General features: G+C 47.8%; 111 protein-coding genes and 1 tRNA gene (2 of these 112 cut by a window edge). 74 read left to right on the top strand and 38 right to left on the bottom strand.

What is annotated here, in order from left to right:
* The 10 genes from parC to trmD form a co-directional block, all read left to right on the top strand.
* Nucleotides 1-608: the 3' portion of a DNA topoisomerase IV subunit A gene (gene parC, locus ABD980_RS02455; protein WP_465263289.1), read on the top strand. 1741 nt of this gene lie to the left of the window's left edge; only the last 608 of its 2349 coding nucleotides appear in the window; its start codon lies beyond the left edge, outside the window; the stop codon is at nucleotides 606-608.
* A complete protein-coding gene (locus ABD980_RS02450) occupies nucleotides 605-1642 on the top strand; it encodes a CDP-6-deoxy-delta-3,4-glucoseen reductase (RefSeq protein WP_260650425.1) in 1038 nt (345 codons plus the stop codon). The genes parC and ABD980_RS02450 overlap by 4 nt, the downstream gene beginning before the upstream one ends.
* 50 nt (nucleotides 1643-1692) lie before the next feature.
* Nucleotides 1693-2946: a D-amino acid dehydrogenase gene (locus ABD980_RS02445; RefSeq protein ID WP_345369360.1), complete on the top strand. Its 1254-nt coding sequence runs from the start codon at nucleotides 1693-1695 to the stop codon at nucleotides 2944-2946.
* Between the two features lie 7 nt (nucleotides 2947-2953).
* Nucleotides 2954-4249 (top strand): extracellular solute-binding protein, encoded by a 1296-nt coding sequence (locus ABD980_RS02440; protein WP_260650427.1) that lies wholly within the window; start codon nucleotides 2954-2956, stop codon nucleotides 4247-4249.
* A 103-nt stretch (nucleotides 4250-4352) separates the two neighbouring features.
* Nucleotides 4353-4814, top strand: coding sequence for a TrbG/VirB9 family P-type conjugative transfer protein (locus ABD980_RS02435; protein ID WP_260650428.1), 462 nt, complete (start codon nucleotides 4353-4355; stop codon nucleotides 4812-4814).
* 132 nt (nucleotides 4815-4946) lie between these two features.
* The gene (alaS, locus tag ABD980_RS02430; RefSeq protein WP_345369356.1) at nucleotides 4947-7565 is read left to right on the top strand and encodes an alanine--tRNA ligase; all 2619 of its coding nucleotides are present in this window, start codon (nucleotides 4947-4949) and stop codon (nucleotides 7563-7565) included.
* A gap of 8 nt (nucleotides 7566-7573) precedes the next feature.
* The gene (locus ABD980_RS02425) at nucleotides 7574-7813 is read left to right on the top strand and encodes a sulfurtransferase TusA family protein (RefSeq protein WP_300648563.1); all 240 of its coding nucleotides are present in this window, start codon (nucleotides 7574-7576) and stop codon (nucleotides 7811-7813) included.
* Nucleotides 7814-7952: 139 nt separating this feature from the next.
* Nucleotides 7953-8210 (top strand): 30S ribosomal protein S16, encoded by a 258-nt coding sequence (gene rpsP, locus ABD980_RS02420; protein ID WP_260650431.1) that lies wholly within the window; start codon nucleotides 7953-7955, stop codon nucleotides 8208-8210.
* Between the two features lie 22 nt (nucleotides 8211-8232).
* Nucleotides 8233-8853 (top strand): ribosome maturation factor RimM, encoded by a 621-nt coding sequence (rimM, locus tag ABD980_RS02415; protein ID WP_300648565.1) that lies wholly within the window; start codon nucleotides 8233-8235, stop codon nucleotides 8851-8853.
* A 5-nt stretch (nucleotides 8854-8858) separates the two neighbouring features.
* Nucleotides 8859-9614: a tRNA (guanosine(37)-N1)-methyltransferase TrmD gene (gene trmD, locus ABD980_RS02410; RefSeq protein ID WP_300648567.1), complete on the top strand. Its 756-nt coding sequence runs from the start codon at nucleotides 8859-8861 to the stop codon at nucleotides 9612-9614.
* 84 nt (nucleotides 9615-9698) lie between these two features.
* On the opposite strand, the gene ABD980_RS02405 is transcribed toward trmD, so the two are convergent.
* Nucleotides 9699-12551 carry a valine--tRNA ligase gene (locus ABD980_RS02405; protein ID WP_345369350.1) on the bottom strand — a complete coding sequence of 951 codons (2853 nt, stop codon included), beginning with the start codon at nucleotides 12549-12551 and terminating at the stop codon, nucleotides 9699-9701.
* A 239-nt stretch (nucleotides 12552-12790) separates the two neighbouring features.
* On the opposite strand from ABD980_RS02405, the gene ndk reads away from it, so the two are divergent.
* The 19 genes from ndk to rpoD all read left to right on the top strand — a co-directional run bounded on the left by ndk (nucleotide 12791) and on the right by rpoD (nucleotide 33543).
* Nucleotides 12791-13216 carry a nucleoside-diphosphate kinase gene (gene ndk, locus ABD980_RS02400; RefSeq protein ID WP_260650435.1) on the top strand — a complete coding sequence of 142 codons (426 nt, stop codon included), beginning with the start codon at nucleotides 12791-12793 and terminating at the stop codon, nucleotides 13214-13216.
* Between the two features lie 30 nt (nucleotides 13217-13246).
* Complete coding sequence (rlmN, locus tag ABD980_RS02395; RefSeq protein WP_345369347.1) at nucleotides 13247-14398, top strand: dual-specificity RNA methyltransferase RlmN; 1152 nt, start codon at nucleotides 13247-13249, stop codon at nucleotides 14396-14398.
* Nucleotides 14395-14871 carry a helix-turn-helix domain-containing protein gene (locus tag ABD980_RS02390; protein WP_345369345.1) on the top strand — a complete coding sequence of 159 codons (477 nt, stop codon included), beginning with the start codon at nucleotides 14395-14397 and terminating at the stop codon, nucleotides 14869-14871. Before rlmN ends, ABD980_RS02390 begins: the two co-directional genes overlap by 4 nt.
* Nucleotides 14868-16154 (top strand): flavodoxin-dependent (E)-4-hydroxy-3-methylbut-2-enyl-diphosphate synthase, encoded by a 1287-nt coding sequence (gene ispG / locus ABD980_RS02385; protein WP_345369343.1) that lies wholly within the window; start codon nucleotides 14868-14870, stop codon nucleotides 16152-16154. Before ABD980_RS02390 ends, ispG begins: the two co-directional genes overlap by 4 nt.
* Before the next feature lie 23 nt (nucleotides 16155-16177).
* Nucleotides 16178-17461 (top strand): histidine--tRNA ligase, encoded by a 1284-nt coding sequence (gene hisS, locus ABD980_RS02380; protein WP_345369340.1) that lies wholly within the window; start codon nucleotides 16178-16180, stop codon nucleotides 17459-17461.
* Between the two features lie 3 nt (nucleotides 17462-17464).
* On the top strand, nucleotides 17465-18100 hold the full coding sequence (locus ABD980_RS02375) for a YfgM family protein (RefSeq protein ID WP_345369338.1): 636 nt from the start codon (nucleotides 17465-17467) through the stop codon (nucleotides 18098-18100).
* Nucleotides 18101-18102: 2 nt separating this feature from the next.
* The gene (gene bamB, locus ABD980_RS02370; RefSeq protein ID WP_345369336.1) at nucleotides 18103-19260 is read left to right on the top strand and encodes an outer membrane protein assembly factor BamB; all 1158 of its coding nucleotides are present in this window, start codon (nucleotides 18103-18105) and stop codon (nucleotides 19258-19260) included.
* A 5-nt stretch (nucleotides 19261-19265) separates the two neighbouring features.
* A complete protein-coding gene (gene der, locus ABD980_RS02365) occupies nucleotides 19266-20630 on the top strand; it encodes a ribosome biogenesis GTPase Der (protein WP_300647574.1) in 1365 nt (454 codons plus the stop codon).
* On the top strand, nucleotides 20631-21704 hold the full coding sequence (hisC, locus tag ABD980_RS02360; protein ID WP_345369334.1) for a histidinol-phosphate transaminase: 1074 nt from the start codon (nucleotides 20631-20633) through the stop codon (nucleotides 21702-21704).
* Between the two features lie 99 nt (nucleotides 21705-21803).
* Complete coding sequence (hfq, locus tag ABD980_RS02355; RefSeq protein ID WP_260650443.1) at nucleotides 21804-22040, top strand: RNA chaperone Hfq; 237 nt, start codon at nucleotides 21804-21806, stop codon at nucleotides 22038-22040.
* A gap of 81 nt (nucleotides 22041-22121) precedes the next feature.
* A complete protein-coding gene (gene hflX, locus ABD980_RS02350) occupies nucleotides 22122-23219 on the top strand; it encodes a GTPase HflX (protein ID WP_345369331.1) in 1098 nt (365 codons plus the stop codon).
* Nucleotides 23194-24507: an FtsH protease activity modulator HflK gene (gene hflK, locus ABD980_RS02345; RefSeq protein WP_345369648.1), complete on the top strand. Its 1314-nt coding sequence runs from the start codon at nucleotides 23194-23196 to the stop codon at nucleotides 24505-24507. Before hflX ends, hflK begins: the two co-directional genes overlap by 26 nt.
* Before the next feature lie 9 nt (nucleotides 24508-24516).
* A complete protein-coding gene (gene hflC / locus ABD980_RS02340; protein ID WP_260650488.1) occupies nucleotides 24517-25401 on the top strand; it encodes a protease modulator HflC in 885 nt (294 codons plus the stop codon).
* Between the two features lie 156 nt (nucleotides 25402-25557).
* Nucleotides 25558-26724: an ATP phosphoribosyltransferase regulatory subunit gene (locus ABD980_RS02335; protein ID WP_300647565.1), complete on the top strand. Its 1167-nt coding sequence runs from the start codon at nucleotides 25558-25560 to the stop codon at nucleotides 26722-26724.
* A gap of 73 nt (nucleotides 26725-26797) precedes the next feature.
* The gene (locus ABD980_RS02330; RefSeq protein WP_300647566.1) at nucleotides 26798-28096 is read left to right on the top strand and encodes an adenylosuccinate synthase; all 1299 of its coding nucleotides are present in this window, start codon (nucleotides 26798-26800) and stop codon (nucleotides 28094-28096) included.
* Between the two features lie 113 nt (nucleotides 28097-28209).
* Nucleotides 28210-28764 carry a phosphoribosyltransferase gene (locus ABD980_RS02325; protein ID WP_260650448.1) on the top strand — a complete coding sequence of 185 codons (555 nt, stop codon included), beginning with the start codon at nucleotides 28210-28212 and terminating at the stop codon, nucleotides 28762-28764.
* Between the two features lie 119 nt (nucleotides 28765-28883).
* Nucleotides 28884-29096 (top strand): 30S ribosomal protein S21, encoded by a 213-nt coding sequence (rpsU, locus tag ABD980_RS02320; protein ID WP_077733504.1) that lies wholly within the window; start codon nucleotides 28884-28886, stop codon nucleotides 29094-29096.
* Nucleotides 29093-30934, top strand: coding sequence for a DNA primase (gene dnaG, locus ABD980_RS02315; RefSeq protein WP_345369320.1), 1842 nt, complete (start codon nucleotides 29093-29095; stop codon nucleotides 30932-30934). Before rpsU ends, dnaG begins: the two co-directional genes overlap by 4 nt.
* A 284-nt stretch (nucleotides 30935-31218) precedes the next feature.
* Nucleotides 31219-33543 (top strand): RNA polymerase sigma factor RpoD, encoded by a 2325-nt coding sequence (gene rpoD, locus ABD980_RS02310; RefSeq protein WP_377536172.1) that lies wholly within the window; start codon nucleotides 31219-31221, stop codon nucleotides 33541-33543.
* A 111-nt stretch (nucleotides 33544-33654) separates the two neighbouring features.
* On the opposite strand, the gene ABD980_RS02305 is transcribed toward rpoD, so the two are convergent.
* The gene (locus tag ABD980_RS02305) at nucleotides 33655-34830 is read right to left on the bottom strand and encodes a benzoate/H(+) symporter BenE family transporter (RefSeq protein WP_345369318.1); all 1176 of its coding nucleotides are present in this window, start codon (nucleotides 34828-34830) and stop codon (nucleotides 33655-33657) included.
* Between the two features lie 244 nt (nucleotides 34831-35074).
* Here ABD980_RS02305 and ABD980_RS02300 point away from each other — a divergent pair, with 244 nt between their 5' ends.
* From ABD980_RS02300 to ABD980_RS02260, 9 genes are all read left to right on the top strand, one after another.
* Nucleotides 35075-35749, top strand: a complete 675-nt coding sequence (locus ABD980_RS02300) for a c-type cytochrome (RefSeq protein WP_300647569.1) — start codon at nucleotides 35075-35077, stop codon at nucleotides 35747-35749.
* A gap of 11 nt (nucleotides 35750-35760) precedes the next feature.
* Nucleotides 35761-36822 carry a c-type cytochrome gene (locus ABD980_RS02295; protein WP_300647571.1) on the top strand — a complete coding sequence of 354 codons (1062 nt, stop codon included), beginning with the start codon at nucleotides 35761-35763 and terminating at the stop codon, nucleotides 36820-36822.
* Between the two features lie 191 nt (nucleotides 36823-37013).
* Nucleotides 37014-37391: a DUF4168 domain-containing protein gene (locus ABD980_RS02290; RefSeq protein WP_300647572.1), complete on the top strand. Its 378-nt coding sequence runs from the start codon at nucleotides 37014-37016 to the stop codon at nucleotides 37389-37391.
* Nucleotides 37392-37591: 200 nt separating this feature from the next.
* Nucleotides 37592-38359: a DeoR/GlpR family DNA-binding transcription regulator gene (locus ABD980_RS02285; protein WP_345369315.1), complete on the top strand. Its 768-nt coding sequence runs from the start codon at nucleotides 37592-37594 to the stop codon at nucleotides 38357-38359.
* The gene (locus ABD980_RS02280; RefSeq protein ID WP_345369313.1) at nucleotides 38359-39450 is read left to right on the top strand and encodes an ABC transporter ATP-binding protein; all 1092 of its coding nucleotides are present in this window, start codon (nucleotides 38359-38361) and stop codon (nucleotides 39448-39450) included. The genes ABD980_RS02285 and ABD980_RS02280 overlap by 1 nt, the downstream gene beginning before the upstream one ends.
* 28 nt (nucleotides 39451-39478) lie before the next feature.
* On the top strand, nucleotides 39479-40741 hold the full coding sequence (locus ABD980_RS02275; protein WP_345369311.1) for an ABC transporter substrate-binding protein: 1263 nt from the start codon (nucleotides 39479-39481) through the stop codon (nucleotides 40739-40741).
* 18 nt (nucleotides 40742-40759) lie between these two features.
* Nucleotides 40760-41650: a carbohydrate ABC transporter permease gene (locus tag ABD980_RS02270; protein ID WP_345369309.1), complete on the top strand. Its 891-nt coding sequence runs from the start codon at nucleotides 40760-40762 to the stop codon at nucleotides 41648-41650.
* 9 nt (nucleotides 41651-41659) lie between these two features.
* Entirely contained in the window at nucleotides 41660-42502 is an 843-nt protein-coding gene (locus ABD980_RS02265; RefSeq protein WP_345369307.1) for a carbohydrate ABC transporter permease, read from the top strand.
* A 3-nt stretch (nucleotides 42503-42505) separates the two neighbouring features.
* Nucleotides 42506-43309, top strand: a complete 804-nt coding sequence (locus tag ABD980_RS02260) for a phosphodiesterase (RefSeq protein WP_345369305.1) — start codon at nucleotides 42506-42508, stop codon at nucleotides 43307-43309.
* Here the strand turns inward: ABD980_RS02260 and ABD980_RS02255 are convergent.
* On the bottom strand, nucleotides 43299-43919 hold the full coding sequence (locus ABD980_RS02255) for an SAM-dependent methyltransferase (RefSeq protein WP_345369303.1): 621 nt from the start codon (nucleotides 43917-43919) through the stop codon (nucleotides 43299-43301). The two genes, ABD980_RS02260 and ABD980_RS02255, sit on opposite strands and share 11 nt — an antisense overlap.
* 104 nt (nucleotides 43920-44023) lie before the next feature.
* Between ABD980_RS02255 and ABD980_RS02250 the strand changes: the two genes are divergently transcribed.
* On the top strand, nucleotides 44024-44605 hold the full coding sequence (locus ABD980_RS02250) for an HdeD family acid-resistance protein (RefSeq protein WP_345369301.1): 582 nt from the start codon (nucleotides 44024-44026) through the stop codon (nucleotides 44603-44605).
* Between the two features lie 55 nt (nucleotides 44606-44660).
* On the opposite strand, the gene ABD980_RS02245 is transcribed toward ABD980_RS02250, so the two are convergent.
* Complete coding sequence (locus ABD980_RS02245) at nucleotides 44661-44825, bottom strand: hypothetical protein (protein ID WP_260650457.1); 165 nt, start codon at nucleotides 44823-44825, stop codon at nucleotides 44661-44663.
* 239 nt (nucleotides 44826-45064) lie between these two features.
* Between ABD980_RS02245 and ABD980_RS02240 the strand changes: the two genes are divergently transcribed.
* From ABD980_RS02240 to ABD980_RS02220, 5 genes are all read left to right on the top strand, one after another.
* Nucleotides 45065-45379, top strand: a complete 315-nt coding sequence (locus ABD980_RS02240) for an HPF/RaiA family ribosome-associated protein (RefSeq protein WP_260650458.1) — start codon at nucleotides 45065-45067, stop codon at nucleotides 45377-45379.
* Between the two features lie 53 nt (nucleotides 45380-45432).
* A complete protein-coding gene (locus tag ABD980_RS02235; RefSeq protein WP_345369298.1) occupies nucleotides 45433-46593 on the top strand; it encodes a baeRF3 domain-containing protein in 1161 nt (386 codons plus the stop codon).
* 93 nt (nucleotides 46594-46686) lie between these two features.
* Nucleotides 46687-47601, top strand: a complete 915-nt coding sequence (locus ABD980_RS02230; protein ID WP_260650460.1) for an SPFH domain-containing protein — start codon at nucleotides 46687-46689, stop codon at nucleotides 47599-47601.
* Complete coding sequence (locus ABD980_RS02225) at nucleotides 47598-48080, top strand: NfeD family protein (RefSeq protein WP_300647384.1); 483 nt, start codon at nucleotides 47598-47600, stop codon at nucleotides 48078-48080. Before ABD980_RS02230 ends, ABD980_RS02225 begins: the two co-directional genes overlap by 4 nt.
* Nucleotides 48055-48588, top strand: a complete 534-nt coding sequence (locus tag ABD980_RS02220) for a gamma carbonic anhydrase family protein (protein ID WP_260650462.1) — start codon at nucleotides 48055-48057, stop codon at nucleotides 48586-48588. Before ABD980_RS02225 ends, ABD980_RS02220 begins: the two co-directional genes overlap by 26 nt.
* On the opposite strand, the gene ABD980_RS02215 is transcribed toward ABD980_RS02220, so the two are convergent.
* Nucleotides 48585-49391, bottom strand: coding sequence for an RIO1 family regulatory kinase/ATPase domain-containing protein (locus tag ABD980_RS02215; RefSeq protein ID WP_345369292.1), 807 nt, complete (start codon nucleotides 49389-49391; stop codon nucleotides 48585-48587). The genes ABD980_RS02220 and ABD980_RS02215 overlap by 4 nt on opposite strands.
* 81 nt (nucleotides 49392-49472) lie before the next feature.
* Here ABD980_RS02215 and ABD980_RS02210 point away from each other — a divergent pair, with 81 nt between their 5' ends.
* From ABD980_RS02210 to ABD980_RS02200, 3 genes are read left to right on the top strand one after another with little or no spacing between them, the layout of a single operon-like run.
* Nucleotides 49473-50180, top strand: coding sequence for an FUSC family protein (locus tag ABD980_RS02210; protein ID WP_345369290.1), 708 nt, complete (start codon nucleotides 49473-49475; stop codon nucleotides 50178-50180).
* The gene (locus ABD980_RS02205; RefSeq protein ID WP_345369289.1) at nucleotides 50137-50646 is read left to right on the top strand and encodes an FUSC family protein; all 510 of its coding nucleotides are present in this window, start codon (nucleotides 50137-50139) and stop codon (nucleotides 50644-50646) included. Before ABD980_RS02210 ends, ABD980_RS02205 begins: the two co-directional genes overlap by 44 nt.
* A gap of 42 nt (nucleotides 50647-50688) precedes the next feature.
* Nucleotides 50689-51411, top strand: coding sequence for an endonuclease (locus ABD980_RS02200; protein ID WP_345369287.1), 723 nt, complete (start codon nucleotides 50689-50691; stop codon nucleotides 51409-51411).
* Between the two features lie 420 nt (nucleotides 51412-51831).
* Here the strand turns inward: ABD980_RS02200 and ABD980_RS02195 are convergent, their stop codons facing one another.
* Nucleotides 51832-53061 carry an MFS transporter gene (locus tag ABD980_RS02195; RefSeq protein ID WP_345369286.1) on the bottom strand — a complete coding sequence of 410 codons (1230 nt, stop codon included), beginning with the start codon at nucleotides 53059-53061 and terminating at the stop codon, nucleotides 51832-51834.
* 120 nt (nucleotides 53062-53181) lie between these two features.
* Between ABD980_RS02195 and ABD980_RS02190 the strand changes: the two genes are divergently transcribed.
* Entirely contained in the window at nucleotides 53182-53526 is a 345-nt protein-coding gene (locus tag ABD980_RS02190) for a DMT family protein (RefSeq protein WP_260650491.1), read from the top strand.
* A 121-nt stretch (nucleotides 53527-53647) separates the two neighbouring features.
* Nucleotides 53648-54472 carry a class I SAM-dependent methyltransferase gene (locus ABD980_RS02185; RefSeq protein ID WP_345369284.1) on the top strand — a complete coding sequence of 275 codons (825 nt, stop codon included), beginning with the start codon at nucleotides 53648-53650 and terminating at the stop codon, nucleotides 54470-54472.
* An 8-nt stretch (nucleotides 54473-54480) separates the two neighbouring features.
* On the opposite strand, the gene rlmF is transcribed toward ABD980_RS02185, so the two are convergent.
* Nucleotides 54481-55353, bottom strand: a complete 873-nt coding sequence (gene rlmF, locus ABD980_RS02180) for a 23S rRNA (adenine(1618)-N(6))-methyltransferase RlmF (RefSeq protein WP_345369282.1) — start codon at nucleotides 55351-55353, stop codon at nucleotides 54481-54483.
* Nucleotides 55354-55432: 79 nt separating this feature from the next.
* Here rlmF and ABD980_RS02175 point away from each other — a divergent pair, with 79 nt between their 5' ends.
* The 5 genes from ABD980_RS02175 (at nucleotide 55433) to ABD980_RS02155 (ending at nucleotide 63176) form a co-directional block, all read left to right on the top strand.
* Nucleotides 55433-56368 carry a LysR family transcriptional regulator gene (locus tag ABD980_RS02175; RefSeq protein WP_345369280.1) on the top strand — a complete coding sequence of 312 codons (936 nt, stop codon included), beginning with the start codon at nucleotides 55433-55435 and terminating at the stop codon, nucleotides 56366-56368.
* Between the two features lie 169 nt (nucleotides 56369-56537).
* Entirely contained in the window at nucleotides 56538-60200 is a 3663-nt protein-coding gene (locus ABD980_RS02170; RefSeq protein ID WP_345369278.1) for a hydantoinase B/oxoprolinase family protein, read from the top strand.
* Between the two features lie 95 nt (nucleotides 60201-60295).
* Nucleotides 60296-61264 (top strand): TRAP transporter substrate-binding protein, encoded by a 969-nt coding sequence (locus ABD980_RS02165; RefSeq protein ID WP_345369276.1) that lies wholly within the window; start codon nucleotides 60296-60298, stop codon nucleotides 61262-61264.
* 59 nt (nucleotides 61265-61323) lie between these two features.
* Nucleotides 61324-61875: a TRAP transporter small permease gene (locus tag ABD980_RS02160; RefSeq protein WP_300646948.1), complete on the top strand. Its 552-nt coding sequence runs from the start codon at nucleotides 61324-61326 to the stop codon at nucleotides 61873-61875.
* The gene (locus tag ABD980_RS02155; protein ID WP_300646949.1) at nucleotides 61875-63176 is read left to right on the top strand and encodes a TRAP transporter large permease; all 1302 of its coding nucleotides are present in this window, start codon (nucleotides 61875-61877) and stop codon (nucleotides 63174-63176) included. The genes ABD980_RS02160 and ABD980_RS02155 overlap by 1 nt, the downstream gene beginning before the upstream one ends.
* 78 nt (nucleotides 63177-63254) lie before the next feature.
* Here the strand turns inward: ABD980_RS02155 and sodC are convergent, their stop codons facing one another.
* The gene (gene sodC / locus ABD980_RS02150) at nucleotides 63255-63785 is read right to left on the bottom strand and encodes a superoxide dismutase [Cu-Zn] SodC (protein ID WP_345369273.1); all 531 of its coding nucleotides are present in this window, start codon (nucleotides 63783-63785) and stop codon (nucleotides 63255-63257) included.
* Between the two features lie 202 nt (nucleotides 63786-63987).
* Here sodC and ABD980_RS02145 point away from each other — a divergent pair.
* From ABD980_RS02145 to ABD980_RS02135, 3 genes are all read left to right on the top strand, one after another.
* Nucleotides 63988-64066: transfer RNA gene (locus ABD980_RS02145), tRNA-Ile, on the top strand.
* Nucleotides 64067-64219: 153 nt separating this feature from the next.
* Nucleotides 64220-64768 (top strand): TetR/AcrR family transcriptional regulator, encoded by a 549-nt coding sequence (locus ABD980_RS02140; RefSeq protein ID WP_300646951.1) that lies wholly within the window; start codon nucleotides 64220-64222, stop codon nucleotides 64766-64768.
* Between the two features lies 1 nt (nucleotide 64769).
* Nucleotides 64770-65159: a YchJ family protein gene (locus ABD980_RS02135; RefSeq protein WP_345369270.1), complete on the top strand. Its 390-nt coding sequence runs from the start codon at nucleotides 64770-64772 to the stop codon at nucleotides 65157-65159.
* A gap of 42 nt (nucleotides 65160-65201) precedes the next feature.
* On the opposite strand, the gene mgtE is transcribed toward ABD980_RS02135, so the two are convergent.
* Entirely contained in the window at nucleotides 65202-66536 is a 1335-nt protein-coding gene (gene mgtE / locus ABD980_RS02130; RefSeq protein WP_345369268.1) for a magnesium transporter, read from the bottom strand.
* 9 nt (nucleotides 66537-66545) lie between these two features.
* Entirely contained in the window at nucleotides 66546-67691 is a 1146-nt protein-coding gene (locus ABD980_RS02125) for a 2-methylaconitate cis-trans isomerase PrpF family protein (protein WP_345369266.1), read from the bottom strand.
* Between the two features lie 104 nt (nucleotides 67692-67795).
* On the opposite strand from ABD980_RS02125, the gene acnA reads away from it, so the two are divergent.
* Nucleotides 67796-70480 carry an aconitate hydratase AcnA gene (gene acnA / locus ABD980_RS02120; protein WP_345369264.1) on the top strand — a complete coding sequence of 895 codons (2685 nt, stop codon included), beginning with the start codon at nucleotides 67796-67798 and terminating at the stop codon, nucleotides 70478-70480.
* 74 nt (nucleotides 70481-70554) lie between these two features.
* On the opposite strand, the gene ABD980_RS02115 is transcribed toward acnA, so the two are convergent.
* From ABD980_RS02115 to ABD980_RS02085, 7 genes are all read right to left on the bottom strand, one after another.
* Nucleotides 70555-71373: an META domain-containing protein gene (locus ABD980_RS02115; protein WP_345369262.1), complete on the bottom strand. Its 819-nt coding sequence runs from the start codon at nucleotides 71371-71373 to the stop codon at nucleotides 70555-70557.
* Nucleotides 71374-71457: 84 nt separating this feature from the next.
* Complete coding sequence (locus tag ABD980_RS02110; protein ID WP_260649520.1) at nucleotides 71458-71952, bottom strand: hypothetical protein; 495 nt, start codon at nucleotides 71950-71952, stop codon at nucleotides 71458-71460.
* Between the two features lie 65 nt (nucleotides 71953-72017).
* Nucleotides 72018-72785: an ABC transporter permease gene (locus ABD980_RS02105; protein WP_260649521.1), complete on the bottom strand. Its 768-nt coding sequence runs from the start codon at nucleotides 72783-72785 to the stop codon at nucleotides 72018-72020.
* Nucleotides 72773-73954, bottom strand: a complete 1182-nt coding sequence (locus ABD980_RS02100) for an ABC transporter substrate-binding protein (RefSeq protein WP_345369259.1) — start codon at nucleotides 73952-73954, stop codon at nucleotides 72773-72775. Before ABD980_RS02100 ends, ABD980_RS02105 begins: the two co-directional genes overlap by 13 nt.
* Complete coding sequence (locus ABD980_RS02095) at nucleotides 73955-74704, bottom strand: ABC transporter ATP-binding protein (RefSeq protein ID WP_345369257.1); 750 nt, start codon at nucleotides 74702-74704, stop codon at nucleotides 73955-73957. It lies immediately after the preceding gene.
* 3 nt (nucleotides 74705-74707) lie between these two features.
* A complete protein-coding gene (locus tag ABD980_RS02090) occupies nucleotides 74708-75784 on the bottom strand; it encodes an acyl-CoA dehydrogenase family protein (protein ID WP_345369255.1) in 1077 nt (358 codons plus the stop codon).
* Complete coding sequence (locus tag ABD980_RS02085) at nucleotides 75769-76329, bottom strand: carboxymuconolactone decarboxylase family protein (RefSeq protein WP_345369253.1); 561 nt, start codon at nucleotides 76327-76329, stop codon at nucleotides 75769-75771. Before ABD980_RS02085 ends, ABD980_RS02090 begins: the two co-directional genes overlap by 16 nt.
* Before the next feature lie 119 nt (nucleotides 76330-76448).
* Between ABD980_RS02085 and ABD980_RS02080 the strand changes: the two genes are divergently transcribed.
* Both ABD980_RS02080 and nagB read left to right on the top strand, forming a co-directional pair.
* The gene (locus tag ABD980_RS02080; RefSeq protein WP_345369251.1) at nucleotides 76449-77327 is read left to right on the top strand and encodes a helix-turn-helix transcriptional regulator; all 879 of its coding nucleotides are present in this window, start codon (nucleotides 76449-76451) and stop codon (nucleotides 77325-77327) included.
* A 126-nt stretch (nucleotides 77328-77453) separates the two neighbouring features.
* Entirely contained in the window at nucleotides 77454-78212 is a 759-nt protein-coding gene (gene nagB / locus ABD980_RS02075) for a glucosamine-6-phosphate deaminase (RefSeq protein WP_300646968.1), read from the top strand.
* Nucleotides 78213-78275: 63 nt separating this feature from the next.
* On the opposite strand, the gene ABD980_RS02070 is transcribed toward nagB, so the two are convergent.
* Nucleotides 78276-78851: a DJ-1/PfpI family protein gene (locus ABD980_RS02070; protein ID WP_345369249.1), complete on the bottom strand. Its 576-nt coding sequence runs from the start codon at nucleotides 78849-78851 to the stop codon at nucleotides 78276-78278.
* A gap of 189 nt (nucleotides 78852-79040) precedes the next feature.
* The gene (locus ABD980_RS02065) at nucleotides 79041-81065 is read right to left on the bottom strand and encodes a ligand-gated channel protein (protein WP_345369247.1); all 2025 of its coding nucleotides are present in this window, start codon (nucleotides 81063-81065) and stop codon (nucleotides 79041-79043) included.
* A 155-nt stretch (nucleotides 81066-81220) separates the two neighbouring features.
* On the opposite strand from ABD980_RS02065, the gene ABD980_RS02060 reads away from it, so the two are divergent.
* The 7 genes from ABD980_RS02060 to ABD980_RS02030 all read left to right on the top strand — a co-directional run bounded on the left by ABD980_RS02060 (nucleotide 81221) and on the right by ABD980_RS02030 (nucleotide 94253).
* Nucleotides 81221-86698, top strand: a complete 5478-nt coding sequence (locus ABD980_RS02060; RefSeq protein ID WP_345369245.1) for an alpha-2-macroglobulin family protein — start codon at nucleotides 81221-81223, stop codon at nucleotides 86696-86698.
* Nucleotides 86685-88802, top strand: a complete 2118-nt coding sequence (pbpC, locus tag ABD980_RS02055; RefSeq protein ID WP_345369243.1) for a penicillin-binding protein 1C — start codon at nucleotides 86685-86687, stop codon at nucleotides 88800-88802. Before ABD980_RS02060 ends, pbpC begins: the two co-directional genes overlap by 14 nt.
* 101 nt (nucleotides 88803-88903) lie before the next feature.
* Complete coding sequence (locus ABD980_RS02050; RefSeq protein ID WP_260649535.1) at nucleotides 88904-89467, top strand: SecDF P1 head subdomain-containing protein; 564 nt, start codon at nucleotides 88904-88906, stop codon at nucleotides 89465-89467.
* Nucleotides 89468-89564: 97 nt separating this feature from the next.
* Nucleotides 89565-90860: an aspartate carbamoyltransferase gene (locus ABD980_RS02045; protein ID WP_260649536.1), complete on the top strand. Its 1296-nt coding sequence runs from the start codon at nucleotides 89565-89567 to the stop codon at nucleotides 90858-90860.
* A 112-nt stretch (nucleotides 90861-90972) separates the two neighbouring features.
* A complete protein-coding gene (locus ABD980_RS02040) occupies nucleotides 90973-92139 on the top strand; it encodes an NAD(P)H-dependent flavin oxidoreductase (protein WP_345369241.1) in 1167 nt (388 codons plus the stop codon).
* A 158-nt stretch (nucleotides 92140-92297) separates the two neighbouring features.
* On the top strand, nucleotides 92298-92750 hold the full coding sequence (locus ABD980_RS02035; protein WP_345369643.1) for a tripartite tricarboxylate transporter TctB family protein: 453 nt from the start codon (nucleotides 92298-92300) through the stop codon (nucleotides 92748-92750).
* Between the two features lie 3 nt (nucleotides 92751-92753).
* On the top strand, nucleotides 92754-94253 hold the full coding sequence (locus ABD980_RS02030; RefSeq protein ID WP_345369239.1) for a tripartite tricarboxylate transporter permease: 1500 nt from the start codon (nucleotides 92754-92756) through the stop codon (nucleotides 94251-94253).
* A gap of 53 nt (nucleotides 94254-94306) precedes the next feature.
* Here ABD980_RS02030 and ABD980_RS02025 read toward each other — a convergent pair whose 3' ends face one another.
* Entirely contained in the window at nucleotides 94307-94858 is a 552-nt protein-coding gene (locus ABD980_RS02025; RefSeq protein WP_300646975.1) for a hypothetical protein, read from the bottom strand.
* Nucleotides 94859-94870: 12 nt separating this feature from the next.
* Entirely contained in the window at nucleotides 94871-95260 is a 390-nt protein-coding gene (locus ABD980_RS02020; RefSeq protein ID WP_260649540.1) for an NUDIX domain-containing protein, read from the bottom strand.
* 106 nt (nucleotides 95261-95366) lie between these two features.
* On the opposite strand from ABD980_RS02020, the gene argG reads away from it, so the two are divergent.
* Nucleotides 95367-96704: an argininosuccinate synthase gene (gene argG, locus ABD980_RS02015; RefSeq protein WP_300646977.1), complete on the top strand. Its 1338-nt coding sequence runs from the start codon at nucleotides 95367-95369 to the stop codon at nucleotides 96702-96704.
* Between the two features lie 58 nt (nucleotides 96705-96762).
* Here the strand turns inward: argG and ABD980_RS02010 are convergent, their stop codons facing one another.
* Nucleotides 96763-97659, bottom strand: coding sequence for an AEC family transporter (locus ABD980_RS02010; RefSeq protein WP_260649543.1), 897 nt, complete (start codon nucleotides 97657-97659; stop codon nucleotides 96763-96765).
* A 105-nt stretch (nucleotides 97660-97764) separates the two neighbouring features.
* Complete coding sequence (gene argF / locus ABD980_RS02005; protein ID WP_260649545.1) at nucleotides 97765-98697, bottom strand: ornithine carbamoyltransferase; 933 nt, start codon at nucleotides 98695-98697, stop codon at nucleotides 97765-97767.
* Nucleotides 98698-98945: 248 nt separating this feature from the next.
* Between argF and ABD980_RS02000 the strand changes: the two genes are divergently transcribed.
* Nucleotides 98946-99230 carry a DUF3579 domain-containing protein gene (locus tag ABD980_RS02000; RefSeq protein WP_260649546.1) on the top strand — a complete coding sequence of 95 codons (285 nt, stop codon included), beginning with the start codon at nucleotides 98946-98948 and terminating at the stop codon, nucleotides 99228-99230.
* A 156-nt stretch (nucleotides 99231-99386) separates the two neighbouring features.
* Here ABD980_RS02000 and rpsT read toward each other — a convergent pair whose 3' ends face one another.
* From rpsT to ABD980_RS01955, 9 genes are all read right to left on the bottom strand, one after another.
* The gene (gene rpsT / locus ABD980_RS01995; RefSeq protein WP_260649547.1) at nucleotides 99387-99653 is read right to left on the bottom strand and encodes a 30S ribosomal protein S20; all 267 of its coding nucleotides are present in this window, start codon (nucleotides 99651-99653) and stop codon (nucleotides 99387-99389) included.
* A gap of 50 nt (nucleotides 99654-99703) precedes the next feature.
* Nucleotides 99704-101260, bottom strand: coding sequence for a murein biosynthesis integral membrane protein MurJ (gene murJ, locus ABD980_RS01990; protein ID WP_345369231.1), 1557 nt, complete (start codon nucleotides 101258-101260; stop codon nucleotides 99704-99706).
* Between the two features lies 1 nt (nucleotide 101261).
* A complete protein-coding gene (locus ABD980_RS01985) occupies nucleotides 101262-102020 on the bottom strand; it encodes a 3-hydroxyacyl-CoA dehydrogenase (RefSeq protein ID WP_345369228.1) in 759 nt (252 codons plus the stop codon).
* A 52-nt stretch (nucleotides 102021-102072) separates the two neighbouring features.
* Nucleotides 102073-102729, bottom strand: coding sequence for an adenylate kinase (gene adk / locus ABD980_RS01980; RefSeq protein ID WP_345369226.1), 657 nt, complete (start codon nucleotides 102727-102729; stop codon nucleotides 102073-102075).
* A 99-nt stretch (nucleotides 102730-102828) separates the two neighbouring features.
* The gene (gene kdsB, locus ABD980_RS01975; RefSeq protein WP_345369224.1) at nucleotides 102829-103593 is read right to left on the bottom strand and encodes a 3-deoxy-manno-octulosonate cytidylyltransferase; all 765 of its coding nucleotides are present in this window, start codon (nucleotides 103591-103593) and stop codon (nucleotides 102829-102831) included.
* Between the two features lie 9 nt (nucleotides 103594-103602).
* Nucleotides 103603-103776 (bottom strand): Trm112 family protein, encoded by a 174-nt coding sequence (locus ABD980_RS01970; protein WP_300647618.1) that lies wholly within the window; start codon nucleotides 103774-103776, stop codon nucleotides 103603-103605.
* Nucleotides 103777-103795: 19 nt separating this feature from the next.
* On the bottom strand, nucleotides 103796-104845 hold the full coding sequence (lpxK, locus tag ABD980_RS01965; RefSeq protein ID WP_345369222.1) for a tetraacyldisaccharide 4'-kinase: 1050 nt from the start codon (nucleotides 104843-104845) through the stop codon (nucleotides 103796-103798).
* Nucleotides 104842-105240: an ExbD/TolR family protein gene (locus ABD980_RS01960; protein ID WP_300647612.1), complete on the bottom strand. Its 399-nt coding sequence runs from the start codon at nucleotides 105238-105240 to the stop codon at nucleotides 104842-104844. Before ABD980_RS01960 ends, lpxK begins: the two co-directional genes overlap by 4 nt.
* A complete protein-coding gene (locus ABD980_RS01955; RefSeq protein ID WP_345369220.1) occupies nucleotides 105237-105839 on the bottom strand; it encodes a MotA/TolQ/ExbB proton channel family protein in 603 nt (200 codons plus the stop codon). Before ABD980_RS01955 ends, ABD980_RS01960 begins: the two co-directional genes overlap by 4 nt.
* 57 nt (nucleotides 105840-105896) lie before the next feature.
* Between ABD980_RS01955 and xseA the strand changes: the two genes are divergently transcribed.
* From xseA to pcaF, 3 genes are all read left to right on the top strand, one after another.
* Nucleotides 105897-107234 carry an exodeoxyribonuclease VII large subunit gene (gene xseA, locus ABD980_RS01950; RefSeq protein WP_345369218.1) on the top strand — a complete coding sequence of 446 codons (1338 nt, stop codon included), beginning with the start codon at nucleotides 105897-105899 and terminating at the stop codon, nucleotides 107232-107234.
* 42 nt (nucleotides 107235-107276) lie between these two features.
* A complete protein-coding gene (gene sodB, locus ABD980_RS01945; RefSeq protein ID WP_260649559.1) occupies nucleotides 107277-107858 on the top strand; it encodes a superoxide dismutase [Fe] in 582 nt (193 codons plus the stop codon).
* Between the two features lie 173 nt (nucleotides 107859-108031).
* Nucleotides 108032-109234 carry a 3-oxoadipyl-CoA thiolase gene (pcaF, locus tag ABD980_RS01940; RefSeq protein WP_345369215.1) on the top strand — a complete coding sequence of 401 codons (1203 nt, stop codon included), beginning with the start codon at nucleotides 108032-108034 and terminating at the stop codon, nucleotides 109232-109234.
* A gap of 36 nt (nucleotides 109235-109270) precedes the next feature.
* Here pcaF and ABD980_RS01935 read toward each other — a convergent pair whose 3' ends face one another.
* Together ABD980_RS01935 and ABD980_RS01930 are read right to left on the bottom strand one after the other, a co-directional pair.
* Entirely contained in the window at nucleotides 109271-109726 is a 456-nt protein-coding gene (locus ABD980_RS01935; protein ID WP_345369213.1) for a DUF192 domain-containing protein, read from the bottom strand.
* Between the two features lie 36 nt (nucleotides 109727-109762).
* Nucleotides 109763-110002 (bottom strand): cold-shock protein, encoded by a 240-nt coding sequence (locus ABD980_RS01930; RefSeq protein ID WP_260649562.1) that lies wholly within the window; start codon nucleotides 110000-110002, stop codon nucleotides 109763-109765.
* Nucleotides 110003-110169: 167 nt separating this feature from the next.
* Here ABD980_RS01930 and clpS point away from each other — a divergent pair, with 167 nt between their 5' ends.
* Together clpS and clpA are read left to right on the top strand one after the other, a co-directional pair.
* Nucleotides 110170-110490 (top strand): ATP-dependent Clp protease adapter ClpS, encoded by a 321-nt coding sequence (clpS, locus tag ABD980_RS01925; protein ID WP_260649563.1) that lies wholly within the window; start codon nucleotides 110170-110172, stop codon nucleotides 110488-110490.
* 103 nt (nucleotides 110491-110593) lie between these two features.
* The gene (gene clpA / locus ABD980_RS01920; RefSeq protein WP_345369210.1) at nucleotides 110594-112942 is read left to right on the top strand and encodes an ATP-dependent Clp protease ATP-binding subunit ClpA; all 2349 of its coding nucleotides are present in this window, start codon (nucleotides 110594-110596) and stop codon (nucleotides 112940-112942) included.
* 54 nt (nucleotides 112943-112996) lie between these two features.
* Here clpA and dut read toward each other — a convergent pair whose 3' ends face one another.
* The 4 genes in view from dut to ileS are tightly spaced (at most 17 nt apart) and all read right to left on the bottom strand, a layout consistent with a single transcriptional unit that may run on beyond the window.
* Entirely contained in the window at nucleotides 112997-113446 is a 450-nt protein-coding gene (gene dut / locus ABD980_RS01915; protein WP_260649565.1) for a dUTP diphosphatase, read from the bottom strand.
* 17 nt (nucleotides 113447-113463) lie between these two features.
* The gene (gene coaBC / locus ABD980_RS01910; protein WP_345369207.1) at nucleotides 113464-114660 is read right to left on the bottom strand and encodes a bifunctional phosphopantothenoylcysteine decarboxylase/phosphopantothenate--cysteine ligase CoaBC; all 1197 of its coding nucleotides are present in this window, start codon (nucleotides 114658-114660) and stop codon (nucleotides 113464-113466) included.
* The gene (lspA, locus tag ABD980_RS01905) at nucleotides 114641-115192 is read right to left on the bottom strand and encodes a signal peptidase II (RefSeq protein ID WP_377536161.1); all 552 of its coding nucleotides are present in this window, start codon (nucleotides 115190-115192) and stop codon (nucleotides 114641-114643) included. Before lspA ends, coaBC begins: the two co-directional genes overlap by 20 nt.
* Nucleotides 115179-115343, bottom strand: partial view of an isoleucine--tRNA ligase gene (gene ileS / locus ABD980_RS01900; RefSeq protein WP_345369639.1) — the 3' end only. Its footprint extends 2676 nt past the window's final position; the window shows 165 of its 2841 coding nt (coding positions 2677-2841); its start codon lies beyond the right edge, outside the window — the gene reads right to left on this strand; it ends in the stop codon at nucleotides 115179-115181. Before ileS ends, lspA begins: the two co-directional genes overlap by 14 nt.

Below are 115343 nucleotides of genomic sequence, written 5' to 3'. Positions count from 1 at the left end.
CTATAGGCAGTGATGGGCGCACTTATACCGTAGCGACGGCCGATTTACCATCGGCGCGAGGAGACGGCCAGCCCATTACCGCTTTAGCCGAGGTTAACAGTGCCGCACCTGTGGTGCATATGGTCGTGGGTGATACGAAGCAAAAATTGGTCTTAGGGTCAAAAACGGGTTATGGGTTTTTAACGCATTTAGGCGATATGGCGACGCGACAGCGGGCTGGTAAACAGTTTATTACTGTGCATGATGAAGATAGTTTGTTGCCTCCTTTGTATGTGGATCCAACGCATAGCTTGTTAGCTATACTTACCCAACAACAGCGCCTTTTGGTGATTGCGCTCTCTGAGTTAAAGCAACTTAAAGGTGGGGGGCGGGGTACCAAGCTGATTGACCTAGATGCGGACGATACGGTTGTGCAATGGGCGACGGGCTCTACCGAGGGTTTTGTGCTTTCAGGAATATATCGTCGAAAAGCCACAAACTGGGAGATCACGGCTAAAACCCTAGAGACTTATTTAGGGAAACGGGCCCGCAAGGGTAAATTGTTGGAACGCAAAATGACAGATGCTGTTTTATCTGCAAAGATCCTCACTCATACGGAAGAAAAATGACGTTTAAGGTAATTGTTGAACCATCTGGTTTAGCTTTTGATGTAAAACCAGGGCAGAATGTATTAGACGCTGCACTTGAAGCGGATATTGTTTTACCTTATAGCTGCCGAGGTGGCGGTTGTTCGACCTGCAAAGGTAAAGTCTTAGAGGGCGATTACGAGGCCGGTGAAGCGCCTTTGCATATTTTAGAGCAGGATGAACTGGAACAGGGGTATACCTTGATGTGTCAAGCCGTACCCAAAACGGATTTGCGTATTGAATCACCGCAAGCTCGTCTTGCTACAGATATTCAAATTCGAAAAATGCCTGTCCGTGTCATGGAGCGAGAGCAAATTAATGATGATGTCATGCGTTTGCTTTTGCAGCTGCCTCCAGGGCAACCGTTTATGTATTATGCTGGACAGTACCTCGACGTTCTCCTTAAAGATGGACGTCGTCGTAGCTATTCGATGGCTAACCCGCCTCGCGAAGATAATACAATTGAATTACATTTACGGCACATGCCTGGCGGTTTATTTACGGACCATGTGTTTGGTGTTACGGAACCCGCTATGAAAGAGCGTGCTATCTTACGTGTCGAGGCGCCATTTGGGTCTTTTTTCTTACGCGAGGAAAGCCAAAGACCAATGGTGCTATTAGCCAGTGGAACAGGTTTTGCACCGATCAAAGCCCTGGTTGAAGATATGCAACAAAAAAACATTCAGCGTCCGGTGCGCTTATATTGGGGTGGGCGACGTCCCAAAGACATTTATATGATGGAGCTCGCTCAACAATGGGCACAAGAGCTTAAGGATTTTGCTTTTACCCCTGTGGTTTCCGATGCTTTAGCTGAAGATAACTGGACTGGACGCACAGGTTTTGTACACCATGCTGTGATGGAGGATTTGCCTGACTTGTCTGGTTGGGAGGTCTATGCGTGCGGAGCGCCCATTATGGTAGAAAGTGCTCAAAAAGATTTTGTGGAAAAATGTGGTTTAGACGAGGCATTGTTTTATGCCGATGCTTTTACCTCTGAGGCCGATTTAGTCTCTTAGTCATAAATAAAACACGCGGTTTAGCCGCGTGTTCTTTTAGCGGGGCGCAAATGAAAATAGCAGTACTAGGTAGTGGTGTCATTGGTACTACAACCGCATGGTGGTTAGCGCAAGATGGTCACGAGGTGGTTGTCATTGACAGGCAAGCAGGTGCCGCGCAAGAGGCCACTCGCGCTTGCGGTGGTTTGCTGTCGGCCTCTTATGCCGAGCCTTGGGCTAACCCTCATGCACCATGGGACTTGTTGCGAAATCTATTTAAAGATGATGCACCCATGGTGTTTAGGCCTGCTTTAGATACTAAGCAATGGCTTTGGAGCCTTGCATTTTTAAGAGAATGTCAGCCAAAGCGCTTCGAGGCGAATATTCGGGCTATGGTCAGGCTAGCCGAGTACAGTCGTTCGACTTTGGCGCAGATGCGTCAGCAGCTGGCTCTTAAATATGACTATTACGATAGTGGGATCCTTAGCTTTTATCGTGACGAGCAAAGCTTCGATCATTCTCAGGATATGGTAGATCGACTACGAGATCTAGGGGTGGAACGTCGTGTATTGAGTGCCGAAGAAGTGATAGCTTTGGAACCAACCTTAGCTTCGGTGCAGCATCAAATTGTGGGTGGCGATTATTCCAGCGATGATGAGTCGGGGGATGCCTACGGTTTTACGACACAGTTAGCGCAACAAGCAGCACAAGAGGGAGTGCAATTCTTGTATAACCATACTGTGGTACGGTTGCTCTATCGCCAAGGGGCTGTTACCGCCGTCGAGGTCATTGATCATTTAGGTAATTATCAACAGATACAGGCGGATGCTTTTGTAGTGGCTTTAGGTGCTTATAGCCCATTGCTGTTAGAGCCATTGGGCATACGTTGTTTGGTTTATCCGGCAAAAGGTTACTCAGCAACGTTTACCATTCTAGATGCTGAGCAAGCGCCTCAAGCCAATCTTACTGATAGGGCACAGCGCTTGGTGTATTCGCGGGTGGGGAACCAGTTGCGGGTAGCTGGCTTAGCCGAGCTAAGTGGCTATAGTCGTAAGCTTAGTACAAAGCGTTGCAATATGATGGTTAAACAAACAAAAGAACTGTTCCCAAATGGTCTCGATTTTGATAATGTGCAGTTTTGGTCTGGATTACGTCCGGCCACGCCTTCTAATACGCCTTTAATCGGACGTACCCATATCAAAAACCTGTATGTGAACACCGGCCATGGCACCTTGGGGTGGACCATGGGCGCGGGTTCAGCACGAGCTTTGGCTGATTTGATCGCAAATCGTCAACCCGAGCCAGAATTTCCATTTTTGCATTGAAGAGCATATGAATACGCATACATTATTTACACCTGCGCGCTTAGGTAGCGTTTTGTTCACCGCCGTGGCGGGTATGATGTCGTCGGCGGCATGGTCGGCGACGGATATTCAGGTTTGGCATAGCCTTAATGATCATAATAAGCAGGTTTTTGAGCAGCTCGTTAAAGACTTTAATAAACAGCAAAAAGACGTTCAAGTTAAAGTTCGGGCTTTTTCCACAGAAGAGGACCTAGACGCCGCTTTACGTTTAAGCTCGGACAAAGAGCGGCCTAATCTTGTTCAGCTCCCTGAAATTACCGGGTTAGATGATGTGGCTACCCGTTCTTATATTTGGCCCTTACATCAAGCGTTGGCTAAACACCCCATCAAAGGGGTAAAGTGGTTTTTGCCAGCGGACAATAACTTTTTACATGACAGCAAAGGGCGCTTACTCGCCTTGCCTTTTATGGCAGAGATTCCTGTGATGTATTACAACATTGACGCGTTTAAAAAAGCGGGCTTAAGCCCTGAGCAGCCCTCACGTTCGTGGCAGGAGCTACAAGAGCAACTGGTTTCATTAGCGAATAATGGTTCACGTCGTTGTCCTCTTACTTCTGATCAGCCCGTGTCGATTAACCTAGAAAACTTAGCGGCGGTCAATAAGCAGTTTTATACAGGGGCGGATAGTCGTAAAGTTGGTTTTAACTTTGATACCATGTATATTCGCCACTTATCGACCATGATTAGTTGGGTACGTAGTGAGATCATGGTACACCCATCGATGGGGCCGCAGTCACCCAAACGTTTTGCGAGCGGTGAGTGTGCTGTGTTTTTATCCAATTCGGGCAATTTGGGTGATTTTGCTGCGCAGCGTAAGCTTGATTTTGCGGTAAGCGGTTTGCCTTACTATCCCCAAGTAACACCAACCCCAGGTAGTCCTTTTGTGACAGGCTCCGGCTTATGGCTAACCAAGGGGCATAGTGCAGAACAAGACAAAGGCACCACAAGCTTTTTGTCATGGCTAGCGCAGACGGATAATGCTGCCAAGTGGTATCAAAATACGGGGTTCCTACCCTTAACGCACGAGGCATTTAATGCTACTGCGGACAGCTATTATAAAAAACTAGGGGACTGGCGTAATTTGGTGGCGGTTTATGGCCAAAAACCAGCAAATACCACGCGTGGTTTTAAAGTTCATAATTATCACCAGATTCGCGCCGTGTTTAATGACACTTTACAGAGTGCCTTAGAGGGGAAACAGCCTGCTGTGACCGCGTTAAAAGCAGCTGCTACCCAAGCTAACCAGCTTTTAAAGCAAAAGTAGGCTTAAAAAATCTTAGCATAATTACAATCTAGGCAAGTGGTTTAGTTGCCTTCAAGATAGCACTCAAGATATTCCTGAGTGCTATTTTTTTGGAGGTTATCCCATGAGTCTAAAAAAATGGGTGGTGTGCTTTGGGGCAGCATTAGTATTGAGTGGTTGTGAACATACTCATCATGGTTGGGAGAACCGGTTGAGTTTGATGAAACCGCATTGGGATATGGGGGCGGAGCACTTCGATTTTATGTGGCGTCTGTCAGGCGATCGCGAGGTTGCGCCGTTACAGGTATTCAGTTCAGATAAACAGATATGGTTGCAGTTTGCTGTGGGGCAGTATGTCCCGGCTATTTTTGCAATAGAAGATAAGCAATATATTCCATTGAGTTACTCTAGGAAAGACCCTTATGTTATTGTGCAAGGACAGTGGCAACAGCTTGTTTTTAGAGGGGGAGCGCTGGAAGCAAAAGCTCAGCATGAACCGTTTATACTTAGTGATGCTCTGCAGTCTGAGCAGGTCACCGTTGTAGACAACATGACGCCAGAGCATGTTTTAGAGGATCCGTTATGATGCATGGCGTCACTTGAGTAATGGTTTGCACTTCAGGCCGTTGTAAACGCACGGCAGCTTTAGGCTCTGTTAGGTATTTATAAAAACTATTACTATAATGGATTGTTACCTAATTTTCTCGTGCTGCTTTCAATGAAAACATCCGAAATTCGTCAAAAGTTCTTATCTTTTTTCCAAGAGCGAGGCCATGAAATCGTGCCTTCCTCCTCTTTGATTCCTGCGAATGACCCGACTTTGTTATTTACAAATGCGGGCATGGTGCAGTTCAAAGATGTGTTTACAGGAAAAGAAACACGCCCTTATGTGCGTGCTACGTCCTCGCAGCGCTGTGTACGTGCGGGTGGTAAACATAACGATTTAGAAAACGTGGGTTATACCGCGCGCCATCATACCTTTTTTGAAATGCTAGGCAATTTTAGCTTTGGCGATTACTTCAAAGAGGAAGCCATTAAATACGCGTGGGAGCTATTGACACAGGTTTACCAGCTTCCAGCAGAAAAACTGTGGGTTACTGTCTATCACGAAGACGATGAGGCTTACAACATATGGCATGAACAGGTCGGGGTGCCAGCAGAGCGCATTATTCGTATCGGGGATAAGGGCGGTCGTTACGTTTCTGATAATTTCTGGCAGATGGCAGATACGGGACCATGTGGGCCCAGCTCTGAAATCTTCTATGATCATGGGCCAGAGGTCTGGGGTGGGCCTCCTGGGTCTCCCGAAGAAGACGGCGACCGTTACATTGAGATCTGGAACTTAGTATTTATGCAGTTCGATCGTGATGCTCAGGGTAACCTGCATCCTTTGCCTAAGCCTTGTGTAGACACTGGCATGGGGCTAGAGCGTATTGCTGCGGTCCTGCAACATGTACACTCCAACTACGAGATTGATCTATTTCAAAACCTGATTCAAGCAGCAGCACGAGAAACCGGAGCTACTGACTTACAAGATAACTCCCTTAAGGTTATTGCGGATCACATTCGTGCCTGTGCTTTTCTGATTGTAGATGGTGTGATTCCTAGCAATGAAGGGCGCGGCTATGTATTACGTCGTATCGTACGCCGAGCCTTACGTCATGGTCATAAACTAGGACAAAACCAACCCTTTTTCTATCGATTGGTAGCAGATCTCGTTCAGTTTATGGGGCAGGCTTATCCAGACTTGGTGCAACAGCAAAGCCGTATTGAGCAAGTGCTTAAGCAAGAGGAAGAGCGCTTTAGCGAAACGCTTGAGCATGGCATGAAAATTCTCGAGGCGGCGCTTGCCGAGCTACCTGCTGGGCAGGATTTAGACGGGCAAACTCTGTTTACTCTATACGATACCTATGGTTTTCCGGTTGATTTAACCGCTGATATTTGTCGTGAGCGTGCGGTCGGTGTGGACTTAGCCGGTTTTGAGTCCGCTATGCAGCGGCAACGCGAAATGGCCCGTGCTTCTGGTAAATTTAAAGCTGCTGCAGATCTGCGTTATGATGGGGTGGAAACCCGTTTCGAAGGGTATGAGCACCTTAACCTAACTGCGACGGTGACGGCGTTATACGTAGATGGTACCGCAGTCGACAGTATTCAGGCAGGGCAAGAGGCTATTGTTGTCTTAGACGCAACCCCTTTCTATGCAGAGGCTGGTGGCCAGGTGGGTGATAAAGGTACGCTTGCGACAGAGAGTGCGGTGTTTTTGGTCGAAGACACACAGAAAATTCAGCCTCAGGTTTTTGGGCACCATGGCGTGTTGCAGTCGGGCTCATTAGCTTTAGGGCAAACGCTACAGGCCAGTGTTGATGCCACACATCGTCAGAATACCATCCGTAACCACTCTGCGACACACTTAATGCACAAGGCTTTGCGCGAAGTGCTGGGCGGGCATGTGCAGCAACGGGGTTCACTTGTAGATGCGGATAAGACACGGTTTGACTTTGCCCATGACGCGGCGGTAACCCCAGAGCAAATTGCTCAGGTAGAAGCCATTGTCAATGCTGAGGTTTTGGCTAACCAAGCCGTGGTGGCGCAATTAATGTCTTATGATGAGGCCGTCAGCGGTGGGGCGGTAGCGCTATTTGGTGAAAAATACGGCGATGAGGTTCGTGTCTTGGATATTGGCTTTTCACGTGAACTGTGCGGGGGGACCCATGTACAGCGCACGGGGGATATAGGCTTATTTAAAATCATCTCCGAGGGCGGCGTGGCGGCCGGTGTACGTCGTATCGAGGCCATCACGGGTGAAAATGCACTGACTTGGGTCCAACAAACGGAACATACTTTGCACCAAGCAGCCGCCGCTTTACGTACCCAGCCCGAAAAATTAGCCGATCGCATTGCACTACTCCAAAGCCAGTTGCGCGAGCTAGAGCGTGAGCGCGATCAGCTCAAAGATAAGCTTGCAGCTTCGGCAGGACAGGATTTGGCGGGGCAAGCTATGGCATTGCCGAATGGTGTAAAATTATTAGCTACCGTTTTGGCTGGTGCGGACCCCAAATCTTTACGTACCACTGTGGATCAGCTTAAAGACAAGCTGAAATCGGCGGTAGTGGTGCTGGCGACAACAAAAGACGGTAAAATCAGTTTGGTCGCCGGGGTAACCCCTGATCTCCACACTCAGATCAAAGCGGGTGACTTGGTAGGTATGGTCGCCAGTCAAGTTGGTGGCAAGGGGGGCGGCCGTCCTGATATGGCCATGGGGGGCGGCACCGATGAGGCCGCTTTGGACTCAGCCTTGCAATCTGTTCAAGCGTGGGTAGAGTCCAAACTCAACTAGGGGTAACAATGACTGAGCCTATCGCTTTTGATTCCGAAGTCGACGCAAGTGGGCTAACTTGCCCTTTGCCGATATTACGTACAAAAAAAGCCCTCGCTCAATTGCAAAGTGGTCAAGTGGTAAAAGTTATTACCACTGACCCACATGCAAAAGGAGATTTTCAGGCTTTTACCGATCAGACGGGGAATACGTTACTTGCTCAGCATGAGCAGGGCGATACCCTTATCCACTACGTACGTCGTCGCTGACTCGGTTTTATTCGCTGATTCTAAAATTTGTTGCGTATTTGTTGCGTAAAACGTGTAAAATACGCATGCAGTTTCCGCTAAGCCCAGCTTAGTGGTAGAATCTTTGGTTTTACACTTTTTTAACAGGAAGGGATTATCAATGGTGGTAATTCGCCTAGCCCGTGGTGGCTCTAAGAAACGTCCGTTTTACACTGTAGTCGCCGCCAACTCTAGCGATCGTCGCGATGGTCGCTTCATTGAGCGTTTAGGTTTCTACAATCCCGTAGGTGGCGAAGGCCAAGAAAACCTACGTCTTCAACTAGACCGTGTCCAATACTGGGTAGATAACGGCGCACAGGTTTCACCTGCTGTGGCTCGTCTAGTTAAAGAGTACACTAAAGCTCAAGCTGCTGCTTAATTACAGGAATTAAAACTTCGCTATGCCTTTTAATCAGGTTGACTCAACAGTACCTACGGATTTGGTTGAAGTAGGGCGTGTGATATCTGCTTATGGGGTAAAAGGCTGGATAAAGGTGCATCCTTATTCTGCCGATGCGGAGGTTTTGCTTTCTGCTAAAAGATGGTGGCTCCAAAAGCCCGTACCTCCCAACAAGGCGGGCCATTTGGATACTGCTTCGGCGCAGCTATATACGGTGGTTAGATCCCGTCCTCATAGTGCTACTGTTATTGCACAGTTTCAGGGGTTTGATGACCGTGATCAAGCCGAAAAACTCAAAGCGCATACGGTTTGGGTTTCGCGAGCTGACTTTCCGTCAGTAGATGAAGACGAACATTACTGGGTCGATTTGATTGGCTGCCTGTTGTATGGCGACCGCAATGGCCAGTCCGTGTTGGTAGGTAAAGTCGAGCATGTTTTCGATAACGGAGCTCACGCCGTTCTCGAAGTGCATACCGGCACCCTAAACGATCAGGCCCAGTTTATCGCGCAGCTTGATGCAAAGAAACGACCTATTGTCGAGCTCATTCCTTTTGTGGACGCGTATGTCCATCACGTTGATATCAAAACGAAGCAAATTCATACCACATGGCCGTTGGATTAGCCAGCATGCGTTTTGATGTCGTCACACTTTTTCCAGAGATGTTTACGCCATTAACTGATAATGGTGTCAATGCCCGTGCCCGTCACCAGGGTATTTGGGATTTGCATTTTTGGAATCCTCGCACTTATACCCATGATGTGCACCGTACAGTAGACGATCGCCCGTATGGGGGTGGCCCTGGTATGGTAATGTTGGCAGAGCCGTTAGAGGCAGCTGTGGACGAGGCGTTGGCAGCGCGGCAGCAGCAGGGGATGACAGACAGCCCCGTTATTCTAATGAGCCCAACCGGCGAGCGCTTTGATCAAGCGCTAGCTCAGCAGTGGGCTAGTACAGATGGTGCGGTGATTGTTTGTGGTCGATACGAAGGCATTGACCAGCGATTTATTGATGCACGGGTCACGCATGAGATTTCCATCGGTGATTTTGTCTTGTCTGGTGGGGAGATTGCGGCCTTGGCGGTCATGGATGCTGTGATTCGCTTATTGCCTGGTGTTTTGAATGATCAGCAATCAGCAGTTTGTGACTCTTTTCATGTAGGCTTAGATGGATTGTTAGATAGCCCCCATTATACGCGCCCAGAGATCTATAAAGGGCAGTCTATTCCTGCGGTACTAAAGTCAGGCAATCACCAGCTTATTGCTCAATGGCGTCGCGAGCAGTCGTTACGTATCACCGCACAACGTCGCCCTGACTTAATTGAACAAGCGCGTGCCAAAGGTCTGTTGGATAAAAAAGATGAGCAATATTTGCTCAGTTTATAGTAAATGGATAGAGCGCTTTGCATGGATGCGTAGTTGGCAAGCAAAAAAGCCCCATTGGGGCTTTTTTGCTTGGTACAAAGGACGCTATTTAAGTCTAGCTAATTGCTCTTGAACTTTGGATAGCGTTTGCGTGAAGCTGGCTAAACGCTCTCGTTCTTGCTCTACGACGGCGGCGGGAGCACGCTCAACAAAGTTTGGGTTGCTTAGTTTGCCGTTGGCTTTGGCTATCTCATTATTTAAGCGCTCGATTTCTTTATTTAAGCGAGCAGTTTCGGCTTCTACATCGATTTCCACATGGAGCATAAGTTGTGTGGTTCCGACGACTTGGACAGGGGCGCCCAGATCGGGAAGCTGCTCATGAAGCTCGACCTCGGACATCTTGGCTAGCGCCATGAGGTATGGACGATTTTGTTCGAGCATAGTGGCATCCCCTTGAGCAAATAGCGGTACACGCTCTGATGGAGATAAGCCCATTTCACTACGTAAAGCACGGATAGCATCGACTTGAGCTTTAAGTTCGGCAACCTGCTTTTCCGCTTTTTCATCGATCAAGCTTGGGTTAGGCTCAGGGTAGGGCTGTACGCTAATACTGAGGTTTTCCTCGGCAGTGCGTTTAGCCGCGACCAGTGAAACTTTTTGCCAGAGCTCTTCGGTAATATACGGAATAATAGGGTGCGCGAGACGTAGTACGGTTTCTAGTACTTCGATTAGCGTACGTTGTGTGGCCAGTTTTTGTGCAGGGTTGCCTTGTTGGATTTGTACCTTGGCCATTTCTAAGTACCAGTCGCAATATTCATCCCATACAAAGTGGTAAATGGCATTGGCGATGTTATCAAAACGGTACTCGGCAAAATTGCGCTCTACGGTTTGGATGAGGCGTTGTAATTGGCTGCGAATCCATTTATCTACAGTCGAGTACTCGGTTAACGCACAAAACTGCATAAAAGGCTCTTGTGCTTCGGTGTTCATCAGCACAAAGCGAGTGGCATTCCAAAGCTTATTATTAAAGTTGCGATACCCCTCGCACCGCTTCAGATCAAAGTTAATGTTGCGCCCTAACGTTGCATAGGCGGCCATGGTGAAACGCAAGGCGTCTGTGCCATAAGCTGGAACTCCATCGGGGAAGTCTTTGCGGGTGCGCTTGGCAATGCTGTCGGCTTGTTTAGGGTTCATTAAGCCAAAGGTGCGTTTTTTGACAAGGCTTTCCACGTCAATACCATCAATGAGGTCCACGGGGTCAATGGTATTGCCACGGGATTTACTCATTTTTTTGCCTTCCATATCACAGACAAGGCCATGTACATAGACGGTGTGGAAAGGCACCTGCCCGGTCATGTGCATGCTCATCATGACCATACGAGCTACCCAGAAGAAAATAATATCAAAACCGGTGACGAGAACACTTGAGGGCAAGTATTTCGCCAGGTCGGGAGTTTGCTCCGGCCAGCCTAGGTCAGTAAATGGAACGAGTGCAGATGAAAACCAGGTGTCTAAGACGTCTTCGTCACGACGGAGTTCGCCCTGGATCCCCGCGGCAGCCGCTTTTTGCTTGGCCTCGTTTTCATCACGCGCCACAATAATTTCGCCGTTTTCAGCGTACCAAGCGGGGATCTGATGCCCCCACCAGAGTTGGCGTGAAATACACCAGTCTTGGATATTGTTGAGCCATTGGTTGTAAGTATTGGTCCAGTTTTCTGGAACGAATTTAATTTGTCCGTTTGCAACGACTTCGAGAGCGACTTCGGTAATGCTTTTACCTGGGTGTAAAGAGTCGGCGGGAGCGGGCTTACTCATAGCGACGAACCACTGATCGGTGAGCATAGGCTCAATAACGGTATTGGTGCGATCGCCACGGGGTACCATCAGTGTGTGAGGCTTAATAGCTTGGAGGGCACCGATAGCCTCTAGGTCAGCAACAATTTGTTTGCGTGCTTCAAAGCGGTCTAGGCCTTGATATTTTTCTGGGGCGTTTTCGTTGATTTTGGCATCGAGAGTTAGGATGCTGATTTTGTCTAAGCCATGACGTTCGCCCACGGCGTAGTCATTAAAGTCATGGGCAGGTGTGACTTTAACCACACCGGTCCCAAAGGATTTATCAACGTAGTCGTCCGCAATGATTGGGATTTCGCGACCGACCAAAGGCAAGGTAACCGTTTGACCAATGAGATGCTGGTAACGTTCATCGTCGGGGTGGACCATGACTGCTACGTCACCTAGCATGGTTTCAGGGCGGGTGGTGGCCACAACGAGATGCGTTAAATCATTGGTAGGCTGAGTCAGTGGATAGCGAATTTCCCATAAATGGCCTTGTTCCTCGACGCTTTCTACTTCTAGATCAGACACCGCTGTGCCTAGCACAGGATCCCAGTTGACCAAACGCTTACCACGGTAGATTAGGCCTTGCTCATATAAGCGTACAAAGGTTTCTGCTACACCACGAGTGAGGTTTTCGTCCATCGTAAAATATTCGCGCTCCCAGTCACACGAAGCTCCCAAGCGACGAATTTGTTTTGTAATGGCATTGCCGGATTGCTCTTTCCACTCCCAGACCTTCTCTACAAATTTTTCGCGGCCTAAATCATGACGGGAGATATTTTCCTCATCCAGCTGACGCTCAACGACGATTTGCGTGGCGATACCGGCGTGGTCCGTGCCTGGGATAAACGCCGTATCATAGCCTTTCATGCGATGATATCGAGCCAAGCCGTCCATGATGGTTTGGTTAAATGCATGCCCCATATGTAAGGTACCCGTCACGTTAGGTGGGGGGCACTGGATCACAAAAGTAGGTGCGTTATCGTTGGTGGTATGGACATGTTGACCACTACGGAATAAACCGGCCTGCTCCCATTGGGCATAACGAGGGCCTTCAATGTCTTTGGGTTCAAAGCTTTTAGCAAGCTGATCAAGTAGAGATGTATTGGAAGAGTTGGTCATTGTGTTGCGATATTAGGCCAGACCTGTGGGGTATTGACCCCAAAATCGGCTGTTAAAAAGAATAAGTTTAAAAGCGTTATTTTAAGATGCAGCATGACGCTGTGGGCATGTTAAAATACTTCGCTATCTTAAAAAGATCAAAAGTGATTGTTTTTGTTGGTAAAAACAACATTTTCTTTGTCAATGTCGTCGTTGTCTAGGCAATAACGACCTTATTTTTGTTTATACTGGGATTTTACATGGCTATTGAACGCACCCTATCTATTATTAAACCTGATGCTGTTGCAAAAAACGCAATTGGTCAAATCGTAGCTCGCTTTGAAGCCGCCGGCTTAAAAGTCGTTGCTGCCCGTTTGGTACAACTCTCCCGCGCCGAGGCCGAAGGCTTCTACGCTGTACACAAAGAGCGTCCTTTCTTTAATGATTTAGTTGAGTTCATGATTTCCGGTCCTGTGTTCGTACAGGTCTTAGAAGGCGAAAATGCCATTGCTAAAAACCGTGAGCTCATGGGTGCAACCAACCCCAAAGAAGCCGCTCCCGGCACCATCCGTGCTGATTTCGCCGAAAGCATTGATGCTAACGCGGTACACGGTTCGGATGCTCCTGAAACCGCTGCTGTTGAGATTGCTTATTTCTTTGCTGAAACTGAAATCCACAGCCGTTAATTAACTGCTTAACACGCTCGTCAAATCATTATGTCAGAAACTCGTACAAATATCATAGGGCATACGCTCGAACAATTGGTAGAACTGGTGGCCCAATGGGGGAACAAGCCGTTTCGTGCCAAGCAGCTTCAACGCTGGATTCATCAGCGTGGGGTTAATGATTTTGAGCAAATGACGGATTTGGCGCGCGTGTTTCGCCAGCAGTTGGCAGAGCATTGTTCGATTTGTGCTCCGACTAAACAAATTGAACAGCGCTCTGCGGATGGCACGCGTAAATGGTTATTTGATGTAGGGCAAAATAATGCCGTGGAGGCCGTTTATATTCCCGAGGATGATCGTGGCACGTTGTGTATTTCTAGCCAAGCAGGGTGCACCGTGGCTTGTCCTTTTTGCTCTACTGGCTACCAAGGCTTTAATCGTAATTTAAGTGCGGCTGAAATTATTGGGCAACTTTGGTTTGCGCGAGACCAGTTACGCCAAGATCCCACTGCTGCACGAGTAGGTGCACAGCCGCAGCCTGTGGTGGATGATCGCTATGTGACAAATGTAGTGTTTATGGGGATGGGCGAGCCGCTGCTTAATTACGATCAGGTGTTAATTGCGCTGCAACTGATGCTTGATGATAATGCCTATGGCTTGTCTCGGCGTCGTGTTACCGTATCGACATCTGGGGTAGTGCCGTTTATGGATCGCTTAGCTCATGACTGTCCTGTTGCGTTGGCGGTCTCTTTACATGCGCCTAATGATGCCTTGCGTGACAAGTTAGTACCGCTTAATCGTAAGCACCCATTACGTGAGCTCATTGCATCGTGTAATAACTATCTGCAGTATGCGCCGCGAGATTTTATTACTTTTGAATACATTATGCTGGATGGCATTAATGATCAGCCTGAGCATGCGCAGCAGCTCTTAGACATTGCTAAACAAGTCAGCTGCAAATTCAATCTAATACCTTTTAATCCATTTCCACAGTCGGGGCTAAAGCGTTCGCCGCAGGCTGTGGTCCGTGATTTTGCACAACGTCTCCAAGACGGTGGGGTGGTGACCACTATACGTAAAACCCGAGGGGATGATATTGATGCAGCTTGTGGTCAGCTCGCCGGGGATATTCGTGATCGTACTCGTATTCGTGAGCGCTTGCCTAACCAAGGAACCATCTTAATTCAACCGGAGCGAGCATGAATTCACCTGTCTCTAGCCCAGAGTTAGAGCCTACATCTCAATCGTTAGGGGCGTTTATTGCAGAACTACGTCAGGCTCAAGGTTTAAGCTATCACGACGTTTCTATACGAATTAAATATTCAGCTTTGCAGCTAGAGGCTTTAGAAAAAGAGGACTGGCAAGCCTTGCCCAGTGGGATGCCATTGCGTTGGATGGTGAAAAGCTATGCTCGACTTTTAGGGGCTGATGAGAGTTTACTGTTGGGGATGCTAGAGGAGCAAACAGGTGTAACTGCAACACACAATATTAAACAGAAAAAGAAGCAATGGGATGGTGCAGATATGTCGTTATACACTGAGCCTACGCAGCGGGCTTGGGGGTGGTGGCTTATTATCGCCTTGCTGTTACTGATCGCCTTGTTTTATGCTTTAGACCAAGGTTGGATTCCTGAAAATTGGTTGGTATTTGATTGGCTTAAAGAACTTCAGTCATGATTGATTTATTTGATTTTGCGACTTCAGATCGCCCAGCATTACCCGTCGGCGCGGCAGATCGCCGCCAAACTCGCTGTGTCAAGGTTAATTGGGGAGCCAATCATGTATTGGTAGGAGGCGGAGCCCCAGTAGTGGTGCAGTCCATGACCAATACCGATACCGAGAATGCCATTGAAACGGCATTGCAAGTTAAGGACTTAGCTCAGGCTGGCTCCGAGCTGGTGCGTATTACGGTGAATACACCTGCTGCAGCCAAAGAGGTACCAGCCATTCGAGAGCAGCTAGACCGCATGAATATAGATGTGCCACTTGTAGGTGATTTTCACTATAACGGGCACAAACTGCTAACGGAATACCCAGAGTGCGCTCAAGCACTATCTAAATATCGTATTAACCCGGGCAACATGGGGGGCGGTAAGCGTCGAGACGACAATTTTGCGCAAATGATCGAGGTGGCGTGCAAATACAATAAGCCTGTGCGTATTGGAGTGAACTGGGGCAGCTTGGATCACGAGTTGATGGCAAAAATGATGGACCAAAACGCACAGCGGCATCGTCCATGGGAAGCCCAGGCTGTCATGCGCGAAGCCTTGGTTGTTTCTGCGATTTCTAATGCACAGCGCGCAGAGCAGTTAGGCTTGCCGGGCGATGCCATCATCCTTTCATGTAAAGTGAGCCATGTGCAGGATCTCATCACGGTATATCAGGACTTATCCTCACGTTGTGATTACCCGTTGCATTTGGGCCTAACAGAAGCCGGCATGGGGAGCAAAGGCATTGTCGCTTCCACTGCTGCTTTATCGGTGTTATTACAGCAGGGTATTGGGGATACGATTCGTATATCCCTGACACCCGAGCCGGGTGGTGATCGCCGCCAAGAGGTTGTCGTAGCTCAAGAAATCCTCCAAACGATGGGCTTGCGTGCATTTACGCCTATGGTTGTTGCCTGCCCTGGGTGCGGACGCACTAGCAGCACGGTATTTCAAGAGCTGGCCAATGATATCCAAGCCTATTTGCGCGAGCAGATGCCGGTATGGCGTTATCAGTATCCTGGTGTGGAAACCATGAATGTGGCGGTGATGGGCTGTGTGGTGAATGGGCCGGGCGAAAGCCGACACGCTGATATTGGTATTAGTTTGCCTGGCACGGGCGAAACTCCGGCGGCACCGGTATATGTGGATGGGGAACGCATCGTTACCTTAAAAGGTGATACGATTGCTCAAGAATTTCAAAAAATTGTGCTGGACTACGTACAAAAGCGCTACGCCCCAGCAAATCAATAGGTTCGGACCTACGGAAGGTTTTTATGTCGAAGTCTGTACAAAAACTTCGTGGCTTAACAGGCATGAAGGACATTCTCCCAGGTGAGAGCGCTCAATGGGAAAAGCTAGAACAAATCGTACGTGATTGGTTAGCGAGCTACGGCTACCGGAACATGCGTACACCCGTGTTGGAATATACGCAGTTGTTTGCGCGCGGTATTGGCGAGGTAACCGATATCGTCGAAAAGGAAATGTATTCTTTTACGGACTCATTAAATGGTGACAAGCTCACCATGCGCCCAGAGTTTACAGCGGGTATTGTACGTGCCTGTATTGAGCATAATATGCTGTATGATCGTCCGCATCGTATTTATTCAATTGGCCCCGTCTTTAGGCATGAGCGTCCTCAACGAGGGCGTTATCGCCAGTTTCATCAGATTGACGTCGAGGCCTTAGGCTTGCCTGGGCCAGACATTGATGCAGAACTAATTATTATGTTGGCACGGCTATGGAAAAAGCTGGGCTTAGAGGATGTGCGCTTAGAAATCAACTCTTTAGGCCAAAGCCACGAGCGTCTGGCTCATCGCGAAGCTTTGATTGCTTATTTGGAGCAGCATACCGATGTCATGGATGACGAGGCTAAGCGCCGGATGTATTCTAATCCCTTACGAGTATTAGATACCAAAAATCCTGCCATGCAAGATATGGCAAATAATGCACCTAAACTTTTTGATTATCTAGGAGAAGAGTCGCTCGCTCATTATCAAGGGGTTTGTGATCGTTTGGACGATGCCGGTATTGTGTATACCCTTAACCCCCGTATGGTACGGGGCTTAGACTATTACAATCTAACGGTTTTTGAGTGGGTGACAGATCGCCTTGGTGCCCAAGGTACTGTATGTGGAGGCGGTCGTTATGATGGCCTGATGGAAATTCTTGGTGGCAAACCCGCTCCTGCCGTGGGTTTTGCGATTGGTATGGAACGCTTACTTGATCTCTGGCTACAAGATGCCGAACCAGAACCGGTGCCAGAGTGCCAAGTATACATGGTGCACCAAGGGGATGCGGCTCAGCGTCAAGCGATGCGGTTAGCCGAGCAGTTGCGAGATGTGGGGTTGCGGGTATTAGTTCATGCGGGCTCGACAGGTTTTAAATCCCAATTTAGGCGGGCGGATGCCAGTGGGGCTGTTGTTGCTGTCATTTTAGGGGAAAATGAGGTACAAGCGCGTCAAGCCAGTGTGAAATGGCTACGTATGGCGGACCAAGACCAACCCCAAGAGAGCATTGACTTTGATCAATTGGCTGCACACCTTCAGACAAAGGTATAACACATGGCATACGATATAGAAGAGCAGGAAAAGCTAGACGCCATCAAAGACTGGTGGGACCGAAATGGCACCAAAGTCATTATTTTGGCTTTTTTGTTTGCGGCAGCCGTTATTGGCTGGCGTGGATACCAGTGGTATGAGCAGCATCAAGCGACAAAGGCATTAGGTTATTATGAAGCCTTAGAACTTGCTGCGGGTCAGGACGGAGAAGAGGCTAAAACACGGGTTTTAGCTGCAAGTGAAGTCCTCCGTAAGGATTATGCAAAATCAGGTTATACGAGTCGTGCGATTTTAATCGCGGCGCAGGCTTTACAAAAGCAGGGGGATGTCCAGGCTGCTCAGGCGCAGTTGCAATGGCTCATTGATCATGGCCACGAGACCGCTATGGTCGACATGGCACGCTTGCGCTTAGCTGGTCTTTACCTTGAGCAAAAGGATTACGAGCAAGCGCTGGCGCAATTACAAAACCCCAGTGAGGCTTACAAGGGGGTGTATGCTGACCGTCGTGGTGATGTGTACTATGCTTTAGGTCAGCTTGAACAAGCACGGGCAGAATGGCAACAGGCTAAAATGGCTCTGAGCTCGATGGCTTATGTACAAATCGTCGAGCTCAAGCTCGATGCCCTTGGAAAGGAATAAAAATGGCTGTGATACTGAATAAACGCTCGGCTAAACTTGCCGTGCTTGCACTTAGTTTTGCTGCGCTCAGTGCTTGCTCCATGTTTTCTTCCAAAGATCCGCGATTTATGCCCGCTCCTTTGGTGGACTATGAGGCTCAAGTTGCTGCTAATGTGCGCTGGTCTGCTTCTATTGGTAAAGGGGCCGGTTTTGGCTTTATTCCTGCGCGCGTAGGCGACGTGGTGTATGCCGCCACGCCTTCAGGGCAGTTGGCTCAAATTCGCTTAAGCACGGGGCAAACACTTTGGTCCACGCAAGTAGCGAAAAATCTATCGGCAGGGGTAGGAGCCGATGCTCGAGTGGTGGCGGTGGCTGCCAGTGATGGCTCGGTTGTAGCCTATGATATGGCAGGCAACGAGTTATGGCGTACCAAAGCCAGTAGCGAAGTGAATGTGCCACCTGTCGTAGGCGATGGGGTCGTCGTTGTGCGTAGTTCTGACTATCGTATTCAAGCCTTTGATGCGCGTAATGGCGAGCTGCTCTGGAGTCTGCAGCGTCCGGGTCCTGCACTGGCCTTAAAAACCAACATCAAAATGGAAATTTTTGATGGAATGCTGATCGCAGGCTTGCCCAATGGACGCATGATGATCATCGAGGCCCACACCGGTATGGTGCAATGGGAGGGAGTGGTATCTCAATCGCGTGGCGCCACGGATTTAGAGCGTATTAATGATGTGGTTGGTGGCCCTGTGGCGGCCGGACCATTATTGTGTGGTGCTTCCTATCAAGGGCGTATTGTTTGTTTTGATGTCGCTCAGGGTGGCTTCCCAGTTTGGCAGCATGACTACTCCACGAAAACCGGTATGGCTACTGACGGCCGTATGCTTTTTGCGGCGAATCAGCGTGATGAGATTTCCGCCTTTGGCTTAGGGGATGGCACGGTTGTGTGGACGCAGGACGGTCTGCGTAATCGTAAGCTGTCTGGGCCCGCTGTTGCAGGCGATCAGGTCATCTTTGGGGATTTCCAAGGATATATTCATTTTGTCTCACGGGTAGATGGGCGTTTGCAAGGACGTTTACATGTAGGCTCGGGAGCCATTGTCTCGCCATTGGTTGGCACCGAACACGGTGTACTCGTACAAACGGGCAATGGTCATTTAGTATTGGTTGGTGTCAATTGAAAAGCATTGCTTTTAAACCGGTAATTACGATTGTTGGGCGTGCTAACGTTGGTAAATCCACGTTGTTTAATCGTTTAACGCGCTCTAGGCAGGCTCTAGTTGCTGACTTTCCTGGTCTTACCCGTGATCGTCATTATGGCGAGGGGCGTCTTGGCTCTCGCCCCTATTTAGTGGTAGATACAGGGGGCTTTGAGCCCGTTGTCAAAGATGGTATTGTGCGCGAGATGGCACGCCAAACTGAGCAAGCCATTGCCGAATCAGATGTCATTATATTTTTGGTGGATGCCAGAGAGGGCGTCAATCGCCTCGATTACGATATTGCTCAGCTTTTACGTCGTAGCGGTCAGCCGGTTTTGCTTGCCGTCAATAAGGCCGAGGGCATGCGTTATGGCGCGGCAGGCTTTGAGTTTCACGAGCTTGGCTTAGGCGAGCCCTACCTGATATCCGCGTCTCATGGTGATGGGGTGGGGGATTTAATCGAGCAGGCCTTGTCGCATATTCCCGAGCCGAATCTGCCAGAAGAGCCCGAATTTGATGCAGATGCAACGGATGAGGCGCCTCAGCATCGTATTAAGCTGGCTATTGTGGGGCGGCCTAACGTAGGTAAGTCTACGTTTATTAATGCGTTGATGGGTGAAGAGCGGGTGATCGCTTTTGATATGCCTGGAACCACTCGGGATGCGATCGAAATCGAATTCGAGCATCAAGGTACACCTTACACATTGATTGACACGGCAGGGCTACGCAAAAAAGGCCGTGTCTTTGAGACCATTGAGAAATTTTCAGTCATTAAAACCTTGCAGGCTATTGAAGCATCAAACGTTGTTTTGCTTATGCTAGATGCCTCGATGGAAATCTCGGATCAAGATGCGAGTATTGCCGGCTTTGTGGTGGAGTCAGGTCGTGCTGTAGTCGTTGCGATCAATAAATGGGACGATGTGGATAGCTATAAGCGTGAATGGGCAAAGCGAGAGTATGCGCGCAAATTACGCTTTTTAGACTTTGCTAAGGTCCACACCATTTCTGCTTTAAATAGGCAAGGGATCGCCCAAGTTATGCGTTCAGTGAAAAGCGCGCATGCTGCGGCCTATCGCCGTCTTTCCACACCTAAGCTAACTCGAGTGATTCATGAGGCCGTAGAACAGCAGCAGCCTCCTCGCAAAGGCATCTTTAGGCCTAAGCTACGCTATGCGCACCAAGGTGGACAGAACCCGCCCATTGTTGTAGTGCATGGTAGTGGTTTAGAGGCCGTATCAGATAGTTATAAGCGCTATTTAGAAGGGCGCATCCGTGAGACCTTTGATCTCGAGGGCACGCCATTGCGCGTGGAACTAAAGTCATCACGTAACCCATACGTTCAGGAGAAATAAGTGAGTCGTTTTTGGAGCGATCATATTCATGAATTGGTCCCGTATGTTCCGGGCGAGCAACCTAAACAGCAACTACTTAAGCTCAATACCAATGAGCATGCGTATGGTCCGTCTCCCCGCGTTTTTGCCGCGATTGCGGCCAAAAACAATGACGACTTACGCTTGTATCCTCCTTATGAGGCTTCGGCGTTATTGAGCGCCATAGCAAAAAAGCATAACGTCGCAACGGATCAAGTGTTTTTGGGTAATGGCTCTGACGAAGTCTTAGCCCATGTTTTTAATACTTTGTTCTTACGTGAAGGGCGTCCGTTGCTTTTGCCGGATATCACCTATAGCTTTTACAAGACTTATTGTGCTTTTTTTAAGGTGCCGGCCGAGGTGATTCCACTCGCCGAGGACTTCACTATCCGTGTCGAGGACTATACCCGCGAGCGCGAGGTCGCACCCGCTGCGATTATTTTTGCTAATCCCAATGCACCCACGGGCATCGCTTTAGCATTAGATGACATCGCACATATTGCACAGGCGAACCCAGACTCAGCTGTGGTGGTGGACGAGGCGTATGTGGATTTTGGGGCCGACTCCGCTGTGGCTTTGATTGCCCAGCATCCTAATATTGTGGTGATTCATACGCTATCTAAATCGTATGCTTTAGCCGGGCTGCGAGTGGGGTATGCGGTGGCCTCTGCTGAAATTGTTGCAGGATTGCAACGGGTTAAAGATAGCTTTAATTCTTATCCGCTAGACACTTTAGCTCAGGCTGGAGCCGTAGCGGCCATAGAGGATCAGGCCTACTTTGATGAAAAACGCTTTGCGATTATGCAGAGCCGCGATAAGCTGACAAAAGACTTACAGCAGTTGGGCTTTGAGGTTTTGCCATCTAAAACCAACTTTGTTTTTGCACGACATGCGGATCATGAAGCACAGCAATTGCATCAGGGCTTACGAGATCGTCATATCTTAGTACGCCATTTTCAGCAGCCTCGTATCGAACAATTTTTGCGTATTACCGTTGGTACGCCTGAACAATGCGCTAAACTAATAGCAGCATTGCGTGAAATTCTTAACGCGTAATACCAAGCCTATTATTGGTTTGTAGCGGGCATATTCAATATGCCTTACAATAAATTGATGTGAACTCACCTATATAACAACATAATTGGAGCTTAGCCAATGAGTAACAAAGGGCAAATACTACAAGACCCATTTTTAAACGCCCTACGCAAGGAACATATTCCTGTTTCGATTTACCTTGTTAACGGCATTAAACTTCAAGGCCAAATCGAGTCATTCGATCAGTACGTTGTGCTATTGCGTAACACGGTGACGCAAATGGTTTATAAACATGCCATTTCCACCGTAGTACCAGCCCGTCCTGTTAATTTAAAAGCGGACGAAGGCACTGAATAATCGTTTCATGACTTCGTGTAATTTCCCCGCTCAGGCATGTTTTTGTGTCTGGCGGGTATTTGTTTTTACAGGGGTTATCCCATGCGTGCGTTAATTATCAGCGTTAACATGGGGAGCCTAGATTACGAGGCCCATGCCGAAGAGTTCCAGATGCTGGCCCAGGGTGCTGGAGCACAGATCATGGATACTGTGGTGGTAAAGCGTGATCGACCAGATCCGGCTTTGTTTATCGGTAAGGGCAAGCTTCAAGAAGCCGTTCTACTTGCAGATCATCATGATGTGGAAATCATCTTATTTGATCAGGCGCTTAGCCCAGCCCAGCAGCGTAACCTCGAACGCGAGTTTAAACGTCGGGTTGTGGATCGGGTGCTTTTGATCTTAGATATTTTTGCATTACGGGCTAAAAGCCACGAGGGTAAGCTACAAGTAGAGCTAGCACAGTTACAGCATTTGTCCACACGGTTGACTCGGATGTGGACACATTTGGAGCGTCAGCAGGGTGGGATTGGGATTCGAGGTCCGGGTGAGTCTCAGCTTGAACTGGATCGCCGTATGATTGGCGTAAAAGTCAAAAAGCTACGAGAGCGCTTAGACAAACTCAATCGTCAGCGGCAAACGCAGCGGCGTGCGCGTTTGCGCAGCAGCACATTAAATGTTTCACTGGTTGGATATACCAACGCGGGTAAATCCACTTTGTTTAATGCGTTAACGCGTGCTGGAGCATATGCAGCAGATCAGCTTTTTGCTACGCTAGACACCACAACGCGACGTATTTGGATAGAAGGGGCTGGTCAAGTCGTTATTTCGGATACCGTAGGTTTTATTCGAGACTTACCTCCTACGCTTATTGCGGCTTTCCGTGCTACGCTCGAGGAAACCATTCATGCGGATTTGCTCTTACACGTGGTGGATGCGGCAAGCCCGCAAAAAGATGAACAGGTACACGAAGTAAATAAGGTTTTAGCTGATATTGGTGCGGATCATATTCCTACCATATTGGTGTATAACAAAATCGACTCCGCTGGATTATCACCTCGTCTAGAACGAGACGAAGAGGGTAATGTAGCGCGAGTTTTTGTCAGCGCTCTGCAAAGAGCTGGTTTAGATGACTTGCGCACAGCTATTGTTGAGTCAGGTCAAATACTGGAAAGTAATACGTTCCATGACGAGAATTTATAATTTGAATGATCCCGGTTGGGGACGTGACGGCAACCAAAATAGTGGTAATCAGCAGCAACCGCCTCGCCGTCCTGACAATCAACAGACTCCGCCCGATTTGGATGAGGTATGGCGTGATTTTAATAAACGCTTGTCCTCTATATTTGGTAATAAGGGTGGTAACCAAAATCCACCACCCTCTGGTGGACGTCAGCCCGCTAAGCTTCCTAAAGGCTCACCTAAGCTCTTTTTAGGGTTGCTGATATTAGTCATTGGCTTTTGGCTATCAACGGGTTTTGTCATTGTCCAAGAGGGGCAAGTGGCTGTTGTCACACGTTTTGGTCAATACACCAAAACGCTCAATCCTGGTTTGCAATGGCGCTGGCCTAGTCCGATTGAAGACCATCAAAATGTCAATATTGCGCAGCTACGTACCTTTGAAATCGGGTTTCGTGGTAATTCCCGCAATAAAGTGCTTTCAGAGTCTTTAATGCTTACCGCAGACGAAAGCATTGTTGATGTTCAGTTTGTGGTGCAGTATCGTTTGTTGCAGACTGGAGCACCTGATTATTTATTTAATACGAATAATCCCGACGAGTCCGTACGTCAGGCGGCAGAAACCGCGATGCGTGAGATCGTAGGTAAAAAACCGATGGATTTCGTGCTTTACTCCGGTCGTACCGAGGTCGCCTCTGAAGTCCAGCAGCTTGCTCAAACCATTTTAGACCGCTATAAAACCGGGGTGCAAATTAGCACGGTGGCGATCCAAAACGTACAGCCCCCCGAGCAAGTCCAAGCTGCTTTTGACGATGCGGTAAAAGCAGGACAGGATCGTGAGCGTCAAATTAACGAAGGAAATGCTTACGCTAATAAAGTCTTGCCAGAGGCGCGCGGTCAGGTAGCGCGTATGCTGCAACAAGCCGAGGGATATAAAGCCAAGGTGATTGGTGATGCCAAAGGTGATAGCGCACGATTTAATAGTGTGGTTGCGGAATACGTGAAGGCACCTGGCGTGATGCGTGATCGTTTATACCTCAGCACCTTTGAGGAAATTCTCGCTAACACCAGCAAAGTGATGGTGGATAGCAAAAACAATAATATGTTGTATTTACCCTTAGATCAGATGGCTAAACAGGTGGCAAAAGACGCGACCAGCAGTGCTCAGCCTGCTCATGCGGCCGCTTCTGCGGCGGCGTCAAATACGTCTTCTAGTGCCACGACAACGCCACGTGTGCCCGCAACCACTAGCATTCCTAATGCTAATGACGTGGGTAATTTAAGCAACCCTTATTCCCCATATTCCCGCTAGGAGGTCATGATGCAACGTTTGTTTCCTGCGCTGATCGTATTGGCCATTGCGCTAGCGGTGTTGTCGTCCTCGCTTTTTATTGTCAAAGAGCGTGATGCCGCATTGGTGTTTGCTTTAGGTGAGGTGAAAGAAACCATCACTAAACCGGGGTTATATTTTAAATTGCCGCCACCTTTTCAAAATGTGGTGTTCTTAGACAAGCGCCTACAGACGATTGAGTCTAAAGATCCTGAGCGTATTCAAACGGCAGAAAAGAAAAACCTGCTGATTGATTCTTACGTTAAGTGGCGCATCGATGATCCACGGCTGTTTTACGTGACGTTTGGTGTCTCCGATCGTGGTGCGATTGAACGTTTACAAGCACAGATTCGTGATGCCTTGAACGCCTCGGTTAACGTGCGTACTGTAAAAGAAGTGGTATCAGATCAACGGGATGCGATTATGCGCGAGGTACTTGAGGCAGTGCGTAACCGTGCTAAACCGCTAGGGGTAGAAGTCGTTGATGTACGCTTACGTCGTATTGACTTTGCCCCAGAGATTTCCGAGTCGGTGTATCGCCGCATGGAAGCTGAGCGTAAACAAGAGGCCAACCGTCTGCGCGCGACAGGGGCGGCAGAAAGCGAACGTATCCGTGCTGAAGCGGATCGTGAGCGTGAAGAGCTATTAGCAGATGCTTATGCTCAAGCTGAAGCCATTCGCGGTCAGGGTGAAGCCGAGGCAGCCGATATTTATGCAGCAGCTTATTCTAAAAACCCGGAGTTTTATCGTTTTTATCGTAGCCTAGAAGCTTACCGCCATGCATTTAGCTCACAAAACGATACTCTGGTAATTAGTCCTGAGTCGGAGTTTTTCCGCTACTGGAAAAATATCGGGGCACCAGGCGCTGCAAATTAAATACAGTGTTATTCTTTAGCACTTGGCTATTTGGAGCTGATTCGTTATACTAGTGTGTAAGTTTTTACACCATATCGCAGGCGACTTGGAAGGCTTACGCCCCAAGTCGCCTTTTTGTTGCACTGCCTTTACATAGAAAAAGCGAAGGCTATTCTTATGTCCAATTGGTTATTGCCAGAAAGCTTGGCAGATGTTTTGCCCGCGGAAGCACGACGCATCGAAGAGTTGCGTCGCTATTTATTAGATTTATACCGTACTTACGGCTTTGAGCTAGTGGCTCCGCCGCTTGCGGAGTACTTAGAGTCCCTACAGGCGGTCTCTGGGTCTAAGCTCAATTTACGCACAACCAAAGTCGTCGATCAGCTATCAGGACGCACGATGGGGATTCGTGCCGATATTACGCCACAGGTAGCACGTATTGATGCTCACTTATTAAATCGAAACACAGTGACGCGTTTATGTTATTGCGGTTCTGTGCTGCACGCGCGCCCCGAGGGCTTATTATCTGATCGTGAGCTTTTGCAAATTGGGGCGGAGATCTTTGGCTATGCCGGCGTCGAAGCTGATATTGAAATTATCCATTTAGCATTGGCAAGCGTAGCAAAAGTTGGCGTAAAAAATCCGCGTTTGGATTTAAATCTACCAGCTATTGGTCATGCCATTATCCAAATGGATCCACTATTAGTGCCCTATACGGATACGATTTTTGACTTGTTGAGCGCTAAAGATATCCCTGGTTTGCGTGCTCTTCAAAGTAGTATTCCTAATAGCCAAGAGCAGTCTATTCAGGCTTTACTTATCTTATGCTCATTATACGGCGAAGCCAATCAAGTTATTGCTAAAGCAAGACAGGTTTTGCCGACGAGCGCATCGATAACCCATGCCTTAGATCAGTTACAAAGTCTGGTTGATTCACTGGACATTCCAGCGTTAACCGTGGATTTAGCCGACATGGGGGGCAGCTCAAGCTATCACACTGGGGTCGTATTTTGTGTGTATGCCGATGGCTGGCACGATGCATTAGTACGTGGTGGCCGTTACGATGGGGTGGGTAAGCTCTACGGCCGTGATCGTCCTGCCACCGGATTTAGTATGGATTTACGCAAATTGTCAGCAGGGTTGGCAGAGGCCAAGCCAGTGCGTGCAATTCGAGCCCCATGGGGGACGGATGCCGCGCTTCAAGATACGCTTAAACGTTTGCGCGAGTCGGGTGAAATCGTGATACAGATGCTACCCGATCAATCCCCTGTTGCCGACGAGTTCCTGATCGATAGGGAACTGGTTTGTGAACAGGGGCAATGGCAAGTCCGCACTATTGCTTAATAAGCGGCTTCTTTCGGGTTTTTAGCTACTAACCGGCCAGATACATCCGGCCCTTATTTATTTGATACGTAACATGAACAAAAACATTGTGGTGATCGGCACCCAGTGGGGTGACGAAGGTAAAGGAAAAATTGTGGACTGGCTCGCCGAGTCAGCACAGGGTGTTGTCCGTTTCCAAGGCGGCCATAACGCAGGGCATACCCTGTGGATTAACGGTCAAAAAACGGTATTACGCCTAATTCCCTCTGGGATTATGCATGATCACGTGACATGCTACATTGGTAATGGGGTGGTTTTATCGCCCGAAGCCTTGCTTTCTGAAATTAAGGAACTGGAGGCAGCTGGCGTTAATGTCCGTGAGCGTTTGCAGATTTCGGTTGCATGCCCTTTGATTCTGCCTTATCACATTGCTTTGGATCAGGCGCGCGAGGCTCAGAAAAGTCCTGATAAAAAGATCGGTACGACAGGGCGTGGTATTGGTCCTGCTTACGAGGATAAAGTGGCGCGCCGCGCCTTGCGTGTGCAAGATCTGTATGACTTAGCTGTTTTTAAAGAGAAACTCGACGAAGTCTTGGATTATCATAACTTTGTACTGACTAACTATCTCAATGCAGAGCCTGTATCTGCAGACAGCGTGATGGAGCAGGTCGGCCGTTATGCCGAAGAGCTACGTCCTATGGTTGCCGATGTGTCTAGTCATTTGTATCAGGCCGCTAAAGCCGGTCATAAATTATTATTTGAAGGGGCCCAAGGGGCGCTTTTAGATATTGATCATGGCACTTATCCTTTTGTGACCAGCAGCAACTGCTTAGCGGGGGCTGCCTCCGCAGGCTCTGGTGTTGGGCCACAGCAGCTTAACTACGTGCTAGGTATCGCTAAATGCTATACCACACGTGTGGGCTCCGGTCCTTTCCCAACCGAATTGCACGATGAGATTGGTACTCGTCTTGCCGAGGTTGGAAAAGAGTTTGGCTCGGTCACAGGTCGTGCGCGTCGCTGTGGTTGGTTTGATGCCGCTGCTATGAAGCGTTCCGTAATGTTGAATGGTATTTCTGGTTTGTGTGTCACAAAGCTAGATGTATTGGATGGCTTAGATAGCATTAAAATTGGGGTGGGATATCGCTATAAGGGCGAGTTCTTAGATGTGTTGCCTCATGGAGCTCATGCTGTAGCCGAAGCTGAGCCTATCTTAGAAGAAATGCCTGGTTGGACAGAGTCTACCGTTGGCATTACTGAATACGATAAGCTTCCAGTCAATGCGCGTCGCTACTTAGAGCGCATCGCCGAGGTCTGTGAAGTGCCTATTGATATGGTGTCTACTGGTCCTGACCGTAACGAAACCATTGTGTTACGTGATCCGTTTACGAAATAAACTCATGGATTTTTAAAAGAGCGGGCTTGCCCGCTCTTTTTTGTTACTTTTCAGAGTGCTGCGTTTTGGTTTATGATTATGCACCACACATAGATTAATACATAGGATCCTTCATGAGTTTGCCCCTTAATACTGATAGCGACCATTGGGTTAACTGGAAGCAATACAATGAGCTAATTGAAAAGCTCGCTTTACAAATTCACGAATCAGGCTGGAAATTCGATAAAATCGTGTGCTTAGCACGCGGTGGGATGCGTGTTGGCGATGTGATTTCTCGAATTTACGATGTTCCTTTAGGAATCTTAGCCACCAGTAGCTACCGTGAGGCGGCGGGCACGCAGCAAGGCACTTTAGATATCGCCCAGTTCATTACCATCACTCGTGGCACCTTGGACGGGAATGTGTTGCTTATCGACGACATGGTTGATACCGGTTTAACCTTTAAGCGTGTACGTGATCATTTGCGTACGCAGTTCCCCGCTATTACAGAACTACGTACAGGTGTATTGTGGTGGAAAGGCCACTCTGAGGTTACTCCTGACTATTATGTGGAGCATTTGCCAACGAATCCGTGGATTCATCAGCCCTTTGAGGACTATGACAGTATCCGACCTCACCAGCTAGAGGCGTGGATTCGTAAGGGTAAAGGAACCAAATCTGTAGAATGATTTTGACGACTAGTGCTAATTTATGCTAGTATTTTAGTCTATCCTTATATATGCGAATTGTGTAATGCTTTTATTACACAAGTGTCTTTAACCATTTTTTAGCAAGGCTTCAAAAGTACATGCCAATTGTTCGCCTGAAAGAAAACGAGCCTTTCGAGGTCGCGATGCGCCGCTTTAAGCGCACCATTGAAAAAACCGGTTTATTAACAGAGTTGCGTTCCCGCGAATTCTACGAAAAACCAACTGCGGAACGCAAACGTAAACGTGCAGCTGCTGTTAAACGTCACTACAAACGCATCCGTAGCCAGCAATTGCCTCCGCGTCTCTATTGATACCTGATAGTTTCATACAGGAACTATTAGCGCGCGTCGATGTTGTAGATGTCGTAGGGCGCTACGTACAGTTACGCAAGGGTGGGGCCAATTTAATTGGCCTATGTCCTTTTCACAACGAAAAATCACCATCCTTTACCGTCAGTCCCACTAAGCAGTTTTATCATTGTTTTGGCTGTGGGGCACATGGTAGCGCTATTAGCTTTCTCATGGCGCATACAGGGGCAAGCTTCCCCGAGGCCGTACGTTCGCTAGCGAACGAGGTCGGTTTGGTTGTACCTGAAAAACAACAATCTCCCCGTCAGCGAGCTGCAGATCAGCAGCGAAAAGAACAACGTTCCCAACACCAGCAGCTTCTAGATGCAGCACAAGCGCATTATGTGCGTCAGCTTGCGCTCCATACGCCTGCTCAGGACTACTTACAGCAGCGCGGCTTATCTGCACCGACGATTACGCGTTTTGGTTTAGGTTGGGCCGCTTCGGATCGTCATGACTTAAAGCGTGTTTTTCCTCAGTATGAAAACCCTTTGTTGGTCGAGTCTGGCTTAGTTATTGAGGCTGAGGATGGACGTCGCTATGACCGTTTTCGCGGTCGTATCATGTTCCCTATACGCAATCGTAAAGGGGATGTGATTGGTTTTGGTGGGCGTTTAATTGCAGCAGGTGAACCCAAGTATTTAAATTCCCCTGAAACGCCATTGTTTTCAAAAAGTCATGAGCTCTATGGCTTATGGGAAAATCGGCAAGGGATTCGCACCGAGGGTTTTGTTACTGTTGTTGAAGGCTACATGGATGTGGTGGCTTTGGCGGATCGGGGTTTGGCTAATGCCGTTGCAACCTTAGGGACAGCGACTACTGAACATCACATACGTCAGCTGATGCGTGCGAGTGATCGCATCGTATTTTGTTTTGATGGGGATGGGGCAGGAAGACGTGCTGCTTGGCGGGCACTAACTACATGTTTACCGCAGTTACGTGACGATGTATCGATGCGTTTTTTATTTTTGCCTCCAGAGCATGATCCGGACTCATACGTGCGGGAATATGGGGCTGAGGCATTTAGAGAGCAAGCTAAACAGGCTTCGGTATTATCTCGATTTATGCTTGATGAGCTTGCGACACGTCATGATTTATCCGAAGCTGAAGGCAGGGCTGCATGTGTGCATGAGGCCTTACCCCTTTTAGCAAGCCTGTCGGACAGTACTTTAAGTACACAAATTCAGCATGAGTTTGCGCAGCTGGTACGTTTGACCGAGGATGAGCTGCAGCTACGCTTATTACAGCAGCAAAAGCCGGTTTATGACAGAGAACGAGTGGAAGCTCCCGTTTCCTCTACTAGGGTGCAGGGAGAGTCGTCCGTTGCGACGACGAATCGGAAGCCAGCGACGGCGGATCGAGGTAAACGTGCTCGTTCTGTGACACCGCTGGCTAAGCGTTTGTTGCGCTTATTAGCGGCGCATCCACAGCTAGCCCTTGATTTGGATCATGATGCGCTTGAAATTATCGTACATAGCCCCACCTTATTCTTAGTACAGGAGCTGATTGCATTAGCGAATGACACCCAAGCCAAACATATCGGTGCGCTAACACAAGCAGTGGATCCTGAATCAGATTTAGCACATGTTTTAAATGGACTAGCCACTGAGCTATTACAGCACGAAGAGTTGCCTGATCCACGAGCCGAATGGAATGATGCTTTGCGCAAAATACAAATCGATGCTATCAAACAAGAGCAATCTGATTTAATTGCAGCTGGCTTACCGGATGAGGCATCAAGACAACGCTACCAAGATTTAAGCCGACGTCTAGTACGCTTGACTGCTGCACCAGCACCTTAAGTGCAGTAAAATGGCTGGTTTTATACGAAAAATAATCGTATATATATAAAGTAAATGTTTACGTAATAGCCCACGCAGCAACGGTAAAAAGGCAAGCGCTTTCATAAGATGAAGAGTTTGCGTCAGTTGGTTAGATGTACTTGAGCCTGATCGTACCACGCAGGGATGAAATCATATTTGACTCAATCACTGACGTTGCGACTTTGTCTTACTTTTTACTGAGTACCGGTGCTATTCATTAAATACCACACCAAGTTTGGTGTTTTGCGTCAATGGGATTCAATATGACTCAATCGACTGGCAAAAACGCGACGACTCACTCTGTGACGATGGCAGCGGCATCTGATGCTGATAGCACCTCTGTTAATGTCGACGCCGCACAGGAACCTACCGTAGCGAAAAAAGCAGCGAAAAAAGCGGTGAAAAAAGCCGTTAAAAAAGTGGCTGCAAAAAAAGCCGTTAAAAAAGTGGCTGCAAAAAAAGCCGTAGCAAAAAAAGTTGTGAAAAAAGCGACAGCAGCAGATACCGAGGCAACGGCAGATGATGCCGTTGAAACGGCAGTAAAGAAAACAGCCAAAAAAGCCGCGAAAAAGGCTGCAAAAAAAGCGGCAAAAAAAACCGCCGCAAAGGCAGCGCCAGCAGCACGTCGTGGTCGTCCAGCTAAAACCACTGCCTTTGATGACGATGATCACATCGAGGACAGCGACGAGGTGATCCCCGATTTCAAGCCGGCTAAAAAAGGCGCTAAGCGCGGTGCCAAAGATGTATTTGGTGGCCGTGGTCAGCTAACACCCGAAGAACTAGAGGCTCGTCGTAACCGACTCAAGGCCTTGATTAAGCTGGGTAAAGAGCGTGGCTATCTAACTTACAGTGAAATCAATGACCATCTTCCTGATGATTTAGTAGATGCGGAAGCCATTGAGGGTATTATTGGCACCTTTGGCGATATGGGGATTTCTGTTTATGATCAAGCCCCTGATGCCGATACCTTGTTAATGAGCGATAGCACCCCATTGGCGTCGAGTGACGACGATGTGGATGACGAGGCAGAAGCCGCACTTACTACTGTAGATTCAGACTTTGGTCGTACGACAGACCCAGTACGCATGTATATGCGAGAAATGGGCTCCGTGGAGCTATTAACTCGTGAGGGCGAGATCGAGATCGCTAAACGCATTGAGGATGGCTTAAAGCACATGGTGATGGCCATTGCGGCGTGTCCCACGACGGTTAACGAGGTGTTGGCCTATATCAATGAGGTGCGTGAGGGCGAGTTAAGCATTGATGAGGTCGTGGACGGTCTGATTGATGATGACGGCGAGGAATACGCTGGATCCGGTGTGACGGACGAAGACGACGAGGGCCCAGCAGGTGGCATGAGCAGCAAACAGCTTGAATACCTTCGCACCAAAGCACTTAAAAAATTTGATGTGATTCAAGAGTGGTTTGAGAAAATGCGTATCGCTTTTGAATCCGAAGGCTACCGTAGCCCTGGTTATATCGAGGCTAAAGAAAATATCCTCAATGAATTTATGGGGATCCGTTTTACAGCGAAGATGGTAGAAAAACTGGCTGATACCATGCGTGAGCGTGTGGCGGAAGTCCGAGCCTTAGAGCGCGAAATTATGCAAATCTGTGTAAACCGCGCAGAAATGCCTCGTTCGCATTTTATTAAAAGCTTCCCTGGTAATGAGACTAACTTAGAGTGGGTGACGAATGAGTTGGCAGCGAACCCACCTTATGCGGAGTCTCTGGAACGCTATGTGCCGGCGATTCAAGAGATCCAAGAAAAGCTATTGGAGATCCAAGCAAGCGTTGTCTTACCTTTAACGGATCTTAAAGAAGCCAACAAACGCATGTTAACGGGCGAAGCCAAAGCACGCAAAGCCAAGCGTGACATGACAGAAGCGAACCTACGTTTGGTAATTTCTATTGCTAAAAAATACACCAACCGTGGTTTGCAGTTCTTGGATTTGATTCAAGAAGGAAACATTGGCTTGATGAAGGCGGTGGACAAATTTGAATACCGTCGTGGTTATAAGTTCTCCACTTATGCGACATGGTGGATTCGTCAGGCAATTACCCGTTCGATTGCAGACCAAGCACGCACGATTCGTATCCCGGTTCATATGATTGAAACCATCAATAAAATGAACCGTATCAACCGCCAGATTCTACAAGAAACAGGGGTTGAGCCAGATCCAGCAACCTTGGCACAAAAAATGGATATGCCCGAGGACCGGGTACGCAAAATCCTCAAGATTGCTAAAGAGCCGATTTCTATGGAAACGCCAATCGGTGATGATGATGATTCTCACTTAGGCGATTTCATTGAGGATACCAATACCATTTCACCTTCGGATTCGGCGTTACATGGTTCGATGCGTGATGTGGTGAAAGAGGTCTTAGACTCGTTAACGCCTCGTGAAGCCAAGGTTTTACGTATGCGCTTTGGTATCGAAATGAGTACGGATCAAACCTTAGAGGAAGTGGGTAAACAATTTGATGTGACGCGTGAGCGTATTCGTCAGATTGAGGCTAAGGCTTTGCGTAAGCTGCGTCACCCTAGCCGTGCGGATAAGCTAAAGTCTTTCCTCGAAGGCAAATAATCACGCATAAAGTGGCTGTTTAGCCCGTCACCATGTCAACCCCAAAAAGCGGATCAAGGTCTGGCTTTTTGGGGTTTTTTTATTGAAGTAGTGGGTGAAAGTAGGCCCTTTCTAAGGCTGGGTAGGGGTGTTTGCTGAGCGAAAAAGATGGTGAACTATGAGCCCACAAAGTAGCCCCCAAAACGCACTACCAATATTAAATAAACTGATACCAGAAGCGGTAGCTAAAAAAGCAAAGAGAGCGCTTTCACGGTGAGCAGGCTCAGAAAATGCCTGGCCAAAGCTTTGACTGATGGTGCCGATAAGGGCCAAGCCGGCAATGGCAGCTATAAAGGGCTTGGGCATGGCTAAAAAGAACTGAATTAAGGCAGCTCCCCCTAAACCACAACCTAAGTAAAAGAGACCCGCCCAAACCGCAGCATGATAGCGCTTTTTTGGATCAGGATGAGCATCTGGATTTAAACAAAGGGCGGCGGTGATAGCAGCGAGATTAAAGGCGAAGCCACCAAATGGAGCGAGCAGTAAACCAACCACCCCTGTTGTGGTAATGAGAGGTGAAATCGGTGGTTGGTAGCCATAGCTTTGCATCATGGCTACTCCTGGTAAATTTTGAGCGCTGAGCGTTACTAAAAATAACGGTAATGCCACCCCTAGTAGTCCCCCTAGGTTCCAAGCCGGGCTTTGCCATACCGGTATAGCTGGAAACCAATGTAAAGCGCTAGCATGTAAGGCTTGGGTAGCAAGCAAATAAAATACGCCTACACACAGGGCGCTAACCAAAGCCAATCGGGGCCAAAAAAGTCGAGTGATAAAAAAGGTGCTTAAAAGTAATAAGACCATGACCCAATTGCTTTCGGCCGCATTAAAGAGCTGCATACCAAACTGTACTAAGATACCGGCGAGCATGGCGGCGGCTAAATGTGGGGGAACCCACCGACTAAAATGATAAAAAAGGCGGCTCAGACCAACAAGGGTCATTAAAAAAGAAGCAAAGAGAAAAAAGCCAATGGCTTCAGCATAGGAATAATCGCCTAGACTGGTGGCTAATAAGGCGGCGCCAGGGGTAGACCACGCCATTACCACAGGGGTTTTACTTAGCAGGGAGGGTAGAAGTGTACTAATGCCGACGCCAATACCTAGTGCCCACATCCACGAATGTAGTTGAGCAGAATCAGCACCGGCAGCATGGGCAGCTTGTAGCACGATAGCGATGGAGCTGCTATAGCTGATAATGACGGTTAGCAGCCCTGCTCCTAGGGTAGAGAAAGAAAGAAATCGTAATGACATCGTGCTTTATTAATAACACTAAGATATAAAAGAGTCATTATGCGCTACTATGCGGATTTGTGAGTAGGCCATACCTTATTGTAAAATGTAATAAGTATAATCTTGTTTTACATAAACTTGATATATGTTAAGGCTTTTGATGTAAAAGCCGTAACAGTTGGTTATTTTGCTATAAGCATATAAAATCCAGTTGTATGTGGGGCGCGATTTAGCGTTTTTTAGCTCTCTTTAGTGAGTTTATACTATGACTCGTCAATTTTTTTCTCGATTACCGCTCGCCGGCGTACTGGCGGCGGTGGGCCTATCATCGGCCATGTCTGCAGCGGTAGCCACAGAGCTAGACGCTGAGGCGATCGAGCGTGGTAAAGCAGCATCTACCACCTGTATCGCCTGTCACCAAGCCGATGGTAGTGGTATGAATATTCCGGGCGGTGAATCCTGGCCTCGTTTGGCGGGTTTAGACCGTGACTACCTCGTCGCCCAGTTAAAAGCATTTAAAGATGGCTCACGTAATAACGCCTCAATGTTAGCGTTTGCCACTATGCTCAATGATGAGCAAATGGTGGATGTAGCCAGCTATTATGCAAGCTTACCGGTGCCCAAAATTGAAGCGCCTGAGGTAGACGAAGATTTGCTCAAGCATGGTGAAAAGCTCGCCACTCAGGGTGATTGGAGTCGATACATTGTGGCCTGTGCGTCCTGTCATGGGCCCGGTAGCCAAGGCAATGGTTCTACTTTCCCCGCTTTAGCTGGCCAGCATCCTGGGTATATCGCTCAGCAGATCACCGCTTGGAAAGAAGAAACCCGTCAAAATGATCCTCAGAACCTCATGGCTAGCATTGCTAAGCGTATGGATGATCGTGATGTTGAAGCGGTCTCTGCATGGTTGGCAGCTCAGCCTGTTAAAGGTCAAGAATAAGGGGATTCAAAATGAAAATGATGTTTAAAAAATTACTCCCTGTGGCCATCACAGGTGCCTTCATGTTAGGTGCCACGGCAGCCAATGCCCAGATCACCAAATATGGTAAAGACCTAACAGACGAAGAGCGTGCGCAAATTAGCGCTATGGTTCCTGGTGCTCCCGAACCCAAGGATGATGAGTTTGTTCATATTCCTCCTACCATGGAAGATTTAGAAGCCTCAGACCTTCATCCTAAAATGAAAGAGGCGATTCGTCGTGGGCACGATCTTTTTGTGAATACACAGCAGTTGCGCGGTAAAAACGTGTTTAACAACATGAACTGTGCAAGCTGCCACATTGGTGAGGGGCGTTTGCCTTATGCAGGGCCCGTTTGGCCTGCAGCTGTTGATTTGCCTGCATACCGTGGAAAAAACGGTCATGTTAATAGCCTCGAAGAGCGTATTGTTGGCTGCTTTACTTACTCCATGAACGGTTTACCGCCTGAGTATGGTAGCGATGATATGTTGGCCTTGTCTTTGTACCATCAGTGGCTAGCTACCGGTGTTCCTATGTTCCCCAAAGACAAGCTCTATGGTCGTGGTTTCCCCCGTTTAGCAGATCCTGAGCAAGCGCCTGACGCGGTTCGTGGTAAAGCTGCTTACCAAGCTAACTGTGCGATTTGTCACGGTGAGGACGGCGCAGGTAAAAAAGAAGGCGATAAGGTCATTTTCCCAGCGTTGTGGGGTGACGACTCTTATAACTGGGGTGCAGGGATTGCTCGAGTCTACACCTTGGCTTCTTTTACTCGCCACAATATGCCATTAGGTCAGCCAAACTCGCTTTCTATTCAGGATGCTTGGGATATTGCTCAATACGTCAACACCAAAGAGCGTCCCCAAGACCCACGTTACACGGGTGACATCAAAGAAACGCGTGAAATGTACTTAGATACTTTCCATAAGCATTCTATGTACGGCACTGAGTTCGAGGGTAAAATTTTGGGTGATCACGACAATGTTGGTCATAAGGACTTCCTCAAACCAGAGATTTTACGCTCCCGTGATTTTACTGGTGGTAAAAAAGCCGAGTAAATCTGTAATGAATTCCTAACAGGAATACATTGCAAAAAAAACACCGCATATCAAGCACTTAGTTTTGGTATGCGGTTTTTTTATGTAAAAAAGGGCGTACTAGACACAGCTACTAACAGAATGAAACTTGCATGTAGGCGACTCTATCGACGATGATTAAAGCTCACTTTTGTTGTTAAAGGAGGCTAGGAATGGCCCAGAATATGAAAGCTTTTATCGCCGCAGCTGCCGTTAGTTTAGGGTTGGTTGCGCCTATTGCTCATGCTCAAAGCAATGCTCCTGTTGCGCCCCCTGCACCACAGGTGATTCAGCCTACACCTGAGCAGTTAGATCAGTATGCGACGGCAGCAAAGCAAGTGGCTTTGGTCGCTGCTGATTATCAGCCAAAGCTCGAAGCTGCTACTACCGATCAAGATCGACAAAATCTGATGAAAGAAGCGGATGAAAAGATGGTAGAGAAAGTGCAGCAAGGTGGGCTGAGCGTAGAGCAATATAATGGAATTAGTTTAGCGATTCAGCAGGACCCAGCCTTGCGTCAGCAGGTAGAGCAGCGTATTCAAGCTCAGTAAAACCTGATCTCTCTCCTGCATAAATTGCACCATTGTTTAGGCAATGGTGCTTTTTTTATGTCTAAAAATCCTTTTTTAAAACAAAATAAGTTCGAATGAACCGCTAAGACGTCATTTGATTTTCATATTGGCTTCATGCTTGCGTCATATCTCCTTTTTACACTGTGTCTTATTCGAATGAAGTGGATGATGAGTTGAGTATGAGCCTGAGCACGCGCCAGCGTCATATTGTGGATTTATTGCGAGATAAGGAGGCTCTAAGTGTGGCTGAGCTAGCCCACTATTTTCAGGTGACTCCACAGACCATACGGCGGGACTTAAATCGTCTTTATATGGCAAATTTATTACGACGGCATCATGGTGGAGCACGGATTGTGCATAGCCCTGTGAATAGCTCCTTTCAAAGTCGTCGTATTCGTCACTTGCCTGCTAAGGCTCGTATTGGGGCAGCCGTAGCGGCGTTAATTCCGCAGGGGAGCTCCTTGTTATTTGGATTTGGAACGACGCCAGAACAAGTGGCTTTAGCTTTAGCGCAGCATCAGCGTTTAACTGTAGTGACAAATAATTTGGCCGTGGCACTCGCATTAAATCACGAGCAGAGTAATCGCATTGTTTTGCCGGGTGGCTGTTTACGACAACCTAATCCAGAGATTTTAGGAGCAGAGGCGGTAGCGCTATTTCAAAGTTATCGCGCAGATTTTGGTGTTTATGGGGCGGGTGGAGTGGATAGTGATGGGGTGCTGCTCGATTTTGATCGTGACGAAGTCGCTTGTCACACGGCACTACGACAAAGCTGTCGGGTACGTATCTTGGTACTAGATAGCAGTAAGTTTGGACGCCACGCCCCCATGCCGAGCGGGCATGTGCAAGAGGCGGATTACATTGTGACTGATAAGCGTTTACCAGAAGGCATAGCGGCTCATCTTGCGTCTCATACCCAGATTATTATTGCAGAAAAGGAAGAGTGATGAGTGCGGATATAGCGATACGTATGCAGGGCGTACATAAAGCTTTTGGTGATCACGTCGTCATAGATCATCTCGATTTAAATATTGAAAAAGGGCGTTTCACTGCTTTGTTAGGACCTTCAGGGTGTGGTAAGTCGACTTTGTTGCGTTTGATGGCGGGGCTAGAAGATGTGGATAAAGGACAAATTATCATGGGGGGTAAGGATGTGACCTATGCTTTACCCGCGCAGCGATGCTTATCGATGGTGTTCCAGTCCTATGCATTATTCCCTCATCTAAGCGTAGCAGAAAACATTGTTTTTGGTTTGAGTGTGCGAAAGGTCAATAAGCACGAGCGTGATCGTCGGCTACAAGATGCGTTGCGTCTGACCAACCTTGGTGGCTTGGAGCATCGTAAGCCGGGGGAGCTTTCCGGTGGGCAGCGTCAACGTGTGGCTTTAGCGCGAAGTATTGTGTCTGGGCATGATTTGTGCTTGATGGATGAACCTTTATCTAATCTCGACGCGAAGTTGCGCCATAGTGTACGACATGAAATTCGTGCTTTACAACAGCGGTTAGAAATGACGGTAGTCTATGTCACTCATGATCAAACGGAAGCATTAGGCATGGCTGATCATGTGGTGCTCTTAAACGCGGGCCGTATTGCACAGCAAGGCCCTGCACAACAATTGTATGAGCAACCAGAAAACACGTTTGCTGCTGGTTTTATCGGAAGCCCTCCGATGATGTTGATCGATAGTCAGTTGCTACCTGCTGCACATTGGGCGCTTATGCAAGCACCTGCTTTGCCGCATTGTGTGATTGGGGTGCGTCCAGAACATTTACGTTTGATCCCCGTGCATCCCGATTTCGTACAGGTTACGGTGTTGCAACAAGAGTTTCAGGGGGCTCAGTCTTATATTTATGTGCAGCTCCCTGACCATAATACCCTCATTATTCATAGCGCAGATAAGCCGTCTTATGAGTCGGGACAGCGGTTGAGTTTGCATTGGGAACCACGTAATTCACATTTTTTTGATATCACCTCAGGGCAACGCCTTCCGGTCGTGTCGTCTTGGGATGCTTCTTTGGCCGTTGCACAGTGTGCATAAACGGTAATTTTTTGAGAGATAAACGATCATGCTAAAAAAGCTTGTCTATGCTACTTCGTGTGCGTTTGCTATGGCTTATGGTGCCAGTGCAATGGCTAAAACAGAACTGACCATGTACTACCCGATTTCTGTGGGTGGGCCTTTAACAGAGGTAATGGATGGGTTGATTGCTGATTTTCAAAAAGAAAATCCGGAGATCACCGTCAAAGCAGTATATTCCGGTAATTATGATGAAACACGAGTGCGGGCTTTGTCAGCGCTACGTGGAGGCGAGTCCGTTCAACTTTCTGTATTAGGCGCTTTAGATGCGCATGACTTAGTTGAGCAAGGGTTGGTTGAGTCTTTTAGTGATATTGCTAAAACGACAGAGGAGAAAGCGTGGTTAACAAGCTTTTATCCAGCATTAATGGCCAATGGCACGATTGAGGGTAAGGTATGGGGGATTCCTTTTCAGCGATCTACCATTGTGATGTATTACAACAAAGAGGCATTTAAGGCAGCAGGTTTAGATCCTGAGGTAGCACCTAAAACGTGGGATGAAATGGTCGCAGTAGCACAAGCTCTGACTAAAGATAAACAGTATGGCCTAATGATTCCATCAACGGGTTATCCCTATTGGATGTTTCAGGCGCTGGCGATTCAAAATGGCCAAAAGCTAATGAACGAAGAGGGGACGGAGGTGTATTTGAATACGCCCGAGGCGGTAGAAGCGCTTACTTTCTTCCGTGATTTAGCGACTAAATATCAAGTTAGCCCTAAGGGGACTATCGAATGGGGCACCTTGCGTCAGGCTTTTGTACAAGGCCAAACCGCGATGATGTGGCACACCACTGGTAATTTGACCGCGGTTAAAAAAGAGGCTGGTTTTGATTTTGGAGTAGCCATGTTGCCAGGTAAAAAGCAGCAGGCATCACCAACAGGTGGTGGTAATTTTTATTTGTTTAAAGGGGCTGACGAAGCGCAAAAGCAGGCTGCGTTAGACTTTATGCGTTGGATGACGGCGCCGCAACGCGCTGCCCAATGGTCTATTGCAACGGGTTATGTGGCGACGAGCCCTGCGGCTTATGATACGCCAGAATTAAAAACCTATGGGCAAGATTTCCCCCAAGCCCTCGTTGCACGCGATCAGTTAGAGGTGGCGGTACCGGAGTTTGCTACTTATGAAACCGCTCGTGTGCGCGAGTTAGTCTCTAATGCGGTGCAAGCAGCGATTACAGAAAGCAAGAGCCCACAAGCTGCTTTAGATGAGGCTCAGCAGGCAGCGCAACGCTTGTTGCGAGATTATCAATAATTAAGAGTAGTACGGGTTATGGCTAGCTTATCACGGATACAGGGGCAACAAACGCTTTATGCTTGGCTCATGTTGACCCCTTTGGTGGTTTTAATTAGTTTGTTTGCGTTGATTCCCACTGTACAGACCGTGTGGGCTAGTCTGCTTAGTAAAGGGAGCTCACGACGAGCGCCACAGTTTGTAGGGCTAGAAAACTATCAGGATTTATTGGCTGATCCGGTGTTTTGGCAGGTGCTTAGTAATAATTTTTGGTATGCCGTAACAACCATTCCCATATCCATGGCTTTGGCCTTATTGATGGCATTATGGGCTAATCAGTCCATGCGTTTGCGTGCTGTGGTGCGCAGCGCTTATTTCACGCCCACTATGCTACCCATGATTGCGGCGGCTAATCTCTGGTTGTTTTTTTATACCCCTGGTCTTGGGGTGCTGGACCGGATGACCGCTTTGTTTGGTATGGAAAGCACAAACTGGTTAGGTCAACCCGAAACCGCACTCTGGGCTGTGGTCGTGGTTACGATTTGGAAAGAAGCCGGCTTTTTTATGATCTTTTATTTGGCGGCTTTACAAGCCATTGCTCCAGAGTTAAAAGACGCGGCACGGCTAGAGGGCGCCTCGCGTTGGCAATATGGGCGCCGTGTTTTATGGCCCTTATTGATGCCGACAACGTTATTTATTTTGATTAATGCGTTGATTAATTCAGTAAAGCTGATTGACCATTTATTTATTCTGACTAAGGGCGGACCAAACAATGCGTCTAAGCTAGTGCTGTATTGGATATGGGAGATGGCCTTTGCATATATGGACAAACCCAGTGCGGCGGTTATGACCGTGCTACTGGTCGTGTTGCTGGCAATAGTGGCGGTTTTGCAGTTCCGTTTCATTGAGCGCCGAGCGCATTACCAATAAGAGGGTGCGATGAAGACATCAGTCACGGTAACAGGTGTACGACCCAGAGCATGGGGGGCGTTTATCGATCAGATGGGCGCTTGGTTATTAGCCTTTTTGTGGATAGCCCCCCTTTTTTTTGCTGTGTGGGCAGCGTTTAGAACGCCAGAGGCCGCATTACAGTGGGACTGGCGCCAAGGTTGGAGCCTTAGCAATTTTAAAACGGCTTGGCAGCAAGCGCCTTGGTTGCAGTATTTGTTTAATACCACGGTATTAGTCGGGGTGATTTTAGTCGGACAGTTTGTCCTGTGCACCTTGGCGGCTTTTGCTTTTGCACGGTTTAGTTTTAGGGGACGTGATCTATTATTTAGCATTATTTTATTGCAGCTTTTTATTTTGCCTGAGGTTTTGATCGTAGAAAACTATGCAATGGTTTCTCGGTTAGGCTTGGTGGATACCATTTTGGGTATGGGACTGCCGTATATGGCCAGTGCTTTTGGGGTGTTTTTATTACGCCAGCACTTTAAACAGATACCCCGTGAGCTTGAGGACGCCGCGCGTGTGGAAGGTTGCGGTTGGTTTGGGGTACTTTGGCATGTATATGTACCTTTAGCTAAACCCATTTATGTAGCATATGCGTTGGTATCGGTGTCGACACATTGGAATAACTTCTTATGGCCTTTAGTAATGAGTAGTTCTCATCATACACGTCCGTTAACAGTGGGCTTGTCCTTATTTGGTGCTCCTGAAAGCGGGGTTAGCATTGCATTGATTAGTGCGGCCACATTGATGATGATTGCGCCATTGCTGATAGGTTTTCTATTATTTCAACGTCATTTTATTCAGGCGTTTTTACGAGCGGGCATACGTTAATCCATGAAAATCCTTCATTTTTCTGATCTACATGTGGTTCCGGCTGGGCAGCGTTTGTTTGGTTTAGACCCTGTTTTGCAGTTGCGAAATTTAATTGAGCACGCGTGCGCTCATCATGGGGATGCCGATCTTTGTGTGGTGACAGGGGATTTAACGCATCAGGGTGAGGCGTTAGCTTATGCGGCGCTTAAAGAGGAGCTGGCGGCCTTACCTATGCCCACTCAGCTGCTTGTGGGTAATCATGATCATCGCGAGCGGTTTTTACACTATTTTCCCGAACAGGGTACAGATCCCCATGGCTTCATACAGAGTTACAGGGATACAGCCGATTATCGTCTTGTTTTTATGGACACGTTATCGCCTGGCTCACCCGAGGGGGAGTATTGTGCTTGGCGTTTGCAATGGTTAGAACAGGTACTGCAATCCAGTATGCTGCCGGTATTGTTGTTTTCCCATCATCCCGTTATGGATATGCAGTTTCCTAGTATGGACTGGATCAAACTGCGCGAGCATGCGGCGGTGATGCAGTTAATAACTAGCACGCAAAAAGTGGCTTATATGTTTGCAGGCCATGTGCATCGTCCTGCCGCAGGCGTCTGGCAGGGGGTGCCCTTTGCGACGGTGGCGGGTACCAGTCACCAGCACCATTTTCACTCGACACAAACTGGTGCGGCTGAAACAAGCTTAGAGCCCGCTGGTTATGGTGTGATTCATGCTTTGACTCACACCATAAGCGTACATTTTCAATTAGCGCAATCGTACCCGCGTTTTATTTATGAGGGCCCGCCACTACGGCTTAGGGATTAGGCGTTTTTTTAGCGATGAGCTGTACAACTGCGGATAGACCATGGTGACCATCCCCCTCATAAATTTCTCGTTCGATTTCTTCAAGCAGGAGAAAATCTAAACCTTGTAAATCTTGTTTTAAGCTAGAAGCTTGATATAACAGGTCTAAGCTTTTGGGGCCGCCTGTACCGTACTGTAGTTGCTTAGGCACGTAGGCCTCTAAAAGATATACCCCATTTGCTTTGAGAGCCTGAGCTACGCCTTGATGTACACGGGTTCGTAATGCAGGGGGGAGATGGCAAAAAATGCTAATAATAGCGTCCCATTGTTGTGGTTCGAAGACATAGTCATTTAAATCCACGCACAGGGTGTTCACAGTTACACCACGCTCTGTGGCCAAACGCTGAACCTTATCTAAACCGGATTGCGCTGCATCAAGCGCGGTGACCTCAAAGCCTTGCTCGGCTAAAAATACGGCATTACGGCCTTCGCCCTCGCCAATGGAAAGCACGCGACCACCTTTAGGTAAAACATGGGCCTGCGCTTTTAAAAAGTCATTAGGCTGTGTGCCATAGAAGTAGCTATCTTGAAGAAAGCGTTGATGCCAGAAGTTATCTGTTTGTTTGGTCATAATGAATCAGTAAAAATTCAATATAAATGATAAGTATTCATCATTTATATTAGACGAAAATGGGTTTATGATGAAAAATAATGTAGAGCTTAATTAAGGAGTAGATGATGAATGGGGATAAAGCAAAAGCGCTTGCTCATGTATTACAACAGCTGCGTGCGCGTTGGGGGTGGTTTGTCGGGCTTGGTGTGGTGTTATTACTACTGGGTGGGCTCGCCATGATCTATGTGATTGCGGCTACTTTAGCCAGTGTTGTTTTCATTGCGATGTTAATGATTATTGGTGGAGCAGCGCAATTAGTGCATGCATGGGGGTTAAAACCTTGGCAAGCATTTGTTTGGTGGAGCGTAGTGGGGGTGCTCTATGTATTGGCTGGGGTGTTCGCTTTAGCTAACCCTGTGGCGGGGGCGGCGGTCTTAACTCTCTTGCTAGGCGGCGCGTTAATAGCGATGGGAGCATTGCGTTTATGGATTTGGTATCAGAATCGAGCGCAACAAGGGTGGCGGTGGTTAGCTCTGAGTGGGGTTTTGAGTCTGTTGACGGGGTTGTTAATAGCCATGGGATGGCCGGAAAACAGTCTGGTGATCTTGGGGGTTTTGCTTGCTATTGATTTGATATTTCAAGGTTGGGGCATGTTGGCTCTTGGGTTGGCGCTAAAGCGTTCCCATCAAAGTCATCAGCCCTAATTGTTGGGATGGTATGGATATAAAAAAAGCCGCGTATAACAACGCGGCTTTTTCATTATGAGAAACGTCGACTAGATAAACGTTTTAAAAGACGAGTTGCGCCAGAGTGGACCGCCGTAGCAAGTGGGGCAAAAGCAGATTGTTGTAGATGACGGTCAAAAGTAGGTTGTTGGGCACGGGAATGAACGTGTGCTTCTTGAGGCAAAATGTGTTTAAACATAAAGAACTCCTGTAATTATTAATTATTTGGGTTAAAGATACAGTATATCATACTATTGGGGTTTTTCCTAGTTGTTCTTGCTTTGCGGTTATGGTTGTGTGAATTGAAAGAAATTGAAAAGAAAAAATACGAATAAGCTTTGGAGCGAACAAAAAAATTAAAATAAGGTACTATGGAATAAAGCAAGATCATAAATATCTTGGCTTTTGTGTGATTTTATTAATGAATAAGGATGTCTTATGCAAATACAAATAAATACAGATAATCACATTCAAAATACAGAAAGCTTGCGCGAGCGTATCGAAGCGATAGCAACCCAAGAGCTGAAGCACCAGCGCCAACACTTAACGCGTGTGGAATATCACTTATCGGATGTGAATAGTGGTAAAGCCGGAGCAGAAGACAAACGTTGTCTTGTGGAGGCGCGGCCAGCAGGGATGCAGCCAGTCAGTGCGGAGCATCGTGCAGATAATATCGTTCTAGCGATCACAGAGGCCACACGCCAGTTAAATCGAGTGCTTACTTCGGCGATAGGAAAAGCACAAAACAAATAAGATCTGCTTGCTTGATTGTGCTTACCCATCCTTTACCTACATTAGGAGGCATTATGCAGCAGCTCAATATACAAAACTTGCAGTCTTTGCTTCAAAAGCAAGAGGGGCCTTGTTTATCGTTGTATCAAGCCACTCATCGGAGCCACCCCGAGAACGCGCAAGACCCGATACGCTACAAAAACTTAGTCAAGCAGTTGGAGCAGTCTTTAGACTCCACATACCCCGCTAAGGAATATCAGTCTTTGCTTAAGCCTTTTTATGACTTAGCAGAAAATCTGGATTTTTGGCAGCATACGCTAGATGGTATAGCGGTTTTGGCGAATGCCGATCGTTTTGAGGTCTTTCATTTGCAGCGGGCTACGCCAGATTTTGCCGTGGTATCGGATTCATGGCATATCAAGCCCTTATTGCGACAAACCCAAACCCAAGATCGCTTTCAAGTATTGTGTTTAACACGTTCTGCGATCAAAGTATTTGAGGGTAATCGGGATGCGTTGGACTTTGTGGTGTTTGATCACGATTTCCCGGATACCGTGGATAAAGCGCTTGGTACAGAGTTAACGGAGCCTTACCAAAAAGTTGCAAATTATGGCCTAGGGCCGGCGGCTCGACCAGGAATGGCCATGCATCATGGCCATGGGGGCAAAAATGATGCCTTAGAAGTGGATGTGGAGCGCTTTTTCCGAGTGGTGGATAAAGCTGTTCACGAGCATGTGAGTAAGCACAGTCAGCTTCCATTGGTCTTGGTGACGCTCGCAGAGTATCAAGGGGTGTTTCGTAAGCTGTCTAATAATCCCTACTTGCTAGAGCAGGGCGTGTCGATTGATCCGTCAGCCTTGACTGTAGATCAATTACGTCAAAAAGTTTGGGAGATTGTTGAGCCGATAGCAGCTAAACGCGTACAGGATACAGTAGCTACATTTAATCAGCAGCATGGAACTGGCTTGGCTAATGGGGATTTGCAGCGTACTTTAGCTGCTATTCTGGATGGGCGAGTGGAAACCTTACTCGTCGATGCGGATAAACAGGTTGCTGGGCGTATCCATCGTGATTCGCGTCAGGTTGAGCTGTTAAGCGATTTTACGGCTCCTGATGCCGAGGATATATTGGATGATTTAGCGGAAATGGTACTACGCCGCAGTGGTCAGGTTATGGTGATCCCTACCCGTTATATGCCGACAGACTCTGGCGTGGCTTCTATTTATCGTTTTTAATAGCTCAGGCATTCGCTTATAGCGTCTTGTAGAGGTTTAATTTATTACTGTATAAGCCGATAATGCGTTATCGGCTTATTTTTTGGAGCAAGCATGGACGCCTTATTATCTTTTAGTGGTTTGTTAGTGGTGTTGGCAATAGCGGTAATCGCTGGTGGAGTCAAAGTAGTGCCTCAAGGACAGCAATGGACGGTGGAGCGTTTTGGGCGCTATACGCGTACCTTAGAGCCGGGCTTAAGTTTAATTGTGCCTTTTATGGATCGAGTTGGCCATAAGTTATCCATGATGGAGTCCGTCTTAGATGTTCCTTCTCAAACCGTAATTAGTCGGGATAATGCAGCAGTAACAGCTGATGGGGTGGTGTTTTTTCGTATTATTGATGCGCCTAAGGCGGCTTATCAAGTGGATAATCTTACGCATGCGGTGATTAATTTGACCACGACTAATTTACGCTCGGTGTTGGGGTCGATGGAGCTCGATCATATGCTTTCTAATCGCGAGGAAATCAATGAGCGATTATTAGCAGCAGTGGATGCCGCTACGGCACCATGGGGGATTAAAATTACTCGTATTGAAATACGAGATTTAAATATGTCGCCCGAGCTACAGGAAGCCATGAATTTACAAATGACGGCAGAACGCCATCGTCGTGCAGTGGTCACCAAAGCCAATGGCGATAAAGAGGCGGAGATTTTACAAGCCGAAGGAATGCGACAGGCTGCTGTTTTGCGCGCCGAGGGGGAAAAGCAGGCAGCGATACTGATCGCAGAAGCTCGCGAACGCGAAGCGCAGGCGGAAGCCCGTGCTACACGTGATGTGTCGGCTGCGATTCAAGAGGGCGATGTGCAAGCTATTCAGTATTTTCTTGGTGTGAAATATGTAGAGGCACTTCAAAAAATTGGCACATCGGACAACAGTAAGTTGGTGCTTATGCCTATCGAGGCAGCGGGTGTCACCGGTGCTGTGGCTGGGGTTTCAGAGCTATTAAAACAAGTGAAGTCATCATGATTCATGCGCTTTTTGATTCGCCATGGTATTGGTGGAGTGCGGCGTTATTGTTGCTGTTACTTGAGATTGTCCTGCCCGGGGCTTTTTTAATGTGGATAGGCTTGGGTACCGTGGTAGTGGGGATTTTCTTGTGGCTATTCCCTACAGCGCCGGTCATTTTGCAGCTTTTCGTGTTGGCCGTTAGCATTGTAGGGGCGGTGTTAGTGGGTATTCGTTGGTCAAACACAGAAAAATCCTCATCCCGTTCTAAGTTAAATCAGGGGTTAGATCAGTTGGTGGGGCAAGAGGCCATTGTAAGTCAGAATTTTGCGGAAGGACGGGGGCGTGTACGTGTGGAGGATTCCTTTTATGCGGCTTATGCGCAAGCGCCCCTGGAGGTAGGACAGCGGGTTTTGATTACTGGAGTTAACGCCAATGGCCTGCAAGTACAGGCTTGTCTAAAAGGAGATCAATATGAAAACAAACGTGCGCCCATTTAACAACCTCACACCACAATTGGCGGAAAACGTGTGGGTGGATCCCACAGCAGTGATTATTGGCGATGTGCAGATAGGAGAGGATTCTTCAGTCTGGCCCTATGCTGTCATACGTGGTGATATGCATCGGATTCGCATTGGTAAACGTTGTAGTATTCAGGATGGTAGCGTCTTGCATATCACCCATGCTGGGCCGTTTAACCCCGAGGGCTACCCGTTAACGCTGGGCGATGAGGTTACAGTAGGGCATAAAGTCATTTTGCATGGGTGCACCTTAGGTAACCGTATCTTAGTGGGTATGGGCTGTATTGTGATGGATGGGGCAGTGATCGAGGACGAGGTAATTCTTGGTGCTGGCAGTTTAGTGCCCCAGGGTAAACGTTTGCAGAGTGGTTATCTTTATGTCGGTAGTCCAGCAAAAGCAGTGCGTCCCTTGACGGAGAAAGAAAAACAGTTTTTTAGTTATAGCGCCACCAATTATAGTAATTTAAAAAACACCTATTTAAGTTAAGAAGACGCGTCAGCCTGTAGGCTTTGATGCAAAATGGCGGCAAAGTAACGGGTTTGGCGTATGTCTTTGCTGTGTTGTAATTTTTTACCAAGTAAAGGCAGCAAACGTTGGAGTCTTTGCAAGTAGCGATCGACTTTAATGAGTAGATGCCGTACTTCGGGTTGTTGCGTTTGCTGTAGGTACCTTTGTAGTAACTCAACACCAAGTGTTTGATTTTGCTGGATATGTGTGGCAAGTGAATTAAAGCAAAGCAAGACATCATAGGCTTGGGCCAAGGCCAAAGGCATGGCATTGCCGGTGTTTTCCTCAAAGTCTATGCGATATAACCGTTGGTTTTTAATGGTTAGATTACGTACTTGAGCGCCGCCATGCCATTGCTGTTGTTTGTGTAGCTGTATCAAGCTTTGGACAATAGCTTGCAAAAGATCACGATCGTAGGGGGTACGCCGTAATCGATACTCGACGGATTCGCCACAGTGTTCCATGACAATATAATCAGGGGTTTCAAGATAGAGGGCGGGTACAGTGATTCCAGCCGCTCTGAGTTGGCGTAGACGTTGGGCTTCGTGCGCGATAGAGCCAGCTCGTAGCTGGTACGGTGACACGCGCTGTTGAAATAGCAGCCAGATAATAAAGCTACTTAGATGTTCACGCCATAAACGACCTGCTTCACGACGTGCAAATTTCACTACATAAGCGGTATTGTCATGATGAAGAACAACTGGCTCTTGTCGTTGGGCTTGTAACAAGGGCTGGATGCGTTGCTCTAAAGCGATACGGTGAGAGGGGGATAAGGACGACATAATAAAGTTAACCAACTTAATCAATCGGTTATCGCCCATCCACTACAAAATGTCAAATAGATGACAAGGAATAAATGAGAGATGACAGCTCAAACTGGTGCTTTTATACAACTGAATCGAGCCGGGATAAAAAAGGCTATGCTGTTGGCGTTATCGGCGTGGTTGGCTTTTATCCTTGCCGTGATCTTAAAGGTCGATAACCCATACTGGGCGGCGATGCCGGTATGGGTTATTGCACAATCCACTCGTGGCGTATTGGTAGAGCGTGCCATTTATCGAGTGATTGGCACGTTGATTGGGGCTGGCGCAGGGTTATTGATTTTGATGCTAGTCCAGCCTTTGTGGCAATTGGTCTTGATGGCGATGGTGATTTTTTTAAGCGCAGGGGCTTTGCATATTTTGCAAGGGGTGCGTAGTTATATCGCTTTGCTATCAGGGATCACGGTATCGGTAGTTGTGCTGCCCGCTTTATTAGCCCCTGACCAGGCTTTTGATTTAGCGTGGGCGCGCATCCAATGTACATTGATTGGGGTGCTGGTCGGAACCATTATTACCGGCTGGGGCACACCACAAAGTCCGCGCCAGCGTTTTTATAAGCAGGTGCGTCAGCTGGCCGCAGATTCGGCACAGGCTACAGTGATTTTATTGACTGAGCAGGATCAGCACAAAATTGATCAGATGTTGCGTCGCGTTAATATCGATATATCACAGCTAGAAGCCCAAGCGGCGAATACGGCGGCGGGATTTGCAGGTTTCGCCAGAAACGGTAGAGCAGTTGCGTTTATTTAGTCAACAGTTTGCCCGTGGGGAGCCTATCGCCGCTTTGCGCCGTCAAAATCCAGAAATCACTCCTAACAAAGTCAGCTTGGCGGCATTGATTCTTGGTGCGGCCTTAGTATGTGGAAGCTTTTATTTGCTGCCTCGTCAAACGCAAAGATGGGGGCGTCGATTGGTAGCACAAATGATACAAAGCTTGCGTACCATGATTCAGCAACGTCCCCCACAACAGGTTGCGCAATGGCGTGCGCGTATGGCAAGACATATACTACGCTTGTTGCAGTGGATGGGTACGGACACCCCAAAAGGATTATTAAGTTTAGTTAATTTTGGATATAGCATTATTGCTTGGCACCGATTGATGGCAGCACAGCAGCTTCATGATCCTGTATTGGTGGATGTTTTGCATGATATGGCCGATGCTTTGCAGGATGCCACGCCCGTATTACGATTTTTACATGCGGAGCCCACTCCGTAGTTAACTAGGCAAGGCACGAGCAACACGAGTACACTAGGCGCTATGAAACGCTTAGTATCTCTTTTGTTTTTATTATGTGTGGCTGTGCCTGGTAGCGCCACAGAGCTTGTCAGCCGAAAAAATGAGGTAGGGCATCGAAATTTTAGCCGTGCTAAAACGATGCTGCCATTAGTGCACCAGGGGATGAATCAAACCTTTTATTGTGGTTGCTCGTACCAAGATAAAGTGGTGGATTTGAACTCTTGTGGCTATCGCATTCGCAAAGATCCTAGACGCGCGGGAAGAGTGGAATGGGAGCATGTGGTACCTGCTTGGGCTATTGGCCACCAGCGGCAGTGTTGGCAACAGGGGGGGCGCTCGCATTGTGCTAAAAATGATCCGGTGTATGCCAAAGCCGAAGGCGATTTGCATAACCTGGTTCCGGCGATTGGTGAGGTAAACAATGATCGCGGTAATTTTCGGTTTAGTGTGTGGAGCCGGACACCGCGTATGTATGGGCAATGTCGTATGCTTGTGGATTTCAAAGGGCGTCGGGTTCAGCCTCCAGAAGCGGTACGTGGTCGTATTGCACGTATTACCTTTTACATGGTCAATGAGTACAACTTGAATTTAAGCGCACAGGAGCGTCGTTTGTATTGCGTGTGGGCTAAGGCGTATCCAGTTGATCGTTGGGAGCAGATTCGGAATCAGCGTATTGCTGCTATCCAAGGTAATGTGAACCCATTTATAGCGCAGCCCGCTTTAATCAATCGAGTTTGTCGCTAAATTCTCTTCATATGACAGAGAGATGAACGAGAAGCAATAAATAGTGGATATCTTTTTTGTCAAGGGCCATTTTTTTGGATGGTTACAAATCGACACGCATAAAAAAGCGTCAGAGTCAAGAAGGCTCTGACGCTTTACTTACGCTTGTTTTTTCATTTTATAAATTAGATTTTTCTTTTAAGTGCTTGTTTTTAATAGTTAAATTTTGATTTTCTTACAGTCGAAGAAAGAGGTGTATCGATTTTTTATCGTGCTGTATTCCTGAGTGTACGAGGGGCTGGTGTGGAGTTTAAGTGTAAATCGACTTTTAAAGTTATCCCCAAAACCTGTGGATAACCCTGTTGATAAGATGTGAGTATGTGGCGCAAGACCGCATCATTCACGCACTCGAGGTTCATTGTATAGTAATTAACACTTTTGTCATGTGAGTGCGGGCAGGCGCAGTTTTTTGAAGGCCAAAACCCCTAGAGTAGAACTAAAAATAAATAAACCGAAGCAAAAACAGACCAAGGCCACTGGCATTGAAAAAAGGTCTGCTAAAAAGCCCAGTGCAAGAATAGGCACGATGGCGCCTAGATAAGCGATGATCAGATAGCTAGAAGTGGTGGCAGCACGATGCTCAGGAAGCGCAATGTGATTTACGATACCCATGCCTGAAATCAAACATAAGCCATGGCCCATAGCAGTGAGGATTAAACTACTAGCAAAAAGGAGCACGGAAGCGTGTTGTAGATTGGCGATCAGCAGGAGATTGCTGGTGCTAAAAGCAAAAAGACCAATAAGTAGACTACGTTTTAGTGGCCATTGGCGTACCCAAAGCTGAAAACCCGAGGACATAAAAAGAATAATGCCAATAGAAAGACCGCTGACAGCAGGCCCATGCCACGGCACCATACTATCCATAAAACTTGGTGCGAGTGAAGCAAACAAGCTAAACATAGAAAATGCAGCAAAGGCAGCAAAGGCCCCAACGAAAAAAGGAGTGCGTGCTTGAGCGCTAGGGATATGCAAAGATGGACGCCACCAACTGGCTTTTTTGGGTGGGTTTTGGGGTTGATGTGGGGCCGCAGGCAATAAAAACATGGCATAAATTGCAATAAGCCCCATTATCATTGAGGGAAAGTAGCTAGAGCGTAGTGGGTAATGAGCCCATTGGGCGATTAGGCCACCCATAACAGGGCCCACCCCAAAGCCAAATGCGATCAATAGGCTTGTAGTGGCGGCCGCTCGTTGTAAGTCTCGAGAACGGCTTAGTTTGGTGAGACCAATAGAGGCTGAGGTCACAATTAAGCTAGAGGCCAAGCCAATAAAAATCCGGCTTATTAAAAACGAAGTATAGCTCCAAGCAATAGCTGATAGAAAAATACCAGTAGTAATAAGAATGAGTCCGACTCTGAGCACAAAAACGAAGCCTTTTTGATCACTAAGCCGACCAAGAAATAAAAGGCTACTGAGTGCAGATGCCATATAGATAACATACAGGATCGTAATATCACCTGCAGTAAGCTGCCAAGCTGTCTGATAAATTGGGTATAGCGGACTGGCTAATGCCGTACCCATGACCCCAACTATCATGGCAAAACAGACCCAAAGATAGGCGTTATTTTGTATGTGGTGACGAAACGTAGATAAAGCAAACAGAGAACGCATAATATGTGATAGCTTAGGGCAAACAAACGTTAATCTTAGCATGTAAGCGTCCGAATGCTGAGGTTATAGTAGGAGAAAAAGGGCGCTGATACGGCAGAAAAAAAGAGGGTTTAGACTATGCTGTTACCTAAAGTTGTACCTATACTTTTATTAATTTGTTCTAATGTTTTTATGACGCTGGCTTGGTATGGGCATTTGAAATACCCGCATAGTACATTATCTAAAGTAATTATAATTAGTTGGCTTATTGCTTTATTTGAATATTGTTTGGCTGTGCCGGCGAATCGTATTGGCCATCAGGTGTATAGCGCAGCAGAGCTTAAAACCATCCAAGAAGTCATCACTCTAGTGGTGTTTGTTTTTTTCTCTATTTTATACTTAAAAGAAAGTTTTACTTTAAACCATGCTCTTGGTTTTTCTTTTATTTTTATAGGAGCTTTTTTTATATTTAAAGGGCCATTCTAAATTATTTAATGTGAAAAAAATCTTGTTTTGCATTTGGTTAAGGAAAGATTTTTGATAAGATGTCATAATTAATTAATAATTAAAAATAGATAAAAATCTTAATCCAAAGGAGAGCTATGGGATGCGTACTTCTGCTCACTCATTTTCCGCTGTATGTGAAACACTTTTTATTCCACTGTATGCGCGAGCGCGAGAGCAGCATCAGGTTCCGACATTACTAAAAGACCCACTCGCACAGGAACTAGTACAAAAAATTGATTATGATTTTGCCAAATTTGAACAGGCGCCAGCCAGTATGACAGGGGTGGTTTTGCGAGCCGCTTATTTTGATGCGATTGTGCGCCAGTTTGTAAAAAAACATACGAATGCTGTGGTGGTGCATTTAGGTTATGGTTTAGATACACGTTGTCAGCGTCTAGGGGCTGAGGTAGCAGATACACCTTTCTATCAGATTGATGTGCCCGAGGTAATAACATTTAGAAAGCAGTTATTAGCTCCTTTAGCTAATGAGACTTATATAGCCTCATGCATGTTTGAAACGACATGGATGGAGAAACTCCAAAAGAAGCATCCACGGGCGACGTTTGCCTTTGTTATGGAAGGGGTGCTGATGTATTTTTCACCAGAGCAAAATCAACAGCTATTTGCCCATTTAGCGCAACGGTTTGTTGGAGCCGAACTGCATTTTGATGTGATTAGTCGCTGGTTAAGTACAGGATCTAACTGGCACGATGCTGTACGGCTCACACCGGCGCAATTTCAATTTGGTATTGATGATGATCGCGCCATCGAAAAATGGCATACGGCGTTGCGCTATCAGGGTAGCTGTGATGTCATGAGCTTTGAGGGCTGGGAGCGTGCCGGTTGGTTATATTGGTTAGGGCAACAATATTTTCCTGTACTGCGCTCAGCGGCACGAGTGGTGGCGTATTTCGTGCAGCCTTGAGCGTTTTCTTAAAATTGCCACGCAATTAAGCGACTTTTTTTCTGCCCTTGTGCCATCTCAATGACATGGACGTGTTGGGCACAGACGCGTTGCAATTGCTTGCGTAGCACGGGTAGAATCGCCTCGCGCGACACTAAGCTGCTAAACCAAGTGATGTGTGTTTTATAAGCTTGGCTTTGTTCTATCATGCGAGAGATAAAAGCGACTTCGCCGCCATCGCACCATAGCTCATTACTTTGACCACCAAAATTACGTTGCGTATTTTTTTGACCTAATCCTTTCCACTTGCGCTGATTTTGTTGTTGTGCTTGTTCTGCTGAGTGAAAAAAGGGGGGGTTACATAGACTTAGGGCAAACTGGTCGGTTGGTTGTACTACATGTTCAAAAATTGCATGGGGATGAGGTTGATGTCGCAATCTAATTTCGGCGCTAAGCTGATTACGATCAATAATGGTTTGTGCGCAAGCCAGTGCTTTTTTATCAATGTCTGTACCGACAAAAGACCACCCGTATTCGGCCTGTCCGAGCAGAGGGTAAATACAGTTAGCCCCTACGCCTATATCTAAAACACGTACTGCTGAACCGGTGGGAATGGTGCCATGTGAATGCGCAAGTAAATCCGCCAAGGCATGAATATAATCTGCGCGGCCGGGGATAGGTGGACAAAGATAGTTTTCAGGAATATCCCAATACACCACCCCATAATCACTTTTCAATATAGCTAGATTAAGGAGCTTGACTGCACGTGGGTCCGCAAAGTCAATGGTGTAACGCCCGGAAGGATTGAGACGGGTAAAGGATTTGAGCTCAGGACAAACCGCATATAAGCGTTCAAAATCATAACGACCACGATGACGATTGCGAGGGTGAAATAACGACATAATAGAAAAACAATAAAAAGCGCAGTACAGAGTAGCACGAAGGATACAATAGTCTTCTCTTTACGCATAGGATAAAGCAGTGAATATTCGGTTTTTAGAAACCTTTGTTTGGGTAGCGCGCTTAGGTAGTTTTAGAGCTACCGCGAGTAAATTGCATATCACGCAAGCGGCGGTATCGGGGCGTATGGCGGCACTGGAAGCTGATTTAGGCTGTGTGCTGTTTGAACGCCACGGTCGTTTGTTACGGTTAAGTCCAGCAGGACAGCGGCTACTTCACCATGCTGAGCATATTTTACACGTCGAGCATGAATTACGAGCTGAGTTAGCCGCGCCAACTGTATTGCGAGGGCGCGTGCGATTAGGTGTCATGGAGTCCATTATCTATACGTGGTTCCCATTATTTTTACAACAGCTTCAAAAGGAACACCCTAATGTAGAGCTTGAGTTAACAGTGGAGTCAAGTCGACGCTTACATGATTTATTAAAGCGAGGCTTAATTGATGTAGCGTTACAAACCGATCCTGTGATTGAAAAGGGGATTCGTAATGCTCCTATAGGTAAATTTAAGATGGCGTGGATGATGGCAGCGGGTGTGGATCCTGCTCCTGCAACCTTGGCTGAACTATTAGAAAACTGGACTGTGGTGACTTTTCCTCGTCATTCTCAGCCTCACTTGTTTTTACTGGAGTTACTCGAGCAGCAAGGGCTTGAGCTAAGGCCACGTATTCATTTTGTGTCGTCTATAGCTGCGGGGTTGCAGCTATTACAAGCGGGTGACTGTGTAGGAGTGATGCCTTCTGCTGTTTTCCGTACGCAAATAAAACAAAAACAGTTGTATAACGCCGTGCATTATCCACCGCTGCCGGATATGCAGCTAGTGGCAAGTTGGCGGCCCGAGCCAGTTTTTGCCATCTTGTCTACGATAATAGAGTTAAGTCAGCATGCAATGGATAGTTATGCAGCTTTACACCAGGATGCTATCGCCAGTGGAAAACCTGCAGTTTTAGTTGGGTAATCGGGGTTTTCCCCATTCGTGCTTGTAGAAAAGACGGCTTTAGCTCAAGCCTAGACTTTATTTAGTATTGATAATATTTTCTTATCAATACGCATAAAAATAAATCGCTTGAGTTAGCGCAATTATCTTAGCAAACTAGTGACAAATTATGGTTTATTAGGGTCTTTTCATGCAGCACACGAACGACAACAAACAAGTAAAACTAAATAAATGGCAGTTTTGGGTAGATCGAGGTGGTACGTTTACGGATATTGTGGCTAAGCAGCCAGATGGTCAGTTGGTCACTCATAAACTGTTATCAGATAACCCAGAGCAATACCCAGATGCCGCATTAGCTGGAATTCGTCGTTTATTAGGTGTGGCGTTAGATGCGCCGATACCTACAGAAAGTATTGAAGCGGTAAAAATGGGCACGACAGTAGCGACGAATGCATTATTAGAGCGCAAAGGGGACCGCACCGTATTGTTCATCACGCAGGGTTTTAAAGATGCCTTGCAGATTGGTTACCAAGCGCGTCCTCAGTTATTTCATCGTCATATTGTCAAACCTGAGTTGCTATATCAACGCGTAGAAGAGGTAAAGGAGCGTGTGCTTGCCGATGGCACGGTAGAGCAAGCGCTGGACGAGGCACGCACCATTGAGCAATTGCAAGCTGCTTATGATGAAGGATTTCGCTCTATTGCTATTGTGCTGATGCATGCTTACCAGTTTGCTGAGCATGAGCTACGTATTGCGGAACTGGCTCGTAAAATGGGTTTTGAGCAAATCTCGGTCTCCCATCAGGTGAGTGCTTTGATGAAAATTGTGGGCCGAGGCGATACCACTGTGGTGGATGCTTACTTATCTCCCGTGTTACGTCGCTATGTTAATCGTGTGGCGAGTGAGCTTGATGATGTGCGTTTGATGTTTATGCAATCGAATGGCGGGCTAACAGCGGCGAATCATTTCCAAGGTAAAGATGCGATCTTATCTGGACCGGCAGGTGGGATTGTTGGCATGGCGCATATTGCTGCGGCTATTGGTGCAGATAAGTTAATTGGGTTTGATATGGGGGGAACATCCACCGATGTTTCTCACTACGATGGACATTTTGAGCGACTCTTTGAAACGGTGGTAGCGGGAGTGCGTTTGCGTGCTCCCATGATGAATATTCATACCGTTGCGGCTGGGGGTGGCTCAATTGTGCATTTTGATGGACAGCGTATGCGGGTCGGACCACATTCAGCAGGCGCTTATCCAGGGCCTGTGGCTTATCGTAATGGTGGACCGTTAACGGTGACTGACTGTAATGTCATGCTAGGAAAACTACAGCCCCAGTTTTTCCCTACTATTTTTGGCCCCAATGCAGATCAGCCGTTGGATAACGAGATGGTGCAGCAAAAATTTGCTGAACTGGCAGAGGACATTTATGCGAAAACGGGGGTGCGCTCGAGCCCAGAACAAGTGGCAGAGGGCTTTATCCAAATTGCGGTCGCGAATATGGCCAACGCAGTCAAAAAAATCTCCATTGAGCGTGGTTATGATGTAAGCCAATATACACTGGTTTCTTTTGGGGGGGCTGGTGGGCAGCATGCCTGTTTGGTGGCCGATGCACTTGGTATGTCACGTGTGCTGATCCATCCCTTTGCGGGGGTATTATCGGCCTATGGAATGGGCTTGGCGGATATTACAGCGATGCGTGAAAGCAGCATGGAAGTCCCCTTAGTGCAGAGTGCTTTGGCGGATTGTGCGCAACGTATTGATACGTTGGCACAACAGGTTAAAGAAGAGGTATTACGCCAAGGGGTACGAGAAAGCCATATTCAATTGATTCCGCGTGCTCATGTGCGTTACGAGGGCACCGATTCGGCGTTGATTGTGAATTTTGACACGCTAGAGTCTATGCAGACACAGTTTAATCAGGCGTATTTGCAGCGTTATAGCTTTTTAATGCGAGATAAGCCGCTGATTGTAGAGGCCGTGTCAGTAGAGGCGATTGGTAAAAGCGGCGAGGATTTAGTTCCTACAGCCCCAAATACAGAGCCTTTAGAGCCACCGGCCGCTTTGGCGCATGTGCGAGTATTCTCGCAAGATCAGGCGCATTCCACACCTGTATATAACCGTGATGAGCTAGAAACAGGGGTGCGCATTTTAGGTCCCGCCATTGTTTTTGATCAGAATGGTACCACCATTGTCGAGCCCGAATGGCAACTCGATTTGCTTTCAGCTGGGGAGATGTTGCTTAGCCGTGTGAAAGCCAAAGCTAAAAAAGTGGCTATAGGTACGGATGTGGACCCCGTGATGTTGGAGATTTTTAATAATTTGTTCATGTCCATCGCTGAGCAAATGGGAGCCACATTATCGAATACCGCTTTTTCCGTCAATATTAAAGAGCGTTTGGATTTTTCTTGTGCTTTGTTCGATGCTCAAGGCAATTTAATTGCGAATGCTCCTCATATGCCTGTGCATTTGGGTTCGATGGGAGAGAGCATTAAAGCGGTGATTCAGAAAAATGCGGGACAGATGCAACCCGGTGATACCTATGTGTTAAATGACCCCTACAATGGCGGTACCCATTTACCTGATATTACGGTTGTGACGCCAATTTTCGATGCGGCGGATGAGAACATACTGTTTTTTGTCGCTTCGCGTGGGCACCATGCAGATGTAGGGGGGGTTACGCCGGGGTCCATGCCTCCTGGCAGTCGTACCGTGATGGAAGAGGGTGTACTGATTGATAATTTTAAATTGGTAGAAAAAGGGGAAATGCGAGCGGAGGCTTTGCGAGAGCTGTTATCCAGTGGCCCCTATCCTGCTCGCAATATAGAGCAAAATTTGGCTGATTTACGCGCACAAATTGCAGCTAATGAAAAAGGGGTGCAAGAGTTGCAGCGCATGGTGCAGTCATTTGGTTTGGACGTGGTGCAAGCCTATATGCAGCACGTACAAGATAATGCGGAAGAGTCCGTGCGTCGCGTCATTGATGTGCTGCAAGATGGTGAGTTTTATTACGAGCTGGATAATGGCGCGCACATTCAAGTAGCGGTGCGGGTGAATAAAGCCGAGCGTAGTGCTGTGGTTGATTTTACCGGGACATCAGAGCAGCTAAGCAGCAATTTTAATGCGCCTAAGGCAGTTTGTATGGCGGCAGTGTTGTATGTGTTCCGGACTTTAGTCAATGATGAGATTCCGATGAACCAAGGGTGCCTAAAGCCGATCGAGGTCATTATTCCCGCTGGTAGTATGTTAAATCCTACCTACCCTGCAGCTACTGTGGCGGGCAACGTCGAAACCTCTCAGTGCATTACGGATGCATTATACGGGGCTTTAGGTGTAATGGCGGCATCCCAAGGCACGATGAATAACTTTACCTTTGGTGATGACGAATACCAATATTATGAAACCATTGCTGGCGGTTCAGGCGCGGGGGTAATTCTCAATACTGACGGCTCGCACGAGGTTTTTCCCGGAACAGACGTGGTGCAAACCCACATGACGAACTCACGCCTTACGGACCCGGAAATTTTAGAATGGCGCTATCCCGTTGTATTAGAAGAGTTCTCGATTCGAGTAGGGAGTGGGGGCGCTGGGCAGGCTGCAGGTGGGAACGGTGGCACACGGCGTATACGTTTTCTTAAGCCAATGACGGCCTCTATTCTTGCGAATCGTCGTCGGGTGCCCCCATTTGGTGCGGCGGGAGGTCAGCCAGGAGCACTAGGCGTAAACTATGTGGAGCGCACGGATGGCACAAGAGAGGATTTGAGTGCAACGGCCTCGGTGGCGATGCAAGCAGGTGATGTATTTGTGATTCACACCCCAGGGGGGGGAGGTTTTGGGAAAAAGCAGGAGTAAAAGCAGCTTCAGACCTAGTAGAGATCCCCATTTCTATTTCATTGGAATTTCAGAATAATAGCCTATCTTATTTTTTAGGCTCCCGAGGAGAAAATATGAAACTAAAACAACTCGTCTTTGTAGGTGCCGCGGTGGCCTTTTCGTTGTCCGCAGCTCAAGCGCAAACGTGGCGTATGGCAACGGCTTATCCTGAAGCCAACTTCCATACACAAAATATCAACCAGTTTGTAAAAGAGATCGAAGAGGGCACAGGTGGCAAGCTCACCATCAATGTACATCCAGGGGGGTCACTCATTAAACCTGCCGAAATTAAAAATGCTACGCGTTCACGGCAGATTGAAATGGGAGAATTTATCATTTCTGGTTTGGCAAATGAAAATCCGGTATTCGCTTTAGATTCTGTTCCTTTTATGGCCACCTCTTATGATGAGTCATTTAAGATGTATCAGGTCTCTAAGCCGTATCTGGATGAGCTATTTGCTAAACAAAACCTAAAGGTGTTGTATTCAGTGGCTTGGCCTCCTCAAGGGCTTTACACAGAGCGTCCTATAGAAAAAATCGAGGACCTGAAAGGCTTGCGTATGCGCGCTTATAGCCCACAAACGGAGCGCTTTGCTCAGCTAGCAGGGGCTGTGCCGACCCAAATCGAGGCTACCGATTTGGCCCAGGCTTTTACCACGGGTCGTGTTAATGCCATGATTACATCGGCATCAACCGGGGTGAACTCCAGTGCTTGGGACTTTTTAACGCATTACTATGATGTGGCCGCCTTTTTGCCTAAAAACGTGGTTGTAGTAAATAAGCGTAGCTTCGAGGCGTTGGATGAGGCCACGCAAAAAGTCATAATAGACGCTGCAGCAAAAGCGGAGCAGCGTGGTTGGGAAATGTCCAAAGAGGATCGTATTAAACAGGGGCAGGTCTTACGCGACCATGGCATCACTGTTAGCGAGGGTACAGAGGAGCTGCGTGCGGCTCTTCAAGCAATCGGCGCTAAGATGGCGACGGAGTGGAGCAAAGAAGCCGGTAAGCAGGGCGAAGATATTATTCAAGCTTACTCCAATTAATTCCAGTCATTTTGGGATATCGACGCAGCTTAGGCTGCGTCGTTCTTTAAGGAAATACAATGCGCAAAAGTCTCGACTGGTTGTATAAGTGTAGTGGGGCCGTCGCTGCATTATCTTTGCTAATGATCATGGTTGTGGTGTTTGGCCAGGTCATGCTAAATACGATCGATTTTGTAGCACTTTCTTTATTTGGCAAAAGTTATGGGTTTTTAATTCCTTCCTATGCGCTATTTTCTGGTTATGCGCTAGGTTTTGCTACTTTTTTATCTTTAGGCTTAGGCTTGCGTCGAGCCGTTCATATTCGAGTCACTCTTGTTGAAAACACCTTCTCCCTAAGGGGGCGTCGTTATAGCTTGACTCTAGTAGCCCTAATTGGTGTGTTGATGGGGGCATTATTTACATATAGTTTGGCAGAGCTTACATACCAATCTTGGGATTGGGGCGATACGGCATCCGGTTTAGTCCGCGTACCTTTATGGATACCTCAGCTGGTACTAACAATCGGAGCAGGTATTTTTACTATTGCTGCAGTAGATACTTTGATTGAAATGGTGCGTGATAAACAATCACCCGCTTTGCGTGCCACGGATCCTACTGAGGAGGGCATGTAATGTCTGATGTGTGGTTGTCTTTGATTTTAATTATTACGCTTATTGGTAGCTTAGCTTTAGGGGTATGGGTATCCGTTGCTTTGTTTGTGACAGGTGTGGTGGGGATACTTTTATTTTCCAGCGCGCCCTTAACTAATGTATTGGCAACAAATATTTGGAGCTCTTCGGCCGAATGGTCTTTAGCGGCTTTGCCTTTGTTTATCTGGATGGGGGAAATCCTGTTCCGCTCACGCATGTCCAAAGACTTATTTAGTGGTTTAGCACCATGGATGCGCTCGCTGCCCGGGGGGTTAGGACATGTAGGCATTTTGGCATCGGGGATTTTTGCTGCGGTTAGCGGCTCATCCGCCGCCACCTGTGCAACAGTAGCCAAAGTCACGGTGCCAGAACTGAAAGCACGGGGCTATGATGAAAAATTGGTTGTGGGCACAATTGCTGGTTCCGGTACGTTAGGTCTGTTGATCCCACCCTCGATTATTTTGATTGTTTATGGGGTAGCAGCAGAGTTATCAATTGCGCGTTTATTTGTGGCTGGGGTGTTGCCGGGGCTGATGATGATTGGCCTATTTATGGCGTATGTGGCGATTTGGTCATGGCGCAACCCCGATAAAGTACCAGCTAAAGACCCGCCGTTATCTTTTGTCCAGAAATTAAAGGCGACCTGTACGCTATTGCCGGTTACCTTATTGATCATCGGGATTATGGGCTCTATTTATTTAGGCTTAGCAAGCCCGACGGACTCAGCGGCGGTAGGGGTGGTAATTGCGTTGCTATTGAGCTGGGCCTTTGGTGACTTGAGCTGGAAAAGCTTCAAAGACAGCTTGATTGCCGCGATGTTATCTTCGTCGATGATTGCTTTTATTTTGGCGGGGTCGGCTTTTCTCACCATTGCGATGGGTTACTCGAATATCCCTATGAATTTAGCTCGCTGGATTGGAGAGCTGGGAATGAGTCCCTATGCCCTGCTGATTGTGCTGACATTATTTTTCATCATTTTAGGTAGCTTTTTAGACGGGATTTCCATAGTGGTATTGACTACCGCGATTTTACTGCCGGCCGTGCAAGCCGTAGGGATTGACCCGATTTGGTTTGGCTTATATTTGGTGCTGGTAGTAGAAATGGCACAAATCACCCCACCAGTGGGGCTAAACTTGTTCGTTTTGCAGGGGATGACGGGGCACGATATTGTGTATTTGTCTAAAGCCGCTTTGCCGTTTTTCCTTATGCTAGTGCTTGGCGTATTTTTGGTTATTCTTTTCCCTGAGATTATTTTGTTTTTGCCAAAACTAATGTACATGTAGTCACAAAACGGTCTCAAGGGGTAGGGGCGAGCCAGCCCCTTGAGGCTATTTACATAGATAGGCGGTCTGGTGATGCGATTATTGGATCACACCGCATGCCACTCTGGCTCCTCCCCCTCCTAAGGGTTTGGGGTGATCGGAGTGGTTATCTCCACCTTCGTGTACCATGAGCGAATGCCCGCGTAAATCATCGATGTTTTTTAGGCGTGGAGCGAGCACCGGCTGCGTGGCTTCACCATTTTCAGCCACATATAAAGGGGGAAGGTCGCCAAGATGGCCTTTGCCCCAAGGCTCGCCGTGCTGACCGGTGTTTTCAGGATCCCAGTGCCCTTTGGCTGCGCCGGCTGGTACCATTTTTCCATCTTGCTCTGATGGCTCGCAACTGGGGGCTTCGTGAATATGAAAGCCGTGTAGGCCGGGTTCTAAGCCTTGTAGCGCTGGGGTAAAGACCATGCCATAGTCGGATGGGTTGACAGCGACCTCACCAATTTGTTTTTGTACCCCTTTTTCATCCACTATATGCATAGGAATTAAGAGCGAATCGGCCCACGCGGTGGCGCTTAGTGTGATGGCAGCCAGTGCAGCCATACCCCAGATACGTTTTTGCATTATCGTTCTCCTGATGAAGATGAATGAAAGATACCAGTATGACGCACAACCTATATGGCAGTGCGTAATCAAGCATAACTCATTGTGACAGGGGCGAAGTAGAGAAAAAATCCTAATAGGATTGTTATGCGTTTAAGTACTAGGCAAACCGCCCTAGTTTATGTAATAATTATGATCTTTGATGCATCCTTAGATGAATCAGGCCCCTCTAGCTCATGCTTGGTTAGAGCAGCGGACTCATAATCCGTTGGTGCGCGGTTCGACTCCGCGGGGGGGCACCATTTTCTATTACGAACAGAGACCACCTTTAGGGTGGTTTTTTTGTCCCTGCGGGTTTTTCGTTCGTTGCTCTTTTATTTGAATCCTTTTAGAATCACTGATTGGAATAAAATCGTTCCATTTGGTTTGTTTTTGATTCGGTGAAGGAGGGTAGGGTGAACGCAAAAAAACGGCAACGCATGGACGACTTAATTATCGCTTTAGCCACTAATCCAAGTGCGAGTTTAAATGAATTAGCAGAAGCTGCGGGCATAGGTAAAACCACCTTATATCGTCTGGGTGGTGCAAGAGAAAGCCTAGTCGAAAAAGCGGTCAGTTATGCCGTAGCGAAGCTTAGCGCCATACTGGATGAGTTCGTTTTTGATGCGCGCCATATCCGCCCATTGCTTGTGCGTTTGGCTCAGCGCTCCCTTGACGAGGGTGCAAGCATTTTATTGCTTGTGGCTTGTTGTCATCTAAATATCAGTGCCTTAAGCCAGCTTGAGCAGCGCTGGCATCAGACGCTAGACACCTTTTTTTTACAAGCGCAACAAGAGGGGTTGCTGCGTATAGATATTAGTGCGAGTGCATTAACAGAGACATGGGGGGCGCTGATGTCAGGGCTCATCTTTTCGGAACAACAAGGGCGTATGACCAAAGCCGAAGTAGTGGATACGGTGGAAAAAGTTTTTTTCCAAGGCGCGTTAGCGCAGGGGAAAGCTTAAAATGAAAACGCAACCTTGTCCTTGTCAAAGTACAAAATCCTATGCCGATTGCTGCCAACGTTGGCACGAGGGAGAACATTATCTACAAGCACCCGATGCAGAAAGCTTAATGCGCTCACGTTATAGTGCTTTTGTTTTGGATAAGTTGGAATATCTGTTACAAACTTGGCATCCACAAACGCGCCCTGAGTATTTGGATCCGAATCCCATTGGTTTGAAATGGCTGGGTTTGCAAATTCGCCAACATACAATTATGGATGATACGCAACAAGAGGTCGAGTTTGTTGCGCGCAGCCGATACCAAGGCCGAGCAACGCGTTTGCATGAAATAAGTCGTTTTGTGAGGGAGCAGGGGCGTTGGTTTTACGTGGATGGATCGTTTAAGACATAAAAATAGGCTCCCGTAAATATGGGAGCCTATGTGTTAACAGCGTTACAGTAAGGTACCGGTCAGGATGAGGGCAGCGACAGAAAAATAAATCACTAACCCCAGCACATCGACAAGTGTAGCCACGAGTGGCGCCGAGGCGCTCGCTGGATCAAATCCAAAGCGCTGTAAAAGAAATGGCAGCATGGAGCCAATGCTCGACCCAAAGCAGACAATGCCAATTAAGGACATCCAAATGGTAAAGCCAATCAGTAAGTAATGCTCACCATAATCATAGAGTCCAATATGTTGCCACACAAAAATACGACTAAAGCCAATAGCGCCAAGCATTGCGCCTAAAACGAGCCCTGTAGGCAGTTCACGCAATAATACTCGCCACCAATCGCGTAAGCGAACTTCATTTAAGGCCAGGCCGCGAATCAGAAGAGAGGTAGCCTGAGAGCCTGAGTTACCGCCAGAGCTCATGATGAGAGGGATAAACATGGCAAGCACCACCGCTTTTTCTAGTTCCAGTTCATAATATTGCATAGCACTGGCGGTGAGCATTTCTCCTAAAAATAAAATAGCGAGCCACCCCCCGCGTTTACGTAACATGGTGCCAAAGCCTACCTCTAAATAGGGCTGATCAATATGCTCTCCACCCCCAAAGCGACCGAAGTCTTCGGCGGCCTCTTCCATAAGCGCATCAATGACATCATCCACGGTCACAATGCCAATCACTTGTTGTTCGTCGTCGACCACTGGTAACGCTAAAAAATCGTGACGACGGATTATGTGGGCGACCTCTTCGCGATCCATGAAGGCATCGACAGTAATAGGGGTTTGGCCAGTCCATAAATCGGTGAGGGGCGAGCTGGGATCGGCACAGACCAGTTGACGTAAAGGCAATACAAAACGAAGGCGTTGTCTATCGTCTACCACATAAATCGCATATACCGTTTCGCGAGTGCTTTCGACCTCGCGTATATGTTGCAAGGTTTGGGCTACGGTCCAGGTAGTAGGTACTTCAATAAACTCAGTGGTCATAATGCTACCCGCCGTACCTTGGGGGTAGCTCATGAGGCGTAGTACAGAGGCGCGTGTAGTGGGGCTTAATAAGTTTAGCGCCTGTTGACGGATGGGAGGCTCAAAGCCACTCATCAAGTCGGCCATGCGGTCTTCGGCAAGCTGATCCAAGACCTCAGCGCGGCCGGCTGCGGCCAAATACGCTGCCAGATCGGAATCACACCGGAGGTCTGGGTTCTCTAGTAAATCAACCAGGGCTGCGGAGTCGAGTTGGGCGGCCAGTTTTACCGCTTGCGTATTTTTAAGTTGATTCAGGTAGCTGACGGCATCGGCAACGTGATCAAATTGTTGTAAGGTATGAAAAGAAGTCTGCATAGTGCTGGCTTATGGTTGGTTAACCCAAACTCTCCCATCAAATAAACGACGTGCTGTACGGTAAAAAGCGCCTGATTTTGCTTGCCATTGTCCCGACTCATAATGCACCTCTGCATCAACGGTGAGCACGCCAGAGGGCATTCCCAAGCGTAGGGCTTGCGCACCGGCTTTAGGGCTTAGTACATCGGCAACCACGGTGCCTTGGATACGTGCGGCCACAGCGGTGCAAAGAGAGATAGTAAGGGGCAAAGCACGGTGTGGCTGTCCGTTAGACATCACGCGCGCGACCAAGTCCATTTCCTGTGCGGGGATGCGTTCACCGGCAAGGGTAGGGTTATCTTGACTAGGACTCACTAAGGCCACAAAAGGCACGATCGTAATTTGCTTAGCACTCTCAAGGTCGGGCGCGATTCCCATCGCTACAGAGGCGTGGCAGCGGATGCTTTCAAGGGTAGCAAGAAGCTCAGGGCGATTTTCAATCGCGTCGGGTAGCTCCAAGCCGGTAAGCCCAAGGTCTTGTGCTCGAATAAAGACGGCAGCATTGGCTGCATCCACTAAAGAAACCGTTAAAGGACCTAAACCTGGAATCATCAGCGTATCGGTAACCTGGCCTGTGGGTAAGAGCTGGCCCGTAGTGGCGCCGCCAGGCTCAATGAATTCCAGTTTAATTGGTGCGCCGGTTCCCCCCACTCCAGGAATAGCTAAGTCCCCTTGATATTGTGTTTGGCCATTGGGTGTGGCAAAGGTGCTATGGATGATTTTTTTTGTGTTGGTGTTGTAGATACGCACGGTGGTGGTTTCATCCTTTGGTATGACCAGCCCTTGATCTACGGCGAAGGGACCGACAGCTGCGCTCATATTGCCACAGTTGCCTTGGTAGCTGACTTTTTGCTCTTTGATCGCCACTTGAGCAAAGGTGTAATCCACATCAGCTTCAGGATGTGAGGAAGGACCAACGATGCAAACCTTTGATAAAGAGGAGACCCCGCCACCCATACCATCCAGTTGTCGTCCATAAGGGTCTGGGCTACCCATAGCAGCGCAAAATAAAGGTGCCCAGTCGCTTTGATTGGCGGGAAGATCCTTAGGTTGTAGCATAAGCGCTTTGCTGGTGCCTCCGCGCATGAACACAGCGGGGATAGAAATTTGGGACATAGGACTTTCCTTTGCTAAAGTATCGGTGTTGTCGGTTTGTTATGAGTAAGCAGTAAAAATGCAGTCAAAATAAGTTGATTCTTTTCTTAAAAAGGGGCAGGAGCATGTATCTTCATCCTAAACTAGAGCCAATACAGATCCATGGCAGAAGCTTTGATTATGTACCGATTCATACGATTCCTGGCATTGATCAACTACCCTTTTCTTTACGTATAGTATTAGAAAACGTATTACGCCAAACCGCAACCAAAGGTATTGATAATCATCGTGAAATTCAAGCGATTTTAAATCGTGATGTGGATGCAGGGATCCTCTTTTATCCCGCCCGTGTTTTTGGACATGACATTTTAGGTTTAGTGATGTTGTTAGACATGGTGGCTATGCGCGAAGCTGTTCACCATGCCGGAGGTGATGCCTCTCAGGTGCGTCCTACTGTGCCGACAGATGTGGTGATCGATCACTCTTTACAGGTGGATAGCTGGGCAAATCCTTTAGCCGCTGAAATTAACTTAAAAAAAGAATACGAGCGTAACGCCGAGCGTTTTGCTTTTTTACGTTGGTGTGGGGCGAACTTTGAGGGGGTGAATGTGATTCCCCCGGGCAAGGGCATCATGCATCAACTGCATATTGAACATATTGGGCAGGTGGTCGGAGCGACTCCCCTTCAGGATAAGGGGGCTACACTGCTTTTCCCTGATAGCTGTGTGGGTACAGATAGTCATACGCCCATGGTAAATGGGTTAGGGATTTTAGCGTGGGGGGTGGGAGGCATTGAAGCCGAAGCGGTCATGGTGGGGCTGCCGGTGAGTATGCCGCTGCCCGAAGTGGTAGGCATTGAGCTCACTGGGCAGCTACCCAATGGCGTGTTACCCACTGATTTGGTGTTAACGATTACAGAGCAGTTGCGTCAATTAGGTGTAGTAGGTAAGTTTGTTGAATTTTTTGGTGCGGGGTTGGATCAATTGTCCTTAGGAGACCGGGGCATGATTGCTAACATGGCACCCGAATACGGTGCTACGGTGGTGTTTTTCCCCGTCGACCAGCAGGCCTTGGATTATATGCGCATGACAGGGCGTGACGAGGCGCATATTCAGTTAGTAGAGGCTTATTGCAAGCAGCAAAAACTCTGGCGCGATGCCACCACCCCCGCTCCTCGATTTGAAACGGTATTAACTATCGATTTGAGCGCGATTCGTCCGAGTTTGTCTGGACCAAGCAATCCCGAAGAACGGTTCGATTTAAAGCAAGCGGCATCACTTTTTGCGCAGCATCACCAACATATTGCTGGTCGCCCTGTTGATATGGAGCGTAGTATTCCTGTTCCTGGTGAAACGTTTACGCTTAAAGACGGCGATGTGGTGATTGCGGCCATCACTTCCTGCACGAACACGGCGAATCCAACAAATATGATTGCAGCGGGCTTGGTTGCCCAAAAAGCAGTTGCTAAAGGCTTACGTACTAAGCCTTGGGTTAAAACCTCTTTGGTACCGGGGAGCCAAGTCACTGCAGATGTATTACAAAAAGCGGATTTGCAAGCGGCTTTAGATCAGTTGGGTTTTCAGGTCGCAGGATTCGGTTGTACCACCTGTAATGGGGGCTCGGGGCCTTTGCCTACGGGTATCGCACAAGTCATTGCTGAACATGATTTAGTGACCACTGCCGTTTTATCGGGAAATAGAAACTTTGATGGTCGTATACATCCTAGCGTGCGCGCAAACTATTTAGCTTCCCCTGCTTTGGTGGTGGTGTATGCATTGGCGGGCTCCATGAATGTGAACGTCACCCAAGATATTTTAGGACATGACCCTAAAGGAAACCCGGTATATCTAAAAGATATTTGGCCTACGGCCGAGGAAATCGAAGCCACCGTGCGGTTGGCTTATGATCGCCAGTTATTCATTCAGCGCTATGCGGAGCTGTACGAAGGGGGGGAGCCTTGGGATGCTTTGGCCTCTGAGGCGGGGGCAACTTTTAACTGGGATCCTGATAGCCATTATATTAAAAAGCCGCCTTATTTTGAGGGGCTAGGGTTAGTGCCCGAGCCTGTTAAAGCCTTTCATCAATTGCGTCCGCTGGTGATTTTAGGCGACTCGATTACTACAGACCATATTTCGCCTTCGGGAGCGATTAGCTTGGGGACACCTGCAGCCGATTATTTACTGGCTCGCGGTGTGGAGCAAAAAGATTTTAATAATTACACCACTCGTCGTGCTAATCATGAGATTGTGATGCGGGCGACCTTTGCGAACATTCGTTTACGGAACAAAATGGTACCAGGCATTGAGGGCGGGGTGACCAAGGTCATGCCCGAAGGGGAGCTCATGCGTATTTTTGAAGCGGCACAAACGTATCAGCAACGTGGGGAATCTTTAATTATTATTGCTGGTAAAAACTATGGGTGCGGCTCATCGCGAGACTCTGCGGCAAAAGGTGTGGCGATGCTAGGTGTAAAAGCGGTGGTAGCTGAAAGCTTTGAGCGGATCCATCGTACTAATTTGGTGGGCATGGGGGTGTTACCATTACAGTTTACCGCTGGGACTACGGTGGATGATTTGGCCTTAGACGGAAGTGAAACCTTTGATGTGCTCGGGCTAAGTGATCGGATAGGAGTACATAGTCGTTTGACATTACGTATCCATCGTCAGGATGGCTCCACTCAGGATGTGCCATTACTAGCACGTTTAGACACGGTGGAAGATGTGGATTATTGGAAAAATGGGGGGATTTTGCCATGGGTGTGGCGTAATTATTTACAGCCTGATGCTGCCCCTGTTAGCGAGGACAAATAAACAATAAAAAATGCCCTTGGATGAACTGAACTGACCCAAGGGCATTTTTATAAGCGGACTATGACCGATGCGTATTACAAGGCTTTGCCGGTGGCTACAACCATATCAAATTCATAGGCTTCGGTAGCGCTGCCAGCGGGAGCATTTTTAATCTCATAGCGCTTAGTGCGGATAATTTGATGTACGCCATTTTGGTGAGTGTAGCCATTGATGGCATTTGGCTGGAATAGCACCCAGTCACCGGCACTGGTTTGAACGCCATTACCATCGTAGGTAATGCTGCGTACTTTTAAGCAATTATTACCGCTCTGGGGGCAGACTTCAGTCTGTGGGGCGACCTCTAAAAATACGGTTTCTGCTTGGGATCCGTATTTTGTTTCTGCGGTAGGCTTACCCTCTAGGCGCCATTTATCCCCATTTTCAAAATGCAAGGTTAAGATTGGTGCCGGAGCATTGGTTTGGGACTGGTCTGCCGAGGCAAGATTCCAGTCTGTTGCTGTGGGTAACTGCTTAGCTACCTGTTGCTCATATTGCATGAGTTGTGGGTCGCTACACATTTTCATGGTGCCGGCCACTTGACTAAAGTCAATATCACGCTCAGTCAGGGCGTAACCAGCGTTCATGGTGTTACATAAATTTTGGATGGCAACACGATTTTCAGCAAAGGTTAACATTAAAGGCTGATTTGTCGTGCTGGACACCCATGCAGGTTCCGCAGACCCGTCTGCTTTAATCGTATTAACTAAGTTCCAGTGATAGGCCTTAAGTGTTTGCTCTGGACTTAGGGTCACGATTTCTCCTGTATCGGTCATGACTTTGGTTGACGGGGCAGAGCAAGCTGCCAGTCCTGCAGTGGCTAATACAGCAGTTAAATAAGCGAGTTTGCGTTTCATCGTGTTTCCTTTTTTGTATTCACGTGTATTTATTGTGGAACGTTAAAAAAGGAAACACAAGGTGCTTTTACATTCTTTTAGTATTTAATTGTTATCAATGTGAGCGTTGATATTAATTAATTGACTAATTATAGCAATAAAGAGTAACGGCACGAGGTTAATGCCCAACTGAAAAATATCTAAGGTAGGGAACCACTTAAGAGCACCTGCGTACCCGAATCTAAATACTATATCCATACCATAGTTGCCTGGTTCGAGACGCATTAAAGGCACGACACCGAGTCCAATAATACTGTGGTAAGAAATCATGGTCGAAGTAAAGACGGGTACGCTAGTCCAGGACAGCCAATAGAGCCATTGGCCACCTTTGATTTGATTTTTCCAAAATAAAATAGAGCCATAGATGGCAACAATATTCTGGAAAACCATTAAGGCAAATAAGGTAATGGCTAATAAAGAGCTAGTAAATAAACCTAGGCGAGGTAGTAATACATAGAGCCCAACGATACCGCCAATAAAATAGATCACACAAATAAGCTGGCGTAGTAATGTAGCAAGAGGACGAGGTGTGCTGGTCATGGTAATGAGTAAAAAGTGAAACCTAAGGTAAATCGTACCTTAATTTTGCGTGGCTGGCTAAGCGCTTATGTATGGGGGTGGCGAGATAAGCCAAGTCTGCATAAGGAATCTAGGGTGTAACCTAGTACGCCGATGCATAAAATGACCGCCATAAGTTCTGCATACGCTAATCGATCGCGCGTATCTAGAATCAAATAACCTAAGCCAGCGTTGACACCGAGCATCTCACAGGGTACTAATACAATCCATAATACCCCTACAGCTAAACGGCAGCCGGTAAAAACATCATGGCGAATAGCAGGGAACAAAATATAACGTAAAAATTCCCAGCGTGTGGCATTTAAGCTGCGACTGAGTAAACGCCAGCGAGGGTTGAGCTTTTCTACGCCTTGGGCGGTATTGAGTAGGATGGGCCACAGGCCAGCAAAAATCAGTAAAAAATAAATGGGAGCATCGCCTACGCCAAAAGCCATCACTGCAATAGGCATCCAGGATAGGGGTGATATCATCCGTAAAAATTGAAAGAGTGGAGTAAATAAGCGACGACATAGGGGGCTAGATCCCATAACCAGTCCTATGGGTAAACCAATGAGTAGGGCTCCGGTTAACCCCACTACTATACGATGTAAGCTAGCAAGCATGTGCTCATAAAATAGCGGTGTTTGGAGTAATTGCAGAAGCTGTTGAAAACTGGGTTCTGGGCGCAGCTGCTGTATTAAAAAGCCAGTATGTAAATGGCTCATTAACCACCAGAGCCCTATCCCTAGCACCAAACCGACTCCACCATAGAGCCACTGTGAAAAACGCGAGAAAACGGAGGTTAAGCGATCCATTCTGTTCGTTCCCAAGCATCATCCAAACCAAAGGCTCGTAGACCTCCCAGGTCATTGATAGCCTGCTTAACAAAGCGGTCATCAACTAAATCTGTAGCCACCTGAGGACCGTTCAATTGTTTTAAAAATGTATTTTGCGTATCTACCTGCATTTTCTGCAGTTGCTCAACCAAGGTCACCGTATAGCTGGGATAAGGATATGGCTGAAAAGCAATGCGCTGATCTTGCCAGGTAGGGTGCTGGATAATACCTTGTTGCTCATAGTGTTGTTGTTCTTGTGACTGCGGTGCTAAGACCTTGCGTAGTGTGGCTTCTGTATGTGGGGTGTAGCGGTGTTTGGCTGTGGTAGCTAGTAGACGGGCCGTTTCTTCACGGTGAGTCAGAATCCAGTGCTGGGCTTTAACCAGAGCGTTCACGACTTTTTGTGACCATTCTGGCCGTTGATGTAGGTCTTGTTCTTGCATGGCGACCACACAGCAGGCGTGGTTTTTCCAAACATCCCCAGTAAAACGCAAAATCTTGCCTACGCCAAGTAACTCTGCTTGTGCATTAAATGGCTCGGCCACAATAAAGCCTGCAATTTGTTTGGCTGCAAGAGCCGGTATCATATCCGAGGGTGCCATCACCACAAGACGAACCTGATTGTTAGTAAGTGGCGCGCGCCCAGATAGTACTACTTCTAAGTGATGTTGGCGTAATAAATGCTGTAGCACCACATTATGTATGGAGTAGGTAAAAGGAATGGCAACCGTTTTACCCCCTAGTTCCGTGATTGATTGAATAGTTGGTGCAACGGTTAACGCCGAGCCACTCATATGATTCCAAGCAACCACTTTTAAGGGAGCGCGGCTTCCATAGCGAGCCCAAATGGTCATCGGAGAAAGTAAATGAACCACATTGACTTGGCCGGCTAAAAAAGCCTCAAGCAGTTGCGCCCAACTACGAAGCATCACAGGTGGGGCGACCTCTAGGCCTTCGGCTTCATAGAAACCTAAAGCATGTGCAACCAATAATGGGGTGGCATCAGTAATAGGCAAATAGCCAATACGCAGGACATCATCTTTAGCTTGAGCGTGTAAGCCTGACCACGGTGTAAATAGGCTACTTGTAGAGAATAAGGCCGCTAGCTTGAGCAGGTCACGGCGGCGGTGTCGAGTACTGAATGACATTTAAGCGGCCTCCTTATGGGCTAAGCGTAAATGGTGATGGAGATGGCTCTGAAGTTGTTGGCGTAGTGTTGGGTTGTGTTTGGTGGATGTTGAAATGGTCCAAGATGGAAGTGGGTCGGTTGACTTAGGTAAAACCATAATGACGCGTTGGGCAAGGGTAATGGCTTCTTGCAGATCATGAGTAACGACCACGATGGTGGTGCTGGTTTGAGCATGGATTGTTAGGAGTAACTGTTGCATTTCTTGGCGTGTGGCCTGGTCGAGCGCACTAAAAGGCTCGTCGAGCAAAAGCAATCGAGGTTGACGCACTAAGCAACGCGCCAAGGCGACACGTTGTGCCATGCCACCAGATAGTTGATGAGGGTAGAGGTGTTGAGCAGCGTGTAGCCCAACGAGCTCTAGCGCATGCTGTATGGCTTGCTGCCGTTGCGCGCGCGGTGGCTTTTCTTGATTTTTGAGTTTGAAAACAAAGCCAACATTGTCTGCCACAGTTAGCCAAGGCAATAATGTTGGATCTTGGAACATCATGGCAATATCAGAGCGGGGGCGTTGTAGTAACTGTTGGTCAAAGTAGATTTTCCCTTCATTAAGGGGTTGTAAACCAGCCAGGCAAGCTAAAAGGCTGGACTTACCTGCCCCACTTGGCCCGACCAAAGCGACGATTTCATGGGCAGGTATGTGTAAATTTAACTGCTTAAAAAGTGGGCGCGACCCATAGCGTAGCCCAATATGTTCCGCTCTAATTAACATAATTTATGCCGTAGCAAAGGTAAAAGGGGTTTGTAGCTGTTGCCGCAGCTGTTGTACGGTGGGAGATACCAGTGGCAAAAATAAGGCTTCTCGAACACGGCGTAGCGTATGTTCGCGCTTGCCTTGAAGATAGCTGGCGCCACCTTCGGTATACAGCTCCAATAAGCAGGCTTCTTGACATAAACGCGCGATTTCAATGCGTAACGCAAATAGCTCTGTAGGCTGCTGTAGAAATGCACCGTTTAGACAGCCTGTAATAATATGGCTTTGGGTAGTAACAAGCTTATGTTGTAGATCTTGGGCCTGAGTAGCGTGAGCCGTATTTAAACGTGGGTGTGCAAGCACTTGCTCTAGGCTTTGTAGGGCGACTCCCGTAGATAACGCACACTGGAAAGCTAAAAAAGGAGGGCGCACTTGCTGAATAAATTCGGCCGCTTGATCTGCGAGCAGGCGGTCTGTGCCAACGTGGCAGGATTGGATGCGTATGCTTGCTGTATTACTACCCTGTAAGCAATGTAAGTCTAAATCGGTTTGACGGTGTAGCCCTTTATCATCACTTTGTAATAGGAAAATAGCAGGGGCTTGCTGGGGACGTTGTGCCGCTACGGCGACCACAAAGCCATCGTTATCGACATTGCTTACCCAAGGTAAAAAGCCATTGAGCTCCCAACCATCAGCTGTTGGTGTCGCATGGACTTGTAGGTCTTCTACACCACTTAAAAACTTAATTGCGTTAGATAACCCAGTGGCTCCAGTTAATTGACCTGATAATAGCTCAGGTAGATATTGAGCTGTGGCTGGGCGGCTAGGGTCTAAGAGTAAGTAGCTGATAAAGCAGCGCTGTGCCCAATAAGCAAAAGCAGCGCTTAAGGAATATTTTGCCACGGCGGTGATGGCCCACACTGCTTCTGCAAAATCGCTATGAGCTTGCCCGCCATAAGTGGCGGGTACTCCTAAGCCAAACAAATGGTGTTCAGCGAGCTTAGGAATAACGAGTGAAGCGTGATGATTGGATTGGTCGAGTGGCAAAGCATGTGCAGTAAGCCATTGTGCTAACTCGGGATTTAGTTGGTATGCCATGCGTAGTCCTCGAGTTGGCTGTTTAGCGGGGTGTGCGCTAAGTTATTGGCAAAATTACATATTGTTGCTAAACCTACTCCCGTGATGATTTCTAGTGCTTGCTGCGGACCATAGCCCTCGTCATAGAAAGCGTTGAGCACAGGATCACTGACTTTGGCGCGCGTGAGAATGATCTGCTCAGTGAATAAAGCCACAGCACGTAGACGGGGGTCGTTGATATCAGCAAAGCGGCGCTCGCGTAAGGCTTGAATATCTATTGGATCTAGCTTGGCTTTGTGCGTAGCGAGAGAAGTATGACCAGCGACACAAAATGTACAACCATGAGTGGTGCCTGCTACGAGCTGTACGACTTCTCGCTCTGCTAAAGACAAGGAGGCTTTGGCGTTTAAGGCAGAAAGGTCTTGGTAGGCTTGCAGAGCCACTGGAGCATTAGCGAGCACAGCGAGTAAATTTGATAAAAAGCCACTACTATTAATGGCTTTTTCTAGATTAGGCTGGATGGACGCATCGGCTTGTTCTAGCGTTAAAAGAGGAAGACGGGACATATCAACACCTGTTAGCTAAATAAGAAATATGTATAAATTGTGCTTTCTTGAGACCTAGCTAACAATGTGAGAGCGACGCAGTTTTTCATGTTTTTGTGTCAACGGATTGCTATTTGCTTATGCGCTCGAACGATATAAACTTATTTTCTTATTCCCATCGATATCAGATATTACTACCGCTGTTACAAGCCCAAAGTCATGTTTTTTATACAGGTGAGCATTGCGGGGATTGGCACTCTAGTCCTGCGGATGCGACACGCTGTGTTTTCCATTTGGTGATGACCGGGCAGTGTCGGTTACATGAGCCCGATCAACCCGAGGTTGTACTTCGAGATGGGCATGTTGTACTGTATTTGCAGCCACAATGGCATCAGTTACGAGGACATGCGGGGCAGAATGCTCACATGGTATGTGGTTATGTAGACTTTAAATGGCCATTGAGCCGATATGTATTGCAGCAGCTTCCGTCGCGAGTTATTTGTAGCGCGGAGCAAGAGCCAGCTTTACGTCACTTATTGGCGCTTATTCAGCTTGAGCAGCCGATGGCGGATACGTATATGCTCCAGCAGCTGTGTGATGTGTTATTAAGTTATATTCTTAGACGCGAGCTATGTCAGCCTGTTGATGCCTTAAGCTATGGCTTGTTGAGTTTGGCTCAAGACCCGACATATGGGGTGGTACTGGATGCCGTATGGCAGCAACCGGAGCATGCTTGGCATGGGGAACAGCTTGCTCGGTTAGTTCATAGCTCCAAGGCGAGTTTTTATCGGCGCTTTAAGCGACTAACGGGCTTATCACCAACCCAGTTTGTAACGATGGTACGCTTATTTTGGGCAAAGCAGTATTTAGCAGAAGAGCTAAGTATCGAGGCCGTAGCAGAAAAAGTAGGGTATAGCTCTGCATCGGCATTAAGTCATGCTTTTAGGCGTGAGTTTGGTATTAATCCAGCACAATGGCGTTTACAAAGTCAGAAGGGGGGTTCTGAAAAAGAGGTTTAACGTAAAACAATTTTGTGATTTTACGAATTTTGTATACAAAAAATCACACCCCGTTATGAAATTTATATGATAATTTGAATCTAATAAGTCATAACGACATTTTTTATAGCGCTGACGGTTATTTTTATGTTTTTTTCTCTTCCCCATCCACAGGCAATTGCCGACTATGTCACAACCCGACTCATTCAATTAATTCAAAAAAAACCAAATGCTGTATTAGGCTTGGCAACGGGTAGTACGATGGAACCCATTTACGAGCAGTTTTGTCGTCAAGTGGCGAAGCAGGATGTGAATGTGTCTGAGCTGACAACATTTAACTTGGACGAATATATTGGGCTGGGGGCGGACCACCCTCAAAGCTATCATTATTATATGCGTCAGTATTTGTTTAATCGTTTGGCTTTTGCTCAGCACCGTACTTTTTTACCCGATGGTTTGTGTGGTGACTTACAAGAGCAATGTGAGCGCTACTCGCGTCTTATTCTCGAGGCGGGTGGTATTGATTTGCAACTATTGGGGATTGGTTCGAATGGGCATATTGGCTTTAATGAGCCAGGCACGCCTTTTGCTAGTCGTACACATGTGGTGGCGCTTTCGGAGCAAACCCGTATAGACAATGGTCGTTTTTTTGACTCGATGGATGAAGTTCCCACGCAAGCAATTACACTAGGGTTGCAAGATATTTTTGAGGCAAAAGAAATTGTATTAGTAGCCACGGGCACGAATAAAGCCCAAATTATGGCAGATCTTTATCATAGCCCTGTTGATGAGGCAATGCCGGCATCCATCGTAAAAGCGCATCCGCATGCCATGATTATTGTGGATGAAGCCGCTGCAGCATTGCTGCCAGCTGGAGCATGTAAGCCTTTGCTGCAGCTAGCTTAGCCTCTAATGATCGTAAAAGTAGACCAAGTCCCAACGCCTCAGTAAGAGGGTTGGGGCATGAGCTTAGAGTGTAATCTGCGTACCAAGCAGGGAGAGAAACTGTTGAAGCCACGCGGGGTGAGCTGGCCAAGCGGGGGCGGTAACTAGATTGCCATCGGTGACGGCTTGATCAACGTTAATATCAGCATATTGTCCACCGGCTAGTTCGACATCCGGTTGGCATGCAGGGTAGGCGGAGCAAGTACGCCCCTTGAGCACATCGGCGGCGGCAAGCAGTTGTGCTGCGTGGCAAACAGCAGCTACTGGCTTATCTGTTTTGAAAAAATGTTGAATCATGTGGATGACGTCTTGGTTTAAGCGTAAAAATTCGGGACCGCGCCCACCGGGTAGTACCAAGGCATCGTAATCTTCCACCTGAATATCATCAAAGGTGGCTGTTAAGGTAAAAAAGTGCCCGCGTTTTTCTGAGTACGTTTGCTCCCCCTCAAAATCATGAATAGCAGTAATAATTTTATCGCCGCTTTTTTTGCCGGGACTGACGGCATCGACCTCATGACCTACAGCCAGTAGGGTTTGGTAGGGCACCATGGTTTCATAGTCTTCGCAATAATCCCCGCAAATCATTAAAATTTTAGCCATGCTTGTCTCCTGAAAAAATAAGTGACGTACTACGTGTAGGTGTTGACTCACCATAGCACTCTTTGATGATAAGCCGATGACGTAGTATTAAAAAGTTGTATTTTTTTGCAAACAAGGTAGCAAGAAGGTTCAAGGAGAACAGCTCCTAACCTGCATGGGTTAAGAGCCGTTCGATGGGTATACGTATGCTTAGAAGCCAATGGTCATTTGTGCCCAGTAGCGGCGGCCATCATACACGGCCCCGTAGTCCGAGTACTCCATGCGTTTATCAAAGATGTTGTATACGCCCAAACCAAAACGTGTATTTTTATTAAGCTGATAGCCCACGCCTAGATCGACAAAGGTAAAGGATGGTGTGCCTTCACTCATCGAGGTGCGGCTTAAGTAATCAGAAGTACGACCACGGAAATTCACCCGGGTCCAGAGATTGAGCTGCTCGTCGTAATCCCAATCTAGCGTGCTATTAAACATATGCTTTGGCATTTTATTTAATGGGCGTCCTGCAAAGTCCCCACTTTTTTGCTTGGAGTGGGTAAACGTGTAATTGCTATTTAAACGTAGCTGATCCGTGATATCCCAAGTGGCGGTGGCTTCTACCCCACGCATAACAGCTTTATCGACGTTCACGCGGTCACTAATGAATTTATAACCGCGGTCACCGGGTAAAACATGGCAAGTCGGCAGACCATCGGGGTCTGTGCAACGACGCACCTCGGAGATTTTGTCTTTGAATTGCGTGTTAAACGCGGTCACACCAATATTTACGTTCTCTCGGTTATCCCAGATAAAGCCAATTTCTTGAGAAATACTTTTCTCGGGTTTGAGATTTGGGTTTCCTACGATGACGGCAGGCTCACCGCCCCCACCAGTGATTTGACCCCAATCAGCGACAGCGGCACGCAGGCCAGGTGCTTTAAAGCCAGTTGAAACCCCTGCTTTAAAGGTAAACTGCTCGGTTGCATGCCAGACGCCGTATAAACGGGGAGTCCAGTGATTACCGTAGTTTTCATCATGGGTTAAACGAAGCCCGCCTGTAAGACTAAAATTAGGGTGTAACATCCACTCATCTTCGATAAAGGCCGCCCATTGATAACGCGATAGGTGACTGACCTCTGGTTTATATTGATTATTGGTGTCATCTAGCTTTTCTTTTAAATATTGCAGCCCAAAACTTAGCATATGGTGTTCAGTGGCTAGACTCCATTGTGTGTTGGCCTCTAGGTTTTTGATGAACATATCACGACCTGGGTTTTTGGTGTCTTCTTGTTGAATGAAGCTTTCTGAGCGTAATTGCCCCCAGCGTCCGTAGTGGGTGAGACCATAGTGATTGCGCGAGTACTTGCTTTCGGAAATACTATTCGGTGTGCAGCGGCCCCCTCGGCAAGATTCTGTGGCTGAGCTTTTGCCGGGGTGGCTGGTACGATCTTGTAGGGTGCGCCCGACCTCTGCGACGAGATCATGGTTTTGACTGGGACTAAGGGTGAATTTTACTGTGCCAGAGCGTGTGTCTTGTTTATTAAAGCCATTGATAAACTTATCTTCTTTGCGCAATGTTTTTTGGCCATAAATTTGCACGCCTAATAGGTCCTCTTTGATTGGACCGGCGACATAAAAATTGCCCTGATAGATATTGCCAGAATCGGAGTCCTCTTGGAAAGTGCCTTCGGTACGCAATGACCCTGTCCACTCATTGGCTATTTTACGTGTGATGATGTTGATGACGCCTCCCATGGCTTCGGAACCATATAACGAAGACATTGGGCCACGGACGACCTCAATACGCTCAATGGCTTGCATGGGGGGTAGCCACCCTTGCTCAATGCCAGAGCCGTCACTGTTTGGACGGGTTTCACGCGTATTTTGTCGTTTACCATCAACCAGAATCAAGGTATAGCCTGCAGCCATGCCTCGGATGCTGATGTCACTATTACTTCCGCCCCCCGTGATAACCACTCCAGGAACATCTTTTAAAGCGTCTGTTATATCTTTGTACGCTTTTTTCTGTAACTCCTCACGAGAGATCACACTAATCGAGGCGGGGGCATCTTCGATTTGCTGCTCAAAACCCGAGGCTGTGACCACCACATTTTGCAGTTGTGTCACACTGTTGTCGGTGCTTTGTGCAAAAGCGTAGGGGGTAAAAGCGAGCGCGACGCCGAAAGCACTCAAGCCAAGTCGATACTGTGAGCGTGGCGGCAAGGGAAGTTGTTGCATAGTTAACCTTAATCGTAATATTTAGTAGTAATGTTTTTGATAATGATAATTATTATCATTTGAATAATAGGATAAGTACCACAAAAAATAAAGTGCTCTGGGCCAAAATGGGGCACTTATAATAAGCAGATCAAATCAAGGGAAGTGAGGGGAGAATGCGTGGTCACCAATGGCTTTTAGGCTTGGGTTTGTGGATGATGATAGGGCTAGCTTATGCAGCGGTTTTGCAACACGTACAACCGGGGGTAGGTACGATTGATGAAGATCAGGCTTTTATTTTACATTTTGATCAGCCTGTTACCGCAGCTCAGCTGACGGAGCATAGTTATTGCCAAAGCAGTGCCTTAGGTGAACGTATACCTTTACAAGTTGTGCCTATGGAGCAAGCACAGGCGCTGCTTCAAGAGCAAAGTTACATGTATGAGGCAGATCGGGCAGATCAATTCTTGGTGATGCAGTGTGCCCAACGTTTGGCGTCGGGCTCTGAGCTTGTTTTGCAGCTGCGTGATCAGAGACAACGTAGCCTGGTACCCAAAGTGTTTTATGGTGACCAGCCTGGTCTGCATTTTCAAGTACGGGGGCCATTACGGGTGCAGCTGTGGTGCGACAAAACGCGTAGCACAGCGGATTGTAATCCTTTACGCCCGCTGCGGCTCCAGTTTTCAGCACCTGTTCCAACAGCGTTTTTAACTGCCTTACGCTTACGTGCGAAAGATGGGCAGCAGATAGCACCTGTACCTTTTTCAGAGCCGGTAGCCTGGAGTGATAGTGTGGAATTCCCAGCTACCTATAAGGAACTTGCTACGTTTGTTTGGGATATGCCAGCAACAGGAGCTGGGGTGCGTGATGATGCGCAGCGTGCTTTATCCAATCCAGATTTTTTTCAACTGCCGGTCAAAACGGCGGCGATGCCTCCTTTGCTTAAGTTCGCTTATGAGGGCATGGGAGTCATAGAGCGATTTGCAGAGCGTCCTCCTACCTCAGAGCCTGAGCCAGCCTTGGTTCCTGTTGCGATTCGAGGGGTAGATGCGGCTATTTTTACTCAGCAAAATCAGGCGACGGCTGGGCAGTTGCGTTATTTGCATTTGACCCAGGCACAGGACATGCTGCAATGGTACGCGCGTTTACAGCGCGTGGGCGACTATGCTCTCTCAGAGAATCAACTTGAGGCCGCATGGCGTTTACAAGGGTGGCAAGAGGCGTCTCATGGCGCGGCGCTTAGCCCTGCAAGCCGCTCAATTTTTGCGGTAACACAAACAGAAACACAACAAATAACGTTGCCAGCACCACCTGCATTGGCAGAAAAAGAGACTGAGTTAATCGGTGTGCCTTTAAGTGCGCCGGGGTTTTATGTGCTAGAAGCACAGTCTTCGCGCTTAGGTGAGGCTTATTTGAGTGATCACGAAGCGATGTATGTACGCAGTGCCGTATTGCTGACTAATTTAGCTGTACATAGCAAAATGGCCAATGGGCAGTTGCGAGTGTGGGTGACGCGTTTAGATAACGCCCAACCCGTCGCCCAAGCTCAAATTATGGTACTTGACGGTATAGGGAATACAGTGGCCCAAGGGGTAACGGACGATTCCGGACAATGGGCGTGGGAAGAGGCAACAGAAGCGAACTATTATGAGCAAACTGGGTTAGATGGTTATTTTATCAGTGCAGCGATAGGGGCGAATCATGCTGATGCCTATGGGCAAGCCGATCAAAGTTTTGTGATGACCTCATGGGATAGGGGGCTTGAGGCGTGGCGTTTTCAGTTGCCTTATTACTATGCAGGGGGCAATGCGGCCGAAGTAGCCCATACGGTGGTCGACCGACCGCTATTTTTAGCTGGGGAAACGGCGCACTTTAAGCATTATTGGCGTGGACAACCAGCTCAAGACTTATCTGCGTTCTTACCTGAAATGCGCTTGCGTCATGTAGGGAGTGGAGCAGAGTTTATTCAACCTTTGCATTGGCAGCAATCTTCTACTGGGGCATGGTACGCAGAAAATACGCAAATTTTGACGGCGTCCATGCTATTAGGAACTTATGAGGTCTGGTTACAGGGGGAACAAGCCGCTTTTCAAACGGCCTCCTTACGTGTAGAGGCGTTTAAGCGCCCTTATATAGATGGTCGACTAGCGCTTACGTCTATGCAGCCAGCGCAACCCTTGCTAGTTGGAGAAAGTGAGACGGTACTTGATGCACAGTTGCATTACATAGCAGGAGGGGTGGCAGCGTATCTTCCCTTACAAGTAAGTGCTTTGTTACATCCTTTGGTGCCAGATTTTGCGGGCTATGAGGAGTATGATTTTAATCCTGTTCTGGGTTCACCACGGCCACAAGCCTTATTAGATAAAAAGCCATTGTTTTTGGACCATCAAGGTAGTGCACAGATGGCACTCACTTTGCCTGCGGTATCCTCCCCGCAGTCGTTAGTTATGAGCGCAGAGTTCAGGGATCCAAGCGGTCAAATCCAAACACTCACCCAGCAGCAACGCATTTGGCCGTCACAGGTGGTGGTTGGCGTACGGCATGCTTACTGGGAAGAGTCAAACACAGCTCATGTTCATGGCGTAGTATTAAGCCCTAGCGGCCAAACGGTTGCAAATCAACCCATCACCATTTCGGCACAAAGACAATCTTTTTATACAACCCGACAACGCATGGTGGGCGGGTTTTATCGTTATGAGCATCATGAGCAACGCGAATCGTTAGGACAAGTGTGTCAAACACAAAGTGATGGCGAGGGCCGATGGCAATGTGTGATTCATGTACCACAAGGTGGGCAGCTCATATTACATAGCCAAAGTCTGGATGCGGAGCAGCGACCCTATACGGCAGAGACCCAGCTATGGTTAGGGGATAGAGCACCAGCTGCACTGGGCGCCAATCATGATCGCATGGACATATTAGCAGATAAAAAATCTGCGCAACCGGGTGATACCGTTCGCTTTCAGGTGCAGATGCCTTTTGAACAGGCCTCCGCATGGGTGGCGGTAGAGCGTGATCGCATTTTACATACGCAGTGGGTAAGCTTGACGCGAGAGCAGCCTTATTTTGACTTAACCGTGGAACCGTCATGGGGCCCCAACGTGTATGTGTCTGTGCTAGCGGTACGGGGGCGTCAGTACGCTGTGTCGTGGCGAGATCTGATACAAGGGGACTGGAAAACGCCGTTGCAGTGGTTTCAACGATATAAAAGTGCGGCAAAGCAATTGCCGACGACAACGGTGGACTTAGCTAAACCCAGCTTTAGGTATGGGGTGACGCGTTTAGCGGTGGCAAATCATGCCCATACGCTCCAAGTCAGCTTACAGCCTGAGCAGTCTCTTTATAGGGTGGGGCAAACTGCTCGCTTTCGTGTGCAAGCACAACTGCCCTCTGGTGAGCCCGCAGCGAACGCTTCAGTATTGTTAGTGGGTGTAGATCAAGCACTTTTAGCATTAAGAAAAAATACAACGTGGGATTTGTTAGGGGCTATGTATCCCGAAGTGGGCTATGGAGTCCGAACAGCGACAATGCAGTCAGAAGTTGTGGGGCGACGTCATTACGGGCGCAAAGCTATCCCAGCGGGTGGTGGGGGCGGGCAAGCACCAACTCGTCAAATTTTGGATAGCTTGTTAGTGTGGCGCAGTGATGTGACGTTAGATGATCAAGGGCAAGCCATCATAGAGGTACCTCTGAATCAGAGCTTAACGCAATTTGAGATTGTGGCATTAGTGGATACGGGTGGGGATGTATTTGGAGCAGCGCGTACACAAATTCAAACCCACCAGCCGATACAGATATTGTCAGCGTTACCACAGCAGATCCGTGCAGGTGATACCTTTGCCGCCGAGTTTACATTACGCAATCGTGAGCCTGTAGATAAAGTCATACGCGTACAAATCGAGGCTTATCTTGAGGGGGATACTCCTTGGGTGCAGACAGAGCAAGTTTTAACGGTGGCAGCTCAGTCTAATCATTCTTTTTCTGAATCAGTGCAGCTGCCCGCTGAGCTGGAGGCGAACCAAGGGCAGATTCACTGGAAAATCATCGCTTATGAAGAGCAGAGCCAAGTTCGCATGGATGCACTAGAGCTGACGCAGCATTGGCAAGCGGCTGTGCCCGTACGGCAACAGCAAGTGCTTTGGCAGCGGTTGTTACCGCAGCAATCGCAACGCTTACAGGTGTGGAGACCAGCACAAGCGCTAACGGATGCAGCAGGGGTAACACGAGGACAAGTAGTCTTAGCTTTGTACCCTTCTTTAGCAGAGCAACAAGGTGCACGTGATTGGTTTAAAACCCATTCTTATTCTTCTTTTGAGCAGCAAATATCGGCAGCGGTGGCTTTACAAGACGAGATGGCCTGGCAGCAGTTGATGCAAACGCTACCATCCTATTTAGACGAGGAGGGGTTAGTACGCTATTTTCCTAACCCTTATTTGGCAGGTAGTGCAGAGTTAACAGCTTATTTATTACAGCTGAATGCTAAACAGTCCTCGGGGTTAGCTTTGCCGCCGGCTGTGGCCTCACAGCTTGTTGATGCTTTGTGGCGGTATGTTCAAGGGCAGTCCAGACAGCAACCCCAGCAAGTCAAAGAGCGGGTCGCTATTTATATGGCAGCCGTCAATGCTCTGGCAGCTTATGATCGGGTTCAGCGCGAGATGCTTGATGTGTTAGCGTTACCAGTACAGCAGTGGCTTAGCTCCGCGTTGATTGATGGGCTGGAGTTATTACAACATCCACGTATGGAGGGAGCCAGCATCAAGATAGAATCCATTCAAGCGGAATTACAAAAACGCTTGTTACAGCGGGGCTCCTTATGGACTTTTGAGCCAAACCAGAGAGACTATATGCCTTCTTTGATGATGTCTGCGGTAACAAATCAAGCTCGTTTGATTTTAGCTGTAATGGATTTGCCTCAGTGGCAGGATTATTTGCCTGGGCTTATGCATGGGCTTCTGGCGCAGCAGCAACAGGGACATTGGGGCACGGCACCAGAGAACAGTTGGGCGCTATTAGCATTGGCACGTTTGGATCAGCAAGAGTGGGCGGATGGTTTCACCTTAGTGCAACAAGACCACGCAGAGCAGCGAGTGGATTGGTCAGAGCATTCAAGTCCTTATGTGCAGTCATGGTCGTGGGCTCAGCAGGGAGCAGTCACAGTGTTGCACCAGGGCTCCGGCCCGATTTGGGCAAAACTCAGTGCCGAGGCAGCGGTGCCCATTAGTGTGCCTGTAATGCAAGGCGTACAACTGCGTCGAGTCGTCACTCCCCTACAGCAAGCACAGGCTGGACGTTGGCAGGTGGGGGATCGTTATCGTGTGGAGATAGAAATCGAAACCGATCAAGCACAGGGTTGGACAGTGCTGGAAGATCCGATTCCTGCTGCTGCGATGGTGACAGCGAGCGGTGGCGGTCTTTTGGAGCAAGATGACTTCGCCGCCTCGCTAGCTCTACCTAGTTATGAGGAGCGGTTAGCGGGAAGCTATCGTGCTTATTTCGATTCCTTGCCCGTCGGTGTGAGCCGCATACGTTATGAGGTGCAGCTTAATACCGCGGGTGTGTTTGTGTTGCCGGCGACAGAGCTACGTGTTTTATACGATGCATCTGTACAGGCGCAACTACCGTTAACACCGATACAGGTTTATGCGCAGCCTTAGTCGTTTGTTTTTGATCATGAGTTTGCTGGTCGCTTGGACGGCGGCATGGGGGGAGCCTTTCCCTTCGTTTGAGCAGGTTCAGCAACAAACCCAATCGTCTGATCAGATAATTTTGGACCGTTCGGGACAGTTATTGCAGCGGCAACGAACCCAGTGGTTATGGCAGCGAGGGGACTGGCTACGTTTAGATCAAATCTCTCCGGCATTGTTACGCTTGCTGCTGCATGCCGAGGACCAGCGATTTTATGAGCATGCGGGCGTTGACTGGTATGCCGTGTTGGGCTCGGCGTGGTCATCGCTGTGGGGGCAGCGTTTACGTGGTACTTCCACACTTAGTATGCAGCTGGTGGACTTATTGGGGTTAGGATCAGGGCGTCGTAATGGGCCACGCTCTTTGACGGCTAAGTGGGAGCAGGCGCGGTTAGCACAACAGCTGGAAAAGCGTTGGACTAAAGCCCAGATTTTAGAGGCGTATGTGAATTTAGCTCCCTTTAAAGGGGAGCTCGTTGGTGTGGATGCGATGGCTCGAGTCCTATGGCAAAAAGAGGCTAGAGCATTGAATTACGCGGAATCGGCCCTAGCGGTAGCGATGCTTCCAAGTCCTAATGCCTCATTGAGCGTATTAAAAGCGCGCAGTTGTGTTTTATGGCGAGGGGTGCAGCCCCAGGCGGATTGCGAGGCTTATGCGTGGTCGTATCAACAGGCACTGGCGCGTAGTGGGCAGCCCGCGTGGGGAAACCCGCAATTAGCACCACACTGGGGGCGCTGGGTTGGGGCGTTAGTCAAAACGCCGATCGTTAAAAGCAGTATAGATAAAACAACACAGCAGCAAGTACAAGCGCTCATACACAAGCATCTTTTAGACTTGCGTCATAGCCATGTTCAAGATGCGGCAGTGGTGGTATTGGAAAATATATCGGGGCAAGTGGTGGCCTATGTAGGGGCCAGTGCGGTGTCGACGGCTTCTCAGTATGATCATGTGCAAGCATTACGACAGGCTGGATCCACATTGAAACCTTTTTTGTATGCATTGGCTTTTGCACAAAAGCGGATAACTCCCGCTTCGTTGTTAGCGGATACGGCTGCGCAGTTTTCTACTCCCTATGGGTTATATATTCCTCAAAACTATGATGAGCAGTTTATGGGCTGGATCTCTGCTCGAGTGGCTTTAGCCAGCTCGTTAAATATTCCAGCCGTTCGAGTCTTAGCGCAGGTAGAGGTGGCCTCTTTTCAGCGGCTCTTGCAGCAAATGGGGTTTTCTTTGCCCTATGCTGAAGATTATTATGGGCTTGGGTTGGCTCTAGGTGGCGTGGAGGTCAGTTTATGGCAATTGAGCCAAGCCTATCGGGCTTTGGCCAATAATGGGCAGTGGACGCCCGCTTGTTTACAAGCCGATGGGTGTGCCCACCAAGCGAAGCCTTTGTTGCCAGCTACAGCCACATGGCTTGTTCAGCATATTTTATCGGATAATATGGCGCGGGCTTTAACCTTTGGTCTAGATAGTCCATTGCATACTCCATTTTGGAGTGCTGTGAAAACAGGAACATCTAAAGATATGCGGGATAACTGGGCAGTAGGTTTTAGCCAGCATTATACGGTAGGTGTGTGGGTGGGAAATACGGATGGGTCGGCAATGCACGATGTCTCTGGTGTGAGTGGGGCCGCGCCGATTTGGCATGAGGTTATGCAGTGGCTACATCGAGATGTAGCCAGTGAGGCGCCCGTAATGCCTGCTGGCGTTGTATGCCAAACCATACAATATCGTCATCATGATGAACCTTCACGGCAGGAGTGCTTTTTGCAGGGCACCGAGCAGGCGGTGATTGAGAGTGTAATGATAGCGACACCACCTCGTATTAGCGCCCCTACAGCAGGCGCACATTACGCGTGGGACCCAGATATTCCTGTGACACAGCAGCGGATTCGATTCGCAGTAAAAGGGGTGGAGGCTTTACCTATTGTTTGGCGGATCAATCAACGCTTGGTGAGTCATGATGCTATTTTTTATTGGGAGCCTAATCAATTTGGTCGGCTGCAAATTGATTTACTTCATGCGGATACACATCAAATACTGGATACAATTTTTATCTCTATACAAGAATGATTTAATATAGCTTAACAATGTAAGCAGCAAAGGCCGTGGAGCTTCTTGTTGGTTGCTGTTAAACTTTTTTATTATGATTTCTATAAATGAGGATGGTGTTTATGCCTAAATTAAAAACATTAAGTCGCTTATTGGTTCCGGTAGCACTCATGGCGCTGGCAGCTTGTCAGACTCCACATCAGCCCGGAAGCTCTACAGCGTCTACAGCACCAGCGACCACGCAAACGGCTCCTGCCGCAGGGGTAGATGCTTCGGTGCAGGCTCCCGAAGCCCAAACGATGGCACCTTTGATGATTTTTTTGGCAGATACCAAGCCTCAAGCGGATTGGGCAGAAATCCAGCTTGATGAAAGCAATACACTTTATATGGAGCCCGATCCATTTCTTACTCGCAATGATTTGAGCAGTGTTGAAGCCGGTACGGCAGAAACAGGCGAGGGTTTGTTGGCTTTAACGCTTAACGAGACCGCGACCCAGCGTTTAACGACTATTACCCAGCAGAACCCAGGCAAACGGTTGGCTTTGGTGGTAGATGGGACCTTACTAGCGATCCCGGGTTATTCTGAGCCTATCACTGAAGGACGTTTAATCTTCATGGTTGGTAGCAAAGAAAATGCAGTAACGGCTGCCCAAATTATTGCTGGGCAAAACGCAGAGCCTATGTAATATTGTTGTTTTTATGCGTAAAGCATAAAAAAATACCTGTTGGGCTGCAGCTAGGGTTAAAATATACGCATTGCGTATAGTTTGAATGGAAATCCCTATGTCTGTCTCCCAACAGGTTTTTTTGCGCGACGCTATGCGTCGCTTAAATTTGACCCGCGATGTTTTTGCTGCTCGCATTGGGGTTAAACGTCGTGCCTTGGATACGTGGCTATTGCCCGAGGGCTCGCAAGAGTTTCGTGGTATGCCCGAGGTTGTCCAGCGTTTTGTGACCGAAATCGTCGAAAACGAATCATTGCTCGCTAAATATGCCCAAAATTCGCAAACGGGGCCTTTGCGTGATCGTATTGCGATCAATGGCAAACATCAACTGCTTTCAGTAGAACAGTTTACTCGTGACTCCGTCGAGGAGTTAGTACGTATCGCCGATATGATGCAACCGATTGCGCGTCGGCAAAAAGTCTCGCGGGTACTAGAGGGAGCGGTTTTAGGTAATTTATTTTTTGAGGCCAGTACACGTACGCGGGTAAGCTTTGGAGCCGCCTTTTGCCGCTTGGGTGGCTCAGTGTGTGATACCACTGGTTTTACCTTTTCCTCTATGGCTAAAGGTGAGTCAATTTACGATACCAGCCGTGTCATGAGTGGTTATGTGGATGCTATGGTAATACGCCATCCAGAGCAGGGGTCGGTTGCTGAGTTTGCTGCCGCTACAAATATCCCTGTAGTGAATGGGGGGGATGGGGCTGGGGAACACCCTAGCCAAGCATTATTGGATCTTTATACAATTCTGACCGAGTTTTCTCGCTTGGGTAAATTGCTTGATGGCGCGCATATTGCAATCACAGGGGACCTAAAATACGGGCGCACGGTGCATTCGCTTATGAAAATGTTGGCGCTCTATAAAGGCTTAAAATTCACCTTGGTTTCTCCGCCTGGGTTGGAAATGCCGACTGAGATCATTGAGCATGTCGCAGCACGCGGTAATCATGTGATTGAGCAAACGCACTCGATGGCCGAAGGGTTAAAGGGCGCGGATGTGATCTATGCCACCCGTGTACAAAAAGAACGTTTTAATGATGAGCAGCTAGAAGGCTACAGTGCCGACTTTCAAATTAATAAAGCGCTCATTGATACTTATGCCAAAGAGGATGTGATCATCATGCATCCTTTGCCGCGAGATAGCCGAGCCGGTTCACATGACCTGAGTGTGGACTTGAATCACGATCCTCGTTTAGCGATTTTCCGCCAAGCCGATAATGGTATTCCCGTGCGCATGGCTATTTTTGCTGTTTTGCTTGGTGTGGAAAATCTAGTACAACACTCCATGCGTGATGTGACCTGGAGCCCGCCGTCGCATATTGGGCCAGAAGACGCGGTATTTCACGGCATGTATTGATTCTTATTTTCAGCACTTAAATGCAGCGACCTTGATACACATTAAGGTCGCTGTTTTTATTTAGGGGCATAGTAGTGGGGTCGGCGTCTATGCTAAATGGAAAAAGGAAACAATGGTGTTTGATGAAGTAACCCAACGCTTTTTGCTTAAAAATAAATCGCTTTTGCCCGTGGTGCAAGGGGGGATGGGGATAGGGATATCCGCGCATCGGCTTGCTGGTGCTGTAGCTAAACTGGGTGCCTTAGGGACCATATCCAGTGTGGATTTACGTCGCCACCATCCTGATTTGATGCAAAGTTGTAGCGAGCAGCCAACTAAGTCGCATATTAATGCGTGTAATCTGATCGCATTAGACCGTGAAATCAAAGCCGCGAAGACAATTGCCCAAGGGCAAGGCGCTATCGCAGTCAATATCATGAAAGCCGTCTCGGCTTACCCCGATTTTGTGCGCCAGTCGTGTGAAAGTGGAGCTGATGCGATTGTGGTAGGGGCTGGGCTGCCTTTGGATTTACCCGATCTGGCGGCAGATTACCCCGATGTCGCGCTGATTCCTATTTTGTCTGATGCCAGAGGCACACAGCTGGTACTGCGTAAATGGATGCGGAAAAATCGTCTACCGGACGCGATTGTGTTAGAAAATCCTAAATTTGCTGCGGGGCATTTGGGGTTGGCTGACACGAAAGACATGGATAAACCTAACTATCAATCCATTCAGGTCTTAGAGCAAACTCAAGAGGTCTTTGAAAAATTAGGCATTGCACCTATTCCTTTAATTGTTGCTGGGGGCATACACCAGCCTAAGCAAGTGCAGGCGTTGCTCGATGCAGGGGCAAGCGCTGTGCAACTAGGTAGTGCATTTGCGGTAACGTGCGAAGGTGATGCGCATGACAATTTCAAAAAAGTCTTGGTCGAGGCCGAGCCAGAAGACATCGTGACCTTTATGAGTGTGGCTGGCTTACCGGCGCGTGCTGTGCGTACCCCATGGTTAGAGGCTTATTTGCATAAAGAGAAAAAACTACAAGAGGTGGCAAAGGCACGTGACTGCTCGGAGGGTTTTGATTGCTTGGCATTTTGTGGTTTACGCGATGGAGTCGCCAAAAGCGGTCAGTTTTGCATTGATCGACAGCTGGCCTATGCCTTGGCAGGCGATATCGCCCGAGGGCTATTTTTTCGGGGCTCAGAGATTTTACCTTTAGGTAAAGCGATTGCTCCTGTAAAAGAGCTGATGGCTTATTTGCTTAGTGCATTAAGCCCTACAGCGCCGGCAGCGGCCTCTTGATATGTAACCGTCGCCATATTTAGCGGGAAAATTATTTTTGTTATCCTGTAGAACGGTTTACACTACTAGAATCCTAAACAGCCCGATATAATGATAGCTTTTTAGTTCATTGGGGCTGTTTTTGATTTTTTCCCCTTATTTGGAACCCTCTTTTGGCGATGAAGTTTGGCATCAATAAAAAGGAGCTGCCGCCCGCGCTCCTCATGCTGTTTATAGGCATGGCAACCGTTTTGGGCAGTTTAAATTATCAAATAGGCTCTTTGGCGCGTATGGGGCCGGGTTATTTTCCTTTGCTCTTAGGAGCAGGGTTGATGTTGGTTGCCTTACTGATCGCTTTAAGCCCACCAGAACCGCAGTCTGTCACGACCTCTTTTGTACCCCAGTTTAGGGCTTGGTTTTTGGTTGTGGCATCTATTTTATTGTTTATTGCCTTAGGACAATACGGCGGGCTGATTCCTGCGACCTTTGTATTGGCTTTTGTAGCGACACTAGCAGATCAGAAAAACACATGGAAAACGGCGCTTGTGGTCGCCGTGGTACTGACCCTGATGGCGATTATTGTATTTTATTATGCATTGCAAATGCAGTTTCCTCTCCTGCGCTGGGGTTGATCCATGTTAGATAACATTATTCTTGGTTTTCAAACAGCGCTGTCTCTGCATAATTTGTTTTACTCCTTTATAGGGGTATTTATTGGTAACTTGATTGGCGTCTTGCCGGGCATTGGTGCTTTGGCCGCCATATCCATGTTATTGCCTATTACCTATGGCTTAGACCCTGCAGGGGCGCTCATGATGTTAGCGGGACTGTATTACGGTACAAGCTATGGGGGCGCTACCACGACAATTTTGCTCAATCTTCCAGGCACACCTACCCATGCCGTGGTGTGTTTAGACGGTCACCCCATGGCCAAACAGGGGCGGGCAGGCTCTGCTTTATTGATGGCAATGATTGCTTCTTTTATCGGTGCTACCATCGGGATTATTCTCATGATGGCGTTTGGCCCGCTATTAGTAGAGCTTTCCTTTAAATTTGGTCCTGCTGAATACTTCTCCTTAATGTTGTTGGGCTTGTTGGCAGCCTCCACGCTTACCACAGGGGCACCTTTAAAAGGTATTGCCATGGTGTTGGTGGGTTTGATCATGGGGGTGGTGGGCACTGATATTAATACGGGTGTAGCCCGCTTTACCTTTGGTATTCCAGAGCTGCAAGACGGCTTGGTGGTTGTAGCGGTGGCGATGGGGTTGTTTGGTATTGCGGATGTGTTGTCTCATGCGAATCAACTGGGCACGGGTACAGCAGTTTCCAGCTCGAAAATTGGTTGGCGAGCCATGCGTCTACAAAAAGGCGAATTCAAACAGTCTGCACCGGCCATAGGGCGTGGTGCGGGGATTGGCGCTTTTTTTGGTGTACTACCGGGTACGGGTGGTTCCATCGCTTCTTTTATGTCTTATGCTGTGGAAAAACGATTTAGTCGTGAGCCAAAACGCTTTGGTAAAGGGGCGATAGAGGGGGTTGCTGGTCCCGAATCAGCGAATAGTTCCGCAGCACAAACGGCTTTTATCCCTACCCTAAGCCTAGGTATCCCTGGCGATGCCGTAATGGCGCTGATGCTAGGGGCGATGATGATTCATAATATTCAGCCAGGCCCACAGCTAATGGTGGATCACCCTACTGTGTTTTGGGGGTTAATTGCTAGTTTTTGGATTGGTAATTTGCTTTTGCTCTTTTTAAATATCCCTTTGGTGGGGATGTGGGTAAAGCTGCTTTCTGTGCCGTATCGTCTGATTTATCCGGCCGTTTTGTTTTTTATTTGTATTGGTGTCTATAGCGCGAATAATAACCTATTTGATGTCGGTATTGTATTGATTATTGGTTTATTTGGTTTTGTTGCGGCGCGCATGGGTTTTGAGCCCGCTCCTTTGTTATTAGGATTTGTGCTTGGTCCGATGATGGAAGAAAACTTCCGGCGTGCATTACTCTTATCGCGGGGAGATATGACCGTGTTTTTAACACGGCCTATTAGTGCAGTCTGTATGACAGCCGTGTTTGCCATGCTGGCATTTGTCGCCTTTAAGCGACTTAAGCAGCGAGCCCGAGAGGTGGAGTCTTAAAACAGTATTGCGCAAAAAAATGCCTGCTTAATGCAGGCATTTTTTGTTGGCGCTTAAATTAAGCTCTGCTGTACCCCAACCAATGGGGCTTGCTCCTCAAGAAGCTTTTTAGCTTGTTCTTCGTCGATTTGAATGGAGGGATCGGCTAAAGAGGGCTGCTGAGGATCATTGATCTGTGCCTTGGCTTTATCCAGCGGAGAGGGGTCGTGTGCGGGTAGGTCGGTTTCAGTAGGAGCGGGGGCTGCTTGTGCCGCAGCTTTTTTTGCTTTGCTGACTTTGCTCGCTGTTTTTTTGGCTGCTTTTTTCACGGGTTTGTCACTATGGCTTTGTTGCTCGGGTGCATAATGGGTGACATCAAAGCTGCCGGTGACGATGCCGACACGGCGTAATACCCCAAACGCTTGCGCGGGGTTTTTGAACATGCGCGGTGAGCGACTGCGAGCCGTGACAAGAACAGCATGCTGGCCGGTACGAAGCTGGATTTGGATGAAAAAACCATTACCTTGGCCCTTTAGCGACACACCTGCTACGCCACCCGCCTGAGTTGCAGCGCGCAGTTGTTGTAAGGTAAAGCAGTGTGTGGTTTGGGTAATATGTGTGGTCATGCTCAGTGGAGCCTACATCAATAATGGAAGAATAAAATGCTCGGTGAGCGGAGCCAAAGGGAGCAAGTGGGCTTGACGTGGATCTTCCCAGCGTGCTTCTTCGATTTCCGCTGCAATATGAATAGAATTATGCCATGTTAACTGATAAATATGGGCATGTACGGTGTGATTTGGCTCATTGGCAGCGGGAGCATGAAATTCGCCATGATAAATTATCTGTTGTGGGTCTGGTTGGATTTGTAACTCTTCGTCTAGTTCTCGTAATAGTGCTTGCAATGGCGTTTCTCCAGCTTCAATTTTGCCACCTGCTTGCATAAAACGTTGGGTGTTCTTTTTGCGAACTAGTAGCATTTTTTGATCAGCATTCGTAATGATGGCCGCGGCAATGTGAATATGAGACATGATGAATCGTTAGTATAAAGCTTTAGCATAACATTCTTTGCTGAAAGCCTTTGTAATGAGCGATATAATAGACCTATTATTTTTACATTGTGTATTTGGACTCATTATGACGACGACTATTCTAGAAAATATTCCAGTCAACCAAAAGGTTGGTATTGCTTTTTCTGGTGGCTTGGACACCAGTGCCGCGATTTTATGGATGCGCAACAAAGGTTCTATTCCGTATGCATACACGGCAAACTTGGGTCAGCCAGACGAGTCCGATTACGATGCCATTCCTAAAAAAGCGTTAGAGTACGGGGCAGAAAAAGCCCGTTTAATCGATTGTCGCCAGCAGCTTGCTGCAGAGGGTATTGCGGCTTTACAGTGTGGTGCGTTCCATATTACAACGGCTGGGGTGACCTACTTTAATACGACGCCTATTGGTCGTGCGGTAACGGGAACCATGCTCGTGGCGGCCATGAAAGAGGACGACGTTCATATTTGGGGCGATGGCAGCACATATAAAGGCAATGACATTGAGCGTTTTTACCGCTATGGCTTGCTCACAAACCCTCAGCTTAAAATCTATAAGCCATGGCTAGATCAGATGTTCATCGACGAGCTCGGTGGGCGTGCTGAAATGTCAGAGTACATGGAGAAATACGGCTTTGACTATAAAATGTCCGCTGAAAAAGCTTATTCCACGGACTCCAATATGCTAGGAGCAACACACGAAGCCAAAGACCTTGAGTTTTTAAATACTGGCATGCATATTGTGCAGCCGATTATGGGGGTGGCTTTTTGGCGTGATGATGTCCAAATCGAAAAAGAAACCGTTACAGTTCGCTTCGAAGAAGGGGTTCCTGTTGCGTTAAATGGGGTTGAGTATCCTGATCAAGTTGAGCTCATGCTTGAGGCAAACCGCATCGGTGGGCGCCATGGCTTGGGAATGAGCGATCAAATCGAAAACCGTATTATCGAAGCAAAGAGTCGCGGTATTTACGAGGCCCCCGGAATGGCTTTGTTGCATATTGCTTATGAGCGTCTAGTTTCTGGGATTCATAACGAGGACACCATTGAGCAATATCGTATTAACGGCTTGCGTCTGGGGCGTTTGTTGTATCAGGGGCGTTGGTTTGATCCGCAGGCTATTATGCTGCGTGAAACCGCTCAGCGTTGGGTTGCTCGTGCTATTACTGGCGAAGTCACTCTAGAGCTACGTCGTGGTAATGATTATTCGATTTTAAATACTGAATCAGCCAACTTAACTTATCGCCCAGAGCGCCTCACGATGGAAAAAGAAGGGGATGATACCTTCACCCCACGTGATCGTATTGGGCAGCTTACCATGCGTAATCTGGATATTATTGATACACGTGATAAGCTCTTTACTTATACGCAGGCTGGCTTATTAGCACCTGCCGAAGGGGCAGCTATTCCTCAATTAAAAAATCAGAAATAAGAAATTATTTTTTTATAAAAAGCCGCCTTAATAGGCGGCTTTGTGATTTTTAAATGCATTAATATTGGATGAGTAGCCATAAGGGCATCGTAAAAGCTGCCAATAGAGTACACAGCGACATCGTTAGGGCAACCAAACGTCCATCTCCCCCCATACGTACAGCCAGCACATAGGTTGTAGAGGCCGTTGGCAGGCTGGCAAAAAGGAGCAGCATTTGTTGTTCTAGGGGGTTTAAAGGTATAAGCGCGTTTACCAGCAGAGCGGCTAGGGGACAGGCGATTAATTTTACAGTAACCATCCAGCCAACTACCTGTTGCGCTCCCTGTAGGGCGTGTAAGGAAAAAGAAGCACCTACACAAATCAACCCCATGGCGAGGGCACTTGCACCTAAGCGGGATAGGGTAACATCGAGCACAGCGGGCAGAGGCAACCCCATAAGATTCCAAAGTAACCCACTTAGCGTTCCTATAATAAGAGGATTTTTCGCTAATAATTTCAAAAATTGGCTGGATTGATGGTTGGCCAAACTTGAGACAGCCAATAGGTTGCCTAAAGGCACCGCCACCACGGCAATGACCGCCATAGCACTGAGTGCGGGCTCTCCTCCTAGTGCTCCCGCAATAGAAAAAGCCAAATAGGAATTAAATCGATAGGCGCATTGTGTGGTAGAGGCATGTTGCAGTCGGTTGGGTTTAAGCGCCGGTAGAGCGAGCCAAGCCAAGGCAGCGCCTATAAGTATAACGAGTGCGGTGCCTACTCCTAGTGTGGAAATTTGTGTAAGACTCAAATGGCTTTTGGCCATGGATGAAAATAACAAAGCAGGGAATAAGACGTAATAAACCAGCTTTTCGGCACCATTAAAAAATGATAGGGGTAAAAAGCGCCACCGTAATAAAAGTAGCCCTAATGCCATTAATAAAAAATCAGGCAATATAAGGAAAAAGGTAGCGAACATAATTACCCGCCTAAAAAGAGGTATGTCTTAGCTGCTTAACTGGATATTAAGCGAAAAAATACCCCAAGAGCGAATGCTGATGGGGTAGAGGGCAGTCAGTGGATGTTAGGTATCAAGCTTACCTAAGAGAAGAAACTCCATCAGGGCTTTTTGTACGTGCATACGATTTTCTGCTTCGTCCCAAACCACACTTTGGGGGCCATCAATGACTTCGGCGGTGACCTCTTCGCCACGGTGGGCAGGCAAGCAATGCATAAAGAGGGCGTTAGGGTCAGCGACTGCCATCATGGCTTCGTTAACACACCAATTAGCAAAGGCTTGGCGACGCGCCTCGTTTTCGTCTTCGAAGCCCATGCTGGTCCATACGTCGGTAGTAACAAGATGGGCGCCTTTGCAGGCTTCCATGGGGTCATCGAACGCTTGTAGTACAGTGGCATCCGGGTTGCCAATGAGTGCTGGGTCGAGCCGGTAGCCCTCGGGGCTAGAAATATGTAGCTTGAACCCTAGCATCTGTGCGGCTTGCAACCAGGTATAAGCCATGTTGTTGCCATCGCCAATCCACGCCACGGTTTTACCCTCGATGGAGCCGTGGTGTTCCATATAGGTGAAAATGTCGGCCAAAATTTGACAAGGGTGGTATTCGTTAGTGAGACCATTAATGACCGGAACACGTGAGTATTCGGCAAAACGCTCAATGCGCTCTTGGCCAAAAGTGCGGATCATCACAATATCTACCATACGCGAAATAACGCGAGCCGTGTCTTCGATAGGCTCGGAGCGCCCCAGCTGGGAGTCATTGGTTGTGAGGTGAATCACAGAGCCCCCCATTTGGTACATGCCTGCTTCGAAAGATACACGGGTGCGCGTACTGGCTTTTTCAAAGACCATGGCAAGAGTGCGGTCGTGTAAGGTTAGGTGGGGCTCGTAACGCTTGAAACGGTCTTTAATAAGGCGTGCGCGATCCAATAAATAAAGCGTTTCGTCTTTAGATAAGTCGTTAAATTGTAAATAATGCCGTATCGGCGCCGTAGCGTTCATACTAAACCTTAGCAAAAAAATAATTAGCCAATTTTATATAATAGAGCAAAGTCCGATTTACGCCTAGTCATAATAGGTTGTGTTGATCGTATTGATTCACTATATGGGCAGACGCTAAATAGGATACAATGATGTTTGTGGTGTTTTACGGTAGGTAGTAGGTTATTTTGTCGTCAGCGCAAGGCGCTTGTTATCACCCAGACCAAGCGCTACATTGTATTGGCGGCAGGTGTCAATATTGGAATTTTATGACTGCAAAGCTTGTAATACATGGCACAACCACTTCTGGACAGCGTTTTCGGCCTAGTGATTGGGCAGAGCGCTTAGCGGGGGTGATGTCTCAATTTAGACCCGAGGGTTCTGTTGGTGGCCCGTTTACATATTCCCCTTATGTGGTGCCAAGACTAATTGATGGTGTGCGTTGTGTGGTGGTTGATCCTAAACTGCGCGAATTAGAGCCTTTGGCTTGGAAGTTTGTTTGTGGGTTTGCTAAAGACAATAACCTGCAGACTTCTGGAATGGATATGGATTAGTGCACTATTTGTTTATGTATTAAAAGCCCGCTATGGGCTTTTTTAGTATACGCGCTTTAATCTGCTGTGTTAGGACTAAAAAAGGGTGCTTTAAGCACCCTTTTTGTCATGGATCTAGGTGATCCAAGCTGACTCGGCCAATTAAACCTAGCCGGTTTAGGAAGCCATCGCCTTGATGGCGGAGGCTAGGCGGCTTTTGTGGCGAGCAGCCTTGTTTTTGTGAATGATGTTTTTGTCGGCAACGCGATCAATAACGCTGGAAGCTTTTTTGAAGACTTCGTTCGCAGCGGCTTGGTCACCGGCTTCGATAGCTTGGCGTACGCGCTTGATGGATGTACGCATCATGGAGCGCATGCTTGCGTTGTGTTTGTTACGCGCATCTGCTTGACGGGCGCGTTTACGTGCTTGTGCTGAATTAGCCATATTTAAAAAATCAAGTAAAAGGTTTAATTGGCAAAGACTAATACTATATATTAGGGGCGCGCCTTTGTAAAGTCACGCAGTCTAAAGCCAAATAAAATAAGCATAAATCCGTAACTTAGTGCGCAAATACCAACGGTAAGTAAGAGGTATAAGGCACGTTGCCACGGCACGTGTGCTAGGGCGACCCAATCGATATGATGGTCTGCCACAAGCAAGATAGAGGTCATCACGGCAAGCGCGGGGATAAGTCGTAGTATAAACCGCAACCAGCCCGATTGGGGGTGGTAAATGTGGCGTTTATGCAATAAATATAATAAGCATAGTGCATTAATGCTGGCACCAAGCCCAATCGACAAGGCTAGGCCGGCGTGCGCATAGCGTGGTACAAAAATCACATTAAAGAGCTGCGTTAAGATTAACACCATAATAGCAATGCGCACGGGGGTCTTTATGTCTTGGCGAGCATAAAAAGCTGGCGCTAGGATTTTAATGGCTAATAGGGCCAGTAAACCCACGGCATAAGCCATGACGGCGAGCTTGGTTTGCGCGACGTCTTCGGCATTAAAAGCACCGTAGTGAAATAATGTGGCTACCAGACCATCTGCTAATAAAGCTAGTCCAAGAGCCGCAGGTATACCTAGCATGATGACTAAGCGTAGCCCCCAATCAAGTAGAGACTGGTATTGCTCATGCTGTTTTTTAGCATAAGCAGCTGATAGTTTTGGAAGTAATACTGTACCTAGCGCCACGCCTAGCAAAGCTGTGGGAAACTCCATCAGGCGATCAGCAAAAGAAAGCCAGGTCACACTTCCGGCTTGTAGCCAGGTCGCAATGTTCGTGTTAATTAATAGAGAGATTTGGGCAACAGAGACGCCTAGAATAGCTGGCAGCATTTGTTTGACCACACGCTTTACTAATGGGTCTGTCCATGCTTGTATCACCCGAAAAGAATACCGTGGCATGAGCCCAAGGCGCGCCAAAGCTATCCATTGCACACTAAGTTGAGCAATGCCACCTATTATTACACCAACGGCTAAAGCGTAAATAGGAGGGTCAAAATAAGGTGCAGCAAAAACACTGGCCAATATCATGGAAATATTGAGCAGAATCGGAGTAAAAGCCGGTATGGCGAAACGACTCCAGGTATTTAGAATCCCCGAGGCTAAGGCGACTAAAGACATACAGAGGATGTAAGGAAACATAGTCCTTGTCATCCAGATAGCGGCGTGAAATTCCGTTTGTTTATCGACGGCAGTCATACCGCTGGCCATTGCACTGACGACCCAAGGGGCAGCGACCATGCCTAAAGCCGTGATCAGCATGAGCACACTGGTCAGAGCAAGTGCTACGCGATCTAGCAGTTGTCTGACGTCTTTATCTGTGCCTGTGCTACGTACTTCGCCTAATATGGGTACGAAAGCTTGAGAAAAAGCGCCCTCAGCAAATAGGCGACGCAATAAATTAGGAATACGAAACGCAACCCAAAAAGCGTCACTAAGAGGACCAGCCCCAAAACTGCGGGCAATTAAAATATCGCGCACTAAGCCCGTAATGCGCGACATAAAAGTTAAGCTGCTAATTGTGGCTGCTGAACGCAATAAACTCATATTATTTGGGTGCCATACGGATCGCACCATCTAAGCGAATAGTTTCGCCGTTAATCATTTCATTATCAATGATGCTAAAAACCAGTTTAGCGTAATCTTCAGGGCGCCCTAAACGTGATGGGAAAGGAATGCTTGCAGCCAAAGAGTCCTGAACTTCTTGGGGCATGCCAAATACCATGGGCGTACCAAAAATACCGGGGGCAATAGTAACACAACGAATACCCAAACGGGAAAGATCGCGCGCCATAGGCAACGTCATGCCGGCAACCCCAGCTTTAGAGGCGCCGTAGGCGGCTTGGCCGATTTGTCCGTCAAAGGCGGCAACAGAGGCCGTGTTAATGAGAACACCGCGCTCGCCTGTGGGATCGGGGTCATTTTTGCTCATGGCAAAAGCAGCTAGGCGACACATATTAAACGTGCCTACTAGGTTGATATTTACGACTTTTTGAAAGAGGTCTAAATCATGGGGGGCTTCCCGGCCAACGGTACGTGCAGCAGGAGCCACGCCTGCGCAGTTTACTAAGCCAAAAAGCGGCCCAAGAGCGAGAGCAGTATCAATGACTTGTTGTCCATCTTCAGCGCGGGTGACATCGCAATGGACATAGACTTGGTTAAGCTCATTGGCTAGGGCTTGTCCGGCTTCGTCTTGGATATCAGCAATAACGACTTTAGCCCCTTTTTCTACCAGCATACGTACGGTGCCTGCACCTAGACCGGAGGCGCCACCTGTCACAACAAAAACTTTATCTTGAATTTGCATAGAGATAACCTCATAAAAAAATCCGGCACAAGGCCGGATTTGGGTAGAGAACTTAGGACTTAAGTGCCTCTAGGATACGGTTACGTATTTCTTCTACCGAGCCCACGCCTTCGATTTTAATATATTTGGGGGCGTTTGCATCACCAGATTGTGCCCAGCTTGAGTAATAGTCCACTAGAGGGCGCGTTTGGTTTTGATAGACATCTAAGCGATTACGTACGGTTTCTTCACTATCGTCATCGCGTTGAATTAAATCCTCGCCGGTAAGATCGTCTTTGCCCTCGACCTTAGGCGGGTTGAATTTAATGTGATAGGAGCGACCGCTAGCGGGATGGACACGACGACCACTAATGCGTTCAATGATTTGCTCTGCAGGTACGTCAATTTCAATCACGTAGTCCAACGAGACATTGGCCTCTTTAAGAGCATCTGCCTGAGGAATGGTACGTGGGAACCCGTCAAATAGGTAACCGTTTTCACAGTCAGCTTGCTGCAGACGGTCACGTACCAGTCCGATGATTAAATCATCTGATACAAGACCGCCCGCATCCATGACTTTTTTGGCTTCGATGCCAAGAGGGGTTTGGGCTTTGACTGCAGCACGCAGCATATCACCAGTAGAAATTTGAGGAATGTTAAATTCCTCGACGATAAAAGCGGCTTGTGTGCCTTTTCCAGCCCCGGGAGGGCCAAGTAGAATCAGGCGCATAGCGTCCTCCTGTAAATGGTATTTAGCCGATGATTTAGCACATATTTAACCATGCAAAGGTGTATGTTTAAGTGCAAAAACCAATAGGCAAAACCTTGTTTATAACCGATTTTGAAAAATTTCGCGCACCTTATCGAGATCCGCTGGGGTGTCTACACCCTGTGCCGGCGCTTGGGGGATCTGATAAACACAGATACTAAAGCCATTTTCTAGGGCCCGAAGCTGTTCTAGTGACTCATGCTTTTCTAGAGGGCCACGGACCAGATGGGGAAATTGGCGCAGAAAGCTGGCTCGATAAGCGTAAATGCCAATATGATGCAGCGCGCCCAGATTGGGAGCCATGAGATTGGGGTGCTGTTGCATGGCATCTCGAGCCCAGGGAATAGGTGCCCGTGAAAAATAGAGGGCATGACCGGTTAGATTGCAAACCACTTTTACGTGATTAGGATTAAAAAAATCCGCATCATGATTAAATGGCGTAGCAATGGTAGCAATGGCCGCATTGGGGTGCTGCTGTAGGTGGGAGGCGATCGCATTGATGAGCTCAGGCGCGATGAGGGGTTCATCACCCTGTACATTCACGACGATTTCGTCGTCCTTTAGCCCCAGTAAATCGACGGCCTCAGCTAGCCGATCTGTGCCGGTAGGGTGATCCGCTCGTGTAAGTAAATGGGGAATCCCGTAGGGCTGTATGGCATCAATGACTTGTTGGCTATCGGTGGCCACATAGATGGATTGTGCCGCGGATTGGCCCACTTGCTCTGCGGTGCGTACTACCATGGGTTTGCCGCCGATATCTGCTAAAGGCTTATTAGGCAGTCGGGTCGAGGCTAAACGCGCAGGAATAATGGCAGTAAAAGACATAAGCGTAATTTAGGTTTGATCGGATAGCGTGATGGCTTCGCTGCTGAGCATGATTGGGATACCATCGCGAATGGGGTAAGCAAGTTTGTCAGCAGGGCAAACTAGTTGTTGCTGGGCAGCATTGTGTTCGAGCTTACCCTTGCAAAGTGGGCAAACTAGAATAGCAAGTAAATGGGGTTCCATCATTGATTCTCTCTATGTTTTAGCCTAGCAGGGTCAGCTCATGCAGCTTTTGTTCTAGATCAACGAGCCATGTGCTAGGGGTGAACTGGGGGGCAACATGCACCACCCAGATTCTTGGGTCTGATATATCGGTGCATTTTACGGCATCTTTAGCAGTAATTAACAGTATAGAGGCGGTTTGTTGACTAAAGGTGGAGGCAGCAATTGGATGATGGTCAGCATGAGCGATACATTGCTCAAGCTGTAAGCCAGCTTGTTCTAGCATAGAAAAAAAGCGTTGTGGCTGTCCAATAGCGGCTAAAGCGGTCATTGAGCATTGGCGATACTGTGCTAACCAGTCGCCAAAAGTGAGCCGTTTTCCTGTGTGTAACTGTTGCATTTGAGTTGCTTGTAAGCGCATTGTGACAGAGCGATTTGCTGTGGTAGGAGCTGGTGTGGCAGGCATGGAGCTCCGAGCGGGTAATTGCGTAATGAGCCAATCAGCATGCTGTAAGCGCGAAGGGGGTTCTCGTAATGGTCCAGCTGGTAAGACTAAGCCGTTTCCTATACCACGTTGGTCTTGCACAATAATTTCAATATCTCGTGGTAACGCCTGGTGTTGAAGTCCATCGTCCGCAATGACCACATTGACCTCTGGGTGTTGCTGACAAAGAGCGGTAAGTGCTTGAACGCGCTGGGGATGGACGGCAATGGGCACACCTGTTTGTTGAGCGATAAGGCTGGGCTCATCGCCAAAATCTGCAGCAGATAAAATGCCTTGACCCACTCTAGCTGGTCCGTTAATGGTCACGCCATAGCCACGACTAATAATTCCAGGTTGCCAACCTTGATTTTTGAGATACTCACAGAGTGCGAGAACGACAGGCGTTTTGCCTGCCCCACCAACAATAATATTACCTACGACAATAATCGGTGGAGCGCTAAAGGGGAGCTGAGCACGAGGTTGCTGGGATTGATACTTAATATAGTATTGGGCTAGTTTGCTTAGGGGACGCATAACTAGGCTAAACACGCCTTTTTTGCTCCACTGTTGATGTAGCCATGATTCAATTTGGGCTTGCAGTTTCATTGTTGTGTGACAAAGCTGATTTTTTCAAATTGTGCATGACGAGCGGCTTCGAGAGCCTCTATAACCACGGCATGACGAGCGTTGGCATCAGCATAAATCAACACAGAGGTCTTATTGGGCAGTGCCGTTAACGCCTCGCTAAGAGCATCATGCCCTTGACTTAAAAAGCGACCATTTAAAGCAAACTGTCCATCTTGGCTAATGGCAAGCACATGGCTTTCAGGACTAAGACTCGGTCCTTCTGCGCTTGGTAGTTGCACAGGGATTTCGTGGAGTTGGTTAAAGGTGGTGGTCGCTGTAATAAAGATAAGCACCACCAATAAAATATCGATAAGGGGGATAAAATCCACTCGGACCTCATCAGTGGAAAATGTATGTCGGCGCCGAAAATTCATGATAGTTGGCTAAGAAAGCGGTTGAAACGACTAGCCTCTATTTCTAGGCGATGAAGTAAATAATCACTACGTGAACGATAATAGCGGTGTGCAATCAAAGTCGGTACAGCGATGATAATGCCAAAGCCTGTGTTATAGAGTGCCATAGAAATCCCATTGGCTAATAACGTCGGGTCACTGCCCTGAGGTTGATACGAAGCGAAAATCTCAATCATACCGACTACGGTGCCAAATAAGCCCAATAAGGGGGCGATAACCGCGATAGTCCCTAAGGCTGGCAGGTATCGGTTTAGCTGGAAATAGACCTCGCTGCCGGCATCTTCGGCAGCGTGTTGGCGTACCGTTTCAGGTTGGTCTTTGTTTTGTAATAAGTTGGCGTAGATATGTCCCAACGCATTGGTTTTTTTTAAGCGTTGAATTTGCTCTGCGTTGGGGTGTGTTTGCCGCGCGAGCTCGTAGGCATGATCGCGTGCTGCAGCTGAAAATACCGCGGCACTGCGCAAACTAATCCCTCGCTCTATAATTAATGCTAGGCCTATAATGGAACACAGTAATAAAAACCAAATCGGCCAACCTGCGGCTTGAATAATACTTAGCACGTGTAAATCCTTTTTGTGTTGAATACAGCCATTACGATTTATACCAAGGGAGTGAACTTGTATTCTACTGCGAATTCTACAACGCGTAGTCTGACAGTGAGTCAGCTTAACCGTCATATTGCTGCTTTGCTCGAGCAGCAGGTGGGACGCATATGGGTAGAAGGGGAGATTTCCAATTTTACCCAAGCCGCATCCGGCCATTGGTATTTCACCATCAAAGATGAAAGAGCGGCTGTTAAAGCGGTGATGTTTAGGGGGCGTGCTTTGCGAGTGGGCTTTATGCCTAAACAGGGTGAAAAGTATCGTTTTTATGCTGCGGTGACGCTTTATGAGCCTCGGGGGGATTATCAGCTCCAGGTCGAAAGCTTACAGCGAGCTGGCTTAGGGGATTTGCATGCCGAGTTTGAGCGCTTAAAACAAAAATTAGCAGATGAGGGTTTATTTGACTCTGCCTCTAAAAAAACGCCGTGTCGTGTACCACAACGTATTGGGGTGGTGACCTCTTTAGCCGCAGCCGCCTTACGTGATGTGTTAACTACGATGCGCCGTCGGGCACCCCATGTCGAGGTGTATGTCTACCCTGCCGCCGTTCAAGGGGAGGAGGCTCAGGAGCAATTATGTACAGCATTAGGTAAAGCTATTGCCGATCAAGCCGTAGACACCATTTTATTGGTTCGTGGTGGCGGTAGCCTCGAGGACTTATGGAGCTTTAATAGCGAGCGCTTAGCACGCTTGATAAAAGCGAGTCCTATCCCCATTATTAGTGGGGTAGGGCATGAAACTGATGTGACCATTGCTGATTTCGTCGCCGATGTGCGAGCACCTACTCCTACTGCTGCTGCCGAGCTATGCTGTGCGAGCCAAGCGCAAAGTAACGCGGATCTACTAGGGTTATTTAGGCGCTTACAGCAATGTCAGGCTAGAATACTAGAGCGTGCTAGCTTGCGCTTGGATCGAGCCACTGGGCGGTTAGTATCCCCTGAGCAGCGTATTTTGCATAGGCGTCAGCAGCTGCAGCAGCTTGTAGCGCGCATGCAAAGAAGCGCCACGATCCAACCACAACAGCAGCAATTACGTTACTTGCAGCATAGGTTGTTACGTTGTGTGCCACAGACGCAAGGGGCTCGGCAGCAGGTTGTTTTGGCGCAAAAGCGTTTACAGCCCTTGGTGCAGCAGCAGCTACAGCAGCACCAACAGCGCTTGCGAGCGGTATGCCATACCTTACATGCTCTTAACCCTGAAGCCATTGTGGACCGTGGCTATGCGATTGTGCGTAATCAGCACGGAGACATTATTAAACGTTCGGTAGACGTACAGGCTAACGAACCCTTACATATTCAGTTGGCACAAGGCCACCTGCTTGTTAAGCTAAAACAAAAGCACGATTTGCTTTGAATAACAACGCTAATTATTAGCACAACTTAGAAGGAACTAAACATGGCTTTTACCCTTCCAGAATTACCTTACGCTTTGGATGCACTTGCTCCCCATATCTCCAAAGAAACTTTGGAATATCACTACGGCAAACACCACCAAACTTACGTTACCAACCTAAATAACCTGATCGAAGGCACAGACATGGCCAACGACAGCTTAGAAGACATTGTGAAAAAGTCTTCTGGTGGTGTTTTCAATAATGCGGCCCAGGTATGGAATCACACGTTCTATTGGAACAGCATGTCCCCTAATGGTGGTGGCGAGCCTACCGGTGCTTTGGCTGATGCCATCAATGCTAAATGGGGCAGCTTTGATAACTTCAAAGCCGAGTTCAACAAATCGGCCGCTGGCAACTTTGGTTCAGGTTGGACCTGGTTGGTGAAGAAAACCGATGGTACGGTGGATATTGTTAACACTAGCAATGCCGCAACGCCCTTAACCACAGACGATGTGGCGTTGTTAACCTGTGACGTATGGGAACATGCGTATTACATTGATACCCGCAACTCCCGCCCACAATATCTAGAAAACTTCTGGAAAGTGGTGAACTGGGACTTTGCAGCGAAAAACTTTGGTGCTTAAACCAGAACTAGCATAAAGAACCCCGCCTTGAGCGGGGTTTTTTGTATGCGTCTCAGGGAAATTGCCTAGCGAATGAGTGACCGTTATTTGGACAATTAGGTTATGATTTTTGATTTGATACTGTATAAGTTTAAAATACAGATAATTTGAGTCATATTCTTTTAGGAGACAGTATGAGCGAAGCTTTTATTTGTGACGGATTACGTACGCCCTTCGGACGATATGGAGGGAGCCTGGCCCAAGTACGTGCCGATGATTTAGGAGCCGTACCGTTACAAGCTTTAATGCAGCGTTACCCACAAGCTGATTGGAGTCAAGTGGATGATGTGCTTTATGGCTGTGCGAACCAAGCCGGAGAAGACAACCGCAACGTCGCTCGTATGTCTGCATTGTTAGCGGGCTTACCGATTGATGTGCCTGGCATGACAATTAACCGTTTATGTGGTTCAGGGATGGACGCAATTGGCTCGGCAGCGCGTGCTATTCGTGCCGGTGATGCCCAGTTTATGTTAGCAGGTGGTGTAGAAAGCATGAGCCGCGCACCATTTGTAATGCCTAAAGCCAGTGCGGCTTTTACGCGGGATAATGCGGTGTATGACACAACCATTGGCTGGCGTTTTGTTAATCCTTTGATGCAAAAGCAATATGGGATCGACTCAATGCCTGAGACAGCAGAGAATGTGGCCGATCAGTTTGGCATATCGCGCGAAGATCAAGACGCTTTTGCACTACGTAGTCAACAGCGTACTGCTGCAGCCCAGGCTGCGGGTATTCTAGCCGAAGAGATCACCCCAGTGACGGTGCCGCAGCGTCGTGGCGATGCATTGGTGGTGGATAAAGATGAGCATCCTCGGGAAACCACTCTCGAAGCGTTGGCAAAGCTTCGTCCTATTGTGCGCGCGGATGGTACGATTACAGCTGGGAATGCTTCTGGGGTTAATGATGGCGCTGCCGCTTTAATTATCGCGTCAGAGGCAGCAGCTAAGCAACATGGCTTTACCCCTAAGGCACGCGTTGTCGCCATGGTAAATGCCGGTGTAGAGCCGCGCATTATGGGTATTGGTCCTGAGCCTGCCACACGTAAGTTATTAGCGTTAACGGGTTTAACCTTGGATCAAATTGATGTGATTGAACTCAATGAGGCATTTGCAGCGCAAGGTTTAGCCGTGCTGCGAGGTTTAGGTTTGGCAGATGATGACCCACGCGTCAATATTAATGGTGGTGCCATCTCCCTAGGTCATCCTTTGGGCGCCAGCGGGGCGCGTATTGTGATGGCGGCCGTTAATCAGCTACAGCGCTCACAGGGGCGTTATGCTATTTGTACAATGTGTATAGGGGTGGGGCAAGGGATCGCGATTTTACTGGAACGCGTTTAAGCGGTAATAAAAAGGCTTGGTCAAACCAAGCCTTTTTTACTTAGGTAACTGTTGGACCTGATCCCCTGGTTGGATACCATGCTTTTGAAACCAGCCTTGTTCCATTTCTAAAGCATAACGAATTGGCTGTGTGGGGCAATGGGATGCCAAGTCAAAGGGCTGCATGTGCTCGATATTCGTGATTTTGCCCTTGGTATCAATAAAAGCAATACTCAAAGGTAAGGGTGTGTTTTTCATCCAAAAGCAAATACGGCTTGGTTGTTCGAACACAAAGAGCATGCCATGATCGGGGGGGAGCTCTAAGCGATGCATTAAGCCTTGTGCCCGTTGGGCTTCTGTTTGCGCGATTTCCGCGTTTAGGCTTTTGTTATTGATTGTTAGTGTAGTAATGTTAGGATGGTTTTGCGCCCAACTCCATTTATATATAACCAAAAACAATAAAACAAAAAAATAAAAAACAGGGCGCTTAAGCCCTGCAAACACAAATGTCATTTTTTTATATACTGAAAATAAATAGGGCGAGAGGTGCTAAGCTGAAGTAATATTTAACGCCTGCTGACCTTTTGGCCCCTGAGCAATTTCAAAAGTGACTTTTTGACCCTCTTTGAGTGTTTTAAAGCCGTTCATTTGAATAGAAGAAAAATGAGCAAAAAGGTCTTCGCCACCATTATCTGGGGTAATAAAACCAAAGCCTTTGGCATCATTAAACCATTTAACAGTACCGGAGATTTTTTCGCTACCCCCGTTGGCGGTGATGATATCTGACATGCTAACAGCCTCTCGACAATATAAATGAAAAACAGTAGTAGGAAGGTGTCAGCTTCCTAGCTTAATCCAGAAGCAAGACATAAATGTTAAAATCTGCTATTAGGATTAGTTTAATAATGCTTAATAACCTTTGATCCCGTCAACTATGGAAATTACCTAGTTTGATTATGAGCACAAATACGACAATAGATAAAGAAAAACTAAAGGCGGAATTAACCGTAGATATGGTTCCGCCCCCTTTGTATCAGGTCATCATGCTAAATGATGATTTTACGACGATGGATTTTGTCGTAGATGTGTTGATGCATGTGTTTAGAAAAAGTGCCGACGAAGCCGAGCGCATTATGTTGACCATTCACTATCAAGGTCGGGCGGTCTGTGGCATATACCCCAAGGATATCGCTGCCACACGTATTCATCAGGTTCACCAACTCGCTCAGCAAGCACAACACCCTTTGAAATGTATTATGGAGCCGGTACCGGCCTAAATAGCCCTAATAGATGTGGGTTTTTTTATGAAAAACCCTTTAAAGATTCTAAATAGGCTCTATGATAGAGATATGAAATTATGTTTACCGTGAAGGAGGATACATGATCTCCGAAGAATTAGAAGTCAGTCTGCACATGGCCTTTGTCGAGGCCCGTGCTGCGCGCCATGAATTTATCACGGTAGAGCACTTGCTGTTGTCCTTGCTAGATAATGCGGCAGCGGTTGATGTGCTTCGCGCTTGTGCTGCCGATATTCCCGCATTACGTCAACATTTACGTAAATATATTGCGGATAATACGCCTATTGTCGAGGGCAAAGACGAAGTCGACACTCAGCCCACATTAGGCTTTCAGCGTGTGATTCAGCGCGCCATTATGCATGTGTCTTCCAGCTCCACTACGAAAACAGAGGTCACTGGGGCTCATGTGCTAGTAGCTATGTATGGCGAAAAAGACTCGCATGCGATTTATTATTTGCATCAACAGGGCATTACCCGTTTGGATATGGTGAATTACCTTTCACATGGGATTGCAAAGAATAATTCTCATCAGCCCATGGCTCAGCAGCCAGAGGATGGCACTGCAGGGGGGGCATCCCAACCGCAGTCACGTTCTCAAGCGGGTGGTGCAGAGCAAAAATCGCCCCTTGATCTCTACACCTCAAACTTAAATCACATGGCGCAGCAGGGGCGTATTGACCCCTTAATTGGTCGTGATAAAGAAATTGAGCGTGTAATTCAGGTTTTATGCCGTCGCCGCAAAAATAACCCTTTGCTTGTGGGCGAGGCGGGCGTCGGTAAAACGGCGATTGCCGAGGGCTTGGCTTTACGTATCGTTAATAAGCAAGTGCCCGATGTCTTGGCTGACACTGTGGTGTATGCGCTGGATATGGGGGCTTTGCTCGCGGGTACTAAATATCGAGGCGATTTTGAGCAACGTTTAAAAGCGGTGTTGGCCGACTTAAACAAACACCAAGGCTCAGTGCTGTTCATTGATGAGATCCACACCTTGATTGGTGCAGGTTCCGCTTCGGGGGGCGCGCTTGATGCCTCTAATTTACTTAAACCGGCTTTGTCCTCAGGGCAGCTTAAATGCATGGGAGCCACGACGTATACAGAATATCGTGGCATATTTGAAAAAGACCATGCGCTATCACGCCGCTTTCAAAAAGTGGATGTGGTGGAGCCTACCGTAGAGGAAACCGTTCAAATCTTGCGCGGTTTAAAGCCTTATTTTGAAAAGCATCATGGTGTGCGCTATACCCAGTCAGCACTAAGTGCTGCTGCTGAGCTGGCTGCACGCCATATTAGCGATCGCTTTTTGCCTGATAAAGCCATTGATGTGATTGACGAGGCGGGAGCAGCGCAACGTTTGCTACCCCCATCTCGCCAGAAAAAAACAATCAGCAAAACCGATATTCAAGCAGTGGTGGCACAAATTGCTCGGATCCCACCTCAAAATGTCTCCACTGATGATCGCAATAAGCTAGCTACGTTAGAGCGTGATCTGAATACCGTAGTTTTTGGTCAAGCTAAAGCCATCGAGGCTCTGGCCGCATCGATTAAGATGGCGCGCTCAGGGTTGGGGCGTCCAGATAAGCCTATTGGTTCTTTCCTCTTTTCAGGGCCTACAGGTGTGGGTAAGACCGAGGTGGCTCGTCAGCTGGCATATGTGTTGGGGATTGAGCTTTTGCGCTTTGATATGTCAGAGTACATGGAGCGCCATACCGTTTCCCGTTTGATTGGGGCGCCTCCAGGCTATGTGGGTTTTGATCAAGGGGGCTTATTGACTGAAGCCGTTACCAAACACCCGCATTGTGTTTTGTTATTAGACGAGATCGAAAAAGCACACCCAGATGTGTATAACATCTTGCTTCAGGTCATGGATCATGGCACGTTAACAGATAATAATGGGCGTAAAGCAGATTTCCGTAATGTGATCATTATCATGACCACTAACGCTGGTGCCGAGGCGCTCAGCAAAAATACGATCGGTTTTGCGAATAAGCGCGAGTCCGGTGACGAAATGCAGGCAATTAAACGCTTGTTTACCCCCGAATTCCGTAACCGTTTGGATGCTATTATTCCGTTTGCTCCGCTGTCTCGGGATGTCATCTTACGGGTAGTCGATAAATTCCTATTGCAACTTGAGCAACAGCTTCATGAAAAGCGAGTGGAAATTAGCTTTACAGATGCGGTGCGGGATTATCTAGCTAATAAAGGTTTTGATCCATTAATGGGGGCGAGACCAATGCACCGCTTGATTCAAGACACCATCCGACGTGCTTTGGCCGATGAGCTTTTATTTGGTCGCTTAACGAATGGGGGCGTGGTAACAGTGGATTTAGATCAAGAAGACCAAGTGATTTTGGTATTTGATGATAAGGATTCTGGCTATGACAGTAGTCAACAGCCCACCCCGCAACATCCTGAAGCAGAGCTTATCGATTAGCCAAAGACAAAAACCCCAGCTTAACGCTGGGGTTTTTTGCAAAGTAGAGTGATTTTAATTGGTTCCCGTGCTACCAAAACCGCCGGTGCCGCGCTCGGATTCGCTCTCAAACGATTCGACGATATGGAAGCGGGGTTGCATCACAGGAACAATAACCATTTGCGCAATGCGCTCCATCGGTTCAATCACAAAAGGCGCATCACCACGATTCCACATAGATACCATAAGTGGACCCTGATAATCGGAATCGATTAATCCCACTAAGTTGCCTAATACAATACCGTGTTTATGGCCCAAGCCAGATCGGGGAAGAATCATGGCTGCATAGTTGGGGTCCCCGATATGCATCGCAATCCCCGTGGGGATGAATTGGGTTTGCCCTGGCTCCAGTGTAAGGGGAGCATCAATACAAGCGCGTAAATCTAAGCCTGCTGAGCCAGGGGTGGCGTATTCGGGTAGGGTGGTAACGCGTTGATCTAAAATTTTAATAGCAATGCTTTTCATAGAGAAAGAGGAACAGATTATAAGTAGCGGGCAATATGTTGGACGAGTTGTTGGGCAGCCTTTTGTTTGCTTTGGGCTGGCCATTGTTGATGTCCAGACTCATCAAAAATCATCAGTTGCGTATCATCGGCATCCATAGCCTGTTGGGCTAAGTTGCCCACTAATAAGGGTACGCCTTTGCGTAAACGTTTGGCTTGAGCATGCTCGATAAGCTTTTCTGTTTCAGCGGCAAACCCTACGCAAAAAGGGCGTTGAGCTTGAGGTAAGGCAGCAACATCGGCCAAAATATCTGGATTGGGAGCAAACTCTAGCATAGGGGCGTTTTGTTCAGCATTTTTTTTGATTTTATGCTGGCTTGCATTGGTGACGTACCAGTCTGCCACTGCCGCCACACTAATGAAGACATCCATATTGGGTGCTAGATTCATGACGGTCGCATGCATTTCACGTGCGCTTTGCACCCATTGTCGTTTGGTGCCATAGGGAGCCTCTAGGCGAACCGGGCCAGAGACTAAATGGACTTCGGCGCCGGCTTGATAAGCGGCTTCGGCAATTGCATAGCCCATTTTTCCTGAAGAGCGGTTAGTAATCGTACGAATCGGGTCAATGGGTTCAGCGGTAGGACCTGCGGTAATAAGCACGCGCTTACCAGCCAGTGATTTGGGTTGGAAAAAAGCGATCAGCTCTGCCAAGATCTGCATCGGCTCTAGCATACGTCCATCGCCAATTTCGCCACATGCTTGATCCCCTGAGCCAGGCCCAATCACATGCACGCCATCGGCTTTGAGCTGGGCAATATTGCGTTGCGTGGCGGGGTGAGCCCACATTTCCTTATTCATTGCTGGAGCAATAATAAGAGGGCAGTCACCGCGGGCTACACAAAGGGTGCTGAGCAGATCATCCGCTAAGCCTTGCGCTAAGCGAGCAATAAAATTTGTGCTGGCAGGGGCAATCAATATGGCATCGGCGTCACGGCTAAGATGGATATGAGCCATATTATCTGCGCTGCGATTATCCCATAAATCCGTGTGGACGGGGCGCCCTGATAAGGCTTGAAAAGTCATTGGCGTAATAAACTGCTGAGCGCCGGCTGTCATTACTACGTCAAAGGTGGCGCCTTGATCTTGGGCGCGACGTAAAAACTCTGCGCTTTTATAACAGGCGATGCCGCCCGTTAAGCCGAGAATAATGCGTTTATTTGCTAAGGCTTGCATGGGATTCCTTTGCTTTTTTCTGCTGACGCAAACGAATGAGCTCGTCAAGTATTAACAAAATGGCGCCACAGGTGATAGCGATGTCAGCCACATTAAAAGCGGGAAAATACCAATCGCGCCAATAAAATAAAAGAAAATCGATAACGTGAGCATGCCAGAGGCGATCAATGACATTGCCTAAAGCTCCCCCTAAAATCAGGCTGAGTGCTAGACAAAATCGTGTTTGATGTGGCTGTTTGCGTAACATCTGTATGATCAGTACGGTGGCAACAAAGGCTACCCCTGTAAAGAACCAGCGCTGCCAGCCGGCCCCATCGGCTAAAAAGCTAAAAGCGGCTCCGGGGTTGTAAAGCAGAGTGAAGTCGAAAAAGGGGAGCACGCTCCAACGCTCAGCATAGTTCAATTGGCTGTCAAAATAGTATTTGCTCAGCTGATCAACCACGATAATAGCTAAGGCAATAAAAAGCCAAGCGATAAAGCCCCAACGGGGGGTTGGGGCTTTGGGGGCGGAAGAGGGCTTAAGCGTGCTCACGGACTTCGCCTGGACCTTCTAGGTTTGTCACGCAGCGCCCACATAAAGTGGGATGCTGTGTACTTTGCCCCACATCATGGCTGTGGTGCCAGCAACGGTCACATTTTTGTGCAGTGGTAGGTGTGACCTCGATACGCAAGCTGTCGCCATT

The organism is Paenalcaligenes hermetiae (assembly GCF_039543645.1).
Taxonomy (GTDB): domain Bacteria; phylum Pseudomonadota; class Gammaproteobacteria; order Burkholderiales; family Burkholderiaceae_B; genus Paenalcaligenes; species Paenalcaligenes hermetiae.
Note: the sequence above shows the minus strand (reverse complement) of the source record. Positions and strands in the feature narration are given on the sequence as shown.

Coding starts and splice junctions, on each gene's coding strand:
- ABD980_RS02245 (WP_260650457.1), bottom strand. CDS start 44,825: ATGTTTAAACACATTTTGCCTCAAGAAGCACACGTTCATTCCCGTGCC.
- ispG (WP_345369343.1), top strand. CDS start 14,868: ATGATTGATTTATTTGATTTTGCGACTTCAGATCGCCCAGCATTACCC.
- ABD980_RS02200 (WP_345369287.1), top strand. CDS start 50,689: ATGAAACGCTTAGTATCTCTTTTGTTTTTATTATGTGTGGCTGTGCCT.
- hisS (WP_345369340.1), top strand. CDS start 16,178: ATGTCGAAGTCTGTACAAAAACTTCGTGGCTTAACAGGCATGAAGGAC.
- argG (WP_300646977.1), top strand. CDS start 95,367: ATGACGACGACTATTCTAGAAAATATTCCAGTCAACCAAAAGGTTGGT.
- ABD980_RS02110 (WP_260649520.1), bottom strand. CDS start 71,952: ATGACCAGCACACCTCGTCCTCTTGCTACATTACTACGCCAGCTTATT.
- rpsP (WP_260650431.1), top strand. CDS start 7,953: ATGGTGGTAATTCGCCTAGCCCGTGGTGGCTCTAAGAAACGTCCGTTT.
- trmD (WP_300648567.1), top strand. CDS start 8,859: ATGCGTTTTGATGTCGTCACACTTTTTCCAGAGATGTTTACGCCATTA.
- ABD980_RS02285 (WP_345369315.1), top strand. CDS start 37,592: ATGAGCCTGAGCACGCGCCAGCGTCATATTGTGGATTTATTGCGAGAT.
- ABD980_RS02170 (WP_345369278.1), top strand. CDS start 56,538: ATGCAGCACACGAACGACAACAAACAAGTAAAACTAAATAAATGGCAG.
- kdsB (WP_345369224.1), bottom strand. CDS start 103,593: ATGTCTTTTACTGCCATTATTCCTGCGCGTTTAGCCTCGACCCGACTG.
- ABD980_RS02070 (WP_345369249.1), bottom strand. CDS start 78,851: ATGGCTAAAATTTTAATGATTTGCGGGGATTATTGCGAAGACTATGAA.
- ABD980_RS02115 (WP_345369262.1), bottom strand. CDS start 71,373: ATGAAACGCAAACTCGCTTATTTAACTGCTGTATTAGCCACTGCAGGA.
- ABD980_RS02390 (WP_345369345.1), top strand. CDS start 14,395: ATGAATTCACCTGTCTCTAGCCCAGAGTTAGAGCCTACATCTCAATCG.
- dut (WP_260649565.1), bottom strand. CDS start 113,446: ATGAAAAGCATTGCTATTAAAATTTTAGATCAACGCGTTACCACCCTA.
- clpA (WP_345369210.1), top strand. CDS start 110,594: ATGATCTCCGAAGAATTAGAAGTCAGTCTGCACATGGCCTTTGTCGAG.
- ABD980_RS02135 (WP_345369270.1), top strand. CDS start 64,770: ATGAAAACGCAACCTTGTCCTTGTCAAAGTACAAAATCCTATGCCGAT.
- nagB (WP_300646968.1), top strand. CDS start 77,454: ATGTTTTTTTCTCTTCCCCATCCACAGGCAATTGCCGACTATGTCACA.
- ABD980_RS02230 (WP_260650460.1), top strand. CDS start 46,687: ATGGACGCCTTATTATCTTTTAGTGGTTTGTTAGTGGTGTTGGCAATA.
- ABD980_RS02305 (WP_345369318.1), bottom strand. CDS start 34,830: ATGTCATTACGATTTCTTTCTTTCTCTACCCTAGGAGCAGGGCTGCTA.
- murJ (WP_345369231.1), bottom strand. CDS start 101,260: ATGAGTTTATTGCGTTCAGCAGCCACAATTAGCAGCTTAACTTTTATG.
- ABD980_RS02405 (WP_345369350.1), bottom strand. CDS start 12,551: ATGACCAACTCTTCCAATACATCTCTACTTGATCAGCTTGCTAAAAGC.
- coaBC (WP_345369207.1), bottom strand. CDS start 114,660: ATGCAAGCCTTAGCAAATAAACGCATTATTCTCGGCTTAACGGGCGGC.
- ABD980_RS02065 (WP_345369247.1), bottom strand. CDS start 81,065: ATGCAACAACTTCCCTTGCCGCCACGCTCACAGTATCGACTTGGCTTG.
- pbpC (WP_345369243.1), top strand. CDS start 86,685: ATGCGCAGCCTTAGTCGTTTGTTTTTGATCATGAGTTTGCTGGTCGCT.
- rpoD (WP_377536172.1), top strand. CDS start 31,219: ATGACTCAATCGACTGGCAAAAACGCGACGACTCACTCTGTGACGATG.
- rpsU (WP_077733504.1), top strand. CDS start 28,884: ATGCCAATTGTTCGCCTGAAAGAAAACGAGCCTTTCGAGGTCGCGATG.
- ABD980_RS02060 (WP_345369245.1), top strand. CDS start 81,221: ATGCGTGGTCACCAATGGCTTTTAGGCTTGGGTTTGTGGATGATGATA.
- ABD980_RS02040 (WP_345369241.1), top strand. CDS start 90,973: ATGGTGTTTGATGAAGTAACCCAACGCTTTTTGCTTAAAAATAAATCG.
- ABD980_RS01930 (WP_260649562.1), bottom strand. CDS start 110,002: ATGTCAGATATCATCACCGCCAACGGGGGTAGCGAAAAAATCTCCGGT.
- pcaF (WP_345369215.1), top strand. CDS start 108,032: ATGAGCGAAGCTTTTATTTGTGACGGATTACGTACGCCCTTCGGACGA.
- alaS (WP_345369356.1), top strand. CDS start 4,947: ATGAAAACATCCGAAATTCGTCAAAAGTTCTTATCTTTTTTCCAAGAG.
- ABD980_RS02220 (WP_260650462.1), top strand. CDS start 48,055: ATGAAAACAAACGTGCGCCCATTTAACAACCTCACACCACAATTGGCG.
- ABD980_RS02425 (WP_300648563.1), top strand. CDS start 7,574: ATGACTGAGCCTATCGCTTTTGATTCCGAAGTCGACGCAAGTGGGCTA.
- ABD980_RS02325 (WP_260650448.1), top strand. CDS start 28,210: ATGAGTTTGCCCCTTAATACTGATAGCGACCATTGGGTTAACTGGAAG.
- ABD980_RS02375 (WP_345369338.1), top strand. CDS start 17,465: ATGGCATACGATATAGAAGAGCAGGAAAAGCTAGACGCCATCAAAGAC.
- ABD980_RS02210 (WP_345369290.1), top strand. CDS start 49,473: ATGACAGCTCAAACTGGTGCTTTTATACAACTGAATCGAGCCGGGATA.
- argF (WP_260649545.1), bottom strand. CDS start 98,697: ATGAACGCTACGGCGCCGATACGGCATTATTTACAATTTAACGACTTA.
- ABD980_RS02270 (WP_345369309.1), top strand. CDS start 40,760: ATGGCTAGCTTATCACGGATACAGGGGCAACAAACGCTTTATGCTTGG.
- ABD980_RS02080 (WP_345369251.1), top strand. CDS start 76,449: ATGCGCTCGAACGATATAAACTTATTTTCTTATTCCCATCGATATCAG.
- hfq (WP_260650443.1), top strand. CDS start 21,804: ATGAGTAACAAAGGGCAAATACTACAAGACCCATTTTTAAACGCCCTA.
- sodC (WP_345369273.1), bottom strand. CDS start 63,785: ATGCAAAAACGTATCTGGGGTATGGCTGCACTGGCTGCCATCACACTA.
- ABD980_RS02155 (WP_300646949.1), top strand. CDS start 61,875: ATGTCTGATGTGTGGTTGTCTTTGATTTTAATTATTACGCTTATTGGT.
- hflC (WP_260650488.1), top strand. CDS start 24,517: ATGCAACGTTTGTTTCCTGCGCTGATCGTATTGGCCATTGCGCTAGCG.
- ABD980_RS02440 (WP_260650427.1), top strand. CDS start 2,954: ATGAATACGCATACATTATTTACACCTGCGCGCTTAGGTAGCGTTTTG.
- ABD980_RS02265 (WP_345369307.1), top strand. CDS start 41,660: ATGAAGACATCAGTCACGGTAACAGGTGTACGACCCAGAGCATGGGGG.
- ABD980_RS02100 (WP_345369259.1), bottom strand. CDS start 73,954: ATGTCATTCAGTACTCGACACCGCCGCCGTGACCTGCTCAAGCTAGCG.
- ABD980_RS02165 (WP_345369276.1), top strand. CDS start 60,296: ATGAAACTAAAACAACTCGTCTTTGTAGGTGCCGCGGTGGCCTTTTCG.
- ABD980_RS02185 (WP_345369284.1), top strand. CDS start 53,648: ATGCGTACTTCTGCTCACTCATTTTCCGCTGTATGTGAAACACTTTTT.
- ABD980_RS02030 (WP_345369239.1), top strand. CDS start 92,754: ATGTTAGATAACATTATTCTTGGTTTTCAAACAGCGCTGTCTCTGCAT.
- ABD980_RS02095 (WP_345369257.1), bottom strand. CDS start 74,704: ATGTTAATTAGAGCGGAACATATTGGGCTACGCTATGGGTCGCGCCCA.
- ABD980_RS02280 (WP_345369313.1), top strand. CDS start 38,359: ATGAGTGCGGATATAGCGATACGTATGCAGGGCGTACATAAAGCTTTT.
- bamB (WP_345369336.1), top strand. CDS start 18,103: ATGGCTGTGATACTGAATAAACGCTCGGCTAAACTTGCCGTGCTTGCA.
- ABD980_RS02195 (WP_345369286.1), bottom strand. CDS start 53,061: ATGCGTTCTCTGTTTGCTTTATCTACGTTTCGTCACCACATACAAAAT.
- ABD980_RS01960 (WP_300647612.1), bottom strand. CDS start 105,240: ATGAATTTTCGGCGCCGACATACATTTTCCACTGATGAGGTCCGAGTG.
- ABD980_RS01985 (WP_345369228.1), bottom strand. CDS start 102,020: ATGCAAATTCAAGATAAAGTTTTTGTTGTGACAGGTGGCGCCTCCGGT.
- ABD980_RS02125 (WP_345369266.1), bottom strand. CDS start 67,691: ATGTCCCAAATTTCTATCCCCGCTGTGTTCATGCGCGGAGGCACCAGC.
- ABD980_RS02085 (WP_345369253.1), bottom strand. CDS start 76,329: ATGTCCCGTCTTCCTCTTTTAACGCTAGAACAAGCCGATGCGTCCATC.
- ABD980_RS02010 (WP_260649543.1), bottom strand. CDS start 97,659: ATGTTCGCTACCTTTTTCCTTATATTGCCTGATTTTTTATTAATGGCA.
- clpS (WP_260649563.1), top strand. CDS start 110,170: ATGAGCACAAATACGACAATAGATAAAGAAAAACTAAAGGCGGAATTA.
- rpsT (WP_260649547.1), bottom strand. CDS start 99,653: ATGGCTAATTCAGCACAAGCACGTAAACGCGCCCGTCAAGCAGATGCG.
- ABD980_RS01935 (WP_345369213.1), bottom strand. CDS start 109,726: ATGACATTTGTGTTTGCAGGGCTTAAGCGCCCTGTTTTTTATTTTTTT.
- ABD980_RS02250 (WP_345369301.1), top strand. CDS start 44,024: ATGATGAATGGGGATAAAGCAAAAGCGCTTGCTCATGTATTACAACAG.
- ABD980_RS02160 (WP_300646948.1), top strand. CDS start 61,324: ATGCGCAAAAGTCTCGACTGGTTGTATAAGTGTAGTGGGGCCGTCGCT.
- ABD980_RS02215 (WP_345369292.1), bottom strand. CDS start 49,391: ATGTCGTCCTTATCCCCCTCTCACCGTATCGCTTTAGAGCAACGCATC.
- rlmF (WP_345369282.1), bottom strand. CDS start 55,353: ATGTCGTTATTTCACCCTCGCAATCGTCATCGTGGTCGTTATGATTTT.
- ABD980_RS02330 (WP_300647566.1), top strand. CDS start 26,798: ATGAACAAAAACATTGTGGTGATCGGCACCCAGTGGGGTGACGAAGGT.
- ABD980_RS02255 (WP_345369303.1), bottom strand. CDS start 43,919: ATGACCAAACAAACAGATAACTTCTGGCATCAACGCTTTCTTCAAGAT.
- ABD980_RS02300 (WP_300647569.1), top strand. CDS start 35,075: ATGACTCGTCAATTTTTTTCTCGATTACCGCTCGCCGGCGTACTGGCG.
- mgtE (WP_345369268.1), bottom strand. CDS start 66,536: ATGCAGACTTCTTTTCATACCTTACAACAATTTGATCACGTTGCCGAT.
- ndk (WP_260650435.1), top strand. CDS start 12,791: ATGGCTATTGAACGCACCCTATCTATTATTAAACCTGATGCTGTTGCA.
- ABD980_RS02295 (WP_300647571.1), top strand. CDS start 35,761: ATGAAAATGATGTTTAAAAAATTACTCCCTGTGGCCATCACAGGTGCC.
- ABD980_RS02020 (WP_260649540.1), bottom strand. CDS start 95,260: ATGTCTCATATTCACATTGCCGCGGCCATCATTACGAATGCTGATCAA.
- ABD980_RS02335 (WP_300647565.1), top strand. CDS start 25,558: ATGTCCAATTGGTTATTGCCAGAAAGCTTGGCAGATGTTTTGCCCGCG.
- ABD980_RS02090 (WP_345369255.1), bottom strand. CDS start 75,784: ATGGCATACCAACTAAATCCCGAGTTAGCACAATGGCTTACTGCACAT.
- ABD980_RS02050 (WP_260649535.1), top strand. CDS start 88,904: ATGCCTAAATTAAAAACATTAAGTCGCTTATTGGTTCCGGTAGCACTC.
- hflX (WP_345369331.1), top strand. CDS start 22,122: ATGCGTGCGTTAATTATCAGCGTTAACATGGGGAGCCTAGATTACGAG.
- ABD980_RS02225 (WP_300647384.1), top strand. CDS start 47,598: ATGATTCATGCGCTTTTTGATTCGCCATGGTATTGGTGGAGTGCGGCG.
- ABD980_RS02260 (WP_345369305.1), top strand. CDS start 42,506: ATGAAAATCCTTCATTTTTCTGATCTACATGTGGTTCCGGCTGGGCAG.
- ABD980_RS02435 (WP_260650428.1), top strand. CDS start 4,353: ATGAGTCTAAAAAAATGGGTGGTGTGCTTTGGGGCAGCATTAGTATTG.
- ABD980_RS02445 (WP_345369360.1), top strand. CDS start 1,693: ATGAAAATAGCAGTACTAGGTAGTGGTGTCATTGGTACTACAACCGCA.
- ABD980_RS02045 (WP_260649536.1), top strand. CDS start 89,565: ATGTCTGTCTCCCAACAGGTTTTTTTGCGCGACGCTATGCGTCGCTTA.
- ABD980_RS02035 (WP_345369643.1), top strand. CDS start 92,298: ATGAAGTTTGGCATCAATAAAAAGGAGCTGCCGCCCGCGCTCCTCATG.
- sodB (WP_260649559.1), top strand. CDS start 107,277: ATGGCTTTTACCCTTCCAGAATTACCTTACGCTTTGGATGCACTTGCT.
- ABD980_RS02235 (WP_345369298.1), top strand. CDS start 45,433: ATGCAGCAGCTCAATATACAAAACTTGCAGTCTTTGCTTCAAAAGCAA.
- adk (WP_345369226.1), bottom strand. CDS start 102,729: ATGCGCCTGATTCTACTTGGCCCTCCCGGGGCTGGAAAAGGCACACAA.
- ABD980_RS02290 (WP_300647572.1), top strand. CDS start 37,014: ATGGCCCAGAATATGAAAGCTTTTATCGCCGCAGCTGCCGTTAGTTTA.
- lpxK (WP_345369222.1), bottom strand. CDS start 104,845: ATGAAACTGCAAGCCCAAATTGAATCATGGCTACATCAACAGTGGAGC.
- ABD980_RS02000 (WP_260649546.1), top strand. CDS start 98,946: ATGACTGCAAAGCTTGTAATACATGGCACAACCACTTCTGGACAGCGT.
- rlmN (WP_345369347.1), top strand. CDS start 13,247: ATGTCAGAAACTCGTACAAATATCATAGGGCATACGCTCGAACAATTG.
- acnA (WP_345369264.1), top strand. CDS start 67,796: ATGTATCTTCATCCTAAACTAGAGCCAATACAGATCCATGGCAGAAGC.
- ABD980_RS01970 (WP_300647618.1), bottom strand. CDS start 103,776: ATGGAACCCCATTTACTTGCTATTCTAGTTTGCCCACTTTGCAAGGGT.
- ABD980_RS02025 (WP_300646975.1), bottom strand. CDS start 94,858: ATGACCACACATATTACCCAAACCACACACTGCTTTACCTTACAACAA.
- ABD980_RS02450 (WP_260650425.1), top strand. CDS start 605: ATGACGTTTAAGGTAATTGTTGAACCATCTGGTTTAGCTTTTGATGTA.
- ABD980_RS02105 (WP_260649521.1), bottom strand. CDS start 72,785: ATGGATCGCTTAACCTCCGTTTTCTCGCGTTTTTCACAGTGGCTCTAT.
- ABD980_RS02240 (WP_260650458.1), top strand. CDS start 45,065: ATGCAAATACAAATAAATACAGATAATCACATTCAAAATACAGAAAGC.
- ABD980_RS02275 (WP_345369311.1), top strand. CDS start 39,479: ATGCTAAAAAAGCTTGTCTATGCTACTTCGTGTGCGTTTGCTATGGCT.
- rimM (WP_300648565.1), top strand. CDS start 8,233: ATGCCTTTTAATCAGGTTGACTCAACAGTACCTACGGATTTGGTTGAA.